General features: G+C 40.7%; 109 protein-coding genes and 5 pseudogenes (2 of these 114 cut by a window edge). 62 read left to right on the forward strand and 52 right to left on the reverse strand.

Annotated elements, in window-relative coordinates; genetic code table 11:
* The 3 genes in view from CXF95_RS14405 to CXF95_RS14415 are tightly spaced (at most 44 nt apart) and all read right to left on the reverse strand, a layout consistent with a single transcriptional unit that may run on beyond the window.
* Nucleotides 1-98, reverse strand: the beginning of a protein-coding gene (locus CXF95_RS14405; RefSeq protein WP_101199361.1) for an urease subunit beta. It extends 208 nt beyond the left edge of the window; only the first 98 of its 306 coding nucleotides appear in the window; its start codon is at nucleotides 96-98; its stop codon lies beyond the left edge, outside the window.
* 38 nt (nucleotides 99-136) lie between these two features.
* Entirely contained in the window at nucleotides 137-439 is a 303-nt protein-coding gene (gene ureA / locus CXF95_RS14410; protein ID WP_101199362.1) for an urease subunit gamma, read from the reverse strand.
* A 44-nt stretch (nucleotides 440-483) separates the two neighbouring features.
* Entirely contained in the window at nucleotides 484-1,374 is an 891-nt protein-coding gene (locus CXF95_RS14415; RefSeq protein WP_101199363.1) for an urease accessory protein UreD, read from the reverse strand.
* Nucleotides 1,375-2,049: 675 nt separating this feature from the next.
* Here CXF95_RS14415 and can point away from each other — a divergent pair.
* The 3 genes from can to CXF95_RS14430 all read left to right on the forward strand — a co-directional run bounded on the left by can (nucleotide 2,050) and on the right by CXF95_RS14430 (nucleotide 4,515).
* Nucleotides 2,050-2,640 (forward strand): carbonate dehydratase, encoded by a 591-nt coding sequence (gene can / locus CXF95_RS14420; protein ID WP_101199364.1) that lies wholly within the window; start codon nucleotides 2,050-2,052, stop codon nucleotides 2,638-2,640.
* Between the two features lie 10 nt (nucleotides 2,641-2,650).
* On the forward strand, nucleotides 2,651-3,127 hold the full coding sequence (locus CXF95_RS14425; RefSeq protein WP_101199365.1) for a histidine phosphatase family protein: 477 nt from the start codon (nucleotides 2,651-2,653) through the stop codon (nucleotides 3,125-3,127).
* A 155-nt stretch (nucleotides 3,128-3,282) separates the two neighbouring features.
* Nucleotides 3,283-4,515, forward strand: coding sequence for a multidrug effflux MFS transporter (locus CXF95_RS14430; protein ID WP_101200066.1), 1,233 nt, complete (start codon nucleotides 3,283-3,285; stop codon nucleotides 4,513-4,515).
* A 196-nt stretch (nucleotides 4,516-4,711) separates the two neighbouring features.
* On the opposite strand, the gene CXF95_RS14435 is transcribed toward CXF95_RS14430, so the two are convergent.
* From CXF95_RS14435 to ilvC, 3 genes are all read right to left on the reverse strand, one after another.
* Nucleotides 4,712-5,038, reverse strand: a complete 327-nt coding sequence (locus CXF95_RS14435) for a hypothetical protein (protein WP_101199366.1) — start codon at nucleotides 5,036-5,038, stop codon at nucleotides 4,712-4,714.
* Between the two features lie 212 nt (nucleotides 5,039-5,250).
* Entirely contained in the window at nucleotides 5,251-6,690 is a 1,440-nt protein-coding gene (locus CXF95_RS14440; protein WP_101197042.1) for an IS66 family transposase, read from the reverse strand.
* Nucleotides 6,691-6,993: 303 nt separating this feature from the next.
* Nucleotides 6,994-8,478: a ketol-acid reductoisomerase gene (ilvC, locus tag CXF95_RS14445; protein WP_101199367.1), complete on the reverse strand. Its 1,485-nt coding sequence runs from the start codon at nucleotides 8,476-8,478 to the stop codon at nucleotides 6,994-6,996.
* Nucleotides 8,479-8,622: 144 nt separating this feature from the next.
* Between ilvC and ilvY the strand changes: the two genes are divergently transcribed.
* Nucleotides 8,623-9,477, forward strand: coding sequence for an HTH-type transcriptional activator IlvY (gene ilvY, locus CXF95_RS14450; RefSeq protein WP_101199368.1), 855 nt, complete (start codon nucleotides 8,623-8,625; stop codon nucleotides 9,475-9,477).
* Nucleotides 9,478-9,552: 75 nt separating this feature from the next.
* Here ilvY and CXF95_RS14455 read toward each other — a convergent pair whose 3' ends face one another.
* From CXF95_RS14455 to CXF95_RS14470, 4 genes are all read right to left on the reverse strand, one after another.
* Nucleotides 9,553-9,900, reverse strand: a complete 348-nt coding sequence (locus CXF95_RS14455) for a Fic family protein (protein WP_198556596.1) — start codon at nucleotides 9,898-9,900, stop codon at nucleotides 9,553-9,555.
* Between the two features lie 59 nt (nucleotides 9,901-9,959).
* Nucleotides 9,960-11,447, reverse strand: coding sequence for a S10 family peptidase (locus tag CXF95_RS14460; protein WP_232787859.1), 1,488 nt, complete (start codon nucleotides 11,445-11,447; stop codon nucleotides 9,960-9,962).
* Between the two features lie 40 nt (nucleotides 11,448-11,487).
* A complete protein-coding gene (locus CXF95_RS14465; RefSeq protein ID WP_101197251.1) occupies nucleotides 11,488-12,909 on the reverse strand; it encodes an IS66 family transposase in 1,422 nt (473 codons plus the stop codon).
* Nucleotides 12,910-13,388: 479 nt separating this feature from the next.
* Nucleotides 13,389-13,889, reverse strand: a complete 501-nt coding sequence (locus CXF95_RS14470; RefSeq protein ID WP_255418932.1) for an ATP-binding protein — start codon at nucleotides 13,887-13,889, stop codon at nucleotides 13,389-13,391.
* Nucleotides 13,890-14,101: 212 nt separating this feature from the next.
* On the opposite strand from CXF95_RS14470, the gene CXF95_RS14475 reads away from it, so the two are divergent.
* Both CXF95_RS14475 and CXF95_RS14480 read left to right on the forward strand, forming a co-directional pair.
* A complete protein-coding gene (locus tag CXF95_RS14475; protein ID WP_101199370.1) occupies nucleotides 14,102-15,010 on the forward strand; it encodes an inovirus-type Gp2 protein in 909 nt (302 codons plus the stop codon).
* Between the two features lie 480 nt (nucleotides 15,011-15,490).
* Nucleotides 15,491-16,828, forward strand: a complete 1,338-nt coding sequence (locus CXF95_RS14480) for a zinc ribbon domain-containing protein (protein ID WP_101199371.1) — start codon at nucleotides 15,491-15,493, stop codon at nucleotides 16,826-16,828.
* A 174-nt stretch (nucleotides 16,829-17,002) separates the two neighbouring features.
* On the opposite strand, the gene CXF95_RS14485 is transcribed toward CXF95_RS14480, so the two are convergent.
* Nucleotides 17,003-17,182: a hypothetical protein gene (locus CXF95_RS14485; protein WP_101199372.1), complete on the reverse strand. Its 180-nt coding sequence runs from the start codon at nucleotides 17,180-17,182 to the stop codon at nucleotides 17,003-17,005.
* A 281-nt stretch (nucleotides 17,183-17,463) separates the two neighbouring features.
* Here CXF95_RS14485 and CXF95_RS14490 point away from each other — a divergent pair, with 281 nt between their 5' ends.
* Nucleotides 17,464-18,021, forward strand: coding sequence for a recombinase family protein (locus CXF95_RS14490; protein ID WP_101199373.1), 558 nt, complete (start codon nucleotides 17,464-17,466; stop codon nucleotides 18,019-18,021).
* Between the two features lie 652 nt (nucleotides 18,022-18,673).
* Here the strand turns inward: CXF95_RS14490 and CXF95_RS14495 are convergent.
* From CXF95_RS14495 to CXF95_RS14510, 4 genes and pseudogenes are all read right to left on the reverse strand, one after another.
* The gene (locus CXF95_RS14495; RefSeq protein ID WP_101199374.1) at nucleotides 18,674-19,486 is read right to left on the reverse strand and encodes a hypothetical protein; all 813 of its coding nucleotides are present in this window, start codon (nucleotides 19,484-19,486) and stop codon (nucleotides 18,674-18,676) included.
* Between the two features lie 333 nt (nucleotides 19,487-19,819).
* On the reverse strand, nucleotides 19,820-21,463 hold the full coding sequence (locus tag CXF95_RS14500; RefSeq protein ID WP_101199375.1) for a recombinase family protein: 1,644 nt from the start codon (nucleotides 21,461-21,463) through the stop codon (nucleotides 19,820-19,822).
* A gap of 52 nt (nucleotides 21,464-21,515) precedes the next feature.
* Nucleotides 21,516-22,538 (reverse strand): annotated as a pseudogene (locus CXF95_RS14505) (YifB family Mg chelatase-like AAA ATPase); the annotation flags it as partial.
* Between the two features lie 63 nt (nucleotides 22,539-22,601).
* Nucleotides 22,602-23,231 carry a trimeric intracellular cation channel family protein gene (locus CXF95_RS14510; protein WP_101199376.1) on the reverse strand — a complete coding sequence of 210 codons (630 nt, stop codon included), beginning with the start codon at nucleotides 23,229-23,231 and terminating at the stop codon, nucleotides 22,602-22,604.
* 280 nt (nucleotides 23,232-23,511) lie between these two features.
* On the opposite strand from CXF95_RS14510, the pseudogene CXF95_RS14515 reads away from it, so the two are divergent.
* The 4 genes and pseudogenes from CXF95_RS14515 to CXF95_RS14530 all read left to right on the forward strand — a co-directional run.
* Nucleotides 23,512-24,553 (forward strand): annotated as a pseudogene (locus tag CXF95_RS14515) (dihydroxy-acid dehydratase); the annotation flags it as partial.
* A complete protein-coding gene (ilvA, locus tag CXF95_RS14520; protein ID WP_101199377.1) occupies nucleotides 24,554-26,104 on the forward strand; it encodes a threonine ammonia-lyase, biosynthetic in 1,551 nt (516 codons plus the stop codon).
* Nucleotides 26,105-26,120: 16 nt separating this feature from the next.
* A complete protein-coding gene (locus tag CXF95_RS14525) occupies nucleotides 26,121-27,041 on the forward strand; it encodes a glutaminase (RefSeq protein WP_101199378.1) in 921 nt (306 codons plus the stop codon).
* Nucleotides 27,042-27,176: 135 nt separating this feature from the next.
* Nucleotides 27,177-28,415 (forward strand): leucine-rich repeat-containing protein kinase family protein, encoded by a 1,239-nt coding sequence (locus tag CXF95_RS14530; RefSeq protein WP_101199379.1) that lies wholly within the window; start codon nucleotides 27,177-27,179, stop codon nucleotides 28,413-28,415.
* A 97-nt stretch (nucleotides 28,416-28,512) separates the two neighbouring features.
* On the opposite strand, the gene CXF95_RS14535 is transcribed toward CXF95_RS14530, so the two are convergent.
* From CXF95_RS14535 to CXF95_RS14550, 4 genes are read right to left on the reverse strand one after another with little or no spacing between them, the layout of a single operon-like run.
* Nucleotides 28,513-29,469 (reverse strand): nucleoside hydrolase, encoded by a 957-nt coding sequence (locus CXF95_RS14535; RefSeq protein WP_101199380.1) that lies wholly within the window; start codon nucleotides 29,467-29,469, stop codon nucleotides 28,513-28,515.
* Nucleotides 29,466-30,677 carry an MFS transporter TsgA gene (tsgA, locus tag CXF95_RS14540; RefSeq protein WP_101199381.1) on the reverse strand — a complete coding sequence of 404 codons (1,212 nt, stop codon included), beginning with the start codon at nucleotides 30,675-30,677 and terminating at the stop codon, nucleotides 29,466-29,468. The genes CXF95_RS14535 and tsgA overlap by 4 nt, the downstream gene beginning before the upstream one ends.
* 28 nt (nucleotides 30,678-30,705) lie before the next feature.
* The gene (locus CXF95_RS14545; RefSeq protein WP_101199382.1) at nucleotides 30,706-32,079 is read right to left on the reverse strand and encodes an amidohydrolase family protein; all 1,374 of its coding nucleotides are present in this window, start codon (nucleotides 32,077-32,079) and stop codon (nucleotides 30,706-30,708) included.
* Between the two features lie 6 nt (nucleotides 32,080-32,085).
* A complete protein-coding gene (locus CXF95_RS14550; protein WP_101199383.1) occupies nucleotides 32,086-33,453 on the reverse strand; it encodes a nucleobase:cation symporter-2 family protein in 1,368 nt (455 codons plus the stop codon).
* Nucleotides 33,454-33,554: 101 nt separating this feature from the next.
* Between CXF95_RS14550 and CXF95_RS14555 the strand changes: the two genes are divergently transcribed.
* Nucleotides 33,555-34,469 carry a LysR family transcriptional regulator gene (locus CXF95_RS14555; protein WP_101199384.1) on the forward strand — a complete coding sequence of 305 codons (915 nt, stop codon included), beginning with the start codon at nucleotides 33,555-33,557 and terminating at the stop codon, nucleotides 34,467-34,469.
* Between the two features lie 59 nt (nucleotides 34,470-34,528).
* Here the strand turns inward: CXF95_RS14555 and plsB are convergent, their stop codons facing one another.
* The gene (gene plsB, locus CXF95_RS14560) at nucleotides 34,529-36,964 is read right to left on the reverse strand and encodes a glycerol-3-phosphate 1-O-acyltransferase PlsB (protein ID WP_101199385.1); all 2,436 of its coding nucleotides are present in this window, start codon (nucleotides 36,962-36,964) and stop codon (nucleotides 34,529-34,531) included.
* A 190-nt stretch (nucleotides 36,965-37,154) separates the two neighbouring features.
* On the opposite strand from plsB, the gene lexA reads away from it, so the two are divergent.
* The 5 genes from lexA (at nucleotide 37,155) to CXF95_RS14585 (ending at nucleotide 42,741) form a co-directional block, all read left to right on the forward strand.
* The gene (gene lexA, locus CXF95_RS14565) at nucleotides 37,155-37,778 is read left to right on the forward strand and encodes a transcriptional repressor LexA (protein WP_101199386.1); all 624 of its coding nucleotides are present in this window, start codon (nucleotides 37,155-37,157) and stop codon (nucleotides 37,776-37,778) included.
* A 748-nt stretch (nucleotides 37,779-38,526) separates the two neighbouring features.
* On the forward strand, nucleotides 38,527-39,636 hold the full coding sequence (coxB, locus tag CXF95_RS14570; RefSeq protein WP_232787919.1) for a cytochrome c oxidase subunit II: 1,110 nt from the start codon (nucleotides 38,527-38,529) through the stop codon (nucleotides 39,634-39,636).
* A 12-nt stretch (nucleotides 39,637-39,648) separates the two neighbouring features.
* Nucleotides 39,649-41,253: a cytochrome c oxidase subunit I gene (ctaD, locus tag CXF95_RS14575; RefSeq protein WP_101199388.1), complete on the forward strand. Its 1,605-nt coding sequence runs from the start codon at nucleotides 39,649-39,651 to the stop codon at nucleotides 41,251-41,253.
* Nucleotides 41,254-41,273: 20 nt separating this feature from the next.
* Nucleotides 41,274-41,843, forward strand: a complete 570-nt coding sequence (locus CXF95_RS14580) for a cytochrome c oxidase assembly protein (protein WP_101199389.1) — start codon at nucleotides 41,274-41,276, stop codon at nucleotides 41,841-41,843.
* A gap of 16 nt (nucleotides 41,844-41,859) precedes the next feature.
* A complete protein-coding gene (locus tag CXF95_RS14585; RefSeq protein WP_101199390.1) occupies nucleotides 41,860-42,741 on the forward strand; it encodes a cytochrome c oxidase subunit 3 in 882 nt (293 codons plus the stop codon).
* Between the two features lie 55 nt (nucleotides 42,742-42,796).
* On the opposite strand, the gene CXF95_RS14590 is transcribed toward CXF95_RS14585, so the two are convergent.
* On the reverse strand, nucleotides 42,797-43,006 hold the full coding sequence (locus CXF95_RS14590; protein ID WP_101199391.1) for a DUF2909 domain-containing protein: 210 nt from the start codon (nucleotides 43,004-43,006) through the stop codon (nucleotides 42,797-42,799).
* Nucleotides 43,007-43,037: 31 nt separating this feature from the next.
* On the opposite strand from CXF95_RS14590, the gene CXF95_RS14595 reads away from it, so the two are divergent.
* From CXF95_RS14595 to CXF95_RS14620, 6 genes are read left to right on the forward strand one after another with little or no spacing between them, the layout of a single operon-like run.
* Nucleotides 43,038-43,760, forward strand: coding sequence for an SURF1 family protein (locus CXF95_RS14595; RefSeq protein WP_101199392.1), 723 nt, complete (start codon nucleotides 43,038-43,040; stop codon nucleotides 43,758-43,760).
* Nucleotides 43,757-44,320 carry a hypothetical protein gene (locus tag CXF95_RS14600; RefSeq protein ID WP_101199393.1) on the forward strand — a complete coding sequence of 188 codons (564 nt, stop codon included), beginning with the start codon at nucleotides 43,757-43,759 and terminating at the stop codon, nucleotides 44,318-44,320. The genes CXF95_RS14595 and CXF95_RS14600 overlap by 4 nt, the downstream gene beginning before the upstream one ends.
* Nucleotides 44,321-44,334: 14 nt before the next feature.
* The gene (locus tag CXF95_RS14605) at nucleotides 44,335-45,312 is read left to right on the forward strand and encodes a heme A synthase (protein ID WP_198556626.1); all 978 of its coding nucleotides are present in this window, start codon (nucleotides 44,335-44,337) and stop codon (nucleotides 45,310-45,312) included.
* 9 nt (nucleotides 45,313-45,321) lie between these two features.
* Nucleotides 45,322-46,233 (forward strand): heme o synthase, encoded by a 912-nt coding sequence (gene cyoE / locus CXF95_RS14610; protein WP_101199395.1) that lies wholly within the window; start codon nucleotides 45,322-45,324, stop codon nucleotides 46,231-46,233.
* A 2-nt stretch (nucleotides 46,234-46,235) separates the two neighbouring features.
* Nucleotides 46,236-46,874 (forward strand): SCO family protein, encoded by a 639-nt coding sequence (locus tag CXF95_RS14615; protein WP_101199396.1) that lies wholly within the window; start codon nucleotides 46,236-46,238, stop codon nucleotides 46,872-46,874.
* A 10-nt stretch (nucleotides 46,875-46,884) separates the two neighbouring features.
* A complete protein-coding gene (locus CXF95_RS14620; RefSeq protein WP_101199397.1) occupies nucleotides 46,885-47,502 on the forward strand; it encodes a GNAT family N-acetyltransferase in 618 nt (205 codons plus the stop codon).
* On the opposite strand, the gene CXF95_RS14625 is transcribed toward CXF95_RS14620, so the two are convergent.
* Nucleotides 47,494-48,549 carry a polysaccharide deacetylase family protein gene (locus tag CXF95_RS14625; protein ID WP_101199398.1) on the reverse strand — a complete coding sequence of 352 codons (1,056 nt, stop codon included), beginning with the start codon at nucleotides 48,547-48,549 and terminating at the stop codon, nucleotides 47,494-47,496. The two genes, CXF95_RS14620 and CXF95_RS14625, sit on opposite strands and share 9 nt — an antisense overlap.
* 26 nt (nucleotides 48,550-48,575) lie before the next feature.
* On the opposite strand from CXF95_RS14625, the gene CXF95_RS14630 reads away from it, so the two are divergent.
* Nucleotides 48,576-49,913 carry an MATE family efflux transporter gene (locus CXF95_RS14630; protein ID WP_101199399.1) on the forward strand — a complete coding sequence of 446 codons (1,338 nt, stop codon included), beginning with the start codon at nucleotides 48,576-48,578 and terminating at the stop codon, nucleotides 49,911-49,913.
* 253 nt (nucleotides 49,914-50,166) lie between these two features.
* Here CXF95_RS14630 and nfuA read toward each other — a convergent pair whose 3' ends face one another.
* Nucleotides 50,167-50,745: a Fe-S biogenesis protein NfuA gene (nfuA, locus tag CXF95_RS14635; RefSeq protein ID WP_101199400.1), complete on the reverse strand. Its 579-nt coding sequence runs from the start codon at nucleotides 50,743-50,745 to the stop codon at nucleotides 50,167-50,169.
* Between the two features lie 144 nt (nucleotides 50,746-50,889).
* Between nfuA and CXF95_RS14640 the strand changes: the two genes are divergently transcribed.
* The gene (locus tag CXF95_RS14640) at nucleotides 50,890-53,436 is read left to right on the forward strand and encodes a M14 metallopeptidase family protein (RefSeq protein WP_101199401.1); all 2,547 of its coding nucleotides are present in this window, start codon (nucleotides 50,890-50,892) and stop codon (nucleotides 53,434-53,436) included.
* Here the strand turns inward: CXF95_RS14640 and CXF95_RS14645 are convergent.
* Nucleotides 53,433-54,110: a ComF family protein gene (locus CXF95_RS14645; protein WP_101199402.1), complete on the reverse strand. Its 678-nt coding sequence runs from the start codon at nucleotides 54,108-54,110 to the stop codon at nucleotides 53,433-53,435. The genes CXF95_RS14640 and CXF95_RS14645 overlap by 4 nt on opposite strands.
* A 57-nt stretch (nucleotides 54,111-54,167) precedes the next feature.
* Here CXF95_RS14645 and bioH point away from each other — a divergent pair, with 57 nt between their 5' ends.
* The 3 genes from bioH (at nucleotide 54,168) to CXF95_RS14660 (ending at nucleotide 56,351) form a co-directional block, all read left to right on the forward strand.
* On the forward strand, nucleotides 54,168-54,938 hold the full coding sequence (bioH, locus tag CXF95_RS14650) for a pimeloyl-ACP methyl ester esterase BioH (RefSeq protein WP_101199403.1): 771 nt from the start codon (nucleotides 54,168-54,170) through the stop codon (nucleotides 54,936-54,938).
* Nucleotides 54,939-55,022: 84 nt separating this feature from the next.
* A complete protein-coding gene (locus CXF95_RS14655) occupies nucleotides 55,023-55,352 on the forward strand; it encodes a hypothetical protein (RefSeq protein ID WP_101199404.1) in 330 nt (109 codons plus the stop codon).
* A gap of 18 nt (nucleotides 55,353-55,370) precedes the next feature.
* Nucleotides 55,371-56,351, forward strand: a complete 981-nt coding sequence (locus CXF95_RS14660) for a putative metalloprotease CJM1_0395 family protein (protein WP_101199405.1) — start codon at nucleotides 55,371-55,373, stop codon at nucleotides 56,349-56,351.
* A 132-nt stretch (nucleotides 56,352-56,483) separates the two neighbouring features.
* Here CXF95_RS14660 and ltrA read toward each other — a convergent pair whose 3' ends face one another.
* The 5 genes from ltrA to rimK form a co-directional block, all read right to left on the reverse strand.
* Nucleotides 56,484-57,725, reverse strand: coding sequence for a group II intron reverse transcriptase/maturase (gene ltrA, locus CXF95_RS14665; RefSeq protein WP_232787834.1), 1,242 nt, complete (start codon nucleotides 57,723-57,725; stop codon nucleotides 56,484-56,486).
* Nucleotides 57,726-57,972: 247 nt separating this feature from the next.
* On the reverse strand, nucleotides 57,973-58,155 hold the full coding sequence (locus CXF95_RS14670; protein ID WP_101199148.1) for a hypothetical protein: 183 nt from the start codon (nucleotides 58,153-58,155) through the stop codon (nucleotides 57,973-57,975).
* Between the two features lie 389 nt (nucleotides 58,156-58,544).
* On the reverse strand, nucleotides 58,545-60,869 hold the full coding sequence (locus CXF95_RS14680; RefSeq protein ID WP_198556627.1) for a Tex family protein: 2,325 nt from the start codon (nucleotides 60,867-60,869) through the stop codon (nucleotides 58,545-58,547).
* A gap of 194 nt (nucleotides 60,870-61,063) precedes the next feature.
* A complete protein-coding gene (locus CXF95_RS14685; RefSeq protein ID WP_101199407.1) occupies nucleotides 61,064-62,098 on the reverse strand; it encodes a succinylglutamate desuccinylase/aspartoacylase family protein in 1,035 nt (344 codons plus the stop codon).
* Between the two features lie 4 nt (nucleotides 62,099-62,102).
* Nucleotides 62,103-63,008, reverse strand: a complete 906-nt coding sequence (gene rimK, locus CXF95_RS14690) for a 30S ribosomal protein S6--L-glutamate ligase (protein WP_101200068.1) — start codon at nucleotides 63,006-63,008, stop codon at nucleotides 62,103-62,105.
* 756 nt (nucleotides 63,009-63,764) lie between these two features.
* On the opposite strand from rimK, the gene CXF95_RS14695 reads away from it, so the two are divergent.
* From CXF95_RS14695 to CXF95_RS30690, 8 genes are read left to right on the forward strand one after another with little or no spacing between them, the layout of a single operon-like run.
* Nucleotides 63,765-64,301: a Na+/H+ antiporter subunit E gene (locus CXF95_RS14695; RefSeq protein ID WP_157828154.1), complete on the forward strand. Its 537-nt coding sequence runs from the start codon at nucleotides 63,765-63,767 to the stop codon at nucleotides 64,299-64,301.
* Nucleotides 64,298-64,555: a monovalent cation/H+ antiporter complex subunit F gene (locus tag CXF95_RS14700; RefSeq protein ID WP_101199409.1), complete on the forward strand. Its 258-nt coding sequence runs from the start codon at nucleotides 64,298-64,300 to the stop codon at nucleotides 64,553-64,555. The genes CXF95_RS14695 and CXF95_RS14700 overlap by 4 nt, the downstream gene beginning before the upstream one ends.
* On the forward strand, nucleotides 64,552-64,869 hold the full coding sequence (gene mnhG / locus CXF95_RS14705) for a monovalent cation/H(+) antiporter subunit G (RefSeq protein WP_101199410.1): 318 nt from the start codon (nucleotides 64,552-64,554) through the stop codon (nucleotides 64,867-64,869). Before CXF95_RS14700 ends, mnhG begins: the two co-directional genes overlap by 4 nt.
* The gene (locus CXF95_RS14710; RefSeq protein ID WP_101199411.1) at nucleotides 64,859-65,146 is read left to right on the forward strand and encodes a DUF4040 domain-containing protein; all 288 of its coding nucleotides are present in this window, start codon (nucleotides 64,859-64,861) and stop codon (nucleotides 65,144-65,146) included. Before mnhG ends, CXF95_RS14710 begins: the two co-directional genes overlap by 11 nt.
* The gene (mbhE, locus tag CXF95_RS14715) at nucleotides 65,139-65,828 is read left to right on the forward strand and encodes a hydrogen gas-evolving membrane-bound hydrogenase subunit E (RefSeq protein ID WP_101199412.1); all 690 of its coding nucleotides are present in this window, start codon (nucleotides 65,139-65,141) and stop codon (nucleotides 65,826-65,828) included. The genes CXF95_RS14710 and mbhE overlap by 8 nt, the downstream gene beginning before the upstream one ends.
* Before the next feature lie 10 nt (nucleotides 65,829-65,838).
* Entirely contained in the window at nucleotides 65,839-66,144 is a 306-nt protein-coding gene (locus CXF95_RS14720) for an NADH-quinone oxidoreductase subunit K (protein ID WP_198556597.1), read from the forward strand.
* Complete coding sequence (locus CXF95_RS14725; protein ID WP_198556598.1) at nucleotides 66,128-67,627, forward strand: complex I subunit 5 family protein; 1,500 nt, start codon at nucleotides 66,128-66,130, stop codon at nucleotides 67,625-67,627. The genes CXF95_RS14720 and CXF95_RS14725 overlap by 17 nt, the downstream gene beginning before the upstream one ends.
* Nucleotides 67,624-70,806, forward strand: coding sequence for a complex I subunit 5 family protein (locus CXF95_RS30690; RefSeq protein WP_101199414.1), 3,183 nt, complete (start codon nucleotides 67,624-67,626; stop codon nucleotides 70,804-70,806). The genes CXF95_RS14725 and CXF95_RS30690 overlap by 4 nt, the downstream gene beginning before the upstream one ends.
* 137 nt (nucleotides 70,807-70,943) lie before the next feature.
* Here CXF95_RS30690 and CXF95_RS30695 read toward each other — a convergent pair whose 3' ends face one another.
* The 3 genes from CXF95_RS30695 to CXF95_RS14745 form a co-directional block, all read right to left on the reverse strand.
* Nucleotides 70,944-71,384: a hypothetical protein gene (locus CXF95_RS30695; RefSeq protein WP_232787861.1), complete on the reverse strand. Its 441-nt coding sequence runs from the start codon at nucleotides 71,382-71,384 to the stop codon at nucleotides 70,944-70,946.
* A gap of 248 nt (nucleotides 71,385-71,632) precedes the next feature.
* Nucleotides 71,633-72,244 carry a DUF502 domain-containing protein gene (locus tag CXF95_RS14740; protein ID WP_101199415.1) on the reverse strand — a complete coding sequence of 204 codons (612 nt, stop codon included), beginning with the start codon at nucleotides 72,242-72,244 and terminating at the stop codon, nucleotides 71,633-71,635.
* 46 nt (nucleotides 72,245-72,290) lie between these two features.
* Entirely contained in the window at nucleotides 72,291-73,325 is a 1,035-nt protein-coding gene (locus CXF95_RS14745) for a DUF21 domain-containing protein (protein ID WP_101199416.1), read from the reverse strand.
* Nucleotides 73,326-73,762: 437 nt separating this feature from the next.
* Here CXF95_RS14745 and CXF95_RS14750 point away from each other — a divergent pair, with 437 nt between their 5' ends.
* The 6 genes from CXF95_RS14750 to CXF95_RS14775 all read left to right on the forward strand — a co-directional run bounded on the left by CXF95_RS14750 (nucleotide 73,763) and on the right by CXF95_RS14775 (nucleotide 77,506).
* A complete protein-coding gene (locus CXF95_RS14750; RefSeq protein WP_101199417.1) occupies nucleotides 73,763-74,227 on the forward strand; it encodes a hypothetical protein in 465 nt (154 codons plus the stop codon).
* A gap of 194 nt (nucleotides 74,228-74,421) precedes the next feature.
* Nucleotides 74,422-75,249, forward strand: a complete 828-nt coding sequence (locus tag CXF95_RS14755; RefSeq protein ID WP_101199418.1) for a mechanosensitive ion channel family protein — start codon at nucleotides 74,422-74,424, stop codon at nucleotides 75,247-75,249.
* 302 nt (nucleotides 75,250-75,551) lie between these two features.
* On the forward strand, nucleotides 75,552-75,722 hold the full coding sequence (locus CXF95_RS30000; RefSeq protein ID WP_198556599.1) for a hypothetical protein: 171 nt from the start codon (nucleotides 75,552-75,554) through the stop codon (nucleotides 75,720-75,722).
* Nucleotides 75,723-75,786: 64 nt separating this feature from the next.
* Nucleotides 75,787-76,032, forward strand: a complete 246-nt coding sequence (locus CXF95_RS14765; protein WP_101199419.1) for a hypothetical protein — start codon at nucleotides 75,787-75,789, stop codon at nucleotides 76,030-76,032.
* A gap of 34 nt (nucleotides 76,033-76,066) precedes the next feature.
* Nucleotides 76,067-76,918: a mechanosensitive ion channel domain-containing protein gene (locus tag CXF95_RS14770; protein WP_101199420.1), complete on the forward strand. Its 852-nt coding sequence runs from the start codon at nucleotides 76,067-76,069 to the stop codon at nucleotides 76,916-76,918.
* 12 nt (nucleotides 76,919-76,930) lie between these two features.
* Nucleotides 76,931-77,506 carry a sigma-70 family RNA polymerase sigma factor gene (locus CXF95_RS14775; protein ID WP_101199421.1) on the forward strand — a complete coding sequence of 192 codons (576 nt, stop codon included), beginning with the start codon at nucleotides 76,931-76,933 and terminating at the stop codon, nucleotides 77,504-77,506.
* A 145-nt stretch (nucleotides 77,507-77,651) separates the two neighbouring features.
* Here CXF95_RS14775 and CXF95_RS14780 read toward each other — a convergent pair whose 3' ends face one another.
* The 4 genes from CXF95_RS14780 to CXF95_RS14795 all read right to left on the reverse strand — a co-directional run bounded on the left by CXF95_RS14780 (nucleotide 77,652) and on the right by CXF95_RS14795 (nucleotide 82,607).
* Nucleotides 77,652-78,923, reverse strand: a complete 1,272-nt coding sequence (locus tag CXF95_RS14780; RefSeq protein WP_101199422.1) for a flavohemoglobin expression-modulating QEGLA motif protein — start codon at nucleotides 78,921-78,923, stop codon at nucleotides 77,652-77,654.
* Nucleotides 78,924-79,030: 107 nt separating this feature from the next.
* Nucleotides 79,031-80,890, reverse strand: a complete 1,860-nt coding sequence (locus tag CXF95_RS14785; protein ID WP_101199423.1) for a glutathionylspermidine synthase family protein — start codon at nucleotides 80,888-80,890, stop codon at nucleotides 79,031-79,033.
* A gap of 63 nt (nucleotides 80,891-80,953) precedes the next feature.
* Nucleotides 80,954-81,793, reverse strand: a complete 840-nt coding sequence (locus CXF95_RS14790) for a mechanosensitive ion channel family protein (RefSeq protein WP_101199424.1) — start codon at nucleotides 81,791-81,793, stop codon at nucleotides 80,954-80,956.
* Between the two features lie 28 nt (nucleotides 81,794-81,821).
* Nucleotides 81,822-82,607, reverse strand: a complete 786-nt coding sequence (locus CXF95_RS14795; protein ID WP_101199425.1) for a hypothetical protein — start codon at nucleotides 82,605-82,607, stop codon at nucleotides 81,822-81,824.
* 535 nt (nucleotides 82,608-83,142) lie between these two features.
* Here CXF95_RS14795 and CXF95_RS14800 point away from each other — a divergent pair.
* On the forward strand, nucleotides 83,143-84,108 hold the full coding sequence (locus tag CXF95_RS14800; RefSeq protein WP_101199426.1) for a calcium/sodium antiporter: 966 nt from the start codon (nucleotides 83,143-83,145) through the stop codon (nucleotides 84,106-84,108).
* Nucleotides 84,109-84,133: 25 nt separating this feature from the next.
* Here CXF95_RS14800 and CXF95_RS14805 read toward each other — a convergent pair whose 3' ends face one another.
* From CXF95_RS14805 to CXF95_RS14815, 3 genes are all read right to left on the reverse strand, one after another.
* Nucleotides 84,134-85,441 carry a mechanosensitive ion channel family protein gene (locus CXF95_RS14805; RefSeq protein WP_101199427.1) on the reverse strand — a complete coding sequence of 436 codons (1,308 nt, stop codon included), beginning with the start codon at nucleotides 85,439-85,441 and terminating at the stop codon, nucleotides 84,134-84,136.
* A 207-nt stretch (nucleotides 85,442-85,648) separates the two neighbouring features.
* Nucleotides 85,649-86,137, reverse strand: coding sequence for a transcription elongation factor GreB (greB, locus tag CXF95_RS14810; protein WP_101199428.1), 489 nt, complete (start codon nucleotides 86,135-86,137; stop codon nucleotides 85,649-85,651).
* A 730-nt stretch (nucleotides 86,138-86,867) separates the two neighbouring features.
* Nucleotides 86,868-87,632 carry an FKBP-type peptidyl-prolyl cis-trans isomerase gene (locus tag CXF95_RS14815; protein WP_101199429.1) on the reverse strand — a complete coding sequence of 255 codons (765 nt, stop codon included), beginning with the start codon at nucleotides 87,630-87,632 and terminating at the stop codon, nucleotides 86,868-86,870.
* Nucleotides 87,633-87,757: 125 nt separating this feature from the next.
* Between CXF95_RS14815 and CXF95_RS14820 the strand changes: the two genes are divergently transcribed.
* Together CXF95_RS14820 and CXF95_RS14825 are read left to right on the forward strand one after the other, a co-directional pair.
* Nucleotides 87,758-88,699, forward strand: a complete 942-nt coding sequence (locus CXF95_RS14820) for a WD40 repeat domain-containing protein (protein ID WP_198556629.1) — start codon at nucleotides 87,758-87,760, stop codon at nucleotides 88,697-88,699.
* Nucleotides 88,699-88,911, forward strand: coding sequence for a SlyX family protein (locus CXF95_RS14825; protein ID WP_101199431.1), 213 nt, complete (start codon nucleotides 88,699-88,701; stop codon nucleotides 88,909-88,911). The genes CXF95_RS14820 and CXF95_RS14825 overlap by 1 nt, the downstream gene beginning before the upstream one ends.
* Before the next feature lie 355 nt (nucleotides 88,912-89,266).
* Here CXF95_RS14825 and CXF95_RS14830 read toward each other — a convergent pair whose 3' ends face one another.
* Entirely contained in the window at nucleotides 89,267-89,818 is a 552-nt protein-coding gene (locus CXF95_RS14830) for an outer membrane beta-barrel protein (RefSeq protein ID WP_101199432.1), read from the reverse strand.
* 261 nt (nucleotides 89,819-90,079) lie between these two features.
* Nucleotides 90,080-90,286: a YheV family putative zinc ribbon protein gene (locus tag CXF95_RS14835; protein WP_101199433.1), complete on the reverse strand. Its 207-nt coding sequence runs from the start codon at nucleotides 90,284-90,286 to the stop codon at nucleotides 90,080-90,082.
* 137 nt (nucleotides 90,287-90,423) lie between these two features.
* On the opposite strand from CXF95_RS14835, the gene CXF95_RS14840 reads away from it, so the two are divergent.
* The gene (locus tag CXF95_RS14840) at nucleotides 90,424-92,346 is read left to right on the forward strand and encodes an ATP-binding cassette domain-containing protein (protein WP_101199434.1); all 1,923 of its coding nucleotides are present in this window, start codon (nucleotides 90,424-90,426) and stop codon (nucleotides 92,344-92,346) included.
* Between the two features lie 21 nt (nucleotides 92,347-92,367).
* The gene (locus tag CXF95_RS14845; protein ID WP_101199435.1) at nucleotides 92,368-92,580 is read left to right on the forward strand and encodes a DUF3565 domain-containing protein; all 213 of its coding nucleotides are present in this window, start codon (nucleotides 92,368-92,370) and stop codon (nucleotides 92,578-92,580) included.
* Between the two features lie 646 nt (nucleotides 92,581-93,226).
* Here CXF95_RS14845 and CXF95_RS14850 read toward each other — a convergent pair.
* Nucleotides 93,227-94,207 carry a 2Fe-2S iron-sulfur cluster binding domain-containing protein gene (locus CXF95_RS14850; protein ID WP_101199436.1) on the reverse strand — a complete coding sequence of 327 codons (981 nt, stop codon included), beginning with the start codon at nucleotides 94,205-94,207 and terminating at the stop codon, nucleotides 93,227-93,229.
* A gap of 16 nt (nucleotides 94,208-94,223) precedes the next feature.
* Complete coding sequence (locus tag CXF95_RS14855) at nucleotides 94,224-94,592, reverse strand: group 1 truncated hemoglobin (protein ID WP_101199437.1); 369 nt, start codon at nucleotides 94,590-94,592, stop codon at nucleotides 94,224-94,226.
* 36 nt (nucleotides 94,593-94,628) lie between these two features.
* Between CXF95_RS14855 and CXF95_RS14860 the strand changes: the two genes are divergently transcribed.
* Nucleotides 94,629-94,946: a hypothetical protein gene (locus tag CXF95_RS14860; protein WP_101199438.1), complete on the forward strand. Its 318-nt coding sequence runs from the start codon at nucleotides 94,629-94,631 to the stop codon at nucleotides 94,944-94,946.
* A 277-nt stretch (nucleotides 94,947-95,223) separates the two neighbouring features.
* On the opposite strand, the pseudogene CXF95_RS30700 reads toward CXF95_RS14860, so the two are convergent.
* Nucleotides 95,224-95,364 (reverse strand): annotated as a pseudogene (locus CXF95_RS30700) (IS630 family transposase); the annotation flags it as partial.
* Between CXF95_RS30700 and CXF95_RS14870 the strand changes: the two are divergent.
* From CXF95_RS14870 to CXF95_RS14880, 3 genes and pseudogenes are all read left to right on the forward strand, one after another.
* Complete coding sequence (locus CXF95_RS14870; protein ID WP_101199439.1) at nucleotides 95,320-95,805, forward strand: hypothetical protein; 486 nt, start codon at nucleotides 95,320-95,322, stop codon at nucleotides 95,803-95,805. The pseudogene CXF95_RS30700 and the gene CXF95_RS14870 sit on opposite strands and share 45 nt — an antisense overlap.
* A 348-nt stretch (nucleotides 95,806-96,153) precedes the next feature.
* Nucleotides 96,154-97,632 (forward strand): hypothetical protein, encoded by a 1,479-nt coding sequence (locus CXF95_RS14875; RefSeq protein WP_101199440.1) that lies wholly within the window; start codon nucleotides 96,154-96,156, stop codon nucleotides 97,630-97,632.
* Nucleotides 97,633-98,105: 473 nt separating this feature from the next.
* Nucleotides 98,106-98,564 (forward strand): annotated as a pseudogene (locus tag CXF95_RS14880) (integrase).
* 252 nt (nucleotides 98,565-98,816) lie between these two features.
* On the opposite strand, the gene CXF95_RS14885 reads toward CXF95_RS14880, so the two are convergent.
* Nucleotides 98,817-99,197 carry a hypothetical protein gene (locus CXF95_RS14885; protein WP_101199441.1) on the reverse strand — a complete coding sequence of 127 codons (381 nt, stop codon included), beginning with the start codon at nucleotides 99,195-99,197 and terminating at the stop codon, nucleotides 98,817-98,819.
* A 430-nt stretch (nucleotides 99,198-99,627) separates the two neighbouring features.
* Between CXF95_RS14885 and CXF95_RS14890 the strand changes: the two are divergent.
* A pseudogene (locus CXF95_RS14890) lies at nucleotides 99,628-99,906 on the forward strand (peptidase M28); the annotation flags it as partial.
* Between the two features lie 255 nt (nucleotides 99,907-100,161).
* Here the strand turns inward: CXF95_RS14890 and CXF95_RS14895 are convergent.
* The 5 genes from CXF95_RS14895 to CXF95_RS14915 form a co-directional block, all read right to left on the reverse strand.
* A complete protein-coding gene (locus tag CXF95_RS14895; RefSeq protein ID WP_101199442.1) occupies nucleotides 100,162-100,731 on the reverse strand; it encodes a hypothetical protein in 570 nt (189 codons plus the stop codon).
* Nucleotides 100,732-101,014: 283 nt separating this feature from the next.
* Complete coding sequence (locus tag CXF95_RS14900; protein WP_101199443.1) at nucleotides 101,015-102,436, reverse strand: sodium-dependent transporter; 1,422 nt, start codon at nucleotides 102,434-102,436, stop codon at nucleotides 101,015-101,017.
* Between the two features lie 116 nt (nucleotides 102,437-102,552).
* Nucleotides 102,553-103,293, reverse strand: a complete 741-nt coding sequence (locus CXF95_RS14905; protein WP_101199444.1) for an SDR family NAD(P)-dependent oxidoreductase — start codon at nucleotides 103,291-103,293, stop codon at nucleotides 102,553-102,555.
* On the reverse strand, nucleotides 103,286-103,699 hold the full coding sequence (locus CXF95_RS14910; protein ID WP_101199445.1) for a thiol-disulfide oxidoreductase DCC family protein: 414 nt from the start codon (nucleotides 103,697-103,699) through the stop codon (nucleotides 103,286-103,288). The genes CXF95_RS14905 and CXF95_RS14910 overlap by 8 nt, the downstream gene beginning before the upstream one ends.
* A 339-nt stretch (nucleotides 103,700-104,038) precedes the next feature.
* Nucleotides 104,039-105,157, reverse strand: a complete 1,119-nt coding sequence (locus CXF95_RS14915) for a hypothetical protein (RefSeq protein ID WP_232787863.1) — start codon at nucleotides 105,155-105,157, stop codon at nucleotides 104,039-104,041.
* A gap of 329 nt (nucleotides 105,158-105,486) precedes the next feature.
* Between CXF95_RS14915 and fldB the strand changes: the two genes are divergently transcribed.
* The 3 genes from fldB to CXF95_RS14930 all read left to right on the forward strand — a co-directional run bounded on the left by fldB (nucleotide 105,487) and on the right by CXF95_RS14930 (nucleotide 107,656).
* Nucleotides 105,487-106,029 carry a flavodoxin FldB gene (gene fldB, locus CXF95_RS14920; protein ID WP_101199447.1) on the forward strand — a complete coding sequence of 181 codons (543 nt, stop codon included), beginning with the start codon at nucleotides 105,487-105,489 and terminating at the stop codon, nucleotides 106,027-106,029.
* 14 nt (nucleotides 106,030-106,043) lie between these two features.
* Nucleotides 106,044-106,832 carry a CLCA_X family protein gene (locus tag CXF95_RS14925; RefSeq protein WP_101200071.1) on the forward strand — a complete coding sequence of 263 codons (789 nt, stop codon included), beginning with the start codon at nucleotides 106,044-106,046 and terminating at the stop codon, nucleotides 106,830-106,832.
* A 416-nt stretch (nucleotides 106,833-107,248) separates the two neighbouring features.
* Complete coding sequence (locus CXF95_RS14930; RefSeq protein WP_101199448.1) at nucleotides 107,249-107,656, forward strand: biopolymer transporter ExbD; 408 nt, start codon at nucleotides 107,249-107,251, stop codon at nucleotides 107,654-107,656.
* 98 nt (nucleotides 107,657-107,754) lie between these two features.
* On the opposite strand, the gene rraA is transcribed toward CXF95_RS14930, so the two are convergent.
* Nucleotides 107,755-108,240 (reverse strand): ribonuclease E activity regulator RraA, encoded by a 486-nt coding sequence (gene rraA / locus CXF95_RS14935; RefSeq protein WP_101199449.1) that lies wholly within the window; start codon nucleotides 108,238-108,240, stop codon nucleotides 107,755-107,757.
* A gap of 276 nt (nucleotides 108,241-108,516) precedes the next feature.
* Between rraA and CXF95_RS29615 the strand changes: the two genes are divergently transcribed.
* The 6 genes from CXF95_RS29615 (at nucleotide 108,517) to CXF95_RS14960 (ending at nucleotide 113,273) form a co-directional block, all read left to right on the forward strand.
* On the forward strand, nucleotides 108,517-108,687 hold the full coding sequence (locus tag CXF95_RS29615) for a lipoprotein (RefSeq protein WP_157828155.1): 171 nt from the start codon (nucleotides 108,517-108,519) through the stop codon (nucleotides 108,685-108,687).
* Nucleotide 108,688: 1 nt separating this feature from the next.
* Nucleotides 108,689-109,939: a diaminopimelate decarboxylase gene (lysA, locus tag CXF95_RS14940; protein ID WP_101199450.1), complete on the forward strand. Its 1,251-nt coding sequence runs from the start codon at nucleotides 108,689-108,691 to the stop codon at nucleotides 109,937-109,939.
* 167 nt (nucleotides 109,940-110,106) lie between these two features.
* A complete protein-coding gene (dapF, locus tag CXF95_RS14945) occupies nucleotides 110,107-110,937 on the forward strand; it encodes a diaminopimelate epimerase (protein ID WP_101199451.1) in 831 nt (276 codons plus the stop codon).
* A 20-nt stretch (nucleotides 110,938-110,957) separates the two neighbouring features.
* Nucleotides 110,958-111,623, forward strand: coding sequence for a DUF484 family protein (locus tag CXF95_RS14950; RefSeq protein ID WP_101200072.1), 666 nt, complete (start codon nucleotides 110,958-110,960; stop codon nucleotides 111,621-111,623).
* An 8-nt stretch (nucleotides 111,624-111,631) separates the two neighbouring features.
* Nucleotides 111,632-112,525: a tyrosine recombinase XerC gene (locus CXF95_RS14955; RefSeq protein WP_101199452.1), complete on the forward strand. Its 894-nt coding sequence runs from the start codon at nucleotides 111,632-111,634 to the stop codon at nucleotides 112,523-112,525.
* Nucleotides 112,526-112,556: 31 nt separating this feature from the next.
* Complete coding sequence (locus tag CXF95_RS14960; RefSeq protein ID WP_101199453.1) at nucleotides 112,557-113,273, forward strand: HAD-IA family hydrolase; 717 nt, start codon at nucleotides 112,557-112,559, stop codon at nucleotides 113,271-113,273.
* Nucleotides 113,274-113,287: 14 nt separating this feature from the next.
* On the opposite strand, the gene cysE is transcribed toward CXF95_RS14960, so the two are convergent.
* A complete protein-coding gene (cysE, locus tag CXF95_RS14965; protein WP_101199454.1) occupies nucleotides 113,288-114,067 on the reverse strand; it encodes a serine O-acetyltransferase in 780 nt (259 codons plus the stop codon).
* Nucleotides 114,068-114,184: 117 nt separating this feature from the next.
* Here cysE and uvrD point away from each other — a divergent pair, with 117 nt between their 5' ends.
* Nucleotides 114,185-115,343, forward strand: partial view of a DNA helicase II gene (gene uvrD, locus CXF95_RS14970; RefSeq protein ID WP_101199455.1) — the 5' portion only. Its footprint extends 1,010 nt past the window's final position; 1,159 of the gene's 2,169 nt are visible here — the first part of the coding sequence; the start codon lies at nucleotides 114,185-114,187; the stop codon falls past the right edge of the window.

Genomic DNA, 115,343 nt, shown 5'->3' on the forward strand with positions numbered 1-115,343 from the left:
GGTCTGTCGCCTGAGTTGGCAACGGTTATCTTACGTTTTTCGCGACCCACATTGAGTATATGTTCGCCTGAGTCAGTTTTGATTTCGCCTAGGATCATTTTATGGGCTCTCTATTTTTTTGTTTCTTAAGCATTCTTTAAATAATCGGATTATGCACTGTGACTAATTTAGTGCCATCGGGGAAAGTAGCCTCAACTTGCACATCTGTGATCAGTTCTGCAATCCCTTCCATGACCTGATCACGGGTTAACAATGTGCGGCCATAATCCATCATTTCTGCCACGGTTCTGCCATCCCTTGCGCCTTCCATAATTTCCATGGAAATATAAGCCATGGCTTCTGGGTAGTTAAGCTTGACCCCACGTTTTAGGCGGCGTTCAGCTAATAACGCAGCAGTAAACAACAGCAGTTTGTCTTTTTCTCTTGGTAATAAATCCATATTAATCTCTACATTTGTGACTTGGGCTCAATAAAACTGAACCTCTAGGTAAACCAAATTCTGGGCTGTACACCTTGTTTTTCCATATACAAAGGGCGCACTAGTTTCCACAGTTCAATAAATAAAGTTTTGCATTGATGGGCTTGCTGTCCCAAATAACGCATCACTAATAGTTGCCGAATATCCGTAATACTGATCAACGAGCTGGCGGAATGTTTCTCAATAACGTCTCTAAGCTGTGCAATCAATTGTGTTCTTTGTTCATGGCTCACTTGTTTTTCAGAAGCATAAGCTAAAAATGTGCCAAACACTGTATTTCCAGCCAAACCAGCGGCGTGTTGTTGAATATTACTACTGGGTTCAATTAATACTTTGTCATGATAAATTAATATATCATCTCGATATAACGTGTTGAGCTGAGTAAAACGACCATGGGAAAAGTCTTCAGATGAACTGGGCAAACCCAAACAGGTCATATCCCAGCCACAATACACACTGTTTTTATTGAGTCTGACCTCCACATTATTCACCCCATTGGCGCGGTTATACACTATGGTCTCGAGGGGGAAATGTTCACACTTCCCATTGGCATCTAAGCTAATTTGAGTGATTTGAGTTTGTTTAGGATCGCCAATGGATAAATCAGTGCGAGCCCGATAAAAGCGGTTTGCACCCGGTGTTGTGACTAGCGTATGGGCGTTTTGCTGTACATCAATACTCACATGAAGTTCATCGCCAGACACTATGCCTGCTGGTGGATGTAACAAATACAAATGTGCACAATCTCTGCCTTCTGGATAAAAGGCTTTTTGAATGGTCAAAGGTCCACAGCGTTTGGTTTTAGTCAGTTGGGTACCATATGCTGAATGGCCCAACTGCAACTCTAAGCTGGCAAACCACTGACTTTTTACTATGTCTAATGCCGCTACTGTCATCTGTTACCTAAGGTAAAGTGCCTATATTAAAAGTATACATTGTGTTAAATCGTTAAATACTCACCGACTAACTCATCCTTTAGCCCTATCATCGGGCCGGACGATATGACTTATCCACAACGGAGAATGTATATTTATTAGTCTTGTTGCTCATCTACATAAACAGAGATAACATCAACTTTGCTACAGAACCCCATTCCTATCGATTCCAATAAAAAAATTGTTTGAAACAGGGTCAACCACTACAGAGGCAAGTCCTCCCCCCCTATTTATTTTGTTGGTCAATACCATCAAAACTCTAACTTTGAAACTGATTACTATGCAGTAGTGATTCAACAAACACCCTCTTAATCGTTGCTTAATCTTAAGCACTATTCTTATTTTTTTATATTTTAGTTTGTATTGAAGAGAATAATGGTTTTGCAAGATCGTTGCCAATTGCTTACCACTGAGTAGAGGTGGTATACAATTGGCTGCAGCTATGGATTGTTGTGGTTAGCCTTAAAAGTTAATCGGAGACGCGTTTAAAAAGCGTTGCACTATAATGGTTCAATTGCTTTCATTTGGCTCATCTACTGAATATGCATTAGATTTTTAAAATTCTGACATTTATTGAAGTTAGCCTTGCTGCTACCTTTAGTTTCTCTATACTGCGCTGCAACAATGTGAGGGTTCATGAGCGACATTACACAACTTCTTGAAAACAATAGGCAATGGTCTGAAGATCAGAGAAATTCCGACCCTGAGTTCTTTAATAAATTGTCAGAGCGTCAGAAACCTGAATATTTATGGATAGGATGCTCTGATAGCCGCGTACCGGCGAATCAAATTGTGGGGTTAATCCCCGGTGATATTTTTGTGCATCGGAATGTGGCTAATTTAGTAGTACATACCGATTTTAACTGTTTGTCTGTGCTGCAATATGCGGTTGATGTACTCAAAGTGAAACATGTGATTATATGTGGCCATTATGGTTGTGGTGGAATTGAAGCCGCGCTTAAAGAAGAGCCACTTGGACTAATCGATAATTGGTTAGGGCATATTAAAGATATTGTGTATAAACATAGGGAAGAACTTTTAAATTTAAATGAACATGAAAAATCTGCTCGGCTTTGTGAGCTTAATGTGCTCGAACAGGCGGATAACGTCAAACGTAGCAGCATCGTAAAAGAGGCGCTCAAGCGTGGCCAGCCATTGCAGGTACACAGTTGGATATATAGTTTACGCAATGGGCGTTTGAAAGATTTGTCTGAGGTGACAGAATAGGAGCGAGCTCATGAGCAAGTATTTTCTAGGGCTGTGCCTTTTAGCCATATCTACATTTTGCCTTGCAGAACCACAAACATGGTATTTTGTGCGCCATTTCGAAAAGCAGTTGGGTGATAATCCAAGTTTGACTGAAGCAGGTAAAGCTAGGGCAGAAGCACTCGCCGCGTTTTTTTCTGATAAATCACTTAGTTCCGTTTATTCGACTGACTACAATCGGACCCTAGAAACAGCGACTCCCGTTGCAGAGCTAAAAAAGGTAGAAATACAATCTTACGATCCTCGGAATTTAGCTGGATTCGCCATTCAGCTGAAAATCCAAGATCATGTTTTAGTCGTCGGTCACAGCAATACCACGCCTGAGTTATTGGCTTTAATGGGCGGTGCGAGTGTCACTATTGCAGAGTCTGAATATGGCACACTCTATGTGCTTAAAAGTAATGATTCGATCCTCAGTAATAAGCGTTTCCATATTCCCCTAAAATAGTCATGGGGCTTTCAAGGCACTGGATTTGTTTTTAAAAACACACTTAGAAAAGTCGTTGTTTTTATAAGCACCTACTTAAAGAGTTCGCTAAAAATTCTAAGCACTACCTTGCGGCAGTGCTAGACTCCGCAGCCTTAATTTTCACTGGCTTTACCATGTCATCCAATCACAATTCATCTCCTAGTAACACAAATAGCATAACAAAGGCCAATATTGGCTTAGTTGAGTTTGTGACGCTAATGGCAATGATGACGTCTTTGGTCGCTTTGAGTATAGATGCAGTCTTGCCTGCATTATCTCAAATTGGTGCCGACTTAAACATTACAGACTCTAGACAAACCCACTTAATTGTGTCGCTATTTTTTATCGGTATGGCTTGTGGACAGCTGTATTATGGGCCTTTGTCTGATAGTAAGGGCAGACGTTACGCCATTATTTCTGGTTTAATTATTTTTGCTGTTGGGTCCCTAATTTGTATCTATGCAGAGTCGCTAGAAGTGATGTTGGTTGGCCGTGTTATTCAAGCCTTTGGTGTCTCAGGGCCAAGAATTGCGACCTTAGCAGTGATCCGAGACAAGTATGAAGGTGAAGCCATGGCTAGGGTCATGTCTTTTATTATGATGGTGTTTATCTTAGTGCCTATGCTGGCACCTATTTTTGGTCAAACCATCTTATTTTGGTTCTCATGGCAGCATATTTTTTCATCATTTTTGATTTATGGCTCATTGATAGGTTTATGGTTTTTTATTCGCCAGCCAGAAACATTGCCTAAAGAAAAGCGTCTGCCTTTTAGTTGGTCGCAATTATGGATTTCAAGTAAGTTTATCCTGACGCATAAATCAGTGATGTTCTATACACTTTCGTCTGGCACGATCTTTGGTTCGTTTTTGGCCTATATCAGCTCTTCTCAAACGCTGTTTCAACATATTTATGATACGGGGGAGTTGTTTCCCATGTATTTTGCTATGTTGGCATTTTCCATTGGGCTGGCATCTTTTATTAATGGCACGTTAGTGATGCGCTTGGGTATGCGTAAATTATGCACTTGGGCGATGTTAGGGTGGTTGCTTTTCTCTACAGTGTTGACGGTTTTATGCTTACTTTCTGATGGCGTTCCGCCTTTGTGGCAATTTGTTTCTGTATTGTTTTGTGCGTTCTTTTGTATTGGCATTTTGTTTGGCAACATTAATGCTATGGCTATGCAACCTTTGGGGGCAATGGCCGGTTTAGGTGCGGCTATTATCGGCTCTATCAGTAGTATGATTTCGGTACCTACTGCGGTTTTTGTAGGCAGTTTTATTGACTCTTCCATCACGCCAGTGGCAGTAGGTTTTTTAGGATTTGGTAGTGTGTCGTTTGTATTATATTGGAACGCAAATAAACCTTAGTCTTGCTTACCTAGTTTTACATTCATAGGTTGTTCATCTTTTATTCAGTAAAATTTAGTTATGATGCAACTGAGTCTGTAGTTTGATTCTTATTCAATCCTTTCTGTTTGATTTTTGTTCAATTTTGAGCGCTGTGTATATGTTGTACCAAGTTTGGTGTATACATAGCGCTTTTTTATATCCTGCGGTTGCCCAACTATTTTACTAAACGTATATTGGGTTGTTGGTTTTCCGAAATGTCTATATGTTTTGATGTTCGAAAGCCATTTTTAATTCTGTCATAACTAATGCCCTTCATCCCCATTGTCTGACAAAACTTGTAAATGGTCATAAAGTCATTTTTGCTGAGTTCTTCGTCTTTGACCGATAAATGAGAGTCTATGTGCATCTGCTCTCCACTGGCAGTCAGTTGTGCGATGGCTGAGTAGGGGTCGCCATAGTTTTTTGATTTTATTGCTCTAACCATCTTAACTTCAAAAAACCAATCATCCATTTTGGCAATACGTGTTATTGATTTATTCATGCTTAATCCTGTTGTTCGTCTATTGGAATGAATGACAGTGTTGTTGATGCGGCGTTTTATTGTCTGAGTGGTTTTAGCAAGTCATAGGCCAAGTCTGCCAGGTCTCTAAAATCAAGGGATCGCTACTTTTTTTTAGCTTGAAGTGTCTGTATTTGGCTACATAGAGGGGAGGTATTGCTGAAACATACTGATAAGAGTTTGATTTTTGGTAACTATTCAGGTCGCGCAGATGAAAAGATGTCAGGAAGCCTGCCCTTGAACAATAGTCGCAACGCCTCACTTGCTGAAACATCTTGCTTGCGACAACTGGATATGTAACTGCGAAGCAAACAAAACATATCCGCACCGTTTTGACTTCTGAAACATCCCGATATTTTTTGATGTACTTTTGTCATTCGAATATCGTTTTCCCCTTGATTGTTAGTAAAGGGGACATCTTTTATTTCGATAAATCTAAGCGCATCATTTTCAAATTCTCTGAGCCGTTCAAGCAAGGCGCGCGCTTTGGTTCGTTTTAAACGACCCCGTTGTCCTGCTGGTCGGTCCTCCTCATTTGGTGGCGGACACTCCTTATCACCCTCAAAGAGTATTTCACGGTACTGTTCTCTGGCGACGCGGGCAGACTCTGGCGTTAACTTACCGTCATTATCCTTCACGTCCTGACAAAGCTTGGTCAGCAGTGCACGCATTTCATTGGCCCATTTCTGCTTGTCTTGCTCCCACGCTCTTTCCAATTCTCTCAAATGATGGGCATTGCACAGAGAATGTTCACATAGGATATATTTGTAGTAAGGTTTCCAGTGGTCATGGCACAGAATGCCCGTAAAGCATGGCAGTATCTCGGCCGCATCCATGGCCTCTTTCCCACGTTTATCGTGGGCATGGAAATACGTCCAGGTAAGTGATGAGGCACAATGTAACCAACGCCGCTTGCCGTTAATGTTGACGCCTGTTTCATCAACATGCAGCACGGGTGATGCTCGTAGTGCGGCTTTGATCCGATCCGCGGCACCTGTTTGCTCAATTAAATCTGACGCTTTTTGATTGAAGTTAAACAAGGTTCCCGCACTGATCGGAATATTGAGTTGATCGGAAAAATACTCTTCAATACGTTTATAAGGCAGCAATTGATATTGTGACAGGTAAACCGCGTGCGCTTTAATGCCATCGCCATATTGGATAGCACTGTTAACACCTTGTGGAAACTCAGCTGTGAATTTCTTGCCTGTTTCGTTGAGCAGTATTTGCGCTCTGTATTCGGTGACCATGCGTGATATTTCTATGTCAACCACTTGACGACACTGGACGCCAGCATCACGATACTTCCCAGGAGGCAATAGCGCCCTGTTTACGGGAATATCCTTGACTACATCGGGCTCTTCGAACGGGCTCAGCGTTTTACCCTCCCGCCCTTTCTGGCCGCCGGCCGGATTGTCAGATTTAGTCCTTGAATTCTTCTTTCTATCAAAATCTGTGGAGGGTGGTTTACTGCTGTTTTGGCTATTTAGTCCTAATCGATTAGCAAGCAAAGACACAACCAGCATGATCAATTCAATTGCCGCTCTTAAGGCCGGCGAAATTGATTTATCCTCTGTAAGCAACTTTTTTGTTGAATCGATCACACTGTCGATTTCAATGCCGTCAATCTTCATTGGTTAATAACTAAAGTGATATTAAGGCAAGTCTGACATCCTAGCGGGATCAGTCAATACGATCGCTGGGATCGTCAAAATATATTTTCATGAGGCTGAATAGTTACGATTTTTGTTGCTTTTCTAGTCATATCCCAATGAAGTCTAATGAATTGCGGCTGTTAGGTTGTCTTCCATCACAGACACCCACAAAAAACCTTAAATTAAATACAAAAAAGCCCAGCCAAATTGGCTGGGCAAGAGGGCTTTTATCAAGCACCTTACGACAGAAATCGTTTCAATATTTTTTTTTCAAAAAGGTAATTAAGCTGTTTCGACTATGGCTTTCATATCTGTCATATAACCGCGCAGCTTAGCGCCTATGGTTTCTACACCGTGCTCTCTTATGGTTTTATTGATATCTACCAGCTTTTTGTTATCAACACTGTTAGAAGCGGTTGTGTACGCCTTACCGATAAGGTCAGTGCCAATGCTAGGCATCAGCTTTTCTGCTAATAAAGGAATAGCTGCATTAGCGAATAAGTAGTTACCGTATTCAGCTGTATCAGAAATAACGACGTTCATTTCATACAAACGCTTGCGAGCGATAGTGTTCGAGATAAGCGGCGTTTCATGCAATGACTCGTAGTAGGCTGATTCTGGTAAAATACCTGCTTCAACCATCACATCAAAGGCTAATTCAACGCCTGATTTTATCATGGCAACTAAAAAGACACCGTGGTCAAAATATTCTTGTTCGTCAATTAGACCTTCGAATACGGGTGCATTTTCAAAACCACTTTGGCCAGTTTCTTCACGCCACTTAAACAAATTCGCATCGCCATTTGCCCAGTCTTCCATCATAGTGCGAGAAAATTCACCACTGATGATATCGTCTTGATGTTTGCCAAAAAGAGGGCGTAATAATTCAGTTAACTGCTCAGACAATTCAAAGGCTTTCACTTTGGCCGGGTTAGACAACCTATCCATCATATTGGTGACCCCACCAATTTTTAATGCTTCGGTGATCGTTTCTAAACCGTCCTGGATTAATTTACCTGCGTAGCCTGCATCAATGCCATTAGCAATCATTTTTTCATAACCTAATACCGCGGCGACTTGCTGCATACCACATAAAATAGTTTGCTCACCCATCAGGTCAGATTTTACTTCCGCAACAAAAGAAGACTCGAGTACACCGGCGCGATCGCCGCCTGTAGCCGATGCTAATGCTTTAGCGATATCCCAGCCTTGAGCTTGAGGATCGTTTTCTGGATGTACGGCAATAAGAGTAGGGACGCCGAATCCACGTTTGTATTCTTCACGTACTTCCGTGCCAGGACATTTAGGTGCACACATAACAACCGTAATATCAGAACGAATTTGCTGACCTTCTTCAACAATGTTGAAGCCGTGAGAGTAGCCAAGGGTTGCACCTTTTTGCATAAGAGGCATAACAGCCTCTACTACACTTGAGTGTTGCTTGTCTGGAGTCAGGTTATAAACCAAATCCGCGGTCGGGATAAGCTCTTTGTAAGTACCCACTATAAAGCCATTACCATCTGCGCGTTGGAATGAATCACGCTTTTCGTCAATTGCAGCTTGGCGCAATGCATAGGATATGTTTAAGCCTGAGTCACGCATGTTCAAACCTTGGTTTAAACCTTGTGCACCACAGCCAACGATGACAATTTTTTTGCCTTTAAGAAAATCACAACCAGTAGAAAACTCTGCACGTTGCATAAAACGACAACGACCAATTTGGTCCAATTGCTGACGTAAAGATAATGTATTGAAATAATTTGCCATGTTTAAAATCCTCTTCATTTTTCGGTGCAAGTTAGTGATCCACTTGCGATAACCGGATAATAGAGGTAAATCAATGTTGTTTAAAATGATATATTTGCAATATAGTATTGCGTAATTCGGAACGTGGGTGAGGTTAGGACATTTATGGATATTCGAAGCTTAGAACTGTTTCAGCATTTAGCCAGCAATCTACATTTTGCTAAAACTGCAGAATCGATGTTTGTTAGCCCTTCTACCTTGAGCCGTTCCATTCAAAGGCTTGAAGATGAGTGCGGTACTACTTTGTTTGTGCGGGATAATCGTAAGGTTAAACTCACTGCTGCAGGTTCAAAACTTCTGGGATTTTCCCAACAAATTTTGACTGAGTGGAAAAAAGTAAAGTGGGAGCTGCAACATGAGCATCAGCAACTTCAAGGAGAACTCAGTCTTTTTTGTTCAGTCACCGCCAGCCAAAGTCATTTGCCTAGACTCTTAGATAACTTTAGGCACAAATATCCCCAAGTGGAAATAAAATTGAGTACTGGCGATCCCGCTTTGTCGGTCAGCAAAGTTATGCAGCAAGAGGTGGATGCGGCTATTGCTATTCACACGCCTGACTTTCCTGCAGAGCTAGAGTTCTTATCCCTAGGTGAAATTCCACTGTTGCTTATTGCGCCCAAAGACACCTTGTTAAATCGATTAGAACAAGTGGACTGGCGTCAACACTCTTTCATTTTGCCCGAGTCGGGCCCTTCCAAACGTATAGTGCATCATTGGTTTGCTGAACAAGGCATAAGGCCGCGTATCTATGCCACAGTGGCTGGAAATGAGGCCATAGTGAGTATGGTGGCGTTAGGCTGTGGTTTGGGCATAGTGCCCGAGGTGGTGCTTGATTATTCCACCATAGGTCAAAAAGTGAATCGTATTGCTTTGGATGATATTGAGCCTTATCAGTTGGGCTTGTGCTGTTTACAAAAAAGAGCCGATGAACCTGCTATTCAAGCTTTGTTTAATTGTTAAGTGCTATGTTCGTACTAACCGTTCCCGTCGGTGCTTCACTAAACTACTCTGTCGATAACTACTCATTGCGTTATTTTACCTTCCTCCGTCGATATCCAGTATGTGATAGTAACCTTTACGGTTTTGTTCGATAGCGCTACTGAGTGAATAAAAACGGACGCTACAGTTTTCGCTTTGTGCCAAAGCGCGATCAGTTAGAGCTCGTGCTATGCGGCCATTACCATCTTCAAAAGGATGCAGGGTGATAAACCACAAATGTGCGAAGGCCGCACGTATAATGCCTTGAGCAAGGGAATGTTCACTTTGTTCTGAGTCGGCGTTAAACCAAATAATAAAACGTGCAAGTTGCTGCTCTAAATCTGTCTCTGGAGGCGCTTCAAAATGCACAATTTCTCGGCCACTACTTTGTGACACCACTTGCATTGGCTGTCTAGCTAAATTAGGTGAAAAATCCCCGCAATCCATGGAACGCGGAGCTTAACTTAATTTTGACTAGTTTGTTGTTGTATAAATGCTCGGGTGTCTTTGAGTAAATCTACCCTTGCTGTCTCGTTCACATACATCGCATGACCACCGTGATAATAGTGGTATTGGATTTGCTCTGCCTTAATTCCATGACGGTTCAATGTATATTCAGCATCAAAAAAAGGCGTCACCAAATCATAATATCCCGAGGCAACCATCACTTTAAGTGCAGGGTTAATACGTAAAGCCTTTGATAAGTCATGAGCTGTATTGACGTAAGTTGGCTCCCAAGCTTTATTTTCTGGTGCGGTACGCCAACTCCATTGATCAGACAATTCATCATCTGCAGGTGCTAAATAAGTGCGATCCCAATTCACCCCTAAATCACTGCTAATATAACTCATCAGTGCCGAATTAAAGGCCGATTTAATAGCAAGACCTGCGTCATAATCGGACGTGGCTTTTAAATCGTCAACTTCATCAACAGTGTAACGTGCGTCTAACAATCCGATGGATAAGCCTTTATCCCGTAAAAGTTCTTTTGCAAAATGAAACCCTTGGATGCGTAATTGGGCCCTATCTATGTACGAAGGTGTCAGCCCCGTAAAATAGGCTAATCTATCGCGAATATGATTATGCGTTTTTGTGTCTATGGTGTTGCCTTTAAATAATGCAGGCATTAACTCATCAGTTGCAAATGTCCGTGCTTGTGCAAGAAAACTTTCTAAATTTTTAGGTTTTGGCTTGATTTTTCCATGATAAATTGCAGCCGCAGCCATTGTCGGCAAATAGGTAATATGGGAAATGATATTATCTTTTACGTAGGGAGTTGAGCCTTGATAATCCAAGGCTTGGGAGATAAAAACAATACCATTTAAGCTAATAGATAAATCTTTTTCTAAAATTTTAGCCACGGCTGCAGCACGAGTAGTTCCGTAACTTTCGCCCAATAAAAAACGCGGTGAATTCCAACGACCATTAGCTGTTATCCAAGTTCTGATGAATTCAGCCATCGAAGTGGCATCTTGTTGTAATCCCCAAAATTCCTTACTTTTATGCTCACCCAGTGCCCGAGAAAACCCAGTGCCAACGGGATCAATAAATACCAGGTCTGTAACATCGAGTATGGATTCAGATGTATCCAATATGGGATAAGGAGGCGTTCCCGGAAATTGTGCGTCACTAGGTACTTTGACTCTTTTTGGACCAAAAGCCCCCATATGTAACCATGTCGACGCTGAACCTGGGCCTCCATTCCAAATAAAAGTAACAGGACGAGACTGGCCCTTCTTTTCATTTTTGGTGTAGGCGAAGGTGAAAATACTGGCTGTTTCTTGGCCGTTTTTGTCCCTCAGATAAGTTTCCCCCGCAGTCACTGTATAATTAATGTTCTGACCGTTGAAGCGTCCTTTGTGCTCGCTTACAAATTGCTGAGCTTCAGGTATGGGGTTTGTTTCTGGTTTCGTTTCGGCATTGTCGGCGGCATAAGCAACACCACTAAACAAAATAATAATACCTAAAAAAATGCATGTAAAAAAAATGTAACTACTCAGCGGGTATAAAGATATTAGGCAGCATGCCATTTAATAATAACGTTAATGCCGTGGACCCACTGATCCCTTGTTTTTTGCAGCTCGACAGATAGCTACGTAATCCAAAAAACATTTTGGCTCCGTTAGCACTTCTAAAACATCCCGATATCTTTTGTTGAACCTTTGCCATCCTCAAATCATTTTCGCCCTGATTATTAGTGAATGGCACTGCCTCATCCGTCATGAATCTAAGTACATCGCTTTCATAGTTTTGTAATCGCTCAAGTAGGTTACGTGATTGAGTTCTTTTAGGCCGTCCTCGCTTACCTTTCACTGGTATCGGCGCAGGACTTTCTTTTTCTCCTGCCTTTAAAATCGCTTGATAGTGACGTCGCAAGGTGTCTTGTCTTTCAACACTGAGTAACCCGCCAGCCTTATCTACCTCTTGATTGAGCTTAACTAAAAACACCCGTATTTCCTCAGCCCAAGCTTGATTATCTTGCTCATACGCTCGAGTTAATTCTCGCAGGTGATGCGCATTGCATAATGAATGTAGGCACTCATAACGATAATAAGGTTTCCAATGGTCATGGCACATCACACCGTTGAACTGGGGTAATATGTCAATCTCATCCATGGCATCATGGCCTCGTTTTTCATGGGCTGATAAATACGTCCAATCCAGAGACGAAGCGTTATGTAGCCATTGTCTTTTTCCGTTGATATTGATGCCAGTTTCATCGGTATGTAATGTCTTTTCTTTTCTCAAGTTCGCTTTGATAATATCTAATGCTTGCGTCTCTTCCAGTTTGGTAAAAGCGGTATTGATAAAGTTGAAAAGACTGCCGCTGCTCAAAGGTATATTAAGCTGGTCAGTGAAATACTCACGAATGCGCTCATAAGGCAGTAATTGATATTGGGACAGGTAAACCGCATGAGCTTTTAACCCAATACCATATTGAATACGGCTATTAACGTCTTGGGGAAATGGGGCAACGAAGCGTTGACCTAACTCATTCTCAAGTATTTGTGCGCGATATTCAGTGACGACACGCTTAAACTCAATATCGACCACTTGCCGCACCTCTTCACCCATATCAGTATAGTTACCGGGCGGTAAAAGTGTGCTATCAACGATTAATTTATGTGTGATGTCAGGGTTGTCATCAAGTGGTAGCGTTGTGCCTTTATGCCCCTTTTGTCCACCTGATTTTTTAGTACTGTTGCCTTTTGAATTTTTCTTTCTATTTTGATCGGACGAGGGCGGTATACTGCTGTTATTACTGTTAAGCCCAAGCCGTTGACAGAGTAACGTGACAATAAGAAGCAATAAATCCATAGCAGTACGCATTGAAGGTGACAATGTATTGTCCGCTTCAATTTGTGCTTTAATGTTATTGATATTCGACTCAATATCAATGCCGCTTACTTTCATTTAGCCACGTAATTATCGAAATAAAACAGTATAATAACGCTTAGAAATGATCAAGCAAGTCGATCATTTTTTAATTTTTGATCGTTAAAAATAAACTAGATTATGTGCTGAGTAGTTACAAAAAAATTTTAAACTGCATGGTAGTGAACTCAATGGAGTAAGGTGGACAATTATAGTAGCACGTTGCAAATTTAATGAGGTCGTAGTCAATTTAAACCTTTAAACGAACAAGATCAGGAGCCTGATACTTAATGTGACAACGACATCGTTTATCCTATTTGGAGTTAACCGGAATAGGGATACTTGCTCAAAGGCTAGGTATTGTGATTCTTAGTTGGCAAAGCCGATGCTTTTGATTTTCTCTCTCCTTCGGCTGAATGCTCGCCGCTTATTTGTTAATTTTTGCAGAGTAATCGTCATACGAACGCTGCGCGGGATGACAATAAGCACAGCGCATATTCCTTTGCTTGTAAAAAACATCAAACATTAGATAACTGTGCCAACATTCGATCAAACGCACGATAATTAAGCGCCTCTGCCAAGTGTTTACGACTAATAGTAGGTGCCTGATCCAAATCAGCAATAGTCCGCGATACTTTCAATACTCTATGATAAGTACGCAGTGACAACCCTAGTTTTTCCACTGCTTGTTGCAAGAATAACTGATCTTCTTTGATTAAGACACATTGTACCTCAACCTCTTTGCTACCGAGTTGCGAATTGGTTTTACCGCAGCGATTTAGCTGTAATTGGTGGGCTTGAATAACTCTTTTACGCACCACTTGACTGCTTTCACCGCGACTTTTCACCTGTTCAGAAAAGTCATTGCTAGGTAGTTTTGGTACATCAACTTGCAAATCAATACGATCTAAAAATGGGCCAGAGATACGATTTAGATAGCGTAGAATTTGTTCGCAGCTGCTACGGCCATCATTTAAACTCCCCGTGGGACTGGGATTCATAGCCGCGACTAATTGAATGGAATCTGTTTAGTATGAATAATAAGAATGGGTTTATTACAATAAAGAGGTCAAAACAACTCTGCCATTATAAATGCTCGATAGGGCTTATCTGGTAAGCACCTGTATAAAGTTCTCTACTACATAATATCTTAGTAAATAGAGTCTCTATAAACAAAATAGGCTTTATTTCATGATAATATGTTTACTAAATTCATATTAAAAGGAATTGCATGAGTAAAAAATTCAGTAAAATAGCTAAGTTATCTGCGCCTGAGATAAGACTAACTAAGCCTCATGATTTTGATATCTCACATGAAGAAGAATATAAAGGTTTTAAAGTTACACTTCCTGATGAAGGTAGATTCAAACGCGATGGTATTTATATAGTTCAGATTATGGATAAGCTACTTAGCTTCTTGATGTGGTTATGCGCAAGGCACAACGAAGTTTTAATCATTAGATATGACTTGTATTTGAGTAACTCTAAAATAGAATTGAAGGACTTAAACACTGACCTATTTAAAAAGCTTAGGAAGGTTAAAAATCCAGATACTAAAGAACTTATCTTCCAAGACATTCAATATGTATGGGCTAGAGAGTTAGGCACCCACGAAGCCAATATGGGTATACATTATCACTTTACCTGTGGGTTCAGAATGCCTAATAGACTTAAGGTGAAGCAAATAACTGATAGATACCAAGAAATAGCAACTAAAGTATTAGAAGATAAAACTAAAGTTACTTTGTCTGATGAACTAAAGCCTTACATTAAAGTGAATGGTTATTTTCTATTAAAGCGAGAAATGTTATCTAAGGAAATGGCTGAACAGCAAGCTAAGGATATGGTTCAACAAATAGCGACTGGGGAAGGCTATAGGTACTTAAGAACCAACATTATTGAGACAAGGAAGAAAAATGAAGGCAAGCCTATTGGAGGCGTACTAGAAGAGTGTGTCTATGCTCTGAGCTATCTGGCCAAATACGTGACTAAAGACTATATGCGCAAAGGCCTTAAAGTATATGGCTCATCTAGCTTTAGGGATAAATCAAATATGCTCCCAACTAGAAAAGACCAGATAGACGAATTCACAGTGAAAATTGAGAAGCTCTTTTCAGAATATAATACAAAGCAAGAATGAGGGGGGGTCTAGGGTAACTCAAGTGCTTAACCACCTCTCGCATATACACTAAAAAAGTAAATTCTTTAAAAATACAATCAACAACAGTGTATCAATACCTAGCAATGCCCTTCAGAAGCCCTCAAAAGCCCGTGACAGCGTTATTAATCATAATACATGCCAATGCCTAGGTTTATAGTTAAAATTGCTTAGAGGCACTGTTAGTTGACTGTTAAGTTTTTTAATAAGCCCTGTTGAAATATACTTCCTCAATAGATTAAGCTTCAGTCAAGGTTTGGCCTTGCATCATCAAATTACTGCTAAATAACTAATCTAGCTATAGTGGCGTTAACAATCACAGTCACGCAAAGCGTTTATGCAAATCCAACTATAAGGCCAGTGAGAGTAGCGTAAATAAAGATAAGTCGAGCCGGATAAAAAACTATACAGTAGAAGTCAGTAAGGCTTTTGAGTTACACAATTAAAGAATAAGGAAATGACATGGCACTATTTGACTGCCCAGAATGCAATGCCAATATAAGCGATAAGGCCATAGCCTGCCCTAAGTGTGGCTGCCCAGTAGAGCAAAAAATCCAAAGGTTAGAGGATGCATTTACTAAGCCCGCTCTAGCCAAAAACCTAACTGTTGTAACGGCGCATTTCCAGAAAAGCTCACGCCCTTTAAATAATCAGGTGAATGGGTGCTTTATTGGTGAGGCGAATCCTGATATTTATGTTGAGGATGGGGATTTAAGCATTACTATGAATGAGCTGGGCCTAGTCATTAGTAGTGGCCCACTAATTGCTTATACAATCCACTTTTCGCAACTCGTAGACATTTCAATTGAGAATCAAAAATCAATTATTAATAAAGAGCGGGCGACTTTGGGGCGCGCAGCTATTGGTGGGGTGTTGTTTGCTGGAGTGGGTGCGATTGCAGATGCAGTTACAGGTCAAGGGCAGTTTAAGTCGAAACTCTATGATGGAGTGCTCATTTTAACTTACCTTGAACCCAGCGAAAATAAGTTGATACAGCTGATATTAGTGATTGAATTATCCACCAATAATGCAGTCATAGAGCTTATTAAGTCACTCCTTAACAAGTACCATACTGACAAACACCTAGCTCTTGACAAACACCAAGCTGCTGAGGAAAACGGGGCGCTTTGGTTTCAGTTTAAGGAAGATGCAAAGAGCACTAAGGAAGATGCAAAGGGTATCTTAGGCGCCATTTCGCCAGTCATGGCCTCTATTAAAGCTTACTTTAAAAAAATCCACGCCAATAAAAAAACAACAATTGAAAAAACTACTACTGACAAAAAATCCACAGATTTAGAATACTCGTGGCATATCGAGAAGGCCATAGATAAGCAATTACCACTACCAGTTGATAATAGTGCAGATGATAAGGCAGCCCTTGAAAGCAGTAGCGAGAGCAAGCTAAATATTTGGGGCGATATTAAGGCTCATCCTTTTGTTTGGGTTTTTGTTGTTGTTGTCTTCTTTGCTATATTTGGAGGTCAGTCTGGGTATGACGACCAAGACCTTTCCAGAAGCACTAAAATTGACTTATGTAAAAAGTACATAGCCTCAGAATTTGGAAGACCCCTATCTTCTATGCGTAGCGGCTCTGTAACTCAAGACTCCGGCTTCTTTGTCGAGATTAGTTATACGCGCCGAAGCGATAATTCCAACTGGAAGAATGTGTGTCACATATCCAATAACGAGATATTATGGGCGTCAGTTGACAGTTATGGCAATACGGGGCGGTGGAGATACGAGGACACTAAGAATCTAAAATACAAAAAGAATGGAGAGGACTTTACAGTTTCATTTTAACAATAAACTAAGGTGGTTAAGTCTGGCGTAATAATCGAAATGTATCAAAAACAACATAGAAATAGGCGCAGGAAGCCCTCAGAAGCCCGTGACAGCCTTATTATGCATAATACATACCAATCTTAGGTTTACAGTTAAAACCTCTTAGAGGCACTGTTAGTTGATTGTTAAGCTTCAGTCTATTCTATTGAATAACTCAACTATTGATTCTATTAACAAAGTTTGTTTATGGGTTAGATTAAGTAAATCCCCACCAGTATCAGAACTACACACTAGCTCTTCTATCTGCTTCTGAGCTAAATTAGCATCCTCTAACGCTAGCCGTATCACTTCCATCCCAATATTATTAGACATAATTAATTCCCTGTAATCACTGTAAGCACTGCTTGAAGTTTAGGTGCCTTATCTCGTATTTCCAATAAATAACATTCTGCCCTCATTCCTGCCTGTCAGGACTAGCCCAACCCTCTTGGCATAAAGTGTCAGATATTAACCATAAATACTAAGCATTTATCATGTGTACGTTCATAATATACATGGCAGATAAGGACATGCTCAAATATCCTTTGATATATGATTTGGACATGTTATATTAACCCTGTCCATAACTTTTAACTTTTGAGCGGGGGTGTAACATGGCGCTAGTCGGTTTTGCAAGGGTATCAACAAGAGAGCAGGATTTAGAAATACAGCTTGAAGCATTGAGCGCTATAGGTTGTGATAAAATCTTTCATGGTAAGCAGTCTGGTGTATCTAAGCAGAATACAATTAAGCTAGCTGAGCTGGTGGAGTATGTCAGAGCGGGGGATATAGTAGTAACAACTAAGCTAGACCGTCTAGGGCGCTCTCTCAAGGCTATATTAGAGGTCTTGCAGCAACTTAGGGATAAGGGTGTTCAGTTTAAAACGTTAGACAATGCCATCGACACCACTAATGAAAGTCCTTTTGCTCAAGCTCAAATTTCAATGATAGCTACATTTGCGCAGTTAGAGCGTGATTTGATAGCTCAGAGAACTGGAGAGGGAAGAGAAGCTGCTAAAGCTAATGGCGTAAAGTTTGGGCGTAAGTCAATATTGAGTGATGACAAGAAGCAAGAGATTAAAGGGAAGCTTAAGAAGGGCGCAACGGTTTACAGGTTGGCTATTGATTATGATGTTAGTAGGCAGACGATTATGAGGGTTAGGGATAATTAAGAGCTACTGTTTATAGATAGACCAGATATTTGAAATTTCTAAAAGGTTTGATATTTGGCACTGGGTTTGGTGTTAAGCGCTCATGTATGTAGCTGTAGGGATATAGTAATTTACTCACTCAATCACCATTTACACAAGTCTCATAGGCAGCTAAGTGCCAAAAGCCGTCATTCGCCATTGATTTTGTAATCACAATAAGTTTCAATAAAGCTGACTGTGAATTAACTGGCTTGCTAAATAGTTTCTACTTAAATTGACTGTATACAAAATCAGGTATAATGAAATTTATTGAATAATGTCTATTTCGCTTACTATTGTGTAATTTTGTCTGTTGTTTAGTATGCTGCAGTGGCTATTTTAAGAGGGTTGTATATGTCAGTATTATCTTGTCCAAAATGTGAAAGCTTAGCTAATGGAAGTCGGGGGTTCATAATGTGGTTTTTTGTGGTTGTGCTTTTCCCTATTGGTCTTTTGCTTTTGTTGTTAAAACCAAAATATACATGCACTAAATGTGGGTTTATGTTTAAACAGTAATGTTTGGTTTGAAGCATGTTATCGTTTGATAAAATAAAATCTATTACAGGCAATAATCACACAAGGCCTAGGAGCTGAGATTAAGAAAGAGTTGTTATTTGAATTTTTCGTTTTTCTTCTAATAGTGGAAAGTTTCGACAACACAATCTACTTCAGCATTCAAAGATGTTTGAGTCATAGTTTCAATGTCGTAGACCAATATTTTTGAGCGTCTACCTACATCAATGCGCGCTCCTATGTCGTCTCTCAAATTTACTCTTGTTTTAAATGCAGCCCAATTGTCTTTCATTCTTAGGGGGTCATGAAGATTTGCCGAACTGCTTATATCTTTACTCTCCGACAAGCAATCTTCAACCTGTTTTTTTAGCTCTGAAAGTGAGGCTGGTACTGAGCTCATGATAAAAAGCCCAGATTGCTTATTTGCTTTGAGTTCTAAGTCCAGTTTGACAGAAGCAATTAGGAACTTCACCTTAGGCAATAACAGGTCTATCGTTTCAGTTATATTAAGCAGCCTAGGCAAAGTATCGCTGCCTAATCCAGTGCCGCTCATCGTTAACAGGTTCTTTAGTCGCTCGTGACGATATGTGGTATTTTTTAGCATTGATTCAGCCTTTAGCGGATGGTCTGTGGTGATTGCCACACTCACGGCAGTGAAAACCCAGTTGTAAACTGATGCACAGTCCTCAAGAGTTTTGGTTTTAATGCCACTCCACTTCTTCTTTTCTCTCCAGCTCAAGTAAGTTGCGATTATTCCATAAGTCATTAAGGCATCTAAAAGCAGAGGTAAAGCATACTTAATTAGTAAACCAACGGTTGTCTCTGCTTCTTTACTGTCTGATACCCAACTTATCACCCAGAATGAGCTAATAAGCAGTCCCAAAAATAAGCCCATAAAAAGCGCAACTACTTCACTCTTGTTTATCCCTTTCATTTTATATTTTCCATAGTGTTACACCTCATGGCGAATAAAGTTTGCTCCGAATCATTGGCAGTAAATTCGCCACGCTCAAAGGTAGCACATTGACTTTAATTGGTAATTAAATAAAACCAGATATGATTACTTTCAAGCAGTCAGCTTCATGAATTGAAGTTACTTAAGCGTGAAGTGCTTATGTAGCAAAAAATAGGTGATATTGACTGCTACAAAAAGTGCTACACATTTTGCTCTCAAATGCCTTAGAGTAGCTGTCTAGCTAACAAATTGAATGAACAAGATTAGTTGGAGTAGGCTTATCGGCTGACTGCTGCTAGTTCCTTCTCTGAGTTACGCTCCGTCTAATCCTGATGGTGGGAGTTCACCTTCTTCGAGTAATTCGGCAGCAAAAAAGTCCTTCAAATTGCTTGAGAAGTCCTCCCAAGTCACGAAATCTAAACTGGTCTTTGCGCATAGACCGTCCCTATTTATTGCTATCTTTTCAATCCTCTTTTTTCCAGAGAATGACCTCTCAATAAAGTAGCATTTGTTTGAAGTTGACCTCTTTAATAGTTTTATAAAACAAGTCTCATCCTTTAAATTTGTAACTGACAATTCATCACCTAATACAATCATTTTGTAGCCTAACTTTATTAAGCTCTCCCGTCTGAGTGTCGGGTCCCTAACGACGGATTCGTACTTGCTTATCACTTCATCAACTCCATGCTCACTAGAGAGCTCCTCTTGCTTTAAAGATGCAATCTGCTGCTCTATACGACGTCTTTCAAGGCCGTATTCTCTGATAGAGTTTGTTATCTCAACTATTTCCAAGTCTTTACCTAAAGTCTCTGCTACTTTCTTTAATTTATTAATCTTCGGAGAAATCGCATCCAACTCATCTTTTAAATTGGTAATTTTAATTGTATTAGAGTGGAAGTCTTTTCTTGATGCTAGAGATAATATGTAGCTTGAATAGGTCTCTCTGTAAACAAAAGAAAGCACCTCGTATGGCCAAGTTTTATTATTGTCGCAGTAGATTTTACCCCTCTTAAGATAGGTGCTGCAGTTTGCGTATGTAATTGTATAGTCGTTGTGTTTCTTTCGTCTATAATGAAATCTACGACCGCATTTCCCGCAAATTAATATGCCAGATAAATCATAAGTTTTGGGTGGGCTTGGAGTCAGTTTTCTATGTTTGATTTCGCGTTGTAAAGTAAAGTATTCGTCATTACTTATTAGCGCTTCAAAAACATTGCTGATGGCGTGCTCCTTCGTATGCCACTCGCCAATAATAGCAGGGTTAGAGAACCATCGATTCAAAGTTGTTGGGTGTACGCCTTCTAAGTGTTTAAATTGTCTTTGAAGCTTTAAAATAATTGCTCTAGCACCTAAGCCATTTAGGTATTCTGCTATGCAAGCCTTAACCATAGTTGCATGTTCCGAGATTAGTTTTCCATCACTGGTTAGCCATACAGGGTTTAGTTTTTTAACAGGCCCACCAGCTAGGGCTATACTCCTCTTGTTTTTATGGGCTTCAATCAACCTGCCTGATAGTCTATTTGAGTATTCATATGCTTGTTGTACTTTCCCTGCCAAGATAAAAAGAGCAGAGCCGCCACCATTTAATGCTGCTGTTGAGTACTCCTGATTATCTTCTAATGTAACAATAATGATTCCTGCCTTACATATTGGTATTAAAAGTGTAATCATATCCATAGGAGGTAATCTGCCAAGTCTATCAATAGCCTCCACCAGTAAATAATCACCAGCTTGAATTTCCCCAGTTTCAATAGCTCTTAATATTGCGCCAAACCCTTGTTCCAAATGCTCGCCTTTATAACCACTTGCAGCTTTGTCTATCCTAGACAAGTGAGATTCTTCAATTTCAGGGTGGCCAACCAGCCATCTGTTAATTCTTTCTTGTTGGCGCTCTATTGTTGAGCCTTTTTCTTGGTGAGATGCTGAGAATCTCATGTAGCTTATCGCTTTAGACATATATAATTATTAGCTTTTACTAATTTATAAGTTATTCATACTATCATGATTGTATCTGAAATCTTGCAGGAAATTGTGCTTGCCTCGCGGCTCTGGAAATACTCACCGTGCCTGATTCTAAAGGCTCTCGCAATACATCCAATACTTTGCGGTCAAACTCCGGTAATTCGTCAAGAAATAGCACGCCATTGTGGGCCAGCGAAATTTCACCCGGCCTAGGTATGCTTCCCCCTCCAACTAAAGCTACCGCAGAACTGGTGTGGTGTGGATGGCGAAAAGCCCGTTGCTTCCAAGTGGCAGGGTCAACAGGTTTACCCACAATCGAATGAATCGCCGCTGAGGCTAAGGCTTCTTCATCTGTCATTGGAGGCAAAATCGTAATGAGGCGACTTGCCAACATAGTTTTACCTGTGCCAGGCGGGCCGGTAAATAACAAATTGTGTCCACCCGCGGCGGCAATCTCCAAGGCACGTTTGCCGGCTGCCTGACCAACCACGTCTTGCAGGTCATTTTCATAAGATGCTTGTTCTTCTAGGGATTGTGCTTGGTATAGATCAAGGACGCGTTGCCCGGCTATATGATGAAATACATCTAATAATTGGCTAGCAGGTAAAATTTTTGCATCTTTAATCAACGATGCCTCAGCCGCATTTTCGACGGGCAATATCGCTATACGATTGGCTTGTGAGCACGCGTAGGTAAAAGGTAAGGCACCAGTTATGGAGCGAATCTCTCCAGATAAAGCCAGCTCCCCCACTAGCTCGATATTGCCTAGCTGGTTGTCGGTTAGTTGGTTACTTGCTGCGATAATGCCTATGGCAATGGCTAAATCAAAACGCCCGCCTTCTTTGGGTAAGTCCGCAGGCGCTAAATTAACTGTGATACGTTTAGCGGGGAATTCAAAGCCAGAATTAATTAATGCACTGCGGACTCGGTCTTTTGCCTCTCGTACAGATGCTTCTGGCAACCCGACTAAGTTAAAGCAGGGTAGGCCGTTGGATAGGTGCACTTCAACGGTAATAAGGGGGGCGTCAATGCCTACGCTTGCTCTTGAATAAACAACGGCTAATGACATCAAGCAACTCCATTTGCGAACAGGGTGAGTCTTAAGGCTAGCTAATCATCATAAAATTGCGAGTTATTCATCCTTCACTGAATCGTGAGGGTTAAAGACAGGAAGATGCCAGTTCCACTTCATCGCGCAGAGACGACAGGCTAAGGTGATGCAGAAGGTTATTATCATGCAACTGACGGTACTCAAACCTAATTGAAAACCTAAGATGTAACTCGCCCCGCCTAAAACACAAGCGGTAGCATATAGTTCACCTTTTAAAACCATTGGAATTTCTCGGCAAATTACATCGCGGATCAATCCCCCAAAGACTGCTGTCATAGTGCCTAATGCAATCGCTACAAGAGGAGAGGCGCCGTAAGTCATTGCTTTTTGTAAGCCCATCACATTAAAAAACGCTAAACCAAAAGCATCGGCGAAAAACAGGTAACGCAGTGGGAACGTGTCTTTGCTACGTAACCATATGATTGTGGAAAAGGCTGCGAGGATAATCACATAGAAAAAACTAGGATCTTGTACCCAAAAAACCGGTAAGTCTAAAATCATATCCCTTAGGGTGCCACCGCCAATGGCAGTAACCGACGCAAGTACCACCACACCAAAGCCATCCATGTGTTTTTTATATGCCATCAGTGTACCTGCGATAGCAAACACCGCGACACCCGCTAAATCCACCCAATGTAACCAAGTTTCCATATTTTCCTAATGTGTAAGTTTGTTTATTTAAGAATGATAAAGTTAAAATGTATAGGTATATAACCCTCTAAAAAGGCATATAGCAATGCTTGATCAAAATATCAGCTTCATGCTATTTCTATATCCAGTGATGATAAATAAAATGTTTGATGTAATGCCCTATTCTTTTTGCGCAATGCAGTGACAACATCCCTAGTATAAAGGTATGTGATTATTTTATTGTGGGAATAGTGTTAACGTCTTGTAAGAATATTAGAATACACACCCCCTCGCACGAAAGTTCGAGGGGGTTTTTGTTAATGGCACTGCCATGGGTCACTCGACTAATACAATCTTGCATTTGTTGGCAGCAGCGGTTGAAGGAGATATACCTTTTACTTTGGATGATATTGATAGGTTGTCTCGTAATGTACCGCATCTATGTAAAGTCGTGCCTGCTACACCACAATATCATATGGAAGACATGCACCGAGCGGGTGGCGTGTTAGTTATTTTAGCTGAGATAAATCGAGCCGGACTGTTACATGCAGATTCGCCACACGTATTAGATAAAACCATAGGTGAAGTCATAGCACAGTGGGATATTACTAATCCTGCCAATGAGCACGCATTGCAATTTTATAAAGCAGGACCTGCTGGAATTCGCACCACTAAAGCTTTTAGCCAAAATTGTCGCTATCCTACAGCCGATACAGATCGTGAAAATGGTTGTATCCGAAATCGCGCCAATACATTCAGCGAAGAAGGCGGCCTAGCTGTGTTATTTGGCAATAATGCTTTAAATGGTTGTATTGTAAAAACCGCTGTGTGGACGAGTCTATCCATAAGTTTACTGGCAGAGCGCATATATTTGAAAGCCAAGATGAGGCAGTAAAAGCTATTTTGGCTGATAAAGTGGTCGCTGGCGACGTGGTTATCATTCGGTATGAAGGCCCAAAAGGTGGCCCTAGTATGCAAAAAATGTTATACCCCACCTATCTTAAAGCCAAAGGTTTAGGTAAAAAGTGCGCATTGATTACTGATGGTCGTTTTTCTGGTGGTACATCAGGTTTGTCTATCGGCGATTGTGCGCCAGAAACAGCCAGTGGCGGCATTGGTTTGGTTGAAGAAGGCGACATTATTATTATCGATATTTCAGCACGTAAAATTGATATTAGCGACCAAGCCTTACAAATACGCCGCGAAACAATGGATGTCAGTGAAAAACCATGGAAACTGTATCTCGTGTGCGTAAAGTCTCACTTGCCCTTAAAGCTTATGCCTTGTTAGCCACCAGTGCTGATAAAGGTGCGGTGCGTGATGCATCAAAATTGGAAGATTAAATGACCCGTTCAGCGAATGATTATCTAAAGAGAATATTGTTAGCGCCCGTTTATGACGTGGCGGTGAATTCTGATTTACAAAAACTAGATAAGCTTTCTGCTTCTTTAGGTAACGAAATTTGGTTAAAGCGAGAAGATCAACAGCCTGTTAAGTCTTTTAAATTGCGGGGCGCTTATAACAAAATATGCCAGCTTTCTGATGAACAATTGGCAAAAGGTTTGGTGGCTTCCTCTGCAGGTAACCACGCTCAAGGCGTGGCTTACTCGGCAAAAAAGAAAGGGGTCAAAGCTACGATTGTTATGCCCGCTACTGCACCGGATATTAAAGTCGAAGCGGTGCGCAATTTTGGTGGAGAGTTCGTGGATGTGGTATTGCATGGCACCAGTTTTGAACAAGCAAAAGAAGAAGCACTACGGCTGTCTAAAAAGCATGGTTACACTATGGTTGCTCCTTTCGATGATGAAGACGTCATCGTTGGTCAAGGAACCATAGCCCGTGAATTACTTGAACAAAATCCGGATTTAGATACCTTATTCATCGCCGTTGGTGGCGGGGGATTGATATCTGGCATTTCGGTATTTCTCAAACAGCTTAAGCCTGAATTGAAGATTATCGCCGTGGAGTCTGATGAGTCAGCGTGTTTACAAGCCGCTATGGAGGCAGGAAAACCTGTACCTCTTGATCATGTGGGCATTTTTGCTGATGGTGTTGCGGTAAAAATTATTGGTGAAGAACCTTTTCGTTTATGCCAAAAATATGTAGATGAAGTGATAACGGTCAACACTGATGAAATCTGTGCGGCGATCAAAGACATATTTGATGATACTCGCGTTATTGCGGAACCAGCAGGTGCCTTGTCGATTGCGGGTATACGTAAGTATCTCAGAAAAAATCCGATGCAAGGTAAAAAGTTTGGTGGCATTTTATGTGGTGCTAATATCAACTTCCATACATTGCGATATGTCTCTGAACGTTGCGAATTAGGTGAACAAAAAGAAGCCGTCATAGCCGTTAAAATTCCTGAGCATAAAGGCGCATTTAGAGCGTTTTGTGAGCTTTTGGGTGGGCGCGCTATTACCGAATTTAATTACCGTTATTCCACAGACCGTGAAGCTCATATTTTTGTTGGCATCAGGTTAAGAGAAGGTCGTCAAGAATTAGCAAAACTCACGGACTCACTTAGCAGCAATGGTTATAATAGTTTTGATTTATCCGAAAACGAAATGGCCAAGTTGCATGTGCGTTATATGGTCGGAGGCAGACCCCCTAGCCTTCTCAACGAAAAGTTATTTTCCTTTGAATTCCCAGAGTACCCCGGTGCACTGATGAAGTTTCTGGATACCTTGGGCGAAAGATGGAATATCACTTTATTCCACTATCGCAATCACGGTGCGGCTGAAGGTTTGGTATTGGCTGGTTTTGATATTATAGATGCTGAGCGTGGCGAATTTGATAAACACTTAGCTAAGTTAGGGTATTTATACCAAGAACAAACAGACAACCCTGCCTACAAGTTTTTCTTGTCTGATTTGAATGGTGTATTTGAGTAATAGGCGCTTGTTAAAGATGCAAAAAATAGTGGATGATATTGCGGCGCAGATGGCTTCAAGAACTGAAAAAGGCACTGTTGCTAGTTATATTCCTCAATTAGCATGTGTTAACCCCGACCAGTTTTCCATCAGTGTTGCTTTAGCCGATGGTTCGGTCTTTAGTGCTGGCTGCGCACAAACCTTATTCTCAATCCAGAGCATTTCAAAAGTCTTTACCTTGACTTTAGCCTTGGGAAAACTAGGTGAGCGAGTGTGGAATAGAGTGGGCCGAGAACCCTCAGGTGACCCGTTTAATTCTATTGTTCAGCTTGAACACGAGCAAGGAAAACCCCGCAACCCTTTTGTAAACGCTGGAGCTATTGCTATAGCCGATGCCATTATTCAAGGTCATCAGCCCAAAGAAATATTGGCTGAAATTCTTCAGTTTATGCGATTTTTAGCCAATGATGAAAGCATAGTCATAGATGAAAAAGTGGCTCGTTCAGAGGAACTGACTGGCGAGAGGAATGCATCTTTGGCGCATTTTATGGCATCCTTTGGGCATTTTGAAAACCCTGTAGATATTGTTTTGGGGACTTATTTCCATCATTGTTCTATCGCAATGAACACAGTTCAGTTGGCAACTGCGGGGCTGTTTTTAGCTAACAGCGGTGTCAATCCCATCACAGGTTATCGGGTTGTGTCATCAGATAGAGCAAAACGCATTAATTCTCTAATGTTGATGTGTGGCCATTATGATGGTTCAGGGGAATTTGCATATCGAGTCGGGTTACCGGGTAAAAGTGGTGTAGGTGGCGGCATACTCGCGATTGCGCCTTGCAATGCTTCAATCGCCGTATGGTCCCCAGGATTGGATACTATTGGCAATAGCAAACTTGGAACCGAAGCGCTGGAGTTACTCACTCAAAAAACGGACTGGTCGGTTTTTGGTAAATAGCTTAGGTTAAATACCAAATCTGGCAGATGAGGCAGTTTATTTGCTGGTTGTTTTAGCCTAGTCATTTCTATCTTTTAAAGCGTTTTTTAAGTAGCCTTACCCGGCTTGTTTTAGCCTTATTATGGACTCTCTATTTTGCATACACTTGCTCAGCTAAAGTCTGGCCAATTGACGGGTATTTCGCGCCTCACATTGTCAGAAAATTTAACCTCATTTCCAACTGAAATTTTATCACTAGCTGATACGTTAGAAATTCTAGATTTATCCAATAACCAACTATCCGCATTGCCTAATTCGTTAAAGCAGCTTAAAAAAATGAAGATTATTTTTGCCTCAAACAATCATTTTGAAACCTTGCCTGAGAGTCTGGGCCAATGTGAAAGTCTTGAGATGGTGGGTTTTAAGTCCAATAAAATCAAACATGTACCAGATGAATCTTTGCCTGCGAAGTTGCGCTGGTTAATTTTAACCGATAACCAGTTAACCCGATTACCCGACACCCTAGGTGAACGTCCAAGGTTACAAAAATTAGCCTTGGCGGGTAATCAACTTACGCAGTTACCAGCAAACTTAACACAATTGACTAACCTTGAACTGGTGCGTATTTCGGCCAATCAATTAACCGAATGTCCCGACCAGTTGTTGGTATTACCCAAACTCGCTTGGTTGGCGTTTTCTGGTAATCCGTTTAGTTGTAGTGACATAGATATTCAATCAGTCCCTGTTGTGCCTTTTTCAAGCTTTTCCTTACAAAACGTATTGGGGCAAGGGGCATCCGGTGTTATTTCAAAAGCGGTTTGGAATACAGCAACTGATGCTTTCCCGGATGAAATCGCCGTTAAAGTGTTCAAAGGCGAATTAACAAGTGACGGTTACCCAGAGGATGAACTGCAGGCGTGCTTAAAAGTCGGAGATCATGCAAGTTTAGTGAAGTCTTTAGCTCAGGTAAATGAACAAGACTGTTTAGCTTTAGTGATGCAACTTATTCCTGAACACTATAACAATCTTGGTTTGCCACCGGATTTTGATACTTGTACTCGCGATACATTTAAAGTGGGTTTCACATTGCCCATTGAGCAAATAAGCAAGGTAGTTAAACAAATGCAATCAGTTTTTGCCCACTTACATGAAAATCAGGTAAGCCACGGTGACTTGTATGCACATAATACTTTATTCGATCAAGATGCCAACATCATTTTCGGTGATTTTGGTGCGGCCACTATGTATCATATGTTAAATGAAACACAGCAGGCACAAGTTCAACAAATTGAGCATAGGGCGCTGAATTACTTTATCGAAGATTTATTGAGTGTTTGTGCTGAAGAAGATAAAACCAGTGATGAATATCAAACCCTAGTTGAGCGGATTAACTAAAAATATTCAGGATGGACTGGTTATTCATAGATACCCCAACTACTAGGCGCGGTATTCCCACTATTGATAAAATCGCAGTTTTTTGCCTTAAGTAAGCTCAAGAACACAGCGTATTATAATATAAATTCAACAAAGCTTGGCTGTCTACATCAACACATATTTGTTGTTTGGGTTGCTGCTGCCAGCCATCTACTGGAAAAGCTTTTTCGGTTGTTTTGCACAATGCCATACCAATGGCTGGGCCTTCGCATACTACCCGTATCGGCCCTTGTTTTACTTTAAATAGTTCTGGCGCTAATACATAGGCTACTGCCGATGAGTCGTGTACATAAAACCCATCTAACCCAGCGCTTTGTTTATGAAAGTCGCTGTAAAAGCGACTGATCTGATAGATAAATTCACCGTACTTAGCGGACTGTTCTCTGAGAGTTTGTATGTAGGCATTACTCATAATGCTTTGTTGGGTGACATCTAGCCCTACTACTGTGACTGGCCATTTTTGAGTAAATACAATATCGGCCGCATGAGGGTCGCCTATGATATTGGCTTCTGCATAGGGGCTAACGTTACCTGTGTGTCCGTTATGGCCAAAGGCGCCCCCCATCACGACTACTTCTTTCACTAAGTCTGCTATGTCGGGTGCTTTTTGTATGGCTAAGGCTAGATTAGTTAAGCGTCCTACTGCCACAAGTGTGACTTCGTTTGGGTTGTTACGTACAGTTTCGATTATAAAATCGCAGGCTGAGCGTGAGTCGGCTTTTATAGGCAATGTATCGGGTAAGTCGATATCCCCTAGACCGTTTTGGCCATGTACAAAAGTGGTTGGCTCACCAGCAGGAACCACTAATGGGGTGTCAGCTCCTACACAAACAGTTGTGGCAATTGCAAAGCGCTGTTTTAGATACAAGGCGTTGCGGGTGGCGTTTTCAATGCTGGCGTTGCCAAACACTGTGGTGATCCCTAATAGGTCTATTTTACCACTGGCATGGGCAAATAGTATGGCCATGGCGTCGTCGATACCCGGATCAGTATCAAAAATGACTTTGTTTTTCATAAGGTTTGTCCCTGTACTTCTATAGTTGAACGGGCTTTTTGTTCTAGCAGTAAACATGTGGATATTAAGATTGCCACTAGTACAAACCCAATCACTGTCATCAACATGGCACTACTCACACCAAAGTTTGCTACCACTAGGGCCGAGAGTGCCGGTGCCACTGTGCTACCCACAGTAGCTGAACACAGTAAAAAAGTGACTAATATGGGTGGGGCGTTTTTTATTTGCTGAGAGCCTACGGATATACCTAATTTAAAGATACAGGAGGTCATAAACCCTAAGCCTAAGGTAATAGTTAAAAACCAATCTGGATCTTCAGTGGCATACAACAAGCTAGCTAATATAATCGCGACGGCTATTACAGTAAGCAATAAAGGTCGAGTCGGCACTTTTATGACCAATAGGGTAACAATAAGCAAGCCAAATATAGATGGCCCCCAGTAGTTACCAACGGCGCCAGCGGCTTGGTTGGCATCTAGGTCAAGTGCTTGCTGTAAATAGCTTGGCGCCCAGATTAAAAATGTGGTTTGTGTGGTTAAGTAGCAACATAAGGCCAAGGCAACAATAAAGACTCTCGGGGTCCATATGTTGGCTTTAGGTGCCGATCCGTTTGACTGAGTTTCTTGTTTATCGGCTGTGCTTTGATCTGGAAATTTTAAGGTGAAGCAAGCTAATAATATGAGTATTGCCAATACCCCAACTGCTGCGTAGCTCACTGTCCACAGTTGGTTTGCTGACAGCAGCACAACCGCTAAAGATGGAAACACAAAACCCGCTAAACTAAAGGAGCAATCTGTGGCTAAGAATGCAGAAGCTCTTTTTTGTTCGTTGTATAAATTAGCAATTAATACTGCGCCGCCGGCTAGGCCTACACCGCAACATATGCCCAGTGTAAATAAGTAAAATGACACCACCCATTGTAAGCGACTATCTATTGTCACCATTAATATGAGTAACCCAATAAAAGCAAGATAATTCACCTGCAAAATCCGCTTTATAGGAAAACGTCCATACACCAACATGGCTATAAAGGTCCCAGCAAAGGTGCCGCCTGTTAGCAATGAAAACATTGAGGCTGCATGGGTAATACTTATTTCAAGGTAATCAGCTACAGGAGAAATCAATACGCCTATTTGCGTTAAAAGGCCCGACATTACCATGTAGGTCATAAAAGCCACTATAGTTAATAACGCTTTGTTCATCCCCATTTTGTTTCCTACTATTTTTGTTGTTTTGTTAGGGTTGATAGAGTGCGTTTTTGCCACCGCCAGTGCTGTCTAACCAAGCTTGGCGGCGGTTAAATAAGGCTGGTGCGGCTTGATTAACCTGTTCGATAAGATGCTGTATATCATGTTCTAGTAATCGGCCGTTATCTACCAATACTTTTCCTGCGACCATAGTCATATCTACATCTTGTCCCTGTACCGCATGTACCAAGTTGTAATGAATATTCATCAATGGGCCTGAATCGATAAGTGGAGTCATGCGAGGGGTGTCACACCTGATGGCAATCATGTCTGCGGATTTCCCCACTTCAAGTGAGCCTGTTACATGGTCGAGCCCTAGCGCCTTTGCACCACCAATTGTCGCCATACGGCATATATCCCAAGCATCAAGGGCGGCAGCATCTAAACTAGAAAATTTGGCGAGTAATGACGATACTTTCATTTCTTCAAACATGTCTAGGTTGTTGTTTTCTTTTTCGCCGTCTGTTCCTAGCCCCACGTTTACGCCTGCCTTCAACATGGCAACTACAGGTGCGGCACCCGAGGCAAGTTTCATATTACTGATAGGGTTGTGGGCAACACCAATATTACCCTGAGCCATAAGGGCTATTTCATTGTCATCAGCCCACACACAATGAGCTAAGAGTGTTTTAGGGGCTTTGAGTAAGCCAAATTTTTCGAGGGCTTGAATAGGTCTTATTTTGTAGCGTTCAAGGGTTTGCCCTACGTCAAATTGACTTTCGTTGCTATGGGTGTGAAAGCCAACTTGGTAGTCTTGGCATAGGTCAGCGATACGCTTTAATGCAGGTGGTACGGCATAAAACAAATGCTCAAGGCCCACCCATACTTGTATTCGCCCATCCGCTTCTTGATGCCATTGATTGATCAAAGCTTCGTTACTGTCTAGGGTTTCAAAGTAGTCATGCTCGGGATGTTCGGCTACATAGGGTACTAAGCAAGCTCTAATGCCTAGCTGTTTGGCCGCCTCGGCACTGCCTTCCATGTAACGCCACATATCTACTATACAAGTAGTGCCTGATAATAAGGCTTCGGCATAACATAACCATGACGATAAACTGGCATCTTTGGGGGTTAACACCCTATGCATGGGATCAATATATTGTTGCAACCAATCCCATACTGGCAAGCCTTCAGCCGTGCCGCGCAACATGCCCGAGTGGCAATGTGTATTGATTAAACCCGGCATTAATATGCGATTAGCATAGGTTTTAACGGTTACATTGGGATGTTGGGAGCGTAGCTCACTCGCTTTACCTAGCTGTTTGATTTTACCTTGCTCTACCAGTACCGCACCTTGTTTGATTATGCTGTTGTTACTGTCCATGGTGAGTATGTAGTCTGCTTGGTAAAGTGTTGCTGTCATGGTGGATTAACCTTTGTTCGTTTGTTCAGGGGAGGGGCTAAAAATGGCATTAAGCAGAATAGCGGTACATACGCTTAAGATGATGCCACTGTCGGTAAAGATGTGGCTCCATTGTGGTAAATGTTGGAAGTAGCTTGGGGCTATCATAGGGATTAAACCAATGCCTAAGCTTGCGGATACCACCAATAAAGTAGAACGGGACTCAGTAAAGTCTACCTCACTTAAAATGCGCACCCCCATTAAGGCAACAGTTCCAAACATCACCATGGCCGCAGCGCCTAAGGCATATTGCGGTATTGAAGCAATAATAAATGCCATTTTAGGAAGGCAACCTAAGGCAATTAAAATAAAGGCTCCGGCGGCAGCTACGTAGCGGCTTTTGACTCCACTTATGGTGACTAAACCTATGTTCTGTGAAAAAGAGGTGTAAGGAAAAGCGTTAAATAAACCGCCTAATAAGGTCCCTAGTCCGTCGGAGCGTAAGCCTCTTACTAGTTGTTTTTGGTCTACTTCTTTATCTACTAATTTACCTAAAGCTAAAAACATCCCTGTGGATTCAACCATAGTTACCAACATCACTAGGGACATGGAGCAAATGGCTAAAAAATCGAAGGTGGGCATTCCTAAACTTAAGGGTTTGATGAGGGCAACCCAAGGTTCGTCATTTAAGCCTTTAAGTGAAATATCTCCCAGTAACCAAGCAGCAATAAACCCAGCGATCATGGCTATCAGCACTGATACATTACTCAAAAAGCCTTTAGCAAAACGGTTGATAAGTAGAATTAAGCTAAGCTGGAGTAGACTAACCAGTAAATAAATAGGTTTACCAAAATCAGGGTTAGTTGAACCATCGGCAAGAGTAGGGCTTCCACCTGCAGACCATTCAATGCCCACTTTCATTAAACTAATGCCAATAACCAGCAATACCGAACCTGTTACCACAGGCGGGAAAAACCGCAATAAACGGCCCATTATTGGCGCAAAGAGTATGCCGAATATGCCTGAAACAATAATCGCCCCGTAAATCCCTGGTAAGCCTAGTTCTGGGTTAACACCAATTGCAATCATAGGGGCGATTGAAGTAAAGGTCACGCCCATCATTATGGGTAACTTAATGCCAAAATAACGGTTGCCAAAACACTGTACTAAGGTAGCCAATCCCGCTGCAAATAAATCGGCATTAATGATTAAAGACAAGGTTTCTTTAGGTAGTTGTAGAGCAGCACCTAAGATTAAGGGCACTATTATGCAGGCTGAGTACATCACTAGTACATGTTGCAAACCAAGCAACGCTGTAGGGGCGATTGGCAAACGTTGATCAACTGGGTGAATGCCACTGCTTTTTGTTTCTGTAGGTGTATCACTAGGAGGCATAAACTTTCAATTAACAAGCAAGACAATAAGACTAATGTACTCTGCTGGCTTTAGTGTGCAAAATGGGAACTATTAAAATTTTTAATAGAACTTAGGCATTCATGCGTTTATCCCTAGAACAATTAACTGCTTTTTGCGCGGTGGCAAGTGAGAAGTCATTTTCAGCTGCAGCCCGTAAGTTGGGTAAGTCTCAATCTGCACTTAGCATTGCAGTGGCAAACTTGGAGATTGATTTTGGAGTGAGTTTGTTTGATCGTACTGGGCGTTATCCCATTATAACCGGTCATGGGCAGTCTTTACTTAGGGATGCAGAAGCCATATTGCACCAGTGTTCGTCGATGGAGAATCGTGCTAACAGTTTGGCTGCAGAACTGGAAAGCCAAGTCACTATCGCTATCGACGAAACTATTCCTTTTCAAATATTGAACCATAATCTTGCCGGCTTCGCAGAATATTTTCCACCTGTGGATTTAAATATATTACACCCGTCTTCTCAGTATATTCAGCAGTTGATCGAACAAGGCGACGCATCTTTAGGGATAATGTGTGCAGGTGCCCACTATCCAAAAAACATACATTTTAAAAGGCTTGGTAATATAGCATTCGCCAATGTAGTGCACCGAGATCATCCTTTAGCCAATTTACCTCAAGTTAATTTCGAGCAGTTAAATCAGCATAGACAGCTGGTTTATATGCCCTTACTGGATAAATTGCCTACCAGTGAATATCTAAGCGGCACCAATCAATGGCGAATGGCCAGTTATTTAACCTTGATGAACACCCTATGTGCCGGCATGGGATGGGCAACGGTACCCAAACAATTGGTTTTGGACTTGCAGTTGCAAGAGCAGTTATGCGAATTGCAGTTAACTTCATATCCTCATACTGAATGGGAGGTGGGTGTTGATTTGATTTGGTCTTCCAGTGAACGATTAGGTAAGGCAGGCAGCTGGCTTAGAGATGCATTTGGTTTGACACCGATTGAAAGGGTATTTCGAGATATGCCCTTTAGTTAGTTAAAATTAGTGTGTTAACTAACTGCTCTTAATGTACTAAAATTCTATAACACCAAGATTTATATCTGTTGCAAACGTTGCGCTATCTCAGGTGAAATAAGGTTAATCACCTCTATTTTTAAAGCCTCGCTGAGTGCTGAATGGCGCAATTGGCCATCCTTATCTGCTTCAATCAAGGCGTTTTCTTTTAATGCTTGAATAAATGTAGCCAGAACCTTCTTATCAAAAAACTCTGGTGAGTTTATGCCATGCAGCGCCGCTAATCTCTCGGCAAATTGAGCACTTTTCTTTTCCAGTACAGAGCGGCTGACTTTTTCTTGCTTCGACAATAACGTTAACACTACCGCATAGCGATGTAAGGTTTCTTGAATGCTACGGTTAAGCAACCATGCCGAATAGAACTCTTCACTATCAGCGGCTGGTGTTTGAATTTCAGTGTCATGAGTCTCGAGCAAACCCATTGCCAACATCTTGGTAAGTAGTAATTCAGTATAAGATGCCGCTTGTTCTATGCTCATATAGATAAATAATTCGCGCTTGAGTAAGGGGTAGAGCTTAGCTACCAACAGCAATATTTTTTGTTTCGATAAACTTTTATTGGCAAACACAATGGCGGCGATAAGACCTGGTAGGGCGAATAAGTGCAGAATATTGTTGCGGTAATAGGTTAGAGCGACTGCATTTTGACTTTTGAGTGAAATTATTTTACCAAAACTATCTTCGGACACATTAAATTTATTCAGTTTGAGGGTGTTGCCTAATAACTTTTTACCGGATATTTTCGGCAGGGTGGCAAGCTCGCTGTAAGGAGCATCAGACAACAATTCTAAAAAATGGTCAATGGCTAACTCTAATTCAGACTGAGCCATAGCGTGCTTTTCAGCCGATAACAAACAGGTGGCACAAATTGACATACCGCTAACTGCTGCCGTTTGGTTTATTCTGCCCATCACATCTGAAGCAAGTTCATTTACAACTGGTGTCAGCCATTGTGGCTTCTTGTCGCTACTATTTTCTTGTTTATCACGCCAATTTGGCACTTGCCGGTCAAGGTAATTAGTCAAATTGATGGGTTCACCAAAATTCAGAAAGCCGTAGCCGTAATTTTTGAGTTTTTTAATGGCTGAAAATATTTGTAAAAAAGATTCTTTTTTCTTGCCTGTGCCGTTTAGTTCTTTTAGGTAACTGGACACTTCCATTACATGTTCGTAACCAATATAAACCGGCACTATGCTCACTGGACGATTAACACCTTTAATTAGCGCCTGTAATGTCATCGCCAACATGCCCGTTTTAGGGGGCAATAAACGGCCCGTTCTGCTGCGCCCACCTTCGGGGAAATACTTCACAGAATAACCTTTGTTAAATAACAATTCTAAGTACTCACGAAACACGGCTGTGTAGAGTTTGTTGCCTGCGAAGCTGCGACGTAGATAAAACGCGCCAGCTTTTCGCAATATTCCGCCAACAGGACGAAAATTAAGATTAATACCAGCGGCTATGTGTGGGGTGACTAACCCTTCATGGTAAATAACATAGGTGAGCAATAAGTAATCCATATGGCTACGGTGACAAGGTACATAGATAATTTCGTGGCCATTTTGTGCCAAAGCTCTTACTTTATCGGCATGTCGAACTTCAATACCGTTATAAATTTTATTCCAAATTTTAGTTAAAATTTTCTCGACCAATCTGATCATGCCTGGTCGGTAATCGGCAGCAATTTCATTGACGTATTTTTTTGCTTGTTGTTTGGCTTGTTGATGACTTAATTTTTTGCTACGAGCTTCTTCAACAATAGCTCTACGTACCGATTTTGCACCTAGTACACTATTATATAATTGATGGCGCTCAAGGATGTTGGGACCTGTTAATGTTTGATGGCGACGGTAAAAATGTGTACCCGCAACGCGGATAAGTTTGTGGGCGATTTCTTCATCACTGCCTTTTAATTCCAGCATTTTTCTTGAAGATACGGCTTTGCTATAACAGACAAAATTATCTCTGCCTAAAAATAATACAATAAAAAATTTACGGAGCCAGCTAGGAGAAACTTGGTTGGCGATGACATCTGACCAACCTGAGGTGTTTTTATCCGGTGCTCTACCCCAAAGTATAGAAACGGGTACTATCTGAATATCCAGATCTGGATTTTCTCGGTGCAGACTAAATAGTTTGGCCGCATCTTCTTGAATCGAAGTACCTGTTGTTTTGCGGTTTAGCACTGATTTGGGTTTCTGTAAAAACAAGCACGAAGAATGGCGTTGATCACCAATAATAATATTTAGTGTGGGTTTAGGTAAGCCTAAAGCAACAGCAGACATTTTTAGTGCTAATTGATCTGTGATCGAACGGGTGCGCAATAAATAAACAATGGGGCGGGTTTTATCTATGCCCAGTTCAGCCTCAAGATCACTTGGAGTGCTGTTTACTTTTATTAGCCATTTGACCGGTACCGTCACTATCGCTAACAGTAATTTATGCAGCCACAACATACTTTTTTCTCGTAAATTTAAAACTTGTAAAGGATAGCACAGACATACCTAGCAGTTTATGTTGGATAATTGGTGTTTGAATTTTGTTTGTGGTTTTATTTTAGTCATTCCACAGTACATAAAAAACAAATTTGAGATTTAACTATAACTGTATATACTCACACTAACTGTATAGAAAAACAGGCTGTTTATGCGTCCACTAACTGCACGACAAGAAGAAGTACTTCAACTGATTAAAAATACTATGTTGAATACTGGTATGCCGCCTACCCGAGCAGAAATTGCACGGGAATTAGGTTTTAAATCTGCTAATGCGGCGGAAGAACATTTAAAAGCCCTAGCCCGTAAAGGGGTTATAGAAATCTTACCCGGCACGTCCCGTGGCATTAAGTTAAATACCCCCCTTGAAGACCAAATCGAAGAGCTTGGCTTGCCTTTGATTGGGCGGGTTGCTGCGGGTGAGCCTATTTTGGCTCAAGAACATATTGAGGGCCATTATCGAGTGGATCCTAATTTGTTCAAACCTAGTGCCGATTTTTTGCTTCGAGTGAACGGTATGAGTATGAAAGATATCGGTATTTTGGATGGCGATTTGTTAGCTGTGCATCGCACTACGGACGTACATAATGGCCAAGTCGTCGTCGCTAGAGTAGATGACGACGTGACAGTAAAGCGACTCGAGAAAAAAGGCAGGCAGGTTTTGTTACATGCTGAAAACGAGGCGTTTTCTCCGATTAAGGTCGATTTGGCGACTCAACCGTTTAATATTGAAGGCATAGCAGTGGGGGTTATTCGTAACGCCGATTGGATGTAATATAAGCTGTTGATGCGTATTTCAATAATCAATTAAAATTCCTTATTAAGCCATATAACGAGTTCTGATAAAGATACTTTACTTAGGTCCCCAGTCTTAATCCATTACTCTCTTTTGAGAGTATTGGATATATCCACATTCTTAGTTACCCTGAGCTCTCGATAAGCCATAGCGTCCAGCAACTTTATTATCACGCCTATCTTCTTTGAACTTGCTGGCAATAGCTGGCTATTCCTCCACAAACTCGCCTCGATAAACGTAATAATAGCAGCACTCAATGTCTTCAATGCCTTAGTCAATCAGTTATATTTATCTATGCGCAAGGGTATAACAGACTGTGTTTGTTATAATTACTTTTAGGGTGGCGGCAAGTCTTATCGAGAGTTCAGGTTGGTTACCTTGTGTCGCAAACCGGTCAAGACTCTAATCTGCTTTTATTAATCCAAATGTTAATCAACTCAACGTAAAAAATTGACGCTAAGAACGTAAAAAATTGATGAATTAACATGTTTATGTTTAAAAAATAAGCAAACTAAATAAAAAAGCTAGACTAGTCGCTATTAAATGAGCGACCCTTAACATCCCAGCAGTAAAAAATAACAATAAATTAACTAAGCGTTAACTAAAATAGTGATTGCTTCTATTTTGAAGTTTGTGTTTCAGTGAAAAATAAGAAGTACGTTTAACGTATATGAGGTGCCATGTGAAGAGAATTTTGTTCAAGGTTGGAACTATGCTATCTGCATTGATGACAACGCCGGTGTTTGCAGAATCGAAAGATCATATTGAGCAATACCAGCTAAACATGACCAAAGGCGTGACAGACATCAGTGCTGGTGTTTATGACATGCATATGTTGATGTTTATAATCTGTGTTGTGATTGGCGCTGCCGTATTTATCGCCATGTTTATCTCTATGTATTTCCATAGAAAATCTAGGGGTGCTAAGCCTGCTAATTTCCATGAAAGCGTAAAAGTTGAAATTGCTTGGACAGTGATTCCTTTTGTTATCTTGGTTGTTATGGCTGTCCCCGCTATGAATCTCCTAATTGATATGGAAGATGCCAGTGAGCCTGATGTGTCCATTTTGGTGACGGGTTCACAGTGGAAGTGGCATTATAAATATATGGATAATGACGTTGAATATTATTCAAAACTGGCAACTCAAGCTGATCAAATCTCTGGAAAACTGCCTAAAGGTGAAAACTACTTACTTGAAGTAGACAGACCGCTCGTTATTCCTACAGGTCAAAAAGTGCGATTTCTTATTACATCTGACGATGTTATCCATTCTTGGTGGGTGCCAGATTTTGGGTTCAAACAAGATGCTAACCCCGGCTTTATCAATGATGCTTGGACTAATGTGAATGAGCCTGGCGTTTATCGAGGCCAATGTGCTGAGCTTTGTGGTAAAGACCACGGATTCATGCCCATTGTAGTGATTGCCAAAGAGCCTGCTGAATATTCTAAGTGGATTTCAGAACAAGAAGCGGTTCAGCAACAAGCCAAAGCAGAAGAACAAAGGTTGTTATCTATGAATATGACAATGGATGAAGCTATGGAGCAAGGCGAAAATGTCTACAACGCTAACTGTGCTGCTTGTCATATGCCAAATGGCGAAGGGTTACCAGGTGTTTTTCCCGCATTAAAAGGCAGTCAAATCGCTGTTGCAGATCAGCCTAAACACATCGATATATTGATAAATGGTGTCACAGGCAGTGCTATGCAATCTTATGCGAAACAATTAACTATGTCTGAAATTGCTGCTGTTGTGACTTACGAGCGTAATGCTTGGGGTAACGATACTGGTGACTTGGTTCAAGCCAAAGACATCAATTCAGCAATGAACGGACAATAGGAGAAGGTGACCATGACAACAACAACTGATGACACTCAGCATGACTCTCATGCAGATGATCACCATGAACATCATATTCCATACGGTATAACACGTTGGCTATATACCACCAACCATAAAGATATCGGTACTCTATATTTGTGGTTTGCTTTCATCATGTTTTTAATTGGTGGCGCAATGGCTATGGTAATAAGAGCTGAATTGTTTCAACCGGGATTACAAATAGTAGAGCCTCACTTCTTTAATCAAATGACCACTGTGCACGGCCTTATCATGGTATTTGGTGCGGTTATGCCTGCCTTTACGGGGCTGGCCAACTGGTTAATACCTATGATGATAGGCGCGCCAGATATGGCTCTGCCTAGAATGAATAACTGGAGCTTTTGGATATTACCTTTTGCTTTTTTAATTCTTTTGTCTTCATTATTTCTAGAAGGTGGCGGTCCTGCTTTTGGTTGGACCTTCTACGCACCTCTGTCAACGACCTACAGTGCCGACAGTACGGCATTGTTTGTGTTTGCTGTGCACATCATGGGTGCTTCATCCATCATGGGGGCAATTAACGTCATCGTGACTATTTTCAACATGCGTGCCCCAGGTATGACTTGGATGAAGATGCCTTTGTTCGTCTGGACATGGCTAATTACTGCGTTCTTGTTGATTGCTGTTATGCCTGTACTGGCTGGTGCGGTAACGATGGTGCTGACCGACAAATTCTTCGGTACCAGTTTCTTTGATGCCGCTGGTGGTGGTGACCCGGTCATGTTCCAACATATATTTTGGTTCTTCGGGCATCCCGAGGTGTACATTATGATATTGCCTGCATTTGGTATTATCTCAGCGATTATCCCTACCTTTGCCCGTAAACGATTATTTGGTTATGCCTCTATGGTATACGCTACAGCATCCATTGCCTTACTGTCGTTTATTGTATGGGCACACCATATGTTTACTACAGGCATGCCAGTGGCAGCAGAGCTGTTTTTCATGTTCGCTACTATGCTGATATCTGTGCCCACAGGTGTGAAGATATTCAACTGGGTAGCGACAATGTGGCGCGGCTCTATGACTTTTGAAGTCCCTATGTTGTTTGCAATAGCCTTTATAGTGTTATTTACCATTGGTGGCTTGTCAGGATTAATGTTGGCAATAGTGCCAGTGGATTTCCAATACCATGATACTTACTTCGTAGTTGCACATTTCCATTATGTGTTAGTCACAGGAGCTATATTCTCGATTATGGCGGCTGTGTATTACTGGTTGCCTAAGTGGACCGGAAAGATGTTCCATATTGGTTTGGCCAAATGGCACTTCTGGTGTTCATTGATATCGGTTAACGTGTTGTTCTTCCCTATGCATTTTGTTGGCTTAGCTGGAATGCCGCGTCGTATTCCAGACTATGCATTACAGTTTGCAGACTTTAACAAGTGGATCAGTATTGGTGGTTTTGCCTTTGGTTTATCTCAACTTATTTTCTTAGTCTTGTTGATCAAGGCTTGTAAAAAACAAGGCGAACCAGTATCTGCCCAAGTGTGGGAAGGAGCTGAAGGTTTAGAGTGGGAAATTCCTTCTCCAGCGCCTTATCACACATTTGAAACACCGCCTGTTGTAAAATAACCTAATAGGAATTAACACTTATGAGCGCTAACCCAAATCAAACAAAAAACAATAAATTGGTGCTGAAACTGGCTGCAATTGTGATTGGTATGTTTGGTTTTGGTTTTGCGCTGGTGCCTCTTTATGACGTACTTTGTGATGCATTGGGTATCAATGGCAAACCATCAGATACAGCGTCAGTTTACGAGGCCGTTGAAATTGATGAGAGTCGGTTGATCACAGTGGATTTTATTACGCGGACAAACACCGGTATGCCATGGGAATTTAGGTCTGAAACCAGACAGGTTAAAGTACATCCTGGGCAACTCAATCAAGTCAATTTTTACGTGAAAAACCCTGCCAAGACTGCCATTGTCGGTCAAGCTGTGCCATCAATATCTCCTGGCCCAGCGGCGTTATATATGAATAAAACTGAATGTTTTTGTTTTGAACAACAAACATTAAAAGCAGGGGAGGAATTGTTGATGCCTATGCAATTTTATGTCGACCCTCAACTCCCTGAAGATATTACTTATTTTACTTTGCAATATACTCTTTATAACGTCACTTCTAACGTCACTGCTTCGGCAGATGTTGTGGCAATGAATTAGGGTAAAGGAGAACACAATGTCAGAAAAAGAATACGAAAAGTACTATGTTCCCGCAGAAAGCCCATGGCCCTTTATGGGGGCTGTCGCGTTATTTTTAATGGCTGTTGGGGCCGGCAATTTTGTGATTGAAAGCACTCGAGATAAGGAGGGCTACGGCGCTTACATTTTGGGCGCAGGTTTTTTAGTTTTGGTAGTGATGTTGTTTGGGTGGTTTAGAAACCAAATACATGAGTCTATGAGTGGGTTGTATAGCGCACAGTTGGGCCGCTCTTATCGTCAAGGTATGTCATGGTTCATATTTTCTGAAGTCATGTTCTTTGGCGCCTTTTTTGGTGCTTTGTTCTACGCCAGATTTATTTCAGTGCCTTGGTTAGGCGGTGCTTCAAATAACGATATGACAGGTGAAGTATTATGGCCTGCATTTGAAGCTATCTGGCCTTTGGTTGTAACTCCAGGCGGGGCAACGACAGAAGCTATGCCTTGGACTGGTCTGCCCTTGATTAATACGTTTATACTGCTTACCTCGTCAGTCACTTGTCACTTTGCCCATGTAGCACTCGAGCAAAACAATCGTGGCAAACTTAAACTGATGCTTGGTTTAACTGTGTTGCTTGGCGCCATATTTATGGTGATGCAGGTTGAAGAATATATTCATGCATACACTGAAATGAACTTAACCTTACAATCTGGCGTGTATGGAAATACTTTCTTTTTATTGACTGGGTTTCATGGCTTTCACGTTACGCTAGGTGCGATAATTTTATTTATTATGTTACTTAGAGTTATGAAGGGGCATTTTACGCCAGACAATCACTTCGCATTTATGGCCGCTAGCTGGTATTGGCATTTTGTAGATGTAGTTTGGGTAATACTCTTCGCTGTTGTTTATATTTTTTAGCTAGGTCATTTGTTAGATGAAAGAGCCACTGCAATGCAGCGGCTCTTTGCATTGGTTAGTGTGGTGTAGGATTTGGAACGATGAGTCCAGTTGCTACAGCGAGCAGTATCAGGCCAACAATAATGGCTGATGTTAAAACCCTTCGTCCAATAAATTTACTCATGGGGGGACTATTGGGGTCGTCTTTAAGCATAATCATCATGGCTTTAAATAAATTGAACACCATAAATAATAGTAACCCGCCAACAAGTATTTTGATTAACATCTATTTACTCCTAAAGACATTTTGAGCTGTTATGTGGAATTTTATATCACGTTTACCCTTTGTAGCTACCTTAGTAACTTTTGTGTGCGTTGTCATTATGTTTGCTTTGGGTAATTGGCAATTACAACGGGCTGAACAAAAAACAGCACGTTTATTCGCTATAGAAGTTGCTGCCCAAACGGCGCAAGTCGATTTACAACAGGTTTTACATAGCAACATAAATGACATGTTAGATATGCCGGTTAATTTTGAAGGTACAGGGGATGCAGCACGTTATTTTTTATTGGATAATAAGATCCATAAAGGGCGAGTCGGATACCAAGTATTAGTGCCCACGCAAACATATTTAGGTACAGTGATTGTCAATTTTGGTTGGGTAGCCGCGACTAATAGCCGAGAAATTTTGCCTAGTATCAAGATTGATACTGAAAAATCACGTTTTGGGGGAGTGATATCCTTACCGTTAAATAATGCCATGATTAAAGAAACGGCTCTGGTTGATGGTGATTGGCCAAAAGTTCTGCAGCAAACGGATCTCAAGGTTATTCAACAGCACTATAAGCAACAGATATTACCTTTTGTGGTGTTATTAAATTCCCAGGAAACTTCAATCTTCGTAAGAGATTGGCAACCTGTGGTAATGGCACCAGAAAAACATTTGGCCTATGCCGTACAATGGTTTTTGCTGGCATTTGCTGCGTTAGCAATATTTGTTATCGCCCAGAGAAATAAGTTAAAAAGGAACATAAAGTGAGTACCACAAAAAAAAATAAATTAATGATGTTGCTACTAGCTTCGGTTTTTATACTTCCTGTATTACTGGCTAAACTTGCTTTAGATAATGGCTGGTTTAATCAAGCCGCGACAAATAAGGGAGAACTGCTTTCCCCAATCGTCGATATGAGTGGATTGCGAACCTCTGACCAAGAGCCCAAGTGGAAGTTACTTTATGTTTTGCCAGAAGTGTGCACTGTTGAATGTGAAAACGCGTTATATAGCATTGCTCAAGTTCGCAGTGCGTTAGGTAAGGAAAGTGATCGTGCCGAAGTGGTGGTTATTGCCCATGAAAAAAGTAATATAGCACAGCTTGCATTGCTCAAAGAAAAACAAAACATTCGTTTGTTAAATACTAGTTTAATCAGTCTGCAACAAATGTTTAAAGATGAGAGTACAGATGCTATTTTTATCGTCGATACTCTGGATAACATAATTTTACGTTATCCATTACAACTCGATAAGAAACAGGCTGTACTGCATAGTCGTGATATTTTGTCAGATATGCGCAAGGTACTTAAACTGTCGCGTATCGGCTAGAGGATACTTAAATGATGAAGAAGTTGGTGTTGCTAAGTATTCTATTGGCCATGGTGGTAATAGTACTGGGTGCTTACGCTCGCCTGACTGATGCCGGATTAGGTTGTCCTGATTGGCCTGGTTGTTATGGTCATTTGAGTTTTTCTAAAACCACAGAAAATATTGAAATAGCACAGCAGGCTTTTCCGGAACGTCCATTTGAAGAGCATAAAGCTTGGAACGAGATGATTCACCGTTATTTTGCCAGTGCTTTAGGTTTTTTAATACTGGTGATCTTTATTAATAGCCTATTCAGCAAAGCTTATAACAAGCCAGTAAAACTGCCAATTTTCCTGGTGTTTTTAGTCTGTTTTCAAGGCGCTCTAGGCATGTGGACTGTGACTCTCAATTTATTACCTGCGGTGGTGATGGGGCACTTATTAGGTGGTTTTACTGTTTTATCCAGTCTGTTTTTATTGTATTTAAGGTTGATCCATTACCGTATTCCAGGCGGTGATGCTGGGATGCGTCAGTTTGGGAAATATTCAATTTTAGGGATTATTGTTTTGACGGGACAAATTGCTCTTGGTGGCTGGACGTCTGCAAATTATGCTGCACTAGCTTGCACCGAATTACCTATATGTGAAGGTGCTTGGTACCAGCGTTTAGACTTTGCGGGTGCTTTTAGTATTCCAGAAGCAGAAAATTATGAGTTTGGTGCCCATGACTATGCCCAGCGTATGACTATGCATATTGTGCACAGAATAGGTGCGTTGATTACCTTTTTGTATTTATGTTGGTTTGGTATTAGATTGTATGCTGCAGCCCACTCAAGCTTAATTAAAAAGTTATCTATCTTAATGGTAGTAGTTATGGGTGTTCAAATTGCTTTAGGCGTAAGCAATGTAGTGTTCAGTTTACCTGTTGCTGTTGCCGTGATGCATAACGCAGTAGCCGCGTGTTTGATGTTGGTGTTAGTTACCATTAGTTACACATTGTATCGCAAAACTTAGGAGAATCAGGTGAGTAAGGTCGTAGCCGTAGGACAACAAAGTAATCAATTTAATTTATGGTCTACTTGCCAAGATTATTATGAATTAACTAAACCAAAAGTAGTGTTATTACTATTGTTAACCGCATTGGTTGGCATGTGTTTAGCCAGTGATAGTTGGATTAGTTGGCAAATTTTAACTGCTGGATTAATAGGTATTGGTTTTTTGTCTTCTGCAGCAGCTGTCGTTAATCATGTTGTTGATAGAAAGATAGACGGCAAAATGGCACGTACTTTTAATCGCCCAGTAGCGAAAGGTAAAGTAACCCCACAAAAAGCACTGATTTTTGCGGCAGTATTAACCATTGTTGGATATGCGATCCTCGAACTATGGGTGAATCGTTTAACTGCTGTGTTAACCCTTGCTGGGTTATTGGGATATGCGGTGGTATACACCATGTATTTAAAACGAGCAACACCACAAAATATTGTGATTGGAGGTTTAGCGGGTGCCATTCCTCCATTGCTTGGCTGGACTTCAGTTACAGGTGAAATTCACGCCCATGCATTGTTATTGGTACTGATTGTGTTTACCTGGACGCCACCCCATTTTTGGGCATTAGCCATTCATCGCGAAAAAGACTATGCCAAAGCAAAAGTGCCTATGTTACCTGTAACCCACGGCATTGAATTTACCAAAACCTCTATCTTGTTATATACAGTTTTACTCTGTGTAGTGTGTTTTCTGCCTTATTTAGTGGGTATGTCTGGTCTTATATACCTGATTGGTTCCACGTTATTAAATGCGGGTTTTTTATATTACGCATGGAAATTGAAATTTACCTCGACCGAACAAACCGCTATGGAGACCTTTAAATTTTCAATTATTCATCTGATGGTTCTGTTTGTGGTGCTTTTGGTTGATCATTATATGTGGTTTTAGACATGAGTAGATTACAAGCGGGCCTGATTGCGTTTGTTGCATTGGTTATTGGGGTTGTGTTGGCAATAAACATCGCACCGCCCAGCGAAAACAATAAAACTCAACATGTTAATTTATATCCTCAGGTTAGAGCATTGCCTGATTTTCAGTTAGTCGATCATAATAATCAATCCTTCACATCTGAGAATTTGAAAGGGTATTGGAGTCTGGTTTTTGTTGGTTATACTTATTGCCCTGATATTTGCCCGACTACCTTGGCAGAGTTAAACAATGTTTATCCAGAACTACAAAAAATACCCACAGATTTTCCTGTTCAAGTCGTGCTGTTGTCTGTTGATCCTAAGCGCGATACTCCTGAACGATTAAACGAATATATTAATTTTTTCCACCCTGACTTTATTGCGGTTAGTGGAGAACATTCTCAATTATTTCCTTTAGTCAGAGCTATGGGCATGATGTATTCCATGTCTGAAAGCACCGACAACCCTAACTATTTAGTCGATCACAGTTCATCTGTGGTGGTAGTGAATCCAAATGCCCAAGTGGTAGGACGTTTTAAGCCTGAATTTGTTGTAGGCAAATTGCCTATTAGTGAAGGACAAAAGATACTGGCAGATATGCCGGCTATTATGTCCCAATAAACTGCGGACAATGCCTAGCAGACAAGCTAATCAGGGCGATGCAGCCATCTTAGCTCAATTGATTTTTAGTTCCGCACCTGTTGCCCTAGCTGCGACCTTTGATATTAACGATGAGTTGTCGGCGTTAAATTTTCTGTATTCGAACCTGTTAACTGCAGATGGCCAATACGGTTTTGAAAATCACTGGGTCGCAGAAATCGACAATCAAGTCGCCGGCAGTTTAAGCATATGGCATAGCGATTTGCCAGATTCCTTCCATCAAGCTACTTTAATCAAGTTAACCCGTTTTTACGGTGTTGCTCATGCATTATCTGTCGTGCAGGCTAGCCAAGCTTTGCAAGATTGTATTCCTACACCTAAAAAGCATGAATTGTGTATCGGACATTTTGCTGTGCTTGCAAAGTATCAAAGGCAAGGTGTAGCCACTAATTTACTAAGATTTGCACAACAACAAGCTTTAGTCTATGGCAAGTCTGTTTTATGCCTCGACGTTGAAAGTACTAATTCACAAGCAATAGACTTTTATCTAGGACGGGGATTTACTCAGCAAAGTGAATCAGATGTTAGTCAAAGAATGGAAACATTAGGTATTGGTTCGCATCTTCATTTCAGCAAAAAGTTAATCTAACCACTTCCCTTCAACTGTTGGCATAAAAAAGGGTTGTGAAAACCAATAAAACCTACCTTTTTCGCTAATACTGGGTGCAGTACAATTCACTCTGTGCCTGCCGGGCTTAGTGATTGGGTGTATTTCCACGGTAACCGTATTTCCTTCTAGGGACTTGTTCAAAGCCTGACCATTTTGAAAGCAGTTTATTTGTTGCGCTGTTAAGTCTTCAGTTTTGACAGTAAATGAAAGATCTTCACTGTAAGAAGGTAAGTCGACCTTAGGATCGGAAACGGACACGCTATCTACTGGCATCGCCAAACTATTTAATTTGACCTTCAAGCTTTGAATATTACTGTATACACCTGCAGACGGGTAACGAGGTAAGGCCGAAAAGTCACTGTAGGACGCAATAGCACCGCTATGTTGGGCAAAACTAATGTAGCCATTTGCCCTAAGTCGAGCTTTTAGTTTTGAATCAAATTCTCCATAAGGGTAAGCAAAATATTTCCAGCTGTAACCTAGGTTGTCTTTGAGAATCGTTTCAGCGGCGTCTATTTCTTGCATGCTGCGATTCAACCAACCTTCTTCCGACTCACTGTCATTTTTCGTTAACATATGGATATGTTGGCTACCATGGTTAGCAAAGCTTGCGCCTTCATTTGCCATCATTTTAACTTGTTGCCAATCAAGTTGATAACTCACATTACCAATAAGCGGTGGGTTAATAAAAATGGTGTAAGGGAATGAAAATTCTTTAAGAATAGGGTGAGCATTTTCATAAATGTTTTCATAACCGTCATCAAATGTGATCACCACGGCTTTGTCGGGCAATGGTTGTTTGTTTTGCAGCGTTTCTATTACCTCTTTGAGGGGTAATACCTGATGATGTTCAGTTAAGTATTGCATGTGTTCACGAAAAGTCTCGGGTGATACTGAGGTTACCTTGGGAGTACTATTACTGACGTGGTGATATAATAAAATAACCGCATTGTCTTTTGCCCAAGTGTTTATGCTCAGTAGCGCACATGTTAAGGTCAGTACCAAAATACCCCAGGTTTTTCTCATGTCTTTCCTTCATAAATGAAAATAAAATGACTAATAATAATACTCTATCAAACATCTTTCAGATTAGTCTGCACCAAAAAATTATTGTTATTGCGATTCCGATGATCTTAAGTAATGTCACGACTCCCTTAATGGGATTAGTCGACACTGCTGTGTTAGGCCATATGCAGGAAATGTATTTTCTTGCTGGGGCCTCCGTAGCCGCATTGATTATCACTCAATTGTATTGGTTATGCGGCTTTTTAAGAATGACCAGTACAGGTCTTAGTGCGCAGGCAAAAGGCAGTAAAGATAATAACCAGCTTAATCAAAGCCTGTTTCAGGGGATATTGATTGGCTTTTTGTTAGGCTGCATGCTGTTGTTAGTACAAGATGGCATTTTGGCTTTGGGTTTATACTTTGCCAATGCTACCCCAGTTATTGAAGGGGTTATCTCGGAATATTTCTCCACACGGATCTGGGGCGCGCCTGCTGCGATAGTTAATCTAGCCTTGGTGGGTTGGCTAATAGGCCAGCAAAAAGCCAAACAGGTGTTGCTTATTCAGGTGTTCGCAAACGTATTGAACTTGGTTCTTAACCTTTGGTTTGTGTTTGGCTTAGGGTTGGAGGTGTTTGGTGTGGCGCTGGCCAGCGTCGTAGCTGAATATTCCATCACTATCATGAGTATGATTGTGGCGTTAAAGATTATTGGTAAGCCAAAAATACTAAAAAAATGGTTTTCAGGTGTGTATTTACGTCCTTTACTATCCCTTAACGGCAACACGTTTTTTCGAAACCTTATCTTACAAGGCTGTATCGCTTTTCTTATTTTTAAAGGGGTAGGGTTTGGCTCTATGTCAGCGGCTATCAACGCAATTTTGATGCAGTTCTTTACCTTAATTGCCCTTGGATTAGACGGTGTTGCTTATGCAGCAGAAGCATTAGTAGGTGAACAAAAAGGACAAAAAAATGCGAAGGGCATCATACATGTCACTTTACATGGGCTGGTATGGTCAATCACAGTTGCAATAATTTACTCATTGATTTTTATTGTATGGGGCACTGAGATCATTTCTACAATAACGAACCAAGCAGCCCTACAAATAGAAATGCAAGACTACCTAATCTTTGTGTATTGTTTACCCTTAATCGCTCACTGGTGTTTCTTTTTTGATGGTGTTTTTGTGGGTTTGACACGTGCTCGTGCCATGCGAGATAGTATGTTGTTGTGTGGGTTAGCTGTTTACTTTCCTGCTTTTTGGGTGTTTTCATCTTATGCAAATCAAGGTTTATGGATCGCGATGTTACTTTTTTTACTGTCGCGCGGAATAAGCTTGGGAGGTTACTTTATTTATCTTTGTCGAACTGGGAGGGTGGCGGTTTAAAACTGGCTGTCATGCGGTGTGCCAGAATGCCTAAGTAGCCTCTAAAAGAATATAAGCTACCCACAGCTAATAAAATCAGACCAGGAATTTGAATAATAGGCGCATACTTTGCGCCTATTAATACGGCTACTGCGCCTAAGCAAAATATACCTAGGCCACGTTTGAAAAAAGCCCAACTTTTACTTGGGTCGTTTGCTAAACGTTTTAACCAGTTAATATTGTATCCTCACTGAGATGGTATTGGACCGTAACTCTAGTAGTAAGAGTGCTCGCCGGCTTCATGTTCAGTGGCATCTTTAACTGCTAATAATTCACCAGGAAACTGATCAAGCATTTGTTTTTCGACGCCTTCTTTCAAGGTGAGATCCACTTGTGAACAACCGTTACAGCCACCACCGAATCGTAATACCGCTTCTTTTTCTCCTGTGATTTCAACTAATGTCACGTTACCACCGTGGCTAGCAAGTTGCGGATTGATTTCTGCTTCAATCATGTAACTCACTCGTTCGGCTAAAGGTGCGTCGCTATCAACCTTGCGTGCTTTTGCGTTTGGCGCTTTAAGCGTTAGTTGTGAGCCCATTTGGTCAGTCACAAAATCAATTTCGGCTTCTTGAAGGAAAGGTGCGCTTTCTAAATCAACAACTGCATCAAAACCATTAAATTCTAGCACCGTGTCTGATTTTTCTATCGCGTCTGGTGGACAATAAGATACGCCACATTCTGCACTGGGTGTGCCGGGGCTAACCACAAACACTCTGATATTGGTATCAGGCTCTTGGTTTGCCAGCAGCTTACAGAAATGTGCTTGCGCTGTTTCTGAAATGTTAATCATGGGCTATCTTCCTCTAAAATATGTCTATTTACATAATAACAAAATTACTTGACTAAAACACTCAAGTAATCGTTCTTCCTTATATATATTTTGGCTAAAACGTGCGAACATTTTTTAAAATGCTGACCGATTGGATTGATTTTTATGGATTTGTTGTTTCGAATTTTTGCTTTTTTGTTGTGGTTCATAAGTGCACAAGCTTTAGCTATTGCCGATACTGCGTACTTACCAACAGGTACTCAATATAAAGCAGACATTACCACACCCACTCAAGCTTTAGGTGCGTCAGTAGGTGAATGGCACGTGCGTCATGATCAGATAGCGAACTATATGCAACTGTTGGCTTCACAGTCAGACCGCGTCAGTTTAGTCGAAACTGGTCGTACTCACGAAAACCGTCCTCTTTACCTGTTGGCTTTTAGTTCTCCTGAAAATCAGCAAAATTTAGCTGCAATCCAAGCTAAGCATATTCGAAACTTAGGTCAATCTACTGATAAAAACGACCCATTAATTATTTGGATGGGGTACAGCGTTCATGGCGACGAACCATCAGGTTCGAATGCTGCCCTTTTAATCGCTTATTATCTCGCTGCAGGTCAAAATGAAAAGATAGATCAGTTACTTAACGACAATATTGTGTTGCTCGATCCAAGTGTCAATCCTGATGGTCTATCTCGATTTGCGCAGTGGGCAAATATGCATAAAAGTAAGAACTTGGTATCTGATCCTAATCACCGAGAGCATCAGCAAGCTTGGCCTTCAGGACGAACTAATCATTATTGGTTCGATTTAAATCGCGACTGGTTGTTGTTGACCCATCCAGAGTCACGAGCTCGGGTTAATCAATTCCATCAATGGCGTCCTCACGTGTTAACCGATTTTCATGAAATGGGCACGAATAGCACCTACTTCTTTCAACCCGGTATTTCTTCTAGAAAAAATCCATGGACACCGTTTAAAAATGTTGAATTGACTGCAGCGCTGGGTGATTTTCATGCTGCAGCATTAGACAAAACTAAGCAACTGTATTTTACACAAGAAAGTTTTGACGATTTTTATTATGGTAAAGGTTCAACCTATCCAGATGCCCACGGTAGTCTGGGTATTTTGTTTGAGCAAGCCAGTAGCAGAGGGCATCTGCAAGACTCTGATCACGGCTTATTAAGGTTTTCCGATACCATTCAAAATCAAGTGACGACTTCTCTTTCGACTTTTGCTGGTGCTTTAGCCAATAAACAAGCCATTCTTGATTATCAAATAGATTTTGCAGAGCAAACTAAAGACTTAATCAAGGATGATGATTTAGCTGGCTATATTTTAAATGAGAAATTTGACCAAACCCGCTTCTCAAAAATGCTAGAGATATTCTCAGCTCATCAGATTCAATACTTTCCTTTGAGCAAGGATGTCAAAGTAGATGGACAAATATTCGATACAATAAACAGTATGTTTGTGCCACTGGACCAGCCTCAGTATCGACTGATAAAGTCTCTTTTCTCGACCCGTAAATCATTTGATGACAATACCTTTTATGACGTGTCGAACTGGAATCTACCCCTAGCGTTTAATATCCAGTATCAAGCCGTTGAGCGGCAACCAAAACTGGATACACAGTCTATTAAAGCGCCTAAAACTGTTATCCCAGAATTATTGCCTGGCGCTTACGCCTATGCTTTTTCTTGGCAAGATTATCAAGCACCTAAACTTTTACAGCGTTTATTGGCCAATAAAGTAAAGGTAAAACTTGCTGGTGAGGCATTTTTTGCTCAAACCTCTCAAGGTGGTATGAGCTTTTCTGCCGGTGCGGTAATTGTTCCAATCGCGCTAGCACAACCTAAAAATTTGTTAGGCATCATTGATGCGCAGAATAATGGGCTGGATATTCCTATTCATTCGGTAACCTCTGGATTAACCCGCCAAGGTATTGATTTAGGTAGTCGTAAAATGCTGAATATTGCCCTGCCCAAAGTATTGTTGGTTGGCGGGCGCGGTACTTCCCAATATGAATTGGGTGAAGTGTGGCACTACTTAGATCAGCATGTTGATATGCCTGTTTCAATCACAGACCTAGAACAACTGGGTACATTTTCTTTGGACAGCTATACCCATATGATATGGGTTGAGGGCACGTATAAAGATGTGCCTGAAAAAACCGTCCACAAAATTGAAGGCTGGTTGAATTCAGGCGGCGTACTCATAGGTCAAAAATCTGCGGCTAATTGGTTCTCTGATAAAAAATGGCTTAAGGCTGGCTTCAAAAGTAGCAATGAGATTAAGTTAGCGTTTGACACCACAGGTATGACTTATCAAGATCAGGAAGCACTTAAAGCTAAGCAAAGAATAGCCGGTGCTGTATTTGAGACTCAGTTGGACCTAAGCCATACACTCGCCTTCGGTTATACTTCTACTACATTGCCAATGTTTAGAAACAGTGCATTGGTGATGCGTCAACCCGACAAGCCCTTTATTACAGTAGCGAGTTACGTTAAATCGCCACTTATGGCTGGCTATAGTGCTGAAGAGTTACAGCAACTTATCGGCGGGAGCGCTGCAGTAGTGTCTCACAATTTTGGTAAGGGTAAGGTGATTGGTTTTGCGACAAACGTTAATTTCAGAGGCGTTTGGTATGGTACTAGTCGCTTGATGAGCAACGCCATTTTTATGGCTGGTTTTATTAACGCACCAGGTTAACCCGTAAGGGTGAGGCAAATACTCCAGACATCAATTTTCAAATCAGGATTGTGCTTTCGTAAACTGCGATAAGCACAGTTCATTGTGCTTCCAGTGGTGATGACATCATCGAATAAGGCAATATGCTGATAGTTTTTTAATCGCTGCTTGGCTGCTTCATTAATTTCAAAGGCATTACGTAAATTTTTACGTCTTTGGGCCGCCGATAAGTCAGTTTGAGGTGGAGTCGATTTGCATCTGTTAATGATAGATGTATCCATATCTAATTTACTTAAGTTACAAATATGCTTAGCCAACTCTATGCTTTGATTGAATTTTCTGAATAAATACCGGTTTTTGTGTAACGGCATTGGAATAATCAGTTGCGGTAAAATAGGAATGGAACTTAAGCAGTGTTTTACAAAAAGCGCTGCCAATGCATGGGCATTTGGCACTTGTTTTGAAAATTTTAATCCCGTCAATAATTTTGACAATGGCCATTGGTAATCTGCCAGTGCCAACACTTGGGGAAAATCTACTTTTGGCAAACCCAAGTTCACTTTCGGCGATAACATCAAGTTGTGTTGGTATCGGTCAATATCAAATAGTGTAAGATCATCACAGCAGTATTGGCATATTGCAGTGTTGCTGGATTGTTTGCAGACTAAACAACTTTGACTCAGCCCTGTTTGCATTAGGTGTCATCCCTGTTCTCAATATGAAATCAGTCTTTCGAAGTAAGTGTAGAAGAAATGCCAGTAAAATTAAAAGTATCAACGGTTGGCACGGGTAAGCCCCTTGTTTTTTTGCACGGCTGGGGTGTAAATAGTGGCGTTTGGCAGTCTTTGATAGACCTTATTAAGGATGAATTTTGCATCACTACTATTGATTTACCTGGGTATGGGCTAAATCATCAACAGTTGCCCATTCCGTATAATTTGCAGAACGTGGCAACCACAGTGGCGCAATATCTTCCGGCAAACTGCGTCTTAATTGGTTGGTCGTTAGGTGGCTTAGTCGCCCAGCAAATCGCTGACTCATATCCCGAAAAACTTAAACAAATGGTATTGATTTGTTCTAGTCCAAAATTTTCTAAAAGTAGCGATTGGCCTGGAATTGAGCCCAAGGTTCTGAACTTCTTTTCTCAGAAATTAAATGTAGATATTTCTAAAACACTGGAGCGCTTTCTTGCCATACAAGCCATGGGGAGTGTAAATGCCAGGCACGATGCTAAAACAATCAAACAGGCGGTGCAGCAATACCCTTTACCTTCACTCGTCGCCTTAGCTGCAGGGTTAAACATGTTACAAAGTATTGATTTACGTGAACAATTTAAAACACTGTGTATACCTTGTCATATTTTTTTAGGTGGATTGGATACTTTAGTACCCGACAAAGTAGCCCCGCTTGCAAAGCAACTTAATTCCAAGGTAACAATAGACGTTATCACTAATGCGTCCCACGCCCCTTTTATTTCAAACCCGGAACAATTTGTAAAACGTCTGGTGAAAGCACTTGTTTAAGGCCAATACCAAGGTAAAGCTTTAAAAAAACCTAAAAATGGTTAATAATTGAACACGAGAGGTTAAGTAGTAGAGGTAAGGCAAATGGACATTAGTAACAAAATTAACATAAACTCTGCCATTGTCAGTGGCACTATAGGCATTCAGCGTGCATCCAATGGGATCACTCAAAATGCGTCGAATTTGGCCAGCTTGTCAGCTTTTTCTGTAGCATCTAGCGACCCTCAAGAGTTTTTAGCAAACGCTACGCTTAAACAGCTCAACTCAATCAAACAATTGCTTCCAGAAGCTAGCGATGGGATTACATCTAATCTAGTCGGGCTGTCAATCAATCTGACCAATGCGCAAGCTTCTACCAAAGTAGTAGACACTGCTAGCGACACCGTAGGTACTATCTTGGATATTCTGGCCTAGTTTTAGGCAACTGATATTATGAATATTCTGCCACCGGTTCCCACTCCAACAGTATTTAACGTCGGCACCGTTAATACTGAGGCTGTGCGCAGAGATAATACTCAGCGTGAGGCGGTGCCGCAATTAGCGGCTAATGAAAAGTCAGCCGCTGAAACAGGTCTTGGTTCTGAAGCTGATAAGGCTAAAGCGCCTGGACAAGCTCCGCCGCCACTCACTTATGAAAAACCGCTTCCTCAGACAGGTCAACAACTCAATACACAAAACGATGCCGCAAAAGACAATGGGCAAGATGCCAGTGCAGGAAAAGAAAATGCTGAGGATCAGCAGCAGCAACAACAGCAACAACAAGCCGAACAACAACTTACAGAGCTGAAACAACGAGATGCTGAAGTTAGGGCCCATGAGCAAGCTCACGCCTCTTTAGGTGGCCAATATGCGGGCTCACCTGAATATGAATATGAAACAGGGCCTGATGGCAAGAGATATGCCGTAGGTGGTGAAGTTTCAATAGATATATCTGAAGCTTCTACACCTGAGGAAACCATTCGTAAGGCACAACAAGTTAAAGCCGCAGCCTTAGCTCCCGCAGAGCCAAGCGCACAAGATTTAAGAGTCGCAACTGAAGCCACTCAAATAGCCCTTGAAGCGCGTTCTGACATAGCCAGAACAAAAGCTGAAGAAGCGCAAGAGTCAACTAATCAAGCTATTCCAGGTGCCCAGCAAAATAAAGAACAACCACAAAACTCAGTTATTGGAGAGATACCCTCACTTGATGACATTGTTGATGCTTTAGATGTGGGAATACCCACTCGTTCACTGGATATCAGTCAGTCAGAGGTGGATGAGCAAAGTGTGACTGAATCTGAGTTTGATTTGGAAGCTGCGAGTCAATTTCTTGTAAACAGAGACTTAGAGATGACTCGCAGAGTGTCAGTGATAGAGCATTTTTATCAACAAGTGACTACTCCCCGTTCTCAAGGGGTACAGCAATCAGCTTAAGTCAGCAGTGAAAAGTGCGTTACACCATATCGAGTAGGGTGAGGCTTATGCCTCATCCCTCTCACAGAACCGTACGTACGGGCCTCGTATACGGCTCATGCGTACTATAAAACCACCAAGGGTGATAACAAGTTAGTCATAGAATACCCTATCAATGTGATAAAGCCCTATTTCATCGAACCAGCTATTCTTCATGGCAATAGTCGCCATTGGACAATTCGCATTGCGCCATGACGCCATTTTTATGAAGACACACTTTCCTTTGAAGCCAAGTTGCCTTAGTCGTCTATGAAGACGAGCTGGGCGTTTCCACAACTTCAATTGAATAGCGCGCATGCGTCTTCTTATCCATTTCATCAAGCTCACAAACTCTCGCTTGCAATTGGCTATCTTAAAATAATGTGCGAACCCTCTTAGCACAGGGGTTAACCGTTTAATGATATCTATCAGCGGTTTCCCTGTATTACGCTTAGTGAGCTGCTTCACTCGCTGCTTGAAGTTAACCAGTTTCTTAGGTTGAATTCGGGTATATTGTGTCCCAATTTCGACTCCGAGGAACTTAACACCATCATCACTGTGCGTGATATGGGTTTTGGTCTTATTCACAACAAGTTGTAAATCATCCTCTAAAATAGTCGTGGCAATGTTCAAGGCATGCTCTGCGCCTACTCGGCTGATGCATAACACTAAAATATCATCCGCATAACGCACTATTCGGTGCCCTCTGCGTTTCATTTCTTGGTCGAATGCATCAAGGTAAATGTTCGATAACAACGGACTGATTACCCCGCCTTGCGGACTGCCTTTGATAGTCGGTATCACTTCGTTACCTTCCATCACACCACTGGATAAAAACTGTTGGATTAATTTCAGCACACTGCCATCTGTGACTTTGCACTTAACGCCTTTGAGTATTAACTCATGGGATAAACGGTCAAAGCACTTTGACAAGTCCATATCCACGACCCAACGCCGACCATATTGCCTTATAAACAATGTGGCCTTGTTAATCGCATCATGGCAACTTCGCTTCGGGCGATATCCATAGCTAGATGGATGAAAATCCTTATCGAAGATGGGCTGCAATATCGTTAATAACGCTTGTTGGACGATGCGGTCTCGCACTGTCGGTATCCCAAGCAATCGCATACTGCCATCTTCTTTGGGTATTTCTACCCGACGTACAGGCTGCGCTTGGTAGGTTTTACCTTTCAGTTCGAGCAGTAAAATATGAAGATTGCTCTGCAAGTCAGCTGCAAAATCGCTTAGGCTCTGCCCATCTATTCCGGCCGCACCTTTCGCCCTTGCCACTTGTTTATAAGCCGCTTCTAATGCTTGCGCATGTAACAATCGACCATAAAGACTGTAGAACATTTCCACCCTCACCTTTAACTTGTGGTCGTTGTCTTGGCTTTATCATCATTGTGGCTGACAACTTCACTTGTTTCTCAAACGTGCTAGCCCCTTAATCGGGGCAATCTACTTGAGCGTTAACAAGCTAATCCAATACTCGGCTCTTCACCACAGTCCACTTATTCCTAAGCAACCATTAGCAAGATGTCTGTGCCCGTCGGCACACTTATGAGTCCACAACACTTCAAAAAAAAAGAACAACAGACACTTATAGTACACTTCCCCCCTTCGCAACAGACAACACCTTTTGAGTATTGCCTGCTCTGTTGAACACACTGCCAACAGTCGGTCTGGTTTTATCCTCCACACCATTACTGGCTTTCACAGGCCTGACCTTACTCACTACTACGGGTTCATCTGCCACCTCCCACCAATCTGTACCTTGAATCACTTCTTGGATACAAACTTCCAGTTACACTGGAAATGATGTCAGGCTTCCCCAGTTACTGCACTGGCTCCCTATTAGCTATTCCACCCTCAAACACGTAATGGGTCTGATTGAGTATTGGGCGTTGCGCTATTTTGCACGCTTACCCACCCACCACGCCGAAACAGGTTCGCTTACGCTGTGTATCGCTAACTTCCTATGGCTTCCTTCACACCCCACCGTTAGCCAGTGACGCACTTACCATTCGGATTATCTTCCCCTCAATCGGGGTGATTCAGGTTTCTTTCAACCTGACGGGTTTGCCAGCTTCGCTGGGCAAACAATGAAACAAGCCCTCAATAGAGGGCTTGTGAGTTTTTAGGGATAAGTAATACCATAATCCATAATCGTCATTATTTTTTTGCTTTGGCAAAAGCATCAGCAAAAGCGTTACCCATCATTTGATTCGACTGTTTAGGTTGAGTCTGCTGCTGCTTGGTTTTAGCCGCTGGGTTGTGGGGTTTTTTGTCTGTATTGGGTTTTTGCCCTGATGGTTTTGCTGCCTGATTAGGTGTATCGCCCATTCGCATAGTGAATGACACACGCTTTCTTTCGACATCCACTTCCATCACTTTTACTTTGACAATATCGCCTGTTTTGACAATATCTCTAGGGTCAGAAATAAATTTATCGGTCATAGCGCTAATATGTACAAGTCCATCCTGATGCACACCTACATCGACAAAAGCTCCAAAGTTGGCAACATTGCTAACGACACCTTCTAAAATCATACCGACTTTTAGATCTTTCAAAGATTGCACATCATCTTTAAAGTTAGCCGTTTTAAATTCTGGTCGAGGATCTCGTCCAGGTTTATCAAGCTCGCTAATAATATCTGTCACTGTTGGTAAGCCAAACAGATCAGTGACAAAGTCTTCTGGTTTGAGTTTTTTCAGCACTTCAGTATTACCCACAATGTCGTTCATCGCGATAGAAGCATATTCGACAATCGAATTCACTATTGGGTAGGCCTCAGGGTGCACAGCTGAGGCATCAAGGGGGTCGTCTCCGCCCATAATTCGCAAAAATCCTGCTGCTTGCTCATAGGCTTTTGGTCCTAGGCGTTCAACATCAAGCAAGGCTTTACGACGCTTAAATGCCCCGTGCCGGTCACGATAATTGACGATATTACTGGCCAAGGTTCGATTCAGGCCAGACACATGACTCAGTAATGCACCTGATGCTGTGTTGATATCCACACCTACCGCATTCACACAATCTTCAATCACGGTGCTCAGTGATTTTCCTAGGTTGCTCTGGCTAACATCGTGTTGATATTGGCCTACACCTATGGCTTTGGGTTCAATTTTGACTAATTCTGCCAATGGATCTTGTAATCGTCTTGCGATAGACACCGCACCACGTAAAGAAACATCCATATCAGGCAGTTCATTTGATGCAAGTTCTGAAGCAGAATAAACAGAGGCCCCTGCTTCACTGACAATAATTTTGCTCACTGCCAAATCAGGATTTGCTTTGATCATTTCGGCCGCGAGCTTATCCGTTTCTCTTGAGCCGGTGCCATTGCCAATACTGAGTAGCTGTACTTTGTGTTGCTTACACAAAGTTGCAATAGTGCGTAGCGACTTATCCCACTGATTCTGCGGCACATGAGGAAAAATAGTAGAGGTAGCTAATACCTTGCCAGTTGGGTCTACAATGGCTATTTTTACCCCTGTCCGTAGACCTGGATCTAACCCCATAGTGACTTTAGGGCCCGCCGGTGCTGCCATTAATAAATCATTTAGATTCTTGGCAAATACGTTAATCGCGTCTTGTTCTGCTTGTTCACGCACCGCGCCAAATAACTCATTCTCCATATGGAGCAGTGTTTTGACTCGCCATGTCCATTGCACCACTGTGGCTAACCAAGCGTCTGCTGGTCTGTTGGCAAATTTAAGATTGAAGTGTTCGGCGATGATTTGTTCACAATATGAGCTTTTATCTGCTTCATTCTTCTCCGGATCAGCATCTAGACTCACTTGCAGAAATTTTTCGTTTCTGCCTCTAAACATTGCTAGTGACCTGTGGGATGGGACTTTTTTCAAGAATTCGGTATGTGAAAAATAATCTTTGTATTTACTGCCTTCTGATTCTTTACCCGCTATGACTTGGCTTTTTATATGGGCATTTTTATATAAATACTGACGCACTTTTTGTAATAATTTTGCGTCTTCAGCAAATCGCTCCATTAAAATATACTTTGCGCCATCTAAAGCGGCTTTAGTGTCGGGTACATCACCATTTTCTGTTACAAATGCTAGCGCTTCAGACTCAGGTGTGAGCTGCGGGTTATTAAATAAAGCATTGGCTAAAGGTTCAAGCCCCCACTCAATGGCAATTTGTCCTTTGGTGCGACGCTTAGGTTTGAAGGGTAGGTATATATCTTCTAATTCAGTTTTGTTTTCTGCATCAAGTAAGCTGGCCTTCAATTGCGGAGTCATTTTTTGTTGCTCTTCAATCGACTTAATAATGACTTTTCGTCTGTCTTCTAAATCGCGCAAATAAGTTAAGCGCTGCTCCAACTTTCTCAGGGCTATATCATCTAGACCATTGGTGGCTTCTTTTCGATAACGGGCTATAAAAGGAACAGTTGACCCTTCATCTAGTAATTTTACCGCAGCTTGTACCTGTTGCGCTTGTACTTGTAACTCATGCGCAATTTTTTCCACTATTATCATCGAAGACCCTGTTTGTCATTCATTTTCATCTAGGCTCTATATAGGGGTGCGAGTGAGAAATTACCAGCGATAGATGAATAAAAGTGGCAATATTTAGCGAATCATAAATTTAACTCGCCATTAAAATGAAAAAAGATAGGAAAACTTGAGTTTTCCTATCTAATAGTTGATTTTCTTATTATTATTTTTTGCTAATCTGCTAGAGATATTTCCTCTAATTTTTTGGCCATATCATCATTCATCATATCTATGTTAGTGGCGACTTCATCGGGCGCTTCGAAGTTTGCCACATGAAACATAGCATCACCTTCCTGTACCAAAGGAATATTCTGCTTACCAATAATAATCCCCGCTTTAGGTGCTGTTACAATTTCAATAAAGCTACCTGTTGGGCTGCATATCTGAGCCAAGGCATCGCCTTTTTCTACATGATCACCAAGGTGTTTTTTGTCTAACACCATACCGCTAGCAGTCGCTCGAACCCAAGCGCTATTGTTGGCAACAAATGGCAATGTTTTCTTCTTAGAACTGGTTCGGCGTCTGACCATGCCTAGCTGTGACATGACATTGAAAATACCTCTTAATCCAACCCGAATAGACAGTTCGTCAAATCGTAGTGCTTCTCCCGCTTCATAAAGAAGAATTTTCGTCCCGTTTTCTGAAGCCGATTGTCGTAATGACCCATCTCGCAAGTCTGAATTGAGTAACACAGGGACACCAAAAGCATGAGCTAATGATAAGGTTTCTTCATCCTTAAGATTTGCTCTAATTTGAGGTAAGTTACCGCGATTAATGGCCCCTGTATGCAGGTCAATCCCGTAATCACATTTACTCGCTACTTCTGTTAAAAAAAGATGGGCAAGTCGACCAGCCAGTGAGCCTTTTGCAGATCCCGGGAAACATCTATTTAAGTCCCGTCTATCTGGCATATAACGGCTCTGGTTTAACATTCCATATACGTTAACTATTGGCACAGCAATGAGTGTGCCTCTTGATAGTTTAAGTGATTTTGATATAAGTAAACGCCGAATAATCTCAATTCCATTTAGTTCATCACCATGAATTGCTGCGCTGACGAACATTGTAGGACCAGGCTTTTTGGCGCGTATAACATCCACAGAAACTGACATCTGAGAGTCTGTATATAACTTTGCCACTGGGAGTTCGAGCTGTACTCGCTTCCCTAAACCAATATGGTTTCCACCAATAGAAAAACTATCTGCCACAGACTTAACCCTTACCTTGTGTACGATTTTTATGAGGTTTGGCATATTTTTCAATATGCTTGAAAATCAAAGTGGCGACGTCTTTTTTAGTCGCAGCTTCGATGCCTTCTAAGCCTGGTGATGAATTTACTTCCATCACAACTGGACCACGTTCGGCACGGAGTAAATCAACACCACATACGTTTAGTCCCATGATATTTGCCGCCGAAACCGCTGTTGCCCTTTCTTCTGGTGTAAGTTTTATCAAAACTGCCGAACCACCTCGGTGTAGGTTTGATCTAAATTCACCTTCAGCACCTTGACGTTTCATCGCTGCCACAACGCGGTCGCCTACAACGAAACAACGGATATCCGCACCGCCAGCTTCTTTGATAAATTCTTGTATCAAGATATCGGCATTTAAACCCATAAATGCTTCAACAATTGCCTCTGCTGTTTTGGTTGTTTCAGCAAGTACCACACCTATGCCTTGAGTACCTTCAAGTAGTTTAATAACACAAGGTGCGCCACCAACGTTTTTAATTAAATCTTTAATATTGTCAGGACGGTTAGCAAACCCCGTTCTTGGTAGGCCGATACCTTTTCTTGATAATAATTGCATGGAACGCAACTTATCTCTGGAGCGACTAATAGCAACGGATTCATTTACACAGAAGGCTCCAGTCATTTCAAATTGACGAACAACGGCGGTACCATAAAAAGAAATAGAGGCTCCAATACGTGGTATTACCGCATCATATTGCGGAAGTTCTTCGCCTTTGTAACGAACAACAGGTCTATTGCTTGTGATATCCATGTAACAGTGGAGTGTATCGATAATGTCAATTTGATGACCAAGGGCTTCACCGGCCTCTTTCAAACGGCGAGTAGAATATAACTTTTTGTTTCGAGATAAGATTGCTACTTTCATTTTGATTACCTTTTTTATAAATAACAAGCTCATAGACTAGCCTGTTGCACAAATAGTCACAAAGTAATAAAAATATTTTAGCTAGTGTTGGTCATGGAGGGGGATTTTTATAGAAAGTAAATTTTAGGACTATGTGACTTTTGCATGCTTCGACACGTCTTATTTTTTATGACCGTTATGGATATGATTTAAATGAATGAGATCCAACCCAAAACCATTTTCAAACAGTAGTTATTTCAAACTGTATCGACCTTTAAAATTTTTCTATAGATTGGTTAATAGTTAGCAAGTCAGTCATTAGAAATGACTGACTTGCTACAAATGAAATGTAAAGCAAAGGGTGCCCTTTTTGTATTTAAGCTCAGAGTTATTGTCATCTAGGCTCTCGACATAAAAATACATTATGTGAATACTTAAATAGAGAGTAAAATATTCGTTCTAATAACTGTCTGATTGTAAACATAAATATTGTAGTATTCAGCTATCTTAAGTGTCATATATTGAGATAGATGATGGTTATCTCACTATTTCTGATATCGGGTGCCGTCATCTGCAAGCTAAGGATTTTTAAGCTTGTCGCTACATACACCTTTGTATCTATTAAGAATTGAGTGAAACAGAAATACACCTCTTTCTAGAGAGCTGTTATCTGAGTAAGAGAGTCACTAAGTTAAACATAAGCGATATTATTGTAAGTTTTACCCTACTAAATACGCCAAAGCCCTTTTGGAAATATGCACACTTGAGGATATTTTTTTGTCTAAACGTTTTTTTTTCAAAGATCTGAAAGTACTGGTTTTTACCGCATTATTACTTGCCTTCATTTGGTTGGTATTAGTCGAATTTGACTATAGGTCATTTATTGTTGGTGCCTTCTTTATATTGATAGCGACGAGCCTGAGTTATTGTTTACGAGTAGTTCAGGACAAAAAGGTAGAAGTGAAATCGTCAATCCGTCTATTATTGTTGCCTAAATTCGTCTTCTTTTTTGTGACGCAATCTATAGTTGGTGGTTTCGATACAGCTAAGCGCGCTTTTTCACCTGCATTGAACATCAAGCCTGGTTTTATCAAATATCAAATGCGTTTTCTCACTATGGGTGTGAACAGTAATCTTTTTACTAATTTAGTGAGTTTATTACCCGGATCGCTCATCGTGATGCAGGAGCCTGATGGCATCATTGTTCATGTGTTATCACTTAATACCGCTTCACAGAACGATTTAGCTAAATGCGAAAGTATCGTTGCCAATCTTTATGGAATAGATATCTGTGCAGCTAAGGCGACGCCATGAGCATGATATATGCGTTTCTTTCTATTACTTTGCTTGTCTCTTTGCTGGTTGGCGTTTTAAGAATTTTTTTAGGCCCTACCAAAGCTGATCGTATGTTAGCAGCACAGTTATTTGGTTCAGTTGGCGTTGCCATTTTACTGTTGCAGAGCGCCTTTACCCATAATTGGGTGTTGATGGATGTTGCGTTGTTTCTATCGCTTCTTGCATCGATAACTGTCATTGCATTCGTTAAATTGGGTGAAGTTAAGACATGAATTTATGGGATGTGTTTACTGCTTCTTTTTGTGTGTTTGGGGCCTTTTTTTTTATAGCCGGAACCGTCGGTTTATTGCGTTTTCCTGATGTGTATTGTCGCCTTCATGCCTTAACAAAAGCAGATAATTTAGGGTTAGGGTTAATTGTGATTGGTTTGATGCCGCAGACTACTGATATGTATCAGATGTTTAAATTGCTAGTTATTTGGATGTTGGTGTTATTTGCCAGTGCCACCAGTTGCCACCTTATTGCTCGTCACGAGTTTAGAAAACGCCCTGTGGAATACGAAGGGGAACACACTGATGCCGATTAACTTGATGTTTGATGGCTTGCTTGTGGTGCTTATTTTAGTGCTGGCATCAGGTGCACTTTTTAGTACGAATATTTTTAAGAGCATAGTCTTATTCATTAGTTTAGGACTGGCTGTCACTATTGCTTGGATCCGGCTTAATGCAATTGACGTTGCTATTGCTGAAGTGACAATCGGTGCGGGGTTAACAGGTGCCTTATTATTAGGTGCTTGGAAGCGGCTTGAAATTAAAAAAAGACTCCAGAATCCAATCAACATTACAGAGACTGAAAATGATTGATGCACATGACAATACCTCTCTTAAAAACAGATATGTGTTTATCATTATTATGGCTATTTCAATGCTTGCAGGATGGGTGATTTACGCGTTATTACAAACGCCAGCACCTCAAAATATTATGTATGATTTGGTGCAAGCAAATATTCAGCAAAGTGGTGTCACTAATCCTGTTACTGCCGTCTTACTCAATTTTAGAGCTTATGACACACTAATAGAATTTGCGGTATTTTTCTGCGTAAGTATTGCAAGCCTGCCTTATATTGACGCCGGTGTCAGTGATCACTCTCACTTAGAGACCCAAGATGGTCCACTTTTTAGTTTAGTAAAAGTATTGGCTCCTCTTACTATTTTATTGGCTGGCTATACGTTATGGGTTGGCTCATTTAAACCAGGGGGAGCTTTTCAGGCTGGAGCATTACTTGCAGGATGTGGCCTATTGTTATCCCTATCAAACGTCGGTGTAACCAGAATGAATGGGTTTTGGTGGCGGTCGATTTTTTCGATGAGCTTAATCTTTTTCATTCTGGTGATTGGCTTTTCTTATATTCACTCTCATACATTTTTAATGTACCCAACTAAACTTTCTGGACGTCTTATTTTGTTTATTGAGTTTGCAGCCACTTTCTCTGTTGCTGCAACACTGTACCTTTGTTACTTGTCAGTTAGAGGCAAAGTCTCTTGAGGTTCACATAGTGCAAGCTGAGTTATATAGCGTATGCGCCGTGATTTTGTTCGCATTAGGACTGATTGCTTTTTTAGTGAAATCTGGCGTATTTCATAAGGTTTTAGCAATAAATGTCATGGGAATAGGTGTGTTTATGTTGCTATTGGCAACATCCGCATTCTATCCAAACGCCATTGATCCATTAACTCACGGTATGGTGTTAACCGGTATAGTTGTTGCGGTTGCAGGGAGCGCATTGGCGCTTAATTTGGCCACACAAATAGATTTGCCATCACAATCAGATGAAATGGCTCGCCATGATAAACCTGATTGATTTACCGCTGGCAACTGCCAGCCAGATTTTACCTCTGCATATTTTATTACCGCTATTATTGGCCATCATTTGTTTTCTGGTAAAAAGTAGCAGTATCTCGAGGTGGCTCAGTATCGTAACAGCCATTATTCATCTTTTGTTTGCTGTGCTGTTGGTGTCTCTTGCTGTATCCCAAAATGGTGCCGTCATCAGCTATGCCATTGGTGGATGGGAAGCGCCATTAGGTATTTCCCTTACCTTAAATACCTTTTCTGCCATCATGCTTATTATGTCTGCGACCATTTCATTGGCGATTACTATCTATAGCGGACATTATTTTAAGGATGTCGACCAAGCAAGGCGTTTTTGGCCGCTGTGGTGGCTACTGAATACAGCCCTGTGCGGGATCTTCTTATCAGGCGATCTGTTTAATCTTTATGTGATGCTTGAGCTGATGGGATTATCAGGTGTTAGCCTTATTGCGATTAACAAGAGTCAATCAGCCATTAAAGCGGCATATCAATATTTGTTAGTGGGGTTATTTGGTTCACTGCTGTTTTTGTTTGGGGTGGCGCTGATTTACCGTGAGTACGGTGTGTTGGATTTGATAATGCTGGCGGCTACTGTGCAAGGTACCTTGTTGACCAAATGTGCCTTAGGGTTTATGTCCCTAGGATTAATATTAAAAACAGCACTCTATCCGCTACATTTTTGGTTACCTGACGCTCATGCTAGCGCACCTGCTCCAGTGAGTGCGGCTTTATCAGCGTTGGTACTAAAAGGCACATTTTATATCTTATTTATGCTTTGGTTTAGTGTACTCACACCCGCGACCACTTTTATAGGCGCCAGTATTATCGGGGCATTTGGCGCCTTAGCCATTTTATGGGGGTCGGTTAAGGCATTCACAACGGATAAGTTAAAACTACTTGTGGCCTATTCCACAGTGGCTCAAGTGGGGTATTTGTTTATTTTATTTCCCTTGATGTACCAATATCCCACTAAGACATTAGGTGCTGCTGCTTATTTTATTGTGGCACATGCGTGTGCAAAAGCTGTGATGTTTATGGCAGTAGGTAATATTCAGAAAATTGCGGGGCATGACGAAATAAAACGTTTATCAGGCATTGCTTCACATATGCCCCTTAGTATTTTTATTTTTGGTATTGCCGGCATTAGCTTAATGGGGCTTCCTCCAACCGGTGGCTTTATCGCGAAGTGGATCATGTTTGATAGTGCATTAGAAAGTAAGCAGTGGTGGTGGATCATCTTCTTGGTTGTAGGAGGGTTGTTATCTGCTAGCTACCTATTTCGTGTTTTAAACTTGGCTTTTACCACTCCAACAATAGAGCAAGAGGTGTATGTCTCATCTTCTGCAGAAGTCGGTTTGTTAAGTGCACTCGTGCTTGCTGTTATCACGATTGTTATAGGCCTGAATGCCATGTGGATCCTTGATGTTATCGATATAGGGCTCGCCACTGCGACTTTAGGAACGGGAAAGTGAGTTGGTCTAGTATGTTGCCTCTGTTCATTCTGGTTACCGCATTTGTAACGGGGATAGTGTTACTTATTATCCCAGAAAATAAACAAAAGATACGCACCACCATCAATCTAGTGAACGCTTTCTTAACTATTCTTATGATTGTCGTTTTGATAATAGGCATTAACTCTGGGCAAGAATTTAGGTTGGTTTTTCCTTTACTACCCAATATCAACTTAGTGTTGCATGCCGATCCTCTGTCTTTGATGTTTGTGGGATTATCGGGTGTGCTTTGGTTTGTGACTACCATTTACGCTATAGGTTATTTACGAAAAGCTAAACATCAAAGCCGTTTTTTTGGTTTCTTCAGCTTATGCGTATTTGCGACGCTGGGTATCGCAATGGCTGGGAACCTGATTACATTCCTCATTTTTTATGAGTTATTAACATTAGCGGCCTATCCATTAATTGTACACAAAGGTAACGAGGCATCACTGCGTGCTGGAAGAATTTATCTTCGATACACTATGATTGGCGGTGCAGTGTTACTTGTTGCTGTGGTGTGGTTAAAGTCACTGGCTGGGGCTCTTGATTTTTCAGCTGCTGGTGATTTGGCGAATATGACGCATCTGCCAACCACTGAACTGACTATTATCTTTGTGCTTCTTATCGTGGGTTTGGGTGTCAAAGCCGCTTTAGTGCCTTTACATGGGTGGCTACCCGAAGCCATGGCTGCTCCCGCTCCCGTGAGCTCATTACTTCACGCTGTCGCAGTGGTTAAAGCCGGTGCTTTTGGGATCATTCGGGTCATTTATGATGTCTATGGATTTGAGTTCGCTGACTCTCTTGGCGTGTTGTTCTACTTATCCATTGCTGCTTCCATCACTATCGTTTATGCCTCGGTAAGAGCACTTTATCAGGACGACCTGAAAAAAAGACTCGCCTATTCAACCGTTAGTCAGGTGTCATACATTGCGTTAGGGGCGTCAATTGGTGGACCACTGGCTGCAATTGCGGCTGTCACCCATCTTGTGCATCAAGGGATCATGAAGATCACTATGTTTTTCAGCGCAGGAAACTTCGCTGAAGAATTACATATTCACAAAGTATCTGAACTCGATGGTGTAGGAAGCAGAATGCCTTTGACGATGACGGCGTTAACATTGGCTATCTTTGGGATGATTGGGATACCACCCATCGCAGGTTTTGTGACCAAGTGGTACTTAGGAAATGGCGCAATTGCACAAGGACAATATTGGGTGCTGGTGGTGTTAGCGCTCAGCAGTTTACTGAATGCAATGTATCTTTTACCCATAGTCTACAGGGGCTGGTTTATGCCATCTCAAGGTCATTGGCCTGCTAAATCCGAGTCGTCAAAGTTAGAGGTTTATTGGATGTTACTTATTCCACCTCTGATCACTGTTACATTATCTGTTCTGGCAGGGCTGTTTGCCGCGAGTGAATTTAGTCCTTTAAAATGGGCTAAGGTCATTGCGAGTCAAGAATTTGTAAACGTACCTTCTCTTATTAATACTTATGTTGAATCATCATCCTTGGTGCCATGGCTTATTGTACTGGCACCGATGTTGTTTGCCGGAGTATTATTTTTATCTAGGTACAAACGTGTTCTTATCGCCTGTGCCCCAATTTGCGCTTTACCGGCCATTTATTTTGCATTTACAGGCATTGATTATGCCTCTTCTTCGTCATTTTTGTTTTTCAGTAACGAATTATTACTCGATAAAACAACCCAGTTATTCTTAATGTTGGCAGGTGTTTTGTGGTTTTTGGCCACTCTATATGCTCAGTTTTATATGGCTAAAGATCCTAAACAATCAACCTTTACAATCTTTATGTTATTGGCGATGTCCGGATGTTTTGGTTTGACACTTAGCCAAGACCCATACGGTTTTATTACTTTCTTTACCTTAATGAGCTTGTCTTCTTTTGTGCTGGTTATTCATCAACTTTCTGAAGAAGCTAGAGAAGCTTCTCGTAGCTATATTCGTTGGGTCATTATCGGTGAAGTGCTGCTATTTAGCGGATTCTGTTTATCCCAATGGTATGCAGGGTTTGCTCTTAACAGTGAGCTAGCCTGGATCACTAGTCTAATTGTGGTGCTTGGTTTTGGCTCTAAAGTCGGGTTGTTCGGTATGCACTGGTGGTTACCCAAAGCACACCCCGTGGCGCCTGTTCCCGCAAGCGCAATATTGAGTGGCTTTATGGTAAAAGCGGGCGTCATTGGTTGGCTCCGATTTGTGCCACAAAGTGTTGAGCCAGTTGAGATAATCGGTTATTTGATAGTAGGGTTGGGGGGCGCTGGTACATTTTTAGGCGCAATCAAAGGGCTGTTTCAGCACAACCCTAAAGTAGTGCTTGCATACTCAACCGTCAGTCAAATGGGTATTTTGACTATGGCATTTGGCGCCACGTATATATTACCAGACAATCGAGATGCTATTATTACCGCTATGATTTTGTACTGCATTCATCACGGATTAGCTAAAAGCGCCTTATTTTTTAGTGTCGGTATATCTCCATTGTTGGCACTAAAATCTCAGGCACGATATTTTGCATATTTTGTGATAATCATGCCTGCATTGGCATTAGTTGGTATGCCATTCTTAAGTGGAGGTTACGCAAAACTGCTGTTGAAAGAGCAACTAATCGGAATGCCACTGTTACCCACATTAATAAGTATTAGTAGTCTTTTTACGGGGCTATTAATGTATCGATTTGTTAACTTGATGTCTCGAGATACAGGCCATCACTACGACCCACAAAAGCATATTCCATTGCTGTTAATTTGTTTGCTGACTGTTTTGCTAATGATCCTATGGCCTTTCATATCATTCGAAACCATCAGGCTGTCCATGGGTAATATTTTAGCGGCTAGTTGGCCTATCGTAGTCGCAATTTTTATGGGGCTGTTATTGAATAAATACGTTGATAATTATGTACAAATACTCTCCAATGAGGATCCTAAAAGGCCGTCATTTTTAGATGTGAGTGCAGCATACTTTTCTTCATTATTTATGAGTCTGAGCAGAATATTGGCTGCCATAGCCCAAAGAACACAATATATTGATTCAAAATTCATCACCTTAACTGTTAACCGTATTTCTACTATCAATTCTGCTCATTTGTCAGTTGTTTTTTTAACGGTGCTTTCATTGGTATTTATAGCGTTAATGTTTGCATGACTATTTTTCTAAATGTCACAAAAGTTTACAACACATTCTATTCCGTTCCCCATATTACTTCTCACCGAAGACTTTGAAGATGCGAGTTATGTTCCACATTTTGATGGCAGAAAAGACCAATTTTCCTAGTTTTGACTCTATATAAATTTCAACAAAATATCGCCAAATCCCCAGACTAGGGTGCCACTTATTAATAACGACACTTCTAAAGCGCCAATCGACATTCTTAAATGCTGGAGATGCTCTGCCAGTTCTTTGTCGTGATTCGAGTTGATTTCTGAAATCTCTGTTTCGCCTAGAGAGGGATGATTTTTACCTTTAAGGATCCTAAATTTAGACTTGGCAAATGCCTGATTACGTTTCCAAGATATTTTTTGCACTAATACTTTTTCCTTGAAAACAACACCTAAGCTTGCCCAGACGCCTAACACAATCACCATACAACCAGAACGCGTAAACCACTCAACATTCATGTAACCAATTTCTGTTAAATGAAAGCCAGTATAGAAAAAGGCTAACGCAACTAGCCAATAGGTAGTATTACTAAACCTTGTTTTGGGTGAAATATTTTTGCTCAAAAAAACTCCTAAATTATGTTTTCAGATAAACAATACAAATATGATGGTTAAAATTGGTTACTTATTAGGGGATATTTCACATTAAAAATGATTTATCTTCTCAATTACCAAAAGTGACTCTATTTGTTTTAATAGAAATGGGAAATTGAAAAGACCTCATACATTCCATTTGAATTAATCAGCTAAAGCTGCCCTTTTGACAATTTCCCCCATTCAGTGTGACTTAGCCATCACTATTTTAATGCTTGTTATTGTGCCTCTGTGGATGGCACTTTTGATTTTTTAGCTGCTTTTAACCCTGAAGCATTACCACCCGTCAGGGCTATTCTCATGGCCGTTTCAACATCAATATCCAATGGGGAAACTTGGTCGCTATCTATATACAGTGTATAGCCACCTATTTGGTAACTTAATGGTATGTATACACCTAGCTTTTTATCATCCTTAAATAATTTTTTTGCACCATCGTGGTTTGTGACAAAGCCTATTAAATGAATACTGTCGGTGATCTTGACGGATACCACGCTTTGAATTTTTTGCTGTTTACCCAGGTTGATCAAATTAACGGCGTCTTGAATGGCGCCATATATTGTTTTGATAAGAGGAATACGTTCAAATACTTTTCCGCTCCAACCTATGAAAAGTTCGACTATATACACATTGACTGCGATCCCTATTATAAGCAATACCATTAGGCCAGCAATCAACCCCATTCCAGGAAAATAAAGAGAGGCAGGTATAAGCGGGGTTAATCCTGTTTCAATTGCGGTCACCAACCACACCAAAAAATAGAGTGTTAGTGATATTGGCAGCAAAGCAAGTAGACCCTGAGCCATTAAAAGAGCAATTTTCTTGAACATTTATTTTCCTCTTTTTAATCTCATTTCAAGGTAAGTTAACCTGCCTTTACGAGGCATGTTGCTCTTGCCCTATTCCTTTTAATAAGCGGCCGAGTATGTCTGCCCCTGTAATGACGCGATGGGGTAAATCGGTCCAAACCACTATCACATCAGTATGCAATACCTCGTCTGAGGTGGGTTCTGCATCATGCACAGATTTCATCTTTTTCAGTGCTTCACCCAATGTACACTTCGGATCACGAATAACAATGGGCCTATGACAAAACAGGTAGGGATCAGTGATTTCATTTTCTAGGGTAGTAGATCGCACAAATCCATCTGCATCAAGCATTAATAAGGGCTCATTTTCTTCGCTTTGAATCAGTACCCACTTGTGGCCAGAACGGTTAACGGCTTGAATAAATTCTTTAAATTCCGAGGTGCCGTTCGCAGGTAATATTGGAAAGTCTAGTTTGCTTGGCATGGTAATAATACTATCTGGATCAAGGAGTTCACCTTCCTCAAATACTGTGATGTTTTCTACTTGCAGGAAATTGAGCGCTCCTCGACCTTGAACATGTGCCATATCAGTATCATCTGAATCGATATGTGCTTTGATAATAGCCGCCAGTTGTTTTTCTCTATAGTAAGTAATGCCCTCTTTCCCCAACCAACCATCTAAGATCAAAGCGGTTAATTTAGCGACGGGAAACAATAAAATTTGATAAAACTTAATAACAGGCGTTAGTTTTGACGCAACCAGTAGCGCGTTTCGAGAAAAATAAGCCTGGGGGAAAATCTCTCCTAAAAAGGTAATGAGGAAAGTTGAAAATAAGAACGCAGAAACACCTGTCAGTACCGAACCGGACAAAATCGTTAACAATACATTGATTGACACGTTCCCCCAAAGCACGGTTGAGAGCAAAAAATTAGAATCTTCGCGCATAGACAGGATCACAATTGCATTTTTATTATTTTGCTTGGCTTCTACCTCTAGTTGCAATCGACTTAAGCTGAAAAATGCCAGATTTAACCCAGAAAAAATAGCGGATTGCGTAATACAAAACGCGATGCCTAGCCAAATGAGTATGTCGTATGTCATGTAAATTTCTCTATCAATAATAATGGTGAAATAGGGTTGCGATGCAAAGAGAGTTTGGCATTCATTATCCTAGATTCCGCAGTAGAACTCGTGGAAAGAGTGTTAGCCAATGGTGTGATTGGCATAGGGGAAAAATTAGTAGTCACCTTATTGGTGATGAGAACTTTTTTACCATAGCCAGGCGCATCAGTGAATGGCGCTATTTCTCGTGGTTTAACTGCCGAATCTAGGATTATAATAACCCAGCTTTAAAAATTAGACACAAGGTTAATTGCAAAAGTCACATGTAAGTCTGTGATCTAGCTATAAATTTGCTTAATTCAGAGTTTTCATGTTTAAAACGAAACCTTCACAAAGCGGATCCTGATGTGACCAACTTTGCTGATCATGCGTCTAATTAAGAGATCTAACATGAATCCCTCGAAAGGAAACTGAGAATGACCACTCAAAATGATTGGCAAACTGCTTTGTCTACAAGTTATGAGCAATTAAATAACTACTTGGTTTTACATGTTCCTCAACTGATTGGCGCACTATTTCTTATATTATTAGGATGGCTAATTGCTTGGGTATGCAGCAAATTAACGTTAACAACCGTTAAGTTGATTAGCCGGATGTGGCAAAAAGTGGTTCGAGAATTGGCAGTCACTGGGGTAGCAGAAATTAAGGCATCCCATGCAGCGGTCATTAGTAAGACGGTTTTTTGGGTGGTCATGCTGTTTTTTATGGCAGCGGCAACGTCTAGTCCAGGGCTCGATTTTTTCTCTTCTTGGTTAAATACACTTCTTGGTTATGTGCCTCAGCTGTTAGCCACCGTTTTTATTGTGATGGCTGGTTATCTATTGGGCAATATTGTGGGTGTGATGGCTGAGAGTGCTGCAGAAGCGTCAGTATTTAGTTAATCTGCGTCTTTAGGAAATATCGCAAAATTTTCTATCTTCTTTGTTGCACTAGTCGTCGGTATTAATCGACCGTGGGCTTCGCCCTCTTGCCTTCAAAATTCAATGTGTCGCACTAGAAACTGAAATCCGCTAGCTCTAATAAATATAATTTTATAGTATTCTATTGTTATCACACTTACATCCATTAGGAATTTATGCTCAAAGATATCCTGTTACATCCGGTTTTTATCTCTCTAATAGTGATCAGCATCGCATTTGGTTTAAAAGCGATTGTAGATAAATTAGCGCAGCAACGGGCCGAAAAAAAACAGCTCGATGTCAGAAATACATCACATAACATCAAGCATTTTATTAACTTCGTTATGATGTTATTGCTGTTATCTACATGGGCCGCTGAAATTCAGAACTTTGCATTATCCATTGCGGCTTTTGCTGTCGCTATTGTGATTGCTACAAGGGAGTTTATTCAATGTGTGATCGGTTTTTTCTACCTAGTCACAACAAGGCCTTTTAAGATAGGTGATTGGATCCAAGTGGGTGACTATTTTGGAGAGGTGGTCGAAACTGACTGGATAAAAACAACCTTGCATGAAATTGACATCAATACTTATCAGTTTTCAAGAAAAACAGTCTATATTCCCAACAACAAACTGATAACCACCCCCATTAAAAACTTAAACTTTAGTAAGCGTTATGTCACCCATCATTTTATGATTGTACGTAAAGAAAGTCTTAACCCATATTCCATTTATGAAACATTATCTAATAAAGCCAAGCATTATTGTGAGGATTTTATTGATGTTGCATGTCGATATAATTCCGTTATCGAAAGAAAACTTGATGCGCAGATATCAGGTCCAGAGCCGCAAATCCACTTTGGTACAACTGAAATTGGAGAATTTAAAGCGAGCTTTACATTATTTTGTCCTATTGAAAAAGCTCTGGATATCGAACATAAATTGACCAAGGATTTTATGACGCTTTGGTATAAGGAACTGAGCAAGCAGAGCGCTAAAACTTAATATTCAAGGATTGCGTAAAAAGCGCACTGGATAAATATACCTGTTTAATTCAACAATAAAATATTTGTTAAAACAGAGGCATTTTTCAGAAGGGGTAAACTGTTATTGCCTTGTTCCAGTGCGCAAAACTTTCCTTATCAAAAGCTAATCTTACATATCACTATCTGTTAGACGGAATGAAATTCCAATTGGTCACAATGTGAATTTTAAAATTAATATTCTATAAATGTGACTTCTTTGACTTCCGACTAGTCTATATCTTTGAATACTATTAAAGCCTGTTTATATACAGCAGAGAAAACATGAAAAAATCAATTGATGCTACCACTCTATTTTTAACAATCGATTCTGGGTGTGCATCCAAAAAATCATTCACCGAGCAGGAAATGTTTGCTGAATATCCAGTAGCATCTAACGAGACAGTTGAAGGACGTGCACAAAATAGACGCGTTGAAATACTGATAATGAATTAGTCAAACGATTAGAAAGGGCTAAGCATAGTGATTGGCTCTGTTTACGTTTAGATGGAGAGTCGTCATGAGCCCAGATGAAGAACAGTTAAAAAAGTTGTTCAATGAAAGTGCGCCTGTCACTGATGAGAACAAAGCGTTGCAACAGGTCCTTAGGAAATCTTCGAATACAACCGCAATCAAGGATGTTGGGAGCCTTTTTATTGGATGGGTTTGGGTTTTGTTGTTAGGTTTTGGTGCGTCAGCATATTCAGCGAAACGCCGCTTTGACTTGCATCAACAGCAAAAAAAACACAGAAATAACAAAAATTAATATTACACACATTACTTAAAAATGGAGTACCGACATGAATATAGATATTTGGACACAATCGTTTGGCAATGCCTTGTCGCGGTTTTGGACAGAAATTGCGGGATTTTTGCCTAATTTGATTGCCACAATAATTTTCATTTTTATTGGGTTGCTATTATCTAAATTTTTTACAAAATGGTTTGCTAAGGTTATTGAAAAAATAGGCTTCAATACGCTTTGCGATATGCTGGGTATAGAGAAGGGTTTAAAAACCTTAGGATTTAAATTAAGCCCATCGTCACTCGTGGGGCGGATCCTTTATTTGTTTTTTGTGTTGATAATTCTTGTTGCGGGTGCAGAAACCTTAGGGTTAGACAGACTGTCGTCTTTGTTGGATGAATTTGTGTTGTATCTACCTAAATTAGTGGGAGCACTCGTGATTGCTGTCATCGGTTTGTTTATTGCCAAGGCAGGCAAAACACAAGTAGAAGCGTCTTTTGAAAACATGGGCATTGAGTTCGGTGACGCTGCAGCAAGAGTGCTTCAAATGTTGGTGATATTTATCACTTTTTCTTTAGTTGTTGGTCAACTGCAATTGGAAACTGAACTACTCAATACGATTTTTACTGTCTTGATCGCGAGTATGGGGATCGCGTTGGCGTTGGCGTTAGGTTTGGGAACTAAGGCTATTGCAAATAGTATTGTTTCGGGAATTTATGCAAGAGAACAGTTGTTACCTGGAGATGAAGTTGAATTTAAAGGTTTTACTGGGAATGTAGTCCAGGTTAGCACAGTCAACACCATTATAGAAAACAAGGACGGACTGCAATTAAGTATTCCTAATCAAGACTTATTAACTCAGACATACACCATAACTAAGTTGGCTGAACGCTGGGAAGAGTCGTAGAAACGATTAACTATGAAAAGCACAAGGCCCGTTGTCAGTAGTGTTTCAGAGAGGTTGTCGCAGCTAGATGACAATGAGCTTGTACGAATTGCGCGTATACAACTGCCCTATGTGACAACTGCATATGAAGTGATTTTTCATCGATATCACTCAAAGTTAATACAAGTCTGTTTTAGATATCTTGCTTCAATAGAAGAGGCAGAAGAGACTGTGAGCGATACAATGTTAAATGTGTTTAACAATATACATCGCTTTGAAGGACGTTCCAGTTTTAAAACATGGATTTATCGGATTGCTTATAATCAATCTTTGAATCGATTAAGGAAAAAACAGCTCACCCTTGTATCTATAGATGAGGCTGATTTTATAGCTGAAGAACAAGTTGAATCGGAGGCATTTGAAGATAATGAGAAGGTTGATCTTTGGCTATCCACACTCAGTGTGGAAGAGCGCTCAATTGTCGTTTTTAGGATTATTAGTGGACTGAAGTTTAGTGAAATTTCAGAGATAGTCGATCAGAATTTAAGTACGGTGAAGATGCGCTATAAACGTGCATTGGAAAAGATACCAAGCTATGCAGACATCTAGACTATTACATAAACACAATGTATTAGCATATCCTGATATTTAACAGCGTTTTCCTTTTTCCACTCTTATATGCAGGTGAACTAGGATTCAGTTATCACAATCTGTCCCTTTGGAAGGGATTTAAGGGCTGTTCTAAAATTAAGCTCTAATTAAGGGTTTTTGGAATGCTGTGCAGTAACTCATCGTAGTGTGCATAATTCTTAGTCATGTCCATTTTATTAATAAACTCAGAACAGGTTAAATAAGACAATAAATAACGTGCATCTTTGACCCAAGGTGGTAAGTATTTCGCCGGTTGGCAGAGTCCCATTTCTTCTAATTTGTATAAAACGGGTATGTCTTCAATATCCATTTTGCCGCAAAATAATAACTTCAGGCAGTCTGCCCTGCCGTTAGCCGCTATGGCTTTTAAAAAATTATGCACGCGGATAAATCCTTCTAAATAGACCCCATCTTTAGTAAAGGGTGCACCGCCGGTTAACACGCCACCTCGGAATACTCTCCGGGTGTTTTCGTAGGCCTGTGATTCGTTGCCAATCCGCTCTAAAAAATAGTGATATACGTCTAAAAAGTCGGCTCCTTCGATTGCCATTTGTATCGCCAGAATACGATCTGCAAGCCTGCGAAGACGGTCTAAATCTATTGAGTTGGTAATATACTCAGAGAATACGGCTAAACCTTCTTGTGTTTTAGTGGTACCTGGATGACCAGCGGCCAATATTTTAAGATGCGGTTGATTTAAGCCATTAATAGATGTGGCGACATGAATATGTGCTTCATGATTAATTAGCTGCTGCGCATCAAGGTCAGTAAAACATGCCGTTTTTCTTATCCTGATAAGCTTTGGGTTTGCTAACGCATTAGCAGAAAGCTCGTCTACAATTTCAACTTTTGGGGCTTCGTCACCAAACATTTTCACAACTGCAGCCTGCATTTGCTGGGCGATATCAGAGGCGAGGTAACACATTGGAGGGGGAGCACCTAAGTCGTAGGTTGCGTAACTGCTAATTTGTTTGTCAAAAGTATTGGCTAATTCAAGAGGTGTGGATTTGCCGTCGGCAAAAGGGTTGGTTGGTTTACCATATAGTTTTTCAGAGAATTCATAAAACTTCTGGGTGCCTGCTGCCGCCATCATTAAAGCACCATATTCAAGCTTGATAGACACACGTTCTAACCAGTTATCTATATCTGTATTTTTAAGCAGTGATCTAGCTTGATTCACTAATACTAAGGTTTTGCTAGGGTCAAATTGAAGATAGTTAACCTTAGGCAGTTCTTTAGCTTTATCCCCAAAGAACTGACGCTTAATATCTCTGTTCCATTCAAGATGAGACAGTATTCGAATCGGTTGGCTGGCACTATATAAGATGGAGCTGATCTTACAAAAACGCTCTTTCTCTAGTTCTTCTTTATTCATTAAATATTACATTCCATGCTAATCACCAGACACTAGCAAAGCTTAACCCAAAAACTATTTTCTTTAAGCTTTGCTAGTGCGCTATTACGACTGTATGTTCTACTTAATTATTCGTGGCAAACTTGTAGTGCAATACAATCACTGTCTTTGCCAATAATCATTGAGGGATCAACACGTGTGCCACTTCCAGCATAGTTTCCTTGGGCGGTAAAAGTACAAATCTGTACATAAAGATTGTCAATACATGGCAATGGAAACAGTTGTTGGTAAATTTTTTCTCTGTTGTCAAATACCCCCATTTTTTCAGCTAATATATTGTGGTCTTGATCAATCAACTGAATATTTGCACCACATCTTCCGACTATCGGTTTAACAACGTATCCGGATTTAACTAGCTCACTATTGAGTTCGAAATCAGCATTCAATAACAAGGGGTGATTTGGGAATAGAGACCATAGTATCGGTAGTATTGCTTTATTACTTGGAATGAGTGTCCACATCGGCTCAAATACCATAATGTCATCGTTTAGCAGTACATCGGATAAAGATGGGGAGCTATCGAGAAAGTCAGGATCTCTTTGAGTGCCCTCCTCCAAACGCAATTCATCTAATGCGGTTTCCCATGCCCACGTTTTCCAAACCCATTTAATCAGGTTTCCATTACCATCCTCGATTTTTTGATTTGCATTCCACCGAAGCGAGTCCAACCCTTTGACAAGCTCACAATGGTACCCCGCTGCCTCAATCACATTTTTCATAAAAAGTGCGTGATAGGTTTCTTCGGGATCATCGTCTTGAAGCACATGCACAATAGAGTCGATTTTACAGCTCTTCCATGCCTTCACTAGGTGCTTAAATAGCTCGTTACCTGCGTCAGTTCCACCTTTTACATCAAAGTGTTTAAGCCACTTACCTTGAACTTTACCCACTTCCATATAACAAGACGCAGAGTCACAATTGTATTCATATACCTTTAGACCGTTCTCAGACATGGCAAAATCAAAGCGACTTGTAATCAACTGGTTTTTTCTATTTGCCCAAGATGTTCTTATCTTCGACAGGATTTTTTCAGGCAAACCAAATTTACCCAATAACTCAGGGTGCTCAAGTGCATAATCAGTGGCGTGTAAAAACATTTGGTGAAGCTCATCAGTAGCCGATTCTAGAGCCACTTTAGCGGTAGCAGAAATCTGATAATATTTTTTTTCATAGGAGGCGGAAGAGGAAAGCTTGTGGCCCTCCATCATTTCGACAAATGCGTTTTCATCTTCATTCGCCAAATTAAGCCATGGTGTGCCTATTTTGCTATTGTCTGTGGCTTCACATGAGATAATGTTAAACATCTCTTTGTTGGACGCGTCTAACGTAATGGCGTGAGTTGGATCATCGGTTTGTAGCACCCACCCCAAAATAGTTGAGTCATTTGATGGACATCGAAGCCAGTAGTCTCCTCTGGTGCCTACTTTAGCTTTAATTTCTCTTGAAAAATTTTGTCTATCTGGCCATTTTGCAAAGTCTTGGTTTTGTTCAACGACCCTGATCTTGTCCTCATAAACTTCTGTGATAATAGCGACATGCCCAGTTTCTTCAAATTCACCGCCCTCATCCCAGATCAATAAACATCCTGGCTCAGGGCGTCGCTGAGAACCATTTTTAAATGCATTCAGGGGCAATTCTTGGCTGTTAACTAAGTCCCGTACATAACGAAGTCGAAAAATTTCGTATGCCATAGCCACATCGTTAAAAATATAACCTTTATTGATATACAACCAACGTCGCGCAAACTCTACGCATTGCCATTTATATCCCATGTAAATCCCATCTACGTAACTTCTATAATGGCTGCGACTGGGGTAGGCCTCTTCATTAGCTGTTTCATAATCTGAAGAATAGGAGATAACACCACCTGGTGCGATGCCTAATGACTCGCCAAATTTAAGATCACCTGATGTAATATTTTTAGTCACTTTAACTCCACTCCCAGTGACATTTTTGTGGTTGTTTGCATACTTTTAACAAGTCACTTGTTTTCATTTCGTGATCTCGTTTATAGAAACAGGTATAGGTTTTGTGGCTTCCCCAGAATATAAACTGATATGAGGAAACGGAATTTCAATGTTTTGTTCATCGAATGTTTTTTTGATTTCTTGATACATACTGTTTTTTAAAGCCAGAAAATTTTCTTTTTTAGCCCAGACTGACAGTTGGATGTCAACGGAGGAGGAGCCAAAGCCAAGTAAAATAAATAAGGGTGCGGGTTCATCTAAACACAGCGTATTTTTTGTCGCTACATTGTTGAGTATTTCTTTTACTCTCTGTATATCCTCTTTATAGGCTATTCCGATTTGAAGATCAGCTCGCCTAATTGGAAATCTGGTCAATGTAGTCACTTGTGTTTTTATCATAGATTCATTCGGAATTCGGACAAACAAGTTATCAAAGGTCCGAAGTTTTACTGACAGCAGATCGATGGAAATCACTTCTCCAGTTGTCGACTCGACTCTAATGATATCTCCGACAGAAAATGGTCTTTCCATCATCAAAAATAGTCCACTTATAAGGTTGGATGCGGATGTTTGTGATGCAAAACCAATAGCCACACTAAAAATACCTGCTGCGCCCAGTACAACACTTAGATCAAATCCAAGTTCTTTCATCACTGAAATAAAGGTAAGGATTAAAATCCCATAAAACACTAAACGTTTAAGCAATATCATGCTGTGTGGTGTGAGGTTTGCCACCTTAAAACGCCCAACGCCGTTTCTGGCAAAACGAGCAAGTAGGTAACCAATAATAAGTATTGAGAAGCCTTTGCCAATGGCAAAGACATGCCATTGCTCCATTAAATTCAGTGTTGTACTGGTTTCCATTGTAAAATTTTCCTAAGGTTGCCTTTACTTAAGCCACTAAACTTCTAATTGACCGCATAAATGTATTTTCATCAGCCATTTCCCTTGCTGGTGAGATTAATGTTAGATCCGTTTTTTCGCTTTCTTTTGTTAAGTTTTTAATAGCAAAGGACGGACGGTCACCATCTAAGTGATGTATCAAACACACCTTGTCAGTCCAAAACTGATGCGTGGCGTCAACATAAAGGTTTAAAAATGGGGCCGGGAGGCTAATGCGTTCTATGGTCAATACTTCATCATGTTCATTAGATATGTTTATTGTGGTGATGGCTCGGTGTGAACGTTTTTGGATGTTATCTAATGTGACTTTTGCATCGGTGTACTTTGAGTAGCATAGTTCACCGACCATTGTATTGGGTCCAAACCATGAATCAGATGGCAGCCAGAATGGAAGGTCACTGATTGGTAACCTTCCTTCATGAGCATAAAAAGCCAGCCATAAAGGAGAGCTGACATAGAGTTCTATTTTCTCTCCAGGAAGTACATTGAGAGCAGAGTGAGGCCTAACAATGATGGAACGGTCAGCCAGTAGTGGTTTAGCGATTAGGCTGTTCTGGGTGTTTTTAACCAAGTAGCGTTGAGGTAGGATATCTATTACAGGGTCCGTAAACGTTGCCCTCTCTAATACCAGCTCTTCAAAGCTCTCTTCATTAGTCTTTTCATTCGAAATTAGCCACTCGGCATCTTTGCGTTGTACAGATATTTTGCGTTGACCAATCCGCCAAGTTTTAGCCTCATTTAACTCAAAATTAATATCACCCCACCACTTTTTCATTTTTTACTCTTTTTAGTCTCAATTGTTTCTAAAGGCACTGAATATATATTTTTACTTTGATAAGAATTAAATTCAAACCACATCATCATGCATAACTATCCTAGTCTTTTGTGAGCCGTAAATATTCTTTAATATACTGGCTCAAAAAGGATATATGTATATAACATTTTTTTAGCTAGCTAATTATCACCATTATCTAACGCCAAACTTGCTTTAGAGAGACTTTTCAATGCCTGTTATTTTGAGGCACTAACACTAAGGGTTGCACCTAACCCAACACACCTTAATTAGGCGATAGTTTCACTATCATTATGTGGGTATATAGACGGTTCATCGTTCTAAAAAGACACAATCATTGTGAATTTATTTTTGGCGTTGCTAGTGCTACCTTGTTGTCAATATTTCTCAAGACCTGACACTATTTGTTTAAATGGGATATGAAAGTCTTGGCTTCTATTGTATCTAGTCTCAAACTGAGAGTTAATCAGTTAATATTCTATAAGCTGAATGCAGCAAAACTAAAAAGGTGTATAGGATGATTTGGGCTACGTTAGCAATTTTGGTTGGATTACCTGTTCTTATCTGGAGCGCAGAACGGTTTATCCATGGTGCCTCTTTTACTGCCGGATATTTCGGTATTTCGCCGTTGTTTATTGGCATGTTTATCATTGGTTTTGGCACATCCGCGCCAGAAATTATCGTCTCTATTTTCGCCGCGATTCAAGGCAACGGTGGTCTTGCTTTAGGTAATGCGTTTGGTTCCAACATCACCAACATAACATTGGTACTGGGCACTACAGCTTTACTCAGCCCCATTATGGTGAAATCAGAAATTGTTAGAAAAGAACTGCCAATTTTACTCGCAATTACATTCTTTGCCGTTTGGCAGTTATTGGATCTTGAGGTTTCACATGATGATGCATTCTCATTGCTTGGTATATTTGTATTACTGATTTCTTGGAGCGGATGGCAGGCGTTTAAGCAACCAAAAGATCAGCTGGGCAAGGAGGTGGCTATTGAGATTACTGATAGTCAGCTTCAGCTCAAACCTCATCTAATTTGGTTAGCCGTAGGTTTAATTCTGTTGATTGTCAGCTCCAGAGTATTGGTGTGGGGAGCGGTTGAAGTCGCCCAATATTTTAAAGTCAGCGACGTGATTATCGGACTGACTATTGTTGGTATTGGAACCTCGTTGCCTGAGCTTATTTCTTCCATTATCGCGGTAAGGAAAAACGAACACGAATTAGCAATCGGTAACGTTGTTGGCTCCAATCTTTTTAATACGCTCGCTGTTGTTGGAATCGCGGGTGTGATTCAGCCGGTTCAGGTTGATGCTACCTTTTTGTACCGAGATGGCTTGTTAATGCTGGGCTTAACCGTAGCATTATTGATATTTTGCTTAGGAATAAGAGGCCCTGGAAAAATTAATCGGTTCAAAGGTTTAGCATTGATTTTGTGTTTTGTGGGCTATAATTTATATTTAGTCTCCACACAGTTTTAGCATCCTTGCTCAATGTATCTGCAGATTATTTTACAAAGCCTTCATTCAGAACTGTCACTTCACGTTGAGGGAATGGAATCGCAATACCGTTGGCTTTAAGCGTTTCAAGGATAATGAGCAGCAAATCTCCACCTACACGATTTTTACCGTCATCTATACCTTCAATCCAAAACTCAATAAACATATTCACACCGTTATCACCAAAGCTATCAATTTCACAATCTGGCCGTTCTTCGAATGGTACATCCATACCACTGATAACCTGAGGATGTTCTGCAACCGCCTCTTTAATAATCTCTACCATTGCACGCACATCAGTGGCATAAGCAACACTGAAATCCACTCTATAACGTTGTTTGGGATCTTTATGAGTCCAATTAATAAGCAGCGAAGAAATAAATACTTCATTCGGGACTAAGATATCTTTACCGTCATAAGTTTCTAGTACCGCATGACGCATTTTAAACTCTCGGACAAATCCTTTTTTCCCGTCTTCCAGCTCGACAAAATCACCAATTGTCAGTGATTTATCTAATAAGATGATGATCCCAGAGATAAAGTTTGAAGCAATTGATTGCAAGCCTAATCCTAAACCGACACCGACAGCCCCACCAAATACGGCCAAAGCAGTTAGGTTAACTCCCATAATGTTAAGCAACAATATGAAAACAACGCAGAAAAGACCTACCTCAAATAATTTGGTAAATACTTCACGGGTGCTTATATCAAGTTTGTGTTGGTTACGAATGATATCTTTACCCACATTGTTGGATGCACGCCCAAGCCAGAAGAGAAGGGCCCCAAAGAACAATACTCGTGCAAGTCCATATAGGGTGACCTGGATATTGCCAACAGTAAGAGAAATTTCTTCAAGTACTTTGATAAAAACAGGAAGTACATCTAAAAGATGTAGCAAAAGAATAGGCAGTCCTACCCAGCGAAACAATGCGGACATAAAAGTACTAGTGACAAATTCTTTGATAATAGAATAGACAAATAGCAATACTGCGATAGTGAGAGCGGCATTGATCAGCCACACTGAATATAAGGACGCCTCTCCCACAGAAAGTGAAATCCGCAGCAGCACGATAGCAACAAGGGGGTAAACGATACTGCCGAGCCTAGAAAGTATGCTGCCAAGTGGGTGCCCGATGGAGCTGGATTTTTTGTTGGCTAACAAGCTTCTTTTAATAGTTTTGGCATATATCCAGTAAGCAGCGAAATAACTCACCATAATTACAGTTGCTTGAATGTAAGTCGATGTTTCACTTAACTGCGACTGAGCTAATAGCCAAAGTTCATGAAACTTGTTAGCAAAAAATTCTAGGTTCATCGTTTAATCCTGTTTTTATTCTATCTACAAATCTAATATGGCCCAAGAGAATACCGATCTACCAGACTTTTTCGAATACTAAAAAAATGATATTTATCGCTTTTAAGTGAGTGAAAACCTAGGCTTTATTCAAAATGTTACTGCAAACTAATGGTTATTAAACAATCATAAATTTGGCACAACTGCACCGTTTCTTCGTCAGGGTTACTAACCTTGCCATTGGGGTATGTATATAATGGAAATTATGTGCCATTCCTTGATACCATTGGGCGTTTTTACAGCAACTATGTCGTCGACTTCTTTCTTCAATAAAGCCCTAGCCATAGGAGAGTCGATAGAAATATACCCAATAGCATCACCGTAAATTTCTTCTGGGCCGACAATTCGAAACTTTTTTACTTCCCCGGTCTCATTTTTAATCTCAACCCAAGCACCAAAAAACACTCTACCTTCCTGTTCCTTTGAATAATTGATGATTTTTAGCTCAGGCAATAGCTTTCTAAGAAATCGAACACGGCGATCAATTTCCCTTAATTTTCTTTTATTATATTGATAATCTGCGTTTTCACTCCTGTCTCCAAGGCTTGCAGCCCAAGTTACAATTTTGGTGATTTCAGGTCTTTGTTTAAGCCATATTTCTTCATGTTCGTCATGAAGCTTTTTATACCCTTCAGGTGTTATCAGTTTTGTTTTCAAGCCTGAACCTTTCTTAAAATATTTGCGTGTAATTGTTGATGTAACATCGTTCTAACGGGAATGATAAGCTTATCAATAGGTGAAATTCTATGCTTAATTTTAAATGAATGGAATCTTACATCTTCCTTCTTTTATTCAATTACATTATGAGAATACAAATCAGTAGCGATTTACCCTTATATTGAGTATTGATTGGCGAGGTGGAAGACAAAGAAGTAAAAGTTGCCACATCAAGTGGGAATAAAAACTATTTTTTTAGTGTAATTTATTACAAAAAAAGTCGAAGTTAACCATGTGAAAATATGGTTATCGACTATGCTTAATATTAATCAAAGTGAAGTTACGTTATTGGTCAATAATCACTACTAAGTCTCATATGAGAAACACTTTGAGGAACCTAGCGTAAAAAAGAGTTGCCCTTTTTTTCGCCCTTTATTGAGTCAACTGAAATTAAGAGAGTAAGTCATACTACCTTTAAACACGGCAACACATGATTTGAGGTAAATATCGACATCCAAATATATAAAGTTGAAACAGTATTTAGTCGAAAAGACAATATATTACAGTTTAAATCACCTGGTTAGTCCGGGATAAACAGCCCTTTTAAGGGCTACAGAGTAAGGGAATAAGGTTCAGCACGGAGAATAGCTGATTATCATTATGATAAAGTGAAGCCGGCCACGGTAACGTGATCGGCTTTTTATTGGATGTTAGTAAATAGTGTATTAAATTAAAACTCAGGTTCTCTAGTTGCTGGTTTACCTTTATGGATGATTTCAAGTAATTCCACTTCAAATATTAAGGTTGAATGACCAGTGATTTCACCAGTCGAACGGCCTCCATATGCTAAGTCTGAAGGCACATAAAACTTGTACTTTGCTCCCGTATTCATTAGTTGAACTCCTTCAGTCCAGCCTTTAATTACACGATTTAGCGGAAAGCTTGCAGGTTTATTACGTGAATAAGACGAATCAAACTCTGTGCCGTCTAACAGTGTGCCAAGGTAGTGTACTTTTACTGTATCGGTAGCTTTAGGTTTGCTGCCCTCACCCTTTTTTAGTACCTCGTACTGTAAGCCTGAATCAGTGACAATGACGACAGCACGCTTTGCATTATTGCTTAAAAATGCTAAACCTAATGCTTTATTTTCCTCACCCATCAGGGCTTTAAGCGCAGCTTTTTTTTCCTGCACTAGGCGTTCAACAAAGCGATTGATTGATTGAATTTCTTTTTTTTCTAATTGTGATTGGCCTTGTAAGGCTGCAATAAATCCTTTTACTAACAAGTTTTGGTCGTATTCAACCCCAACTTCTTTTTGATTCGCTATTTTACTTTCTATAATTTGACCCATACTAGCGCCAATAGCATAAGAGTGTTTTTGTTGTTCTGTATCAAGGACTAATATTTCTACTTTCATAGGATCAACCGCTGGTGGCTGACAAGCACTTAAGGTTAAAGCACAGACCATCAACATTGTGACTGAGGCCTTTTTCATTATAATTCTCCAACTAGCAGTATGTGATTGGTAAGCAAACGCTTATACTAAACGTCATAAGGTAAAAGAGAAACCCATTGAGTAAACCTATTAAAATCATCTATTTTGTTATATCGATAAGTGCCATGACACTTATCGCCTGTAGTGGTTCAAGTGATGTGCCTATTAGTTCATTTCGCCATGCTGAGGGGGGGTCACATGCCTCCCACATCTCTGCAGACAATACAATTGCGGTTGTTTCTACTATTGAAAATGGCATTACTGTCTGGGATTTGACTACTAACGAACACCGATATGTATGGCGACATCAAGATGATGGCAGTAATTCAGTGACCAATATTCATATTGCCTTTGATAATTCATATGTTGTGACTGCTGACAGGGAAGCATTTGCGTTGTGGAATTTAGACGTTGGTGAGCCAGAGGGTTTTTGGCGAATTGACGAGGCCAGTATTCGAGATATAGCTGTTTCAAATCAAGGGCGAGGCATTTTGGTAGGGCGCGGCAATGGCAAAGTGATGTTTTTTGAGCCTAAAACAGGAAGGCGATTAGAGTTCTTAGGCCACCAAGAGAAAATTAATAGTGTGGATATTTCACCTAATGGTTTTTATGCATTAACAGGTGGCAACGATTATTTAGCCTATCTGTGGGATACACGCACTGGCCAAGTTGTCCATAAGTTTGACCACCCCAGCAGAGTCACTAAAGTATCACTAGATGATCAAGGACGTTACGCATTTACAGCTGACAGTAAGCGTGATGCAAGAGTCTGGGACTTAGTTACAGGTAAAGAAGTCAGTAACTTACAATATTCGGCAAGACAGCTGATATTCACCACAGCCGTATTTTCGGATGATGGTAAGTACTTACTAACAGGATCGCCATCAAGAAGAATCAATCGCTGGGATGTAAAAACAGGAAAAGAACTAAACGAATGGCGCGTTTCAGCTCGTGAAGGTAGCAAACCAGCCTCGGCTGTAGTGCATGATGTGGGCTTTATTGGTGATAGTGAAATTATTTCAGAAAGCAGCAATGGTTTATTAGAAAAGTGGAAGATAAAAAATTAATGAGCACAGTACAGACAGATATCGAACAATTACAAATGAAAATGGCTTTTCAAGAAGACACCATAGAAAGCCTCAACCAAGCACTCATATTACAGCAAAAACAAATGGACGACTTGCAATTTCAACTCAAACAACTGGTCTCAAAAATGAGTGCCATTGAGCCTAGTGATATGGCCTCCGAAAAAGAGGAAATGCCACCTCCTCATTATTGATTCAGTTAGTTTTATCCAAAGTAAAAAGAAGGCGTTACAGCACAGCCTTCTTTAAATAAGCTAAACCAAAAGACTGAATAGGTTTACAAAGTCGAGTGAAAATCTTTCGAAGGTTTGTTGGTCACGGGGTCAGGGAACCTTGGATTCACTTTTTTGGTTTGGTTTTTTTCAGAAATGATAGATGACATTGCTTTATGTGTAGTAACTCAAATTTGATCTGGCAATATTGAATTATGAAGCGTGATATGACCTGACGGTCGGCTGTTGAACGCTCAATCCAAAAGTGCAATTTTTTACTTTCCTTTTATCCGAAATGTGCCAAAAGCCGAAGTTAGCACGAGAGAATTAGGGCTTGTTAAAACGTATATCTAATGCCAAAATTCCAAAGTTCGCTATATTGATAGAGTCCATACGAAGCTTGAGCAGACCAATGTTTTCCAATGTTGTATTCACCTCCAAAATCAACACCAAAATCCGAATCATCTGATACCGTCAAACCACTTAGGTTAGAGCTAAGGTCTGTAAAAGAAAACGCAGGGGTAGTGAATAGTTTAAAATCGGAATTAAGTTCATAAGAGAATTTGGTTGAAATTCTGACAACGCTATCTAATTCGACATCAGCTCTATAGATAATGTCACATAAGGAACAACCTCCACCGACACTATTATCTTCATCTTCGCTAATACCGACACCGTAACTAATTTCAGGCGTTATCGTTATATTGTCCGAGTAATGGAAGGAGTAACCAGCAACTGCTGCGACAGCATTAACATTGGCATCAAAGAGAGTATTTTTAGTCTTAACTTCTTTCTCAAGATTTATGTAATCAACGCCAAAAGTAAAGTCAGCAAGTGATTGGTTTGACAATATGAAGAGGGAAAGACCTAAGCCTAGAGCTTTTTTCATTTGAGAATACCCTTATCAACTTTTATTATTTTATAAACGACCGTAATTTGCTCATACCCGTCTGTCATGGTAAGTCAGAACTTACAATTTTCATGCGTCAGGTCGAATATGAGCTAGTACACTTTATGGCTAATGTTTAGTGTGAAACAAGGGGAAGAATAAACAGATTGATGTTATGTTCAAATTATTCAATCAAAAAGAACACTAAGCATAACTAAGTCTTAGCGACCCGTTAAGATGCCATGCACTATTACTAAAAAACTACTCCGGCTTAAACACCCCAATCACATTTCCACCAGAACGAGAAGCTTTGGCCACTTTTTTATCTGTTTGGGACTCTGAATAATGACACTTCACACACTCTAATTTTTCAACGTTATTTTCAAAATATAGCATTATGGTGTCCAGTGCGCGGCACTTTGGGCAGTTTGCCCCAGCGACGAATCGTTTTTTTATTTTATTAACCATGGTTTAAGACATTTTTTCGGTTCATCATCTTGTTATGATACTCCCATTCAAATTTGAGTGTTATCTCGTTTTAGTTTAAGTGCAACTAACAACAGAGCATATGCTTAAGATAGCTAAAAAGTTCATAACAGGTTTTCATGATCCAATTTTCAAATGTTTCGTTAATGCGTGGTAGTAAAGTATTGCTGCGAGATGCCAATGCTGTTGTATATCCTGGCCATAAAGCAGGCCTGATTGGCGCTAATGGTTGTGGTAAGTCCACCTTATTTGCTTTGATAAAGGGGGAGCTACATACCGAGCAAGGGGATTTTAATATTCCTAAAAATTGGCAAATCGTCTCGGTCGCCCAAGAAACGCCTGCCGTTGAGCGCTCAGCTTTGGATTATGTGATTGACGGTGATAAACAATACAGAAAACTACAAACACAACTAGTTGACGCAGAACAAGCCCACAACGGCGAACAAATTGCTGTTTTACATGGTTCTTTAGAACAAGTGGGTGCTTATGATATTGATGCCCGTGCCGCGACAATTTTAGCCGGCCTAGGTTTTGCCAATGACGTAATGACAAACCCTGTTTCTGCCTTTTCTGGTGGTTGGCGAATGCGTTTGAATCTAGCTCAAGCATTACTTTGTCATTCAGATTTATTGTTGTTAGATGAACCCACTAACCACCTCGATTTAGATGCGGTCATTTGGTTAGAAAAATGGCTACAGCGCTATGCTGGTACCTTGATGTTGATCTCTCACGATAAGTCTTTTTTGGACAGTACAGTGAATGAAATTATCAGTGTTGAGTCCCAGCAACTTATTAGTTATACGGGTAATTACGATGCTTACGAAAAACAGCGTGCCGAACGTTTACGTTTAAAAAGTTTGCAATATTCAAAGCAACAAGATCAAATTGCGCACCTCGAATCTTTTATTAATCGATTTGGTGCGAAGGCAAGTAAAGCTAAACAGGCGCAGAGCCGCGTAAAACAATTGGCAAAGATGGAATCCTTGCTACCTGTGATGGCCGCTTCCGAATTTAGTTTTACATTTTTTACCCCTCCCAAGTTACCTAATCCACTCATCAAGATGGAGCAGGTAAAAGTAGGTTATGGCGATACTATTATTCTAGAAAAATTGCATTTGAATCTAGTACCAGGTAGCCGTATTGGCTTATTAGGTAAAAACGGCGCAGGTAAATCTACCTTAATCAAATTGTTAGCCGGCGAAAAGTCACCCATGGAAGGCTTGTACGAAACCTCAGCTGGGTTACGTATAGGTTATTTTGCACAACATCAATTAGAGTTTTTACGTGGTGACGATTCGCCCATCGCCCATCTGCAAAGGTTAGATAAAAAAGCTACCGAGCAAAACCTCAGAGATTATTTAGGCGGTTTTGGTTTTCGAGGTGATAATGCGTTAAGCAAAGTAGAGCCCATGTCTGGGGGGGAAAAAGCCCGTTTAGTCTTAGCGCTAACTGTCTATCAAAAACCTAACCTGTTGTTGCTGGATGAGCCCACCAACCACTTAGACTTAGATATGCGCCATGCGCTGAATATTGCGCTACAAGGTTTTGAAGGTGCCATGGTATTGATATCACATGATAGGTTTTTGCTGACTTCGGTCTGTGATGACTTTTATTTGGTGGATTCAAAACAGGTGCAAGCCTTTGATGGTGACTTAGATGATTACAAAGATTGGATCCTTAAAGGCGATAAAAGCGGTGATAAAGGCACTAACGCAGACAGCGACAAAACCACTGTTAAGCCAGATCGTAAAAACACTAAACGTTTAGAAGCAGAATTTAGGCAGGCCACTAAGCCACTAAGGAAAACCATAGAAAAACACGAAAACACTATGGCTGCCGCTCAAACAAAACTAGAAGCTCTCGAGCAGCAACTTAGTGATACTGAGTTATATAATGCCGAAAATAAAACTCAACTCAAACAAGTGTTAACTGAACAAGCCAACCATAAATCTACTCTTGAAGACGCAGAAATGTATTGGCTCGAAGCTCAGGAAGAGTTAGAAATTAAACAAAAGGAATTTGAGCTAGAAAGTATTGGCTAATCTTATGTTTATTGGACTCCCATAAACACGGATAGCCCTATTGTTGGTTATCACAAGGATGAAGAAAATGATTGGGTGGCTGAGTTAGCCTGCGTCCATTTGCAACATGTCAGACATAACCCACCTTGGGTAAGCCGCCCTTGGGTCATCACGGTGGATGGCCGAAAATCAATGCTAGGCCATAAACTGCCATGCAAAAAGTGTGATTTGAATGCTCCTGTGGATACAATTTAGGGAAAGTTAGAGCTAAATTTTTTACCACCGAGAGACTGCGGACACAGAAAAAAGCTAGTTGGTTCTTCTTAATTTAGTCTGCTACTCAAAAACGCGCTAAAGGTGATTGTTATAGTTAGTCACGACTCACTGATTGGCAAATAAGTGCCCAGGCTATGTGAAATTCAAGATTGAATGGGATGGCGTTGCACTTTTTTATGATAAATATTCTCCACAACAGGTGATTATCTGACCAAAATTACAACTAAAAAACCCCACCAAGCTTGGAAGTTGCGATTTTTTACACAGCCTGTGCCATAACCGGCCGTTCTCCCTACTGTCATAATTATTTATAAGTTTTTGGAGTCGCTAAGGCGCAATGTGCCCACAAGAGGTAGTTAAAGCAGTTATTTATTAGATAGTGACTAGATAACCGGGTGGTCTTTACACTTAGATGGGGAAGGTATCTGAAGTAGGGCTAAACTTGGCGCTAAACATTCAGTAGCTAATACTCTTTTTGTAGCATAACAATGGTATTTCTGATCGCCAAAAAGGGTAAACAGGACATACTAGGGCAATGATGGTAGACAAACATTTGATTGTGGGTAGTTACAGCAATAGCAGTATATTTAGTATAACTGTATTACTACAGTCGCCGGCTAGCTATTCAGCGTGGAATGCTGCGTAGGTCTTTATATTCGAATGGATCTGTATAAATATGTTGTAATGGCACCCCAGCCACATAAGCACTGGTCTGCGTAGACTTTACCATCTGCGTATTACCACAAATATATAGTCTCGGCTGTTGCTCTACGTTTAACTCAGCCATTGCAACGTCATTACATCGCCCCCGCATCATGCCTGGTGCGGTCTGAGACGCTGAGATGCAGGGATGATAAGAGAAATTTTTCTGGTTTTGCGCAAGTGTGACAAGTTGATTGTGTAAATATAGACCATCAATATTGCCGGCCCCATGATAAAAATGTATATCCCCCTGATGGTGGTGCTTGATAGCATCTCTGGCGATACCCAACAGTGGTGCCGCCCCTGTACCACTGCCAATGAGTATAAGCGGCATGTCTAAATCTTTGACGGTGTAAAAACAATTCCCCATAGCCTGCCCAATGTCAATCTCATCGCCAACCCTAGCATGCTCAAACAACCAAGAGGTCATTGTGCCCCGTATTTTTCGTTTTATGTGTAATTCCAGCAAGCCGTCTTCGTTTGGTACACTGGCCAGTGAATAACTTCTTATCGCGCCCAGAGGATGTTTAAGGTTAATGAATTGCCCTGCGCGATAGCTGAAATTTTGTTGTGCCTGCAGCACAAGCTGCAAGACATTTTCTGCCAGCAGGCTTTTTTTGCTGATCTGCGCGCGGCGAAATAGCAATTCGCTATCCACATCCGCGGCCTGCTGAATATCGATGGCGCTCTGCTGGCAGGCAAGAAAATACTGTTGCGCTACTAAGGTCTCTTTTATACCGGCCATGGCCTGGGATGATAACTTACCCTCAATACATTTTAATAGACAGGCCTGACAATGTCCTGATTTACAGGAATAACTGACCTCGATCTTATAACGAATAAGTAAGTCTAATACCGTTTCATTTTTATCCTGCGCACAGATATCATGCTGCCTGAAAAGCACGGTTCACCTTAAAATGTTATAAACCCAAAATGTCGTCATGGGTGCTGCCCGCGATCGCCATTACTTCGCCGATCAAAGCCTCGTCAACCCCGAGCTCTTGCAAGGTTGTTTGTAAATGCACTGCAACTGCGCTGAAGTGGCTATCATTTAGGCCCTGTTCTACCAGAGGTGCATGAGCCTCGCGCAAATCCCGGCCGCTATAATGGTTCGGCCCACCAAAAGCCATGGTTAAGAAGCTTTTTTGTTTCGCCAACTGATCATTCATGTCAATGTTGCTGAAAAAATGCGCAATACTGTCATCAGATAAGACTTTGCGATAAAACAGATTAACGGCGGCATCTACTGCCGCCTCTCCACCTATACGTTCAAATAAAACAGTGTTCATTAGTAAGCCTTTTGATTATGTCAGGATAAAACTTAAGTGCTGAACTCGCTGCCATCGGTGCAGCTAAAGCAAGCCTGTGACTTTAAGCCTAACAGTAAAAAACACATGCACCATTGGTATAAATACCTATATGCCAAAATCTTCGGCTTGCCATTAATATTCACTCCTTCAGTGTCTACCAGCGGTTGTTTTAGGGGAAGTAGAAGCATCAGTCCAGTGTGGTCAGGGCAGGTTGGATACTTTAGCGACGTAGCCGCCTTTTCACCCCCAGCAGAGTCCTCTAAGCAGCGCTGGTATTTCACCGGGCAAAAAGAGGGGGCAGAGGAAACTGCAAAGCCAGGCTTTGTCCGATGAACCAGCCCACCGGCAAGGGGTTGTCGACTTAGTCGTTTGAAGACGATTTTCTGAGGGCGATTGACGAGGTTCCAAATTAGGCATGGACGACTGATACTACTTATATGGGAGCTTTTAGGCTCCGATTGATATCCAGTACATCCTGTTCTGACAAATTACCGGCGGCTAGTTACAGTGCTAGGGCAATGGTTACATAGCCGTAACACACGCAGCTTAGGTTGCATCTGGCATCAAACAAGTTACGGGTGTTATTTAGCACGTCTATACCCTAGTCACTTCAACTTGCAGGTTTTAGTACCTGAAAGTTATCGTTTATTCGGCTGTTTAGCGTGTCAGCAATATCGGGAAGGATGACATTAAAAAGGTGACGAATGTGTTGTCGAAATTCTTTGGAGTTAGAGAAATATCGATTATTGCTCAGATTACGTTCATTGGGTTTGTCATTGCAGTCAACGAGCGAGTTATAGAGGCATTTAAACGAACCTTTAGACGAAGAACTTCCGAAGAATATTCGAACGAGTTAAAGTCGATTAAGGAAGCCCTCCAAAACAAACCTTTAGATATTGAACTAATAAACAAAGCAAAATTGTGGCAAAGCATTGTGAACGATTACTCATCAGAAACGGGGATAGTGTGTCTAACAGCTTCATTAATAATTGGCTGTATTCTTGGGTCATTAGGTGTTGTCAGTATTTTTGGTAGCTTTGAGAGCTCAACAAAATTTTCAAGTCAGATACATGTGATTCTATTTAATGGTGTCGATGTTGTTTTAACTGGTTGGGTTATTTCTGGGGGCTCAGATGGATGGACAGGCTTTTTAACTAACGCCAAAAATCTATTTAGTCAAAAAGTGAGTTGAATTGTAGTAGTGTGATTAATTGGGATTGTCAGCACTTAAACTGACAATTATTTTGATGAACCTTTACCAAATCTGACTAGGAGCTATGTGCCAAAAGCGGCTGTTTACGTGCTACCCAATGAACGATCCCATTTAGCAGATTGCAGACAGTCGATGAAATTGGCTGTATGACTCCTCCGAGTGATAACCAGACCTTCAGCAACTGTTATTCCAAGCATTGAAATCCAATCATCGAATAAGATGCTCTACTCATAAAATGAACTATGGTTGATTCTTAGTATATTAAAAATAACAATAATTTTCCTCATACTGCTGTTTTGGAATCCAATATTTAAGGAAGAATCTATTATGAAAATCAATACACTTTTCTTTAGTCAACCAGCCAGCACTTGGGTTATTAAGTGCGTTTGCGTAATGTTACTGACATGCCTGATGAGTACCGCTTCGGCAGCAGATTGGTACGTAAAAGCATCAGCCGAATCAGGAGGGAGTGGCTCCAAGGCCAAACCATTCAACTCCCTGACAGACGCTGAATTGGTCTCAGGCGAAGGAGACACGATCTATATTAAACAATCCAACAAGCATGCGATACTCGATGGGCAAATCGTGCTCAAACCCAACCAAAAACTTATCGGCTTAGGACCGGATGTGCGAAATGTGCCGGAAAATGCTGCTGGTGCAAGGATCACCTATTCCGGTGGAGACGGAGAGGGCTACCCTGACGGCGCAGTTGTTCAGCTTTCCAGTGGCAACGAAATTTCCAATATTCATTTCAAAGATATGAGCTTTGGCGCAATTGTGGGAATTGACGTAGATTTCACTGGCGCAAATATTCACGATAACCTCTTTTCCGGAGGGGATATTGATAATGGCTGGTTTCGAGTGTCCGTTCTTTTAGATTCATCTTTAAGCAACAGCGATGTTATCGTGAAGGATAACCTTTTCAGAAACGGAAATTTTCTTAGTGGCATAAATATTAATCATCGAGGAGATAGTTCTGGCATCTATCATTTCGAAGGTAATCACTTTGACAATATCGGTGGGAGACCTTATATATTCTGGACAATTGATGCGGCATATATTCAGGCCAAAATCCTGAATTCTTCAGCCAATGATATTGGAGCTCTTGGAGAGTACAGTGAATTTGCTAACTCAGACAGTATTCTAATGCAAATGTCTGGCAGTTCTATAATGGACGTTGTGGTTGATGGCTACACCTATGACAACACCGGTCAATTCGGGGGCATTTCGAATACGGGGCTCGAATTGTTCATCATTGGTGACGGGATAGGAGCACCTCCTGAATTATGGGCAAACAACGCGCAAGTGTCCTTGAAAATCAACAACAGTAGTTTCAGTAATGCAGTAACCGAGGCTATTCAATTAAACAACTTGGGTTTGAATTCAATAATAGATGTAGAAATCAGAAACACCCAGGTTGTTAATGCCAATCCTGGACAGATAGGACCCTTATTCGGATTGACTGGTGCCGCTATATCGCTTCTCCCCGAAAACACTGGTAACAGCGGTAGCCGTGCATCTCTACTCATTGAAAACAGCGACATCATTGGATCATCTGGATATGCGGTAGGGGTTTACGACGCGGGCATATCTGGCTTTAATTCAGATATCGATTTGGGCGGTGGCGTTTTGGGCAGCCTTGGCAATAACCGTTTCCTGGATAATGCCATCGGTGATATCGAACTTTTTCAGACAGGCGGTTTTGGATTGTTCAACTGGTGGGGCGGCGTGTCTCCACGAATTGATTTGTATGGGAGCGGTACTTTCGAGTCAGTTCCAGAATTGCAGACTGATCCTCGTCCATAAAGAACTACTGCAAAGGGCAAATATATAGTGGTTATCTGCTCTTTGCAGCAAGCTGAATGAAATAGACAACTTAGTTAAAAAAACTTCCGACTCGGGTCGATAAAACCAGATTGATCACGCTTGTTGCGATGGTCCGCTAATGGCACAAACTTCTCACACAAATTTGAACTGCGTGTGACCGCTATCTCAGTAAAGGCGATCCTCATAGCTAATTAATCGTATGACTGGTTTTCGAAGGAGCCGGACAGTCTAAAATACTGACTTGCGGGTGATATCGACTAAATATATCAGTGATAAATCATCAATTCTCGACGAAATATTAACCTGAGCTGAAACTTGATATATAGATACAATACTAGTAACTCCATCAACGTTTGAGAATTATTATGTAAGCTTTAACTATTTATATCCCTAAAGAACCTTGGAACAAAAATAAAATTGTCGGACAAAAGTTACCACTTAAACTTCAACAAATGTGGTCTATTTGAATTAGGCTTGAACTAGCAAGAAATGTAAGAGACCTTGCATTATTCAACCTAGGGATTGATAGTAAATTACGCGGTTGTGATTTGGTCTCGCTAAAAGTCAAAGATATCTGTCATGGAATAAGTGTTCAATCCAGAGCTATTATTGTACAAAAAAAGACTGGTTTACCGGTTCAGTTTGAATTGAAAGTAAACACTAGAGAAGCTGTTTTGGATTTAATTACTCAATCTCACCTGAGCCATTCTGACTATTTGTTCAAATTGGATAAAACACAATATGGCACAAATACGATGCGCCGGACAAAACCATCACTGATTTATAAAAAGACGAAGAATTTAAGAGCCTGCCAGCTATTGCTTGGGCACCGAAAACTTGAGAGTACCGTTAGGTATTTAGGCATAGAGGTAGACGATGCACTTGAAGTTTCTGAAAGTATTGATGCATAAATACACTGCCAGAGACTAACGTACTCTGGCAAATTCACAACATGAATGGCCTCTGCGTGTTGCGGCCATTGACTTTTGTCAAATCAACGTCCCTGACCCAGCAGATTCCTCAGATTAGTTTCCAGTGACAAAGAAATATTTATTCATTAACCATTCTTCCCATAATCACAAAGAAAGGAGTAGGAGTGAATTTAATTACTATTCACTCCTACCCCTTTTCCCAGTGATTTTCTACCAGTATCGCTTTAATCGCTATATCTCTATTTCGCTGTATAAGCTGTCGGAGACGATTTTTCGAAGTTCGGCTAATCCAGCAAGCCATTGTGCAACCGATTTGTCAGCCTGAACTTTATCCCATGCGGTCGCGAAATCGGCAAGGGAGCCGGGATATTCTAGGGCGACTATCATCGCGCCAGTCGAATCTCCAGCGAAAGTTGCTCGCCAAGCGCGGATTGTCATTTTCGGAGCGATGGCCTTTATCAGCAGACTACCTTTATTAAGTTGCGCGATATAGGCTCCAGCATCATCTGTATCGACCACAACAACCCGAAGTGTCGAAAGTTCGTCAGCAAATACGGCGGTAGATAATGAGAGCATTAGGCCCAGCAGAATTAATGTAATTAATTTTTTCATAATTTATTTCCTTTTGTTATAGCAGCGTGTGCCGAAAATTGGCATTCGAATTAGACTATAGTCGACTAAGACGAAATTACTATCAGTCGTAATGACGGCTGTGCAATTTTAATTGCGTCGCCAACTTGGAGTGCTTTTTGGAAAAAGGGGAGCGGAATAAATAGGTAGGGAATTCACTCATAATCGTGTTGATGCTGTGAACTTGAGGAAAGGGTTTTTTACTACTGATACTAGATAGTATTAAAGATGCCGTTAATAAAATTGCAGGTGTCGATGCAGAATTTAACACGACTGTGCTAGCTCAAGGGTATAACGAATCAAAGAGATTGTCAGAGACTCATTTGTTAATTGGAATATACTGGTTGTAGTAGCTAAACCTCTCGCTTATATGTGCAGATTAAAATACCTAATAAAAATAATAGGGAATACTATGAAGTTAAGTCTAGGCTTGGGAGCCATTTTGACAGGAACGCTATTGATTGCATGCCAATCTGAGCAGGTTCAACACACATCTGAAATATCTGATGATGCATCACGGATTAAGTCGCATCTTAGGTTTTTATCTGATGACTTATTAGAAGGCAGAGATACAGGAGCTCGAGGGCACGAAATCGCTTCGTTATATATTGCAGCTGAATTTGAAAAATACGGTTTAACCCCAGCGGGTGACAATGGCACTTATATGCAGAGGGTGAATTTTGTTCAAGCTTATATTGATTGATCAATCCTCCATCAAATTGTCGTTAACGGGTTCACTCGCTCATGCTGACGGCATTTGCCGCTTGCAAGGAATCTGCAGGGTCACCCAGTCAGTGGAAATGAGCAATAAAATGGTTTAACACAAGGGTAGACGGCGCATGGCATTGAACGCTGTGAAATTATATTTGTGGGGATCCCTCAGACTCTGTCCCCCGCAGATTCCCAGAATTCCTAAACCAGCAAATAGCCAGAGCTAATAGCTAGTTTATATTAGCAAGTCCTGCTGGGTTATTGCAGCACAACGGGGATCCATTGCTTGTACACCTTTAATCATTTGCTGAGTTAGGGTGATGGTTTTACCTTCTTTTTCAAACGTAATAGGGTCGCAACCATGATCCTGCTCACAGATGAGATCAAATTCAGGTTTCGCTTTGATATGGCAGCCAAAACAATTGCCACCAAACTTATTGACCACTTCAAAGGCACCACGTACCGCTATTTCTGAGCCCTTTTCAGACACCGCCAATTCAAAGAACTCCCAGTCTTTCGTCACAGCGTTATAGCCTTTTTCCCGTTTGACCATAACCTCGGTTGGGACGAGTTGCACGACAGAGCCAACGGGGTAAACCGCCCCATTAACCGTTTTAGCTGCGGCTAATGTGGATTGTAAATCACCAAGTAGATTGTCTACAAAAAAACCTCTAACAGGAGCCATTTCTGTTAAACATTTAAAGCTATCTTCATTGACTTCAACTGTTTGTGCATAACTGATGTTACTGACTAAAATTGCTATTAAAGCAAATGAGGTAAAGATACTTTTCTTTTTAACAGTCATAGTGATTAATCGCATTTTGATTTTAAGTATTAAGATTAAATAGAATTATTATCTAATATTCAATTTCTCATTTCTTATTTCTCATATCACTTAACAAAATAATGAACAATTAAAACATTAACACTGTCTTTATTTCGCCACAAACATGGTGTATTCACTATACAAAAAGGTAGTAAAAAGAAGCGCGAATTGGGGTCGGCACCATTAATTCTATTACGTATTGCAAAACAAAAAAGCCAAACTTTTTAGGTTTAGCTTTATCACTATTTTGTTGCACCACCCGCTAACCAATCAATGCAGCACCAAAGAACTTCAACGCTATGGTGTTAATCAATACCAACAACAAAATGACTGGGATAAACGTGCCTACCGAGAAATCAACATAACGCTCAAACCAGCTATGTGCATAATTGGGAGCACCTTCGTCTAGTTCTTTATTGAAATTTGCCTTCTTCCAACGGTAGATAACAAAAAGACAAATTAACAGACCATTAAGGGGCAAAATGGTGTCGTAAAACACATCAATTATCACATCAAAGAACGACTTAGACTGTCCTGCATAACTGATAAAACCAGTAAAAAAGTCCAGCATACCAAATGATGTTGCAGCCATGACCGACATTATCACTAACAGAAGTCCCATCCAGCCTAATGCTTTACGACGGCTGAAGTTTTTCTCTTCCATCAACGCTGCCACTGGTACTTCAAATATTGAAACAATCGAGGTGATAGCCGCAAAAAAGACTAATAAAAAGAAAAAGCTAGCAATGGCACTGGCGCCAACGTAACCAATAGTGGCTTGTAATGCCAAAAATATTTTAGGTAAGAATGTAAAAATCATACCTACAGACGAGTCACTTAAATCGTTAGTATTGATATCAGGGTTAAAGGAAAACACGGCGGGTAGAATCAATAAACCCGCAATAAAAGCCACTGCGGTATCTAACAAAGCGACCATTTTTGCAGAGCCGGGCACATCTGTCTTCTTATCTAAATACGAGCCATAGGTGATCATAATCCCCATACCCAAAGACAATGAAAAGAATGCCTGGGATAACGCACCATTGACCACAGAAGCGTTAATTTTGCTGAAATCAGGTATCACATAATATTTCACGCCTTCAAACGCATTGTCCAAGGTCAGCACAAAAATCACTAAGGCTATCAGCATAATAAATAAGGTAGGCATCATAAATTTAGCTGCTTTTTCAATCCCTTGCTTTACGCCGCCTTGCAAAATTAAATAGATAATAGCCAATACGCCGACCATGTAATAAAACAAGTCGTAACCATTAATAAAGGAACCAAAAGTATCAGGGTCGGCAAGCATATCAAGATCACCCGTTACAGAATGAAACAAATAACCAAATATCCAAACAGTGATGACTAAATAGAAAACCGCAATCATAAAGGGGGTAATAATCGAAAGCCAACCCGCTACTTTCCAGCCTTTATGTCCATCTGACATGGAAGAATAAGCACCGAGGGGATCTTTACGACTATGCCTACCTACAGACATTTCAGCCAACATTACGGGTAAACAAATGAAAGCCACAAAGATGGCATAAATTAACAAAAACGCGCCACCACCATTTTTAGTAGCCGCAACGGGGAAACCCACCATATTACCGATACCTACAGCTGAACCAGCTGCAGCTAGAATAAAACCTAAACGTGAACCAAACTGTTCGCGAGGTGCGCTCATAACCTATCCTTTTTTTATTTTTATAATTTGAATAGATATTACCAGCAGATTTTCAGAAAGTCTTTTATGTTGACAACACAGTTGCTACAGAATGTACTAAAAGTGTTTACATTTAGCTACCATGGAATAACACGGCCTTGCCAATCGACATAGTGGGGGCCAGTGTCTGCAGTTAGATTAGGGATGATGTTAAGTAACTGTGTGACAGTAAAGTCAGTAGTAAATAATTTTCCTTTGGGCACCTTGGACTGGAACGGCCTAGAAAGCTCGGTTTCTACTGTGCCAGGATGGTAACTGATTAAACAGATGTTTTTTGCCCGTCTTTGGCATTCAATTTGTGCACACTTTATCATCATATTGAGTGCCGACTTACTGGCTCGATATCCATACCAGCCGCCTAAATGATTGTCGCTAATACTGCCAACTCTGGCACTAAAGAAAACTAATTTAGACGGTTCAGCTCCTTTTAGCAGTGGTTCTACATGCTTTAACCATATAGCAGGTAATATAACGTTAGTGGTGAAGTAAAAACTTAGCTGATCTTTGTGAATATCTTCTAAACGTTTTTCAGGCATGATTTTTTGATTGTCAGCACCGATTGCGTGTAATGCACCGATGCAACATACAACTAGACTAAATTGACCACCGGCTTGCATAAGTTGTTGACAATATTGAGCCACCAAATCGTCGTTTCCAGAATCAAGGGTATGATATTGCACACCTTCAATAGGCGACGCAGGTAATGAACGAGACACAGCATACACACACTCGTACTCGCCTGATTCATATAGCTTTTTAACCAGCGTTTTACCGATGCCTCCTGAGGCACCTATCACCAATGCATTGCCTTTAAACATCTGCTTTATCACCTTTGCTTTCGCAGGGTATACAAGGTTTCTTTCCGGTTAGAAGATAAGAAATACGGTGGCGATATTTAGCAAAAATATTGTAGGCTATATCAGCAAACCACCTTATGACCGGCCACCTTAGAGGCGCATATACCCAACCTTTGCCCACCAGTTTCCAAGCTAAATAGGTTACGTCTAATCCACTGATCAAAGTACCGTCAGCCAAATAACCGTGGATCCTAGCATCTAATACTTGCCAGTCTAGGTGTGGATAATCTACAAAAAAAGCAGGTGTTTGAATATCAACAAATATAATATTTTGCTGTTTATCCAGTTGTTTTAATTTGTTCATTTCTATTGAACACAAAGGGCAATAACCATCATAAAAAATGGTTAAAGAAGAATTATGGATCATTTAGTCGGCACAATTGTTGATACATGGAAGTTTTTACGTTGATAAAGTCATAGTGGATTACATTCACTATGACTTATTTTACACCCTGTACTCACTCTTTTAATTAAAAATATTCGGTCAATACTATTTTGAACCAGACCAATAGTGACCTAACTTACCGAAATTAATATCTATATAAGCCGCAGATGAGCATCAGGATTACTTTTTATGTAATCCGCAGAATCAATGTTGTCACTATGGTTGCGACACTTAAACTGGCAACGTTTTGGGAGATGTTCTGCCAGAAAGTTAACATAATCCCGTATTAAGATTAAATATTATGGCTAACCATTATTCAGGTTAGTCGAACCATGTTGCTTGTATAGGCAGACTAAACAGCAGTGGCGCAAACATTTGATAATGTGGGCGATTTTGTGCGCACTTAACGTTGTTTAAGTATACTGCCTTCCAAGGATCGTTAATTAACCATAAGGTGTCATCAATCACCGCCACCCCCTCTATTGACGCATTGTCCATGGCTTCGTAGTTTTCACATCCTTCAGTGCCGGTTTGAATTTCAGCAAAAAAGTCAACCGGCAATAAAAGTGTTTCTTTTTTGCCGGCTAAATCTACCACCCATAATGTTTCATCGTTTCTGGCGGCAACCAACAAAAATTCTCGACCATCTGGCGTTTGATAATAGTCCATACCGTTAATAGGATGATTACCACTATCAAAAGAAGGTAACTTCAAAGCAAAGTTTGTGACTACTGCAAATTCATCTGATTGCCAAAATTCATTATGCATTTGCAAGGAAAAAATTCTGGCTTGTTTGTTACTGTCTTTCTCAATACCCAGATATAAAGTTCGAGCTTGACCAAATGCGAGGGCTTCAACCCCATCATTAGGGAAATTGCCAATCTGCATATCAGCAGTAAATTGGATTGGACGAATATGGGTTATCAACACTGTATTGTTGCCTTGCAATTCAAGTCTGACAAGTAAAGTTGGATGATTTGTTGAGCCTGAATTTAGGTATTTTTGCTGGCAAACTTCAGACATAGGATCGGCATATGACGCATCTTCTGTGACCATATAAAATACGTTGTCATCATCAGGATCGACAACCAAGGCTTCGAGATCAGGGTTATCACTGATATATGCGGCAAAACAGCTTGTTTGCAATGTTTCAGATAAAATCATTGGCAAATCAGGGCCGCTTAACAAAGCATCATCTTTAGAGATAGTCCGCAAGCGCAGACGTTGTGAAGGATGGGCACTGCGATCGCTCAAGGTCAACAACTCATCACGCCATTTCACTAAGCCCGATGTCTGCGGGTTTAGCATCACTTGACCGTCTTGTTCGATGATCCAATGACCATAGACTTGCAATTTTTGCTCTAATTTCTCTACTTTTGCCAATTCAGGGTTTTTTCCACAGCTAACTAATATACTGCAAATTCCTATGATAAAACCCACATACGTTCTCATTTACGACCTGATCTCACATTCATGAATCATTGAATAGGCTGCCAAGTTTACCCTACTCAAAATTATGAAGAAATACAAAATTTGGACCATTTGGTCATTATTTATCATCGTTCCACCTAACAATGGCTAAACAGTCGTTGGTTAAATATTCAGAACCTACATAAAAAGCCGCACTACAATATTTTATTTGTATAATGCAGTTGTTTATATGCACTCATATAGGGTTTAGAAGAACATTATGAAAGTAACATAGTTGATAGTGTTAATAAGCTGGGCGGCTTCTGTCGCTGCTACTCCAACAAAACAAATAGGACTTCATGATTAATAGCGAATTAAAAATCGGCCTTTTTTACGGTTCAACCACTTGTTATACCGAAATGGCCGCCGAAAAAATTCAAACTAAGTTACACGAGTTAGTGGGTCATGGCTGTGTTGAATTATTTAATATAAAAGATAACGCATTATCAAAAACACAAGAGTTCGACATTCTTGTTTTTGGTATTTCAACCTGGGATTTTGGAGAATTACAAGAAGACTGGGAATCGACTTGGCAAGACATCGCAGAGCTAAATTTGGCCGACAAAACGGTGGCCATTTTTGGTTTAGGGGATCAGCTAGGTTATGCAGAGTGGTTTCAAGATGCAGTAGGCATGTTGCATGACGAACTGCTGGTATTAGGTTGTGACTTTGTTGGCTACTGGCCTAACCAAGGATATGACTTCATCGCTTCAAAAGCGCTCACAGAAGACAAAGATTTTTTTGTTGGTTTAAGCCTTGATGATGAAAACCAATATGATCTTACTGATGAACGTATCGACAGTTGGTGTAAGCAGTTACTAGCTGAAATAAAAACGTTGTAGTTATCAAATTGCAAATACCAGACTCTCGTATTCATAAACCCTTTTATCGTAACGGCCCCTCTCATCGAGATGGTGCCGATGTTAGCTTTCAAGATATCGTTAAAATTTTTGGCTTTCGCACTGTCACAATCGGAAAATGGGTCACGGCCGCAGAACAACAAATTGCGGCCAACCTGTTTTTTGATGCTTTATGCGATTTGATGGATATTTTACAAGTACCAGAAACAGTCATTTCTCTCAATGGTAACCTCTCATTAGCATTTGGCAGCGGCGGAAGAAAACATAGCAGTGCTCACTATGACTCAACTACCAAAAAACTAGCACTAGCGAAAAATGCAGGGGGCGGCGCACTAGCCCATGAGTGGTTCCATGCTTTTGACCATTACATTTGTGACAAATTATTTGTTCAGGCTTCTCATGAACAATTTGCTTCCCAGTGTTGGTTACAAGACAAGAAACAAATATCCCATCAACTGAATAAAAAGCTCAGCCGGTGTTTCGAAGCAATATTTTTAGGCGCAGATAAAAGCCAGCCGAATGAGTATGTTAGGCGCAGCGCTCAAGCAGACAAATTACTGAAAACATTTTATTACGCACGCCCACAAGAGCTGGTTGCACGAGCCTTTGAAGCATGTATTCAAGACCATTCCACCAAAAATGCATTTCTGGTACAAGGTACCAAACAAAGTCCAGAAGCAAAAATGGGGATTTATCCCGCTGAAAAACTCAGAGCAACAATTTCTAAAAACATATTGGATTATTTTTATCATTTGGGGAGAGGGGTGAAAATTGGAAAAGTATAATGCAGGTCAAACCACATCATCTGAAATGCAGTGAAAGCTATTTACGGTGCAATTCAGTTTTAACAACTCAGCAATAATATGCAGTACAAGCATGTTCCCCCATTCTTATCCAAAGTTCAGGTTATTTAGAATTCCACTTCCGATAAAACTATCGACCTGATATTTAACATACTTGCTTTACAAGTTTGACTCAGATTTTAACTATGTAAGCTGAAGATCGACTATTAATGTTTACTCAGAGCAACAAATTGTAAAACCTACTGGATTATTTTTATCATTTGGGGCAGGCTATGTGTAAGTAAAATATCTTATAATCTGAGTGTTTTGTTGATTTTATGTTAATTAATAGATGCTCTGAAGCTTAACTGCCTTTATACTAGGCAGTCTCGTTTTAACCCAATTGGCGATTTATACCGATGAAAAGAAAAAAGCACGGCAGTTCTGACGACGACGCTGCAATTGATATGACTCCCATGTTGGACATAGTGTTCATCATGCTTATCTTCTTTATTGTGACCACTTCTTTCGTAAAAGAGAAAGGTCTTGAAGTTAATCGTCCTAAAGATTCGAATACGCCACCACCACCGACCAATGTCAAGTCACTGTCTATTCGAGTGAATGAAGACGGCACTATAGTCGTTAACGGTCGTCAGGTAGATATTCGCCGCGTTGAAGCCAACATTCAAAGCTTCTTGGCCGAAAACAACCAAGATTCTGCGGCGGTTCAGGCTCATCCAAAAGCAAAACACGGTGATGTAACTGAAGTTATTAACGAAGTAAAAAGAGCCGGTATAGCAAACGTCTCGGTATTGGTTGGCACTTAAAACCAAAAGAATCAATAAGATTAACTAAAACCCCGCTATTGATTAAATAGCGGGGTTTTTAACTGTTTGGTTTGTAGTCGATAAATTAATTTAAAAGTTTACTCAAGATCTAATGCCTCAGGAGATAAGATAATACCTGTACTGTCGGCATACAAATGGTCTTCAGGTAAAAAGGTTACGCCACCAAAGTTAACTGCCACATCCATTTCACCTGTCTCTTGATCGTCTGCACTAACGGGGATTGAAGCGATGGCATGAATACCAATGTTTATTTCTTCTAGTTCATCTACTTCACGCACGCTGCCATAACATACGATCCCTTCCCAACCATTATCAAAGGCCAACTGGGCAGCACTAGAGTCAATTAAGGCTCTGCGCATAGAGCCACCACCATCAATTAATAGGATTTTGCCTAATCCGGGCTGCTGTATCGTTTTTAGAATTAACCCTTTGTCTTCAAAACATTTTATTGTGGTAATTTCGCCGCCATAAGAAGCCCGTCCGCCAAAACTCACAAACATGGGTTCAACCACGTCAACACTGTCGGCAAACACATCGCAAAGAGTAGAAGTATTGTAATCCATGTTTGTTCCAAATATAGCTGAGTCAAGTTTTAGTATACTGCTAGTACACAGCAAATCCAGCGTAAAAAATTTTTAGAAGCAGTTTAACTCTGTCATAACGCATTGTTCCAAAATGAATGTGACAGTGCGGAAGTAAGGCTGTGATTGACGACATTCTAATTTTTTATCTTTGTTATTTCTTATTGCATAAAATAAGCAATTCAAAGCTTAGCATCTCTTTGTTTTTATCCTCGGTAATGACATCATTACCGCCTATACATTAACGGGATTGTTGTGATGGCAAACAGAATTAACATAAAATCAATTGGCTTAGCTTTATTGGCAGTATTCCTACTCACTGCCTGTGGTCAAAAACGTCCTTTATATTTGCCTGAAGAGCCTGCCACTAACACCACCACAACTGACTCAGAACCATCAACTGAGCCTACTGTACAAGGAAAAAATTGATATGGACTACTTTGCCTATAAAAATGAACAACTATTTGCTGAAGATGTAGCCCTTGAAACCGTAGCTCACATATACGGTACACCTTGTTATGTTTACTCAAAAGCCACAATTGAAAGGCATTGGCATGCATTTGATAGGGCAGCGGGTAGTCAGCCACATTTAATTTGTTATGCAGTCAAAGCTAATTCTAATTTGGCAGTATTAAATGTGATGGCCAAACTAGGCTCAGGCTTTGATATTGTTTCTGGTGGTGAGCTAACACGTGTGCTCAAAGCTGGCGGTGATCCAAGCAAAGTCGTGTTTTCTGGGGTAGGTAAGACCCATGATGAAATTGCATTAGCCTTAGAACATAATATTAAATGTTTTAATGTGGAATCCCGCGGTGAATTGACCCGTATAAACGAAGTCGCAGCACAAGCTGGTAAAAGAGCCCCTATCTCGATTCGAGTTAACCCTGATGTAGATGCTAAAACCCATCCATATATTTCTACAGGCCTTAAAGACAACAAGTTTGGGGTCGAACGCCAACAAGCCGTTGAAATTTACAAATATGCCCATAGCTTACCGTTTTTAAATGTGGTCGGCATTGATTGCCATATTGGTTCGCAACTGACTGAATTATCACCTTTTGTAGATGCCTTAGATATATTGTTAGCCTTAATCGACGAACTAGCTGAACAACAAATCCATATACAACACCTTGATGTAGGTGGTGGATTAGGTGTGACTTATAATGATGAAGAACCACCTCACCCCGACCAATATACCCAAGCAATCTCCGAACGTTTACAGGGCCGAGAACAGCTATTACTTATCTTTGAACCTGGCCGAGCAATTATGGCTAATGCAGGCGTTTTGTTAACCAAGGTTGAGTTTCTCAAACAAGGGGCGGAGAAAAACTTTGCTATTGTTGATGCCGCAATGAATGATCTTATACGTCCAGCGCTTTACTCCGCATGGCAAAATATCATTCCTGTAGACGCTGGTCTAGAAAGAACCAAAGCCATTTATGACGTAGTAGGTCCCATTTGCGAAACCGGCGACTTTCTAGGTAAAAACCGTGAGTTGGCTATCGCACCCGACGATTACCTTGCCGTTCGCAGTGTTGGTGCATACGGTTTTGTAATGGCATCAAACTACAATAGTCGATGTAAGGCCGCAGAAGTGTTAATTGACGGTGACAAGATGCATTTAGTCAGAGAACGTGAAAAAATAGCGCAATTATTTGAAAGTGAGCACATACCAACATAAATATCATTTTATTTTTTAAAGTATTAATTTGATAAATATTGGGATTATTTAGCCTGTATCCAGTTAAAGACATAGTCAGTCTTTCGCTGAAATGATATAACTATTTTATAATATCAATTACGCATATAATAGAGCGTGTTGACAAAAATTTTAGCTAAGTAGTCGCAATGCAAATCCAGTTTTCAAAGATGCATGGTTTGGGAAATGATTTTGTTGTTATTGATAACGTAACGCAAAACGTATTTTTTTCTAAAGAGAAAATTCAACAACTCTCGGACAGAAATTTTGGTATAGGATTCGATCAACTTTTATTGGTTGAGCCGCCTTACGATCCCGACCAAGATTTTCATTACAGAATATTTAACGCTGATGGATCTGAAGTCTCTCAGTGTGGTAATGGCGCGCGCTGTTTTGCTCGATTCGTAAAAATGAAAGGCCTAACCAACCGCAATAAAATTGTGGTCAGTACTAAAGCTGGCCGTATGGTCCTCTACCTTGAAAAAGATGGGCAAGTGACAGTGAATATGGGCGTACCCGAATTTGAACCAAATTTGGTGCCCATCAAAGCAAATAAGCGGGAAAAAGTTTACATATTAAGAGCACAGGAACACACTTTTTTTTGTGGTGCCGTTTCTATGGGTAACCCACATTGTGTGTTGTTGGTAGATGATGTGGAAACTGCAGATGTTGAAACAATGGGTCCATTGCTTGAAAAACACGAACGTTTTAGCGAAGGTGCAAACGTTGGCTTTATGCAGATTATTAATCACAGTCATATCAAACTCCGTGTTTTTGAAAGAGGTGTAGGTGAAACATTAGCTTGTGGCAGCGGAGCATGTGCTGCAGTGGCTGTAGGTCAATTACAAAATAGATTAAGTAAAGATGTAAGAGTTGAGTTGCGCGGTGGCAGTTTAAAAATACGTTGGCAGGGCAATGATAATGTATTAAAAATGACAGGCGCCGCTGAGCATATTTTTGATGGATATATAAACCTATGATTAAAGAGTCGCAAAATAAAATGGATATAACGACTGCATACGAATCTGAAAATCTAATTGACGCTGCACAAGTAGCTGCTTATCTACTTGAAAATCCAAGTTTTTTCACTCAATTCCCACAACTTATTGAGAAAATCACTATTCCCCATGTACACAAAGGTAGCGTATCTTTGGTGGAGCTGCAAAGTGAACAGTTGCGCACAAAAGTTAGAAGCCTAAGTCATAAGCTTAACCAATTAATTTCTATTGCCAAACAGAACGAAGCCATTTATCGGGTCTATGCAGACTTAAATTTACGTATTCTAAAGTGTGCCAACCTTGATGATCTCAAATTCATACTGGAAGAAGTCATTCAAGAAAACCTCCAGTTAGCATCTGTAACCTTAAAACCTTTCAAAGGGGCTCATGCTTTACCTGAGATCCAGCGACGCCTATTTATCGAAAAACGTTTTAAAAGACATCAATTTTTCTTTGGACGTTTAAGTGATCATGAACGCAAGTTATTGTTTGCTGATCAGGAAGCTAACTCGGTTGCTTTATTGCTTATTGGTGATTTAGGTGAACTCGGAATTTTGGCAATAGGTAGTAAAGACCCAAGTCACTTTAATCCAGATATGGATACCTTATTGATCACGCAACTACAGCAATTTTTGGGTGTCTTGTTACCTAAAATGCTGACTTATTAGTCAGTAAAATGTTAAGACCAAGCTTACATACTTGGTTAGAAAAATACCTTGCATATTTGAGGTACGAAAAAAATCTGGCTAATAATTCCATAGAAAATTATCACCGGCAGCTGAACGCAGCTTTCAACAAACTAGATTTTGAATCTTGGTCAACATTTAATACGTCAGATGTCCGCAAAATTTTAAACGATGCCCGTAAAAGCAGCCTAAGTTCCCGTTCTATAGCTTTACGCTTATCTTCTATCAGAGGTTTTTGTGCCTATCTTGTGCAACAAGGTCAACTAATACAAAACCCAGCATCATCCATTCAAGCACCTAAACAAGCCAAACCCTTACCGAAACAGTTGAATGTCGATGAGATGCATCAATTACTGGATATCAAAGAAGATGAACCTCTGGCCATACGTGATAAGGCCATGATGGAACTGATGTATAGTTGTGGTTTACGTCTATCAGAATTAGCTAATCTTAATATCAAAAGCATTCAACCTGACAGACAACTAAGAGTCATAGGAAAAGGCAATAAAGAACGTTTATTACCCATTGGTAGGATTGCCTTAGACGCATTAACTGTTTGGCTAAAAATCAGGCCAGAACTAGCATCTAGTGAAGAACCAGCGTTGTTTGTTAGTATGCTTAAAAATAGGATCGGCACCAGGCAAATAGCGAAACGTATGAAATTGTGGGCCACTCGTCAAAACCTAGAACAAGCTGTTAACCCCCATAAACTAAGACACAGTTTTGCCACTCATGTTTTAGAATCAAGCTCAGACTTAAGAGGGGTGCAAGAGTTACTGGGGCATGCGAATTTATCTACAACCCAAGTTTATACACACCTGAACTTTCAACATTTAGCCCACGTATATGATAGTGCTCACCCTAGGGCAAAAAAATCCAAATAATTAAAAACTTAAAAAGAATAGATAGTCATAAATGATTTATTATAAAAAACTTAAACCAATTCAAGCGATTACATTCGACTTGGATGACACCTTATATGAAAACACGAGTGTGATAGTCAACGCAGAGCGTTCTTTAATTGAATTTATGCACCACCAATATCCTGCTACCCAAGATGTGAACAAAGATTTCTGGCGCGCTCAACAAAAGGCCCATGTTCTAGCTAACCCATTATTAAAAAATGACATGAGTGAATTACGTCGACTTTCCCTAGAATCTGGTTTTATGACGTTAGGTTTGTCCGATAAAAAGCTAAATGCAGCAACCACAGAGTGTTTCGAACATTTTTATTTCCAAAGAAGTAACTTCACTTTAAACAAAAATATTCATTCTTTATTAAAAATCCTATCGAATAATCTGCCATTGGTCGCTATCACTAATGGTAACGTTGACCTAAAACAGATTGGGCTTAACGGGTATTTCACTACTTGCTTTAAGGCGAGTATGGAAATGCCAATGAAGCCACATAAAGCTATGTTTGATGCAGCTCAAGTACACCTGAACATTCCTCATGAAAACATTTTGCATGTAGGAGATAACTTACCCAAAGACATATATGGAGCACTTAGAGCGGGCTATCAAACTGCTTGGTATGCTGAAGATAGAAGTATGAATATACGTAATGAAAAAGCACAAATTTTACCCCACGTTCAACTCAGTAAGTTAACCCAATTATTAGAGCTTATTTAAATAAGGAAAAAGGCTTAATCTTCTAAAATATTCTGTCGCATGGTTTCGCAAGGTTTTTGACAGCTAGGCTTACCAACAATTTTTGCAGGGATACCTGCCACTGTGACATGTGCTGGCACATCACTTAACACCACACTACCGGCGCCTACTTTGGCACCTTCACCGATAACGATATTGCCTAAAATTTTAGCTCCGGCACCTATCATGACTCCTTCACGAATTTTTGGATGGCGATCACCGGCTGCATTTCCAGTACCACCAAGTGTGACGGATTGCATGATAGAGACATTATTCTCAATCACAGCAGTTTCACCCACTACTATCCCTGTGGCATGATCGAACATGACACCTTGACCAATTTTCGCAGCAGGATGAATATCCACCGAAAAAGCTTCTGAGTTTCGACTTTGTATAAACAAAGCTAAATCCTTTCTACCAGCCATCCAAAGTTGATGCGCTAATCTGTGCACTTGAATGGCCTGAAAGCCTTTAAAATTAAGTAATACCGTAAGAAATGAATGTACTGCGGGGTCGCGTTTAAACACAGCTTGAATATCACAAATTGCAGCTTCTACTACTTCGGGGTGCATTAAGTAACTTTTTTCGAACATTTCTCTAACGGACAACGCACTCATCACATCATCAGCTAGTTTATTAGATAAAATAAAACTTAACGCCGTTTCGAAATTACGGTGCGCTAAAATACAAGTGTGTACATAACTCGATAGAACAGGCTCATTATTAACAAGCTGCTCGGCTTCATCTTTTAATTGTTGCCAAAATTCAATACTCATACTTTCTCTGCAATTTAATTTGAATAACTAGAATACATATAAGGGTGACTTTAGTGTATTTAAACACAGTGTTACTGATATACTGGAAACATATTTTTCTAATATATTTTTTGTGTAATGGATGTATCTCGACTTCTTGACCAGTTAAACGACAAACAACGTGATGCAGTGGCCGCTCCTGCTTCAGACATGCTTATCTTAGCGGGTGCAGGTAGTGGAAAAACGCGAGTTTTAGTACATCGCATTGCATGGCTAATGGAAGTTGAGGGCATCGCCCCATACGGTATTTTGGCGGTCACTTTTACTAATAAGGCCGCCAAGGAAATGCGCGGCCGAGTAGAACAATTGCAAGGTAGCGCACTGAATAGTATGTGGATTGGTACCTTTCATGGTATCGCTCACCGCTTACTACGAGCTCATCATGCTGACGTAAACCTGCCAGAAAATTTCACTATTTTAGACTCAGATGATCAATATCGTTTGATTAAGCGCGTACTTAAAAGTCTTAATCTTGACGAAAAACACTGGGCACCGAAACACGTACAGTGGTATATCAACGGTAATAAAGACGAAGGGTTACGGCCACAGCATATCGAAACAAATGGTGATGCAACGCAACAAAAAATGCGTGAAATATATCAGACCTACCAACAAACATGCGATCGCGCCGGGTTAGTTGATTTTGCTGAATTATTACTCAGAGCCCATGAGTTATGGTTAAACAACCCGTCGGTTTTAGAACACTATCAAAAACGCTTTAGAGCAATTCTGGTAGACGAGTTTCAAGATACCAACAACATTCAATATGCTTGGTTGCGTATACTTGCCGCCCCCAGTAATAATATGATTATTGTAGGTGACGATGATCAATCAATTTATGGTTGGCGTGGGGCAAATGTAGAAAACATCCAACATTTTTTACGTGATTTTAAGGGCGCAAAAACTATACGTCTGGAGCAAAATTACCGCTCAACTGGCAATATATTAAAAGCGGCTAATGCTGTGATTGATAATAACCAAGGTCGATTAGGTAAAGAACTGTGGACAGAAGATAGCCCTGGCGAGCTTATTTCTTTATATGCGGGGTTTAATGAGTTGGACGAAGCCCGTTTTAACATTTCACGCATAAAAGAATGGCGAGACAACGGCAATGCCTTATCTGATTGTGCAATGTTATATCGCAATAACGCTCAATCGCGTGTTCTAGAGGAGGCATTATTGCAAGAGTCTATCGCCTACCGAATATACGGCGGCTTACGATTCTTTGAACGTCAGG

It is taken from the genome of Paraglaciecola sp. MB-3u-78, from assembly GCF_002835935.1.
In the GTDB taxonomy this organism is placed as follows: Bacteria; Pseudomonadota; Gammaproteobacteria; order Enterobacterales; family Alteromonadaceae; genus Paraglaciecola.

Coding starts and splice junctions, on each gene's coding strand:
- ureA (WP_101199362.1), bottom strand. CDS start 439: ATGGATTTATTACCAAGAGAAAAAGACAAACTGCTGTTGTTTACTGCT.
- CXF95_RS14415 (WP_101199363.1), bottom strand. CDS start 1,374: ATGACAGTAGCGGCATTAGACATAGTAAAAAGTCAGTGGTTTGCCAGC.
- can (WP_101199364.1), top strand. CDS start 2,050: ATGAGCGACATTACACAACTTCTTGAAAACAATAGGCAATGGTCTGAA.
- CXF95_RS14425 (WP_101199365.1), top strand. CDS start 2,651: ATGAGCAAGTATTTTCTAGGGCTGTGCCTTTTAGCCATATCTACATTT.
- CXF95_RS14430 (WP_101200066.1), top strand. CDS start 3,283: ATGTCATCCAATCACAATTCATCTCCTAGTAACACAAATAGCATAACA.
- CXF95_RS14435 (WP_101199366.1), bottom strand. CDS start 5,038: ATGAATAAATCAATAACACGTATTGCCAAAATGGATGATTGGTTTTTT.
- CXF95_RS14440 (WP_101197042.1), bottom strand. CDS start 6,690: ATGAAGATTGACGGCATTGAAATCGACAGTGTGATCGATTCAACAAAA.
- ilvC (WP_101199367.1), bottom strand. CDS start 8,478: ATGGCAAATTATTTCAATACATTATCTTTACGTCAGCAATTGGACCAA.
- ilvY (WP_101199368.1), top strand. CDS start 8,623: ATGGATATTCGAAGCTTAGAACTGTTTCAGCATTTAGCCAGCAATCTA.
- CXF95_RS14455 (WP_198556596.1), bottom strand. CDS start 9,900: ATGCAAGTGGTGTCACAAAGTAGTGGCCGAGAAATTGTGCATTTTGAA.
- CXF95_RS14465 (WP_101197251.1), bottom strand. CDS start 12,909: ATGAAAGTAAGCGGCATTGATATTGAGTCGAATATCAATAACATTAAA.
- CXF95_RS14475 (WP_101199370.1), top strand. CDS start 14,102: ATGAGTAAAAAATTCAGTAAAATAGCTAAGTTATCTGCGCCTGAGATA.
- CXF95_RS14480 (WP_101199371.1), top strand. CDS start 15,491: ATGGCACTATTTGACTGCCCAGAATGCAATGCCAATATAAGCGATAAG.
- CXF95_RS14485 (WP_101199372.1), bottom strand. CDS start 17,182: ATGTCTAATAATATTGGGATGGAAGTGATACGGCTAGCGTTAGAGGAT.
- CXF95_RS14490 (WP_101199373.1), top strand. CDS start 17,464: ATGGCGCTAGTCGGTTTTGCAAGGGTATCAACAAGAGAGCAGGATTTA.
- CXF95_RS14495 (WP_101199374.1), bottom strand. CDS start 19,486: ATGAAAGGGATAAACAAGAGTGAAGTAGTTGCGCTTTTTATGGGCTTA.
- CXF95_RS14500 (WP_101199375.1), bottom strand. CDS start 21,463: ATGTCTAAAGCGATAAGCTACATGAGATTCTCAGCATCTCACCAAGAA.
- CXF95_RS14510 (WP_101199376.1), bottom strand. CDS start 23,231: ATGGAAACTTGGTTACATTGGGTGGATTTAGCGGGTGTCGCGGTGTTT.
- ilvA (WP_101199377.1), top strand. CDS start 24,554: ATGACCCGTTCAGCGAATGATTATCTAAAGAGAATATTGTTAGCGCCC.
- CXF95_RS14525 (WP_101199378.1), top strand. CDS start 26,121: ATGCAAAAAATAGTGGATGATATTGCGGCGCAGATGGCTTCAAGAACT.
- CXF95_RS14535 (WP_101199380.1), bottom strand. CDS start 29,469: ATGAAAAACAAAGTCATTTTTGATACTGATCCGGGTATCGACGACGCC.
- tsgA (WP_101199381.1), bottom strand. CDS start 30,677: ATGGGGATGAACAAAGCGTTATTAACTATAGTGGCTTTTATGACCTAC.
- CXF95_RS14545 (WP_101199382.1), bottom strand. CDS start 32,079: ATGACAGCAACACTTTACCAAGCAGACTACATACTCACCATGGACAGT.
- CXF95_RS14550 (WP_101199383.1), bottom strand. CDS start 33,453: ATGCCTCCTAGTGATACACCTACAGAAACAAAAAGCAGTGGCATTCAC.
- CXF95_RS14555 (WP_101199384.1), top strand. CDS start 33,555: ATGCGTTTATCCCTAGAACAATTAACTGCTTTTTGCGCGGTGGCAAGT.
- plsB (WP_101199385.1), bottom strand. CDS start 36,964: ATGTTGTGGCTGCATAAATTACTGTTAGCGATAGTGACGGTACCGGTC.
- lexA (WP_101199386.1), top strand. CDS start 37,155: ATGCGTCCACTAACTGCACGACAAGAAGAAGTACTTCAACTGATTAAA.
- coxB (WP_232787919.1), top strand. CDS start 38,527: ATGACAACGCCGGTGTTTGCAGAATCGAAAGATCATATTGAGCAATAC.
- ctaD (WP_101199388.1), top strand. CDS start 39,649: ATGACAACAACAACTGATGACACTCAGCATGACTCTCATGCAGATGAT.
- CXF95_RS14580 (WP_101199389.1), top strand. CDS start 41,274: ATGAGCGCTAACCCAAATCAAACAAAAAACAATAAATTGGTGCTGAAA.
- CXF95_RS14585 (WP_101199390.1), top strand. CDS start 41,860: ATGTCAGAAAAAGAATACGAAAAGTACTATGTTCCCGCAGAAAGCCCA.
- CXF95_RS14590 (WP_101199391.1), bottom strand. CDS start 43,006: ATGTTAATCAAAATACTTGTTGGCGGGTTACTATTATTTATGGTGTTC.
- CXF95_RS14595 (WP_101199392.1), top strand. CDS start 43,038: ATGTGGAATTTTATATCACGTTTACCCTTTGTAGCTACCTTAGTAACT.
- CXF95_RS14605 (WP_198556626.1), top strand. CDS start 44,335: ATGAAGAAGTTGGTGTTGCTAAGTATTCTATTGGCCATGGTGGTAATA.
- CXF95_RS14615 (WP_101199396.1), top strand. CDS start 46,236: ATGAGTAGATTACAAGCGGGCCTGATTGCGTTTGTTGCATTGGTTATT.
- CXF95_RS14620 (WP_101199397.1), top strand. CDS start 46,885: ATGCCTAGCAGACAAGCTAATCAGGGCGATGCAGCCATCTTAGCTCAA.
- CXF95_RS14625 (WP_101199398.1), bottom strand. CDS start 48,549: ATGAGAAAAACCTGGGGTATTTTGGTACTGACCTTAACATGTGCGCTA.
- CXF95_RS14630 (WP_101199399.1), top strand. CDS start 48,576: ATGACTAATAATAATACTCTATCAAACATCTTTCAGATTAGTCTGCAC.
- nfuA (WP_101199400.1), bottom strand. CDS start 50,745: ATGATTAACATTTCAGAAACAGCGCAAGCACATTTCTGTAAGCTGCTG.
- CXF95_RS14640 (WP_101199401.1), top strand. CDS start 50,890: ATGGATTTGTTGTTTCGAATTTTTGCTTTTTTGTTGTGGTTCATAAGT.
- CXF95_RS14645 (WP_101199402.1), bottom strand. CDS start 54,110: ATGCAAACAGGGCTGAGTCAAAGTTGTTTAGTCTGCAAACAATCCAGC.
- bioH (WP_101199403.1), top strand. CDS start 54,168: ATGCCAGTAAAATTAAAAGTATCAACGGTTGGCACGGGTAAGCCCCTT.
- CXF95_RS14655 (WP_101199404.1), top strand. CDS start 55,023: ATGGACATTAGTAACAAAATTAACATAAACTCTGCCATTGTCAGTGGC.
- CXF95_RS14660 (WP_101199405.1), top strand. CDS start 55,371: ATGAATATTCTGCCACCGGTTCCCACTCCAACAGTATTTAACGTCGGC.
- ltrA (WP_232787834.1), bottom strand. CDS start 57,725: ATGTTCTACAGTCTTTATGGTCGATTGTTACATGCGCAAGCATTAGAA.
- rimK (WP_101200068.1), bottom strand. CDS start 63,008: ATGAAAGTAGCAATCTTATCTCGAAACAAAAAGTTATATTCTACTCGC.
- CXF95_RS14700 (WP_101199409.1), top strand. CDS start 64,298: ATGAGCATGATATATGCGTTTCTTTCTATTACTTTGCTTGTCTCTTTG.
- mnhG (WP_101199410.1), top strand. CDS start 64,552: ATGAATTTATGGGATGTGTTTACTGCTTCTTTTTGTGTGTTTGGGGCC.
- CXF95_RS14710 (WP_101199411.1), top strand. CDS start 64,859: ATGCCGATTAACTTGATGTTTGATGGCTTGCTTGTGGTGCTTATTTTA.
- mbhE (WP_101199412.1), top strand. CDS start 65,139: ATGATTGATGCACATGACAATACCTCTCTTAAAAACAGATATGTGTTT.
- CXF95_RS14725 (WP_198556598.1), top strand. CDS start 66,128: ATGATAAACCTGATTGATTTACCGCTGGCAACTGCCAGCCAGATTTTA.
- CXF95_RS14740 (WP_101199415.1), bottom strand. CDS start 72,244: ATGTTCAAGAAAATTGCTCTTTTAATGGCTCAGGGTCTACTTGCTTTG.
- CXF95_RS14745 (WP_101199416.1), bottom strand. CDS start 73,325: ATGACATACGACATACTCATTTGGCTAGGCATCGCGTTTTGTATTACG.
- CXF95_RS14750 (WP_101199417.1), top strand. CDS start 73,763: ATGACCACTCAAAATGATTGGCAAACTGCTTTGTCTACAAGTTATGAG.
- CXF95_RS14755 (WP_101199418.1), top strand. CDS start 74,422: ATGCTCAAAGATATCCTGTTACATCCGGTTTTTATCTCTCTAATAGTG.
- CXF95_RS30000 (WP_198556599.1), top strand. CDS start 75,552: ATGAAAAAATCAATTGATGCTACCACTCTATTTTTAACAATCGATTCT.
- CXF95_RS14765 (WP_101199419.1), top strand. CDS start 75,787: ATGAGCCCAGATGAAGAACAGTTAAAAAAGTTGTTCAATGAAAGTGCG.
- CXF95_RS14770 (WP_101199420.1), top strand. CDS start 76,067: ATGAATATAGATATTTGGACACAATCGTTTGGCAATGCCTTGTCGCGG.
- CXF95_RS14775 (WP_101199421.1), top strand. CDS start 76,931: ATGAAAAGCACAAGGCCCGTTGTCAGTAGTGTTTCAGAGAGGTTGTCG.
- CXF95_RS14780 (WP_101199422.1), bottom strand. CDS start 78,923: ATGAATAAAGAAGAACTAGAGAAAGAGCGTTTTTGTAAGATCAGCTCC.
- CXF95_RS14790 (WP_101199424.1), bottom strand. CDS start 81,793: ATGGAAACCAGTACAACACTGAATTTAATGGAGCAATGGCATGTCTTT.
- CXF95_RS14795 (WP_101199425.1), bottom strand. CDS start 82,607: ATGAAAAAGTGGTGGGGTGATATTAATTTTGAGTTAAATGAGGCTAAA.
- CXF95_RS14800 (WP_101199426.1), top strand. CDS start 83,143: ATGATTTGGGCTACGTTAGCAATTTTGGTTGGATTACCTGTTCTTATC.
- CXF95_RS14805 (WP_101199427.1), bottom strand. CDS start 85,441: ATGAACCTAGAATTTTTTGCTAACAAGTTTCATGAACTTTGGCTATTA.
- CXF95_RS14815 (WP_101199429.1), bottom strand. CDS start 87,632: ATGAAAAAGGCCTCAGTCACAATGTTGATGGTCTGTGCTTTAACCTTA.
- CXF95_RS14820 (WP_198556629.1), top strand. CDS start 87,758: ATGACACTTATCGCCTGTAGTGGTTCAAGTGATGTGCCTATTAGTTCA.
- CXF95_RS14825 (WP_101199431.1), top strand. CDS start 88,699: ATGAGCACAGTACAGACAGATATCGAACAATTACAAATGAAAATGGCT.
- CXF95_RS14830 (WP_101199432.1), bottom strand. CDS start 89,818: ATGAAAAAAGCTCTAGGCTTAGGTCTTTCCCTCTTCATATTGTCAAAC.
- CXF95_RS14835 (WP_101199433.1), bottom strand. CDS start 90,286: ATGGTTAATAAAATAAAAAAACGATTCGTCGCTGGGGCAAACTGCCCA.
- CXF95_RS14840 (WP_101199434.1), top strand. CDS start 90,424: ATGATCCAATTTTCAAATGTTTCGTTAATGCGTGGTAGTAAAGTATTG.
- CXF95_RS14855 (WP_101199437.1), bottom strand. CDS start 94,592: ATGAACACTGTTTTATTTGAACGTATAGGTGGAGAGGCGGCAGTAGAT.
- CXF95_RS14875 (WP_101199440.1), top strand. CDS start 96,154: ATGAAAATCAATACACTTTTCTTTAGTCAACCAGCCAGCACTTGGGTT.
- CXF95_RS14885 (WP_101199441.1), bottom strand. CDS start 99,197: ATGAAAAAATTAATTACATTAATTCTGCTGGGCCTAATGCTCTCATTA.
- CXF95_RS14895 (WP_101199442.1), bottom strand. CDS start 100,731: ATGACTGTTAAAAAGAAAAGTATCTTTACCTCATTTGCTTTAATAGCA.
- CXF95_RS14900 (WP_101199443.1), bottom strand. CDS start 102,436: ATGAGCGCACCTCGCGAACAGTTTGGTTCACGTTTAGGTTTTATTCTA.
- CXF95_RS14905 (WP_101199444.1), bottom strand. CDS start 103,293: ATGTTTAAAGGCAATGCATTGGTGATAGGTGCCTCAGGAGGCATCGGT.
- CXF95_RS14910 (WP_101199445.1), bottom strand. CDS start 103,699: ATGATCCATAATTCTTCTTTAACCATTTTTTATGATGGTTATTGCCCT.
- fldB (WP_101199447.1), top strand. CDS start 105,487: ATGATTAATAGCGAATTAAAAATCGGCCTTTTTTACGGTTCAACCACT.
- CXF95_RS14930 (WP_101199448.1), top strand. CDS start 107,249: ATGAAAAGAAAAAAGCACGGCAGTTCTGACGACGACGCTGCAATTGAT.
- rraA (WP_101199449.1), bottom strand. CDS start 108,240: ATGGATTACAATACTTCTACTCTTTGCGATGTGTTTGCCGACAGTGTT.
- CXF95_RS29615 (WP_157828155.1), top strand. CDS start 108,517: ATGGCAAACAGAATTAACATAAAATCAATTGGCTTAGCTTTATTGGCA.
- lysA (WP_101199450.1), top strand. CDS start 108,689: ATGGACTACTTTGCCTATAAAAATGAACAACTATTTGCTGAAGATGTA.
- dapF (WP_101199451.1), top strand. CDS start 110,107: ATGCAAATCCAGTTTTCAAAGATGCATGGTTTGGGAAATGATTTTGTT.
- CXF95_RS14950 (WP_101200072.1), top strand. CDS start 110,958: ATGGATATAACGACTGCATACGAATCTGAAAATCTAATTGACGCTGCA.
- CXF95_RS14955 (WP_101199452.1), top strand. CDS start 111,632: ATGTTAAGACCAAGCTTACATACTTGGTTAGAAAAATACCTTGCATAT.
- CXF95_RS14960 (WP_101199453.1), top strand. CDS start 112,557: ATGATTTATTATAAAAAACTTAAACCAATTCAAGCGATTACATTCGAC.
- cysE (WP_101199454.1), bottom strand. CDS start 114,067: ATGAGTATTGAATTTTGGCAACAATTAAAAGATGAAGCCGAGCAGCTT.